The 115,343-nt window shown below is 73.6% G+C and carries 74 protein-coding genes and 1 pseudogene (2 of these 75 only partly in view); 38 read left to right on the forward strand and 37 right to left on the reverse strand.

What is annotated here, in order from left to right; genetic code table 11:
* Both C9F11_RS02955 and C9F11_RS02960 read right to left on the reverse strand, forming a co-directional pair.
* On the reverse strand, positions 1–650 hold the 5' portion of the coding sequence (locus tag C9F11_RS02955) for a sensor histidine kinase (protein WP_138957772.1). It extends 307 nt beyond the left edge of the window; 650 of the gene's 957 nt are visible here — the first part of the coding sequence; it begins with the start codon at positions 648–650; its stop codon lies off the left edge, out of view.
* Positions 647–1,537: an MEDS domain-containing protein gene (locus tag C9F11_RS02960; RefSeq protein WP_138957773.1), complete on the reverse strand. Its 891-nt coding sequence runs from the start codon at positions 1,535–1,537 to the stop codon at positions 647–649. Before C9F11_RS02960 ends, C9F11_RS02955 begins: the two co-directional genes overlap by 4 nt.
* A 125-nt stretch (positions 1,538–1,662) precedes the next feature.
* Here C9F11_RS02960 and C9F11_RS02965 point away from each other — a divergent pair, with 125 nt between their 5' ends.
* The 6 genes from C9F11_RS02965 (at position 1,663) to C9F11_RS02990 (ending at position 7,165) form a co-directional block, all read left to right on the forward strand.
* A complete protein-coding gene (locus tag C9F11_RS02965) occupies positions 1,663–3,768 on the forward strand; it encodes a hypothetical protein (protein ID WP_138957774.1) in 2,106 nt (701 codons plus the stop codon).
* 204 nt (positions 3,769–3,972) lie between these two features.
* Positions 3,973–4,476 carry an STAS domain-containing protein gene (locus C9F11_RS49895; protein WP_138957775.1) on the forward strand — a complete coding sequence of 168 codons (504 nt, stop codon included), beginning with the start codon at positions 3,973–3,975 and terminating at the stop codon, positions 4,474–4,476.
* A 326-nt stretch (positions 4,477–4,802) separates the two neighbouring features.
* Complete coding sequence (locus C9F11_RS02975) at positions 4,803–5,081, forward strand: hypothetical protein (protein ID WP_138957776.1); 279 nt, start codon at positions 4,803–4,805, stop codon at positions 5,079–5,081.
* Positions 5,082–5,352: 271 nt separating this feature from the next.
* Positions 5,353–5,712, forward strand: a complete 360-nt coding sequence (locus tag C9F11_RS02980; protein ID WP_138957777.1) for a hypothetical protein — start codon at positions 5,353–5,355, stop codon at positions 5,710–5,712.
* Positions 5,713–5,721: 9 nt separating this feature from the next.
* Positions 5,722–6,018 (forward strand): hypothetical protein, encoded by a 297-nt coding sequence (locus tag C9F11_RS02985; RefSeq protein ID WP_138957778.1) that lies wholly within the window; start codon positions 5,722–5,724, stop codon positions 6,016–6,018.
* Complete coding sequence (locus C9F11_RS02990; RefSeq protein WP_249401567.1) at positions 6,005–7,165, forward strand: ATP-binding protein; 1,161 nt, start codon at positions 6,005–6,007, stop codon at positions 7,163–7,165. Before C9F11_RS02985 ends, C9F11_RS02990 begins: the two co-directional genes overlap by 14 nt.
* Positions 7,166–7,225: 60 nt before the next feature.
* Here the strand turns inward: C9F11_RS02990 and C9F11_RS02995 are convergent, their stop codons facing one another.
* Positions 7,226–8,431: a S8 family peptidase gene (locus tag C9F11_RS02995; protein ID WP_138957779.1), complete on the reverse strand. Its 1,206-nt coding sequence runs from the start codon at positions 8,429–8,431 to the stop codon at positions 7,226–7,228.
* Positions 8,432–8,864: 433 nt separating this feature from the next.
* On the opposite strand from C9F11_RS02995, the gene C9F11_RS03000 reads away from it, so the two are divergent.
* From C9F11_RS03000 to C9F11_RS03020, 5 genes are all read left to right on the forward strand, one after another.
* Positions 8,865–10,193, forward strand: coding sequence for an ABC transporter substrate-binding protein (locus tag C9F11_RS03000; RefSeq protein ID WP_138965960.1), 1,329 nt, complete (start codon positions 8,865–8,867; stop codon positions 10,191–10,193).
* A gap of 9 nt (positions 10,194–10,202) precedes the next feature.
* The gene (locus tag C9F11_RS03005; protein WP_138957780.1) at positions 10,203–11,165 is read left to right on the forward strand and encodes a sugar ABC transporter permease; all 963 of its coding nucleotides are present in this window, start codon (positions 10,203–10,205) and stop codon (positions 11,163–11,165) included.
* Between the two features lie 95 nt (positions 11,166–11,260).
* Entirely contained in the window at positions 11,261–12,049 is a 789-nt protein-coding gene (locus C9F11_RS03010) for a carbohydrate ABC transporter permease (protein WP_249402130.1), read from the forward strand.
* Between the two features lie 63 nt (positions 12,050–12,112).
* The gene (locus C9F11_RS03015) at positions 12,113–13,435 is read left to right on the forward strand and encodes an alpha-glucosidase/alpha-galactosidase (protein ID WP_138957782.1); all 1,323 of its coding nucleotides are present in this window, start codon (positions 12,113–12,115) and stop codon (positions 13,433–13,435) included.
* A 123-nt stretch (positions 13,436–13,558) separates the two neighbouring features.
* A complete protein-coding gene (locus tag C9F11_RS03020; protein WP_138957783.1) occupies positions 13,559–14,071 on the forward strand; it encodes a HutD family protein in 513 nt (170 codons plus the stop codon).
* Between the two features lie 54 nt (positions 14,072–14,125).
* Here the strand turns inward: C9F11_RS03020 and C9F11_RS03025 are convergent, their stop codons facing one another.
* From C9F11_RS03025 to C9F11_RS03035, 3 genes are all read right to left on the reverse strand, one after another.
* The gene (locus C9F11_RS03025; RefSeq protein WP_138957784.1) at positions 14,126–19,828 is read right to left on the reverse strand and encodes a PQQ-binding-like beta-propeller repeat protein; all 5,703 of its coding nucleotides are present in this window, start codon (positions 19,826–19,828) and stop codon (positions 14,126–14,128) included.
* 246 nt (positions 19,829–20,074) lie between these two features.
* The gene (locus tag C9F11_RS03030; protein WP_138957785.1) at positions 20,075–21,547 is read right to left on the reverse strand and encodes an alpha/beta hydrolase; all 1,473 of its coding nucleotides are present in this window, start codon (positions 21,545–21,547) and stop codon (positions 20,075–20,077) included.
* A 162-nt stretch (positions 21,548–21,709) separates the two neighbouring features.
* Positions 21,710–23,446 (reverse strand): dihydroxyacetone kinase family protein, encoded by a 1,737-nt coding sequence (locus tag C9F11_RS03035; protein WP_138957786.1) that lies wholly within the window; start codon positions 23,444–23,446, stop codon positions 21,710–21,712.
* Positions 23,447–23,795: 349 nt separating this feature from the next.
* Between C9F11_RS03035 and C9F11_RS03040 the strand changes: the two genes are divergently transcribed.
* Positions 23,796–24,596, forward strand: a complete 801-nt coding sequence (locus C9F11_RS03040; protein WP_138957787.1) for a helix-turn-helix domain-containing protein — start codon at positions 23,796–23,798, stop codon at positions 24,594–24,596.
* A gap of 161 nt (positions 24,597–24,757) precedes the next feature.
* The gene (locus C9F11_RS03045; protein ID WP_138957788.1) at positions 24,758–26,122 is read left to right on the forward strand and encodes an FAD-dependent oxidoreductase; all 1,365 of its coding nucleotides are present in this window, start codon (positions 24,758–24,760) and stop codon (positions 26,120–26,122) included.
* 58 nt (positions 26,123–26,180) lie between these two features.
* On the opposite strand, the gene C9F11_RS03050 is transcribed toward C9F11_RS03045, so the two are convergent.
* Complete coding sequence (locus C9F11_RS03050; RefSeq protein WP_212767790.1) at positions 26,181–27,203, reverse strand: YncE family protein; 1,023 nt, start codon at positions 27,201–27,203, stop codon at positions 26,181–26,183.
* A gap of 243 nt (positions 27,204–27,446) precedes the next feature.
* On the opposite strand from C9F11_RS03050, the gene C9F11_RS48065 reads away from it, so the two are divergent.
* The 5 genes and pseudogenes from C9F11_RS48065 to C9F11_RS03075 all read left to right on the forward strand — a co-directional run bounded on the left by C9F11_RS48065 (position 27,447) and on the right by C9F11_RS03075 (position 29,496).
* On the forward strand, positions 27,447–27,773 hold the full coding sequence (locus C9F11_RS48065; RefSeq protein WP_212767791.1) for a hypothetical protein: 327 nt from the start codon (positions 27,447–27,449) through the stop codon (positions 27,771–27,773).
* A gap of 356 nt (positions 27,774–28,129) precedes the next feature.
* Positions 28,130–28,381 (forward strand): hypothetical protein, encoded by a 252-nt coding sequence (locus tag C9F11_RS03060; RefSeq protein ID WP_138957790.1) that lies wholly within the window; start codon positions 28,130–28,132, stop codon positions 28,379–28,381.
* Positions 28,381–29,018: pseudogene (locus C9F11_RS03065) on the forward strand (N-acetylmuramoyl-L-alanine amidase). The gene C9F11_RS03060 and the pseudogene C9F11_RS03065 overlap by 1 nt, the downstream one beginning before the upstream one ends.
* The gene (locus C9F11_RS03070) at positions 29,015–29,245 is read left to right on the forward strand and encodes a holin (protein WP_138957791.1); all 231 of its coding nucleotides are present in this window, start codon (positions 29,015–29,017) and stop codon (positions 29,243–29,245) included. Before C9F11_RS03065 ends, C9F11_RS03070 begins: the two are co-directional and overlap by 4 nt.
* A gap of 53 nt (positions 29,246–29,298) precedes the next feature.
* Positions 29,299–29,496 carry a hypothetical protein gene (locus C9F11_RS03075; RefSeq protein ID WP_249402131.1) on the forward strand — a complete coding sequence of 66 codons (198 nt, stop codon included), beginning with the start codon at positions 29,299–29,301 and terminating at the stop codon, positions 29,494–29,496.
* Positions 29,497–29,548: 52 nt separating this feature from the next.
* Here C9F11_RS03075 and C9F11_RS03080 read toward each other — a convergent pair whose 3' ends face one another.
* The 3 genes from C9F11_RS03080 to C9F11_RS03090 are packed head-to-tail and all read right to left on the reverse strand — an operon-like array spanning position 29,549 to position 31,184.
* Entirely contained in the window at positions 29,549–30,400 is an 852-nt protein-coding gene (locus C9F11_RS03080; protein ID WP_138957793.1) for a helix-turn-helix transcriptional regulator, read from the reverse strand.
* Positions 30,401–30,424: 24 nt separating this feature from the next.
* On the reverse strand, positions 30,425–30,952 hold the full coding sequence (locus tag C9F11_RS03085; RefSeq protein ID WP_138957794.1) for a DUF6879 family protein: 528 nt from the start codon (positions 30,950–30,952) through the stop codon (positions 30,425–30,427).
* A complete protein-coding gene (locus C9F11_RS03090) occupies positions 30,924–31,184 on the reverse strand; it encodes a hypothetical protein (RefSeq protein ID WP_138965966.1) in 261 nt (86 codons plus the stop codon). The genes C9F11_RS03085 and C9F11_RS03090 overlap by 29 nt, the downstream gene beginning before the upstream one ends.
* 294 nt (positions 31,185–31,478) lie before the next feature.
* On the opposite strand from C9F11_RS03090, the gene C9F11_RS03095 reads away from it, so the two are divergent.
* Genes C9F11_RS03095 through C9F11_RS03105 form a run of 3 tightly spaced genes read left to right on the forward strand, consistent with a single transcriptional unit; the run spans position 31,479 to position 32,588 of the window.
* The gene (locus tag C9F11_RS03095; protein ID WP_249401568.1) at positions 31,479–31,919 is read left to right on the forward strand and encodes a hypothetical protein; all 441 of its coding nucleotides are present in this window, start codon (positions 31,479–31,481) and stop codon (positions 31,917–31,919) included.
* Positions 31,919–32,128: a hypothetical protein gene (locus tag C9F11_RS03100; RefSeq protein WP_138957796.1), complete on the forward strand. Its 210-nt coding sequence runs from the start codon at positions 31,919–31,921 to the stop codon at positions 32,126–32,128. Before C9F11_RS03095 ends, C9F11_RS03100 begins: the two co-directional genes overlap by 1 nt.
* Positions 32,121–32,588, forward strand: a complete 468-nt coding sequence (locus C9F11_RS03105; protein ID WP_138957797.1) for a hypothetical protein — start codon at positions 32,121–32,123, stop codon at positions 32,586–32,588. Before C9F11_RS03100 ends, C9F11_RS03105 begins: the two co-directional genes overlap by 8 nt.
* A 259-nt stretch (positions 32,589–32,847) precedes the next feature.
* Here C9F11_RS03105 and C9F11_RS03110 read toward each other — a convergent pair whose 3' ends face one another.
* From C9F11_RS03110 to C9F11_RS03145, 9 genes are all read right to left on the reverse strand, one after another.
* A complete protein-coding gene (locus C9F11_RS03110) occupies positions 32,848–33,702 on the reverse strand; it encodes a hypothetical protein (RefSeq protein WP_138957798.1) in 855 nt (284 codons plus the stop codon).
* 706 nt (positions 33,703–34,408) lie between these two features.
* On the reverse strand, positions 34,409–34,855 hold the full coding sequence (locus tag C9F11_RS03115; protein WP_249401569.1) for a hypothetical protein: 447 nt from the start codon (positions 34,853–34,855) through the stop codon (positions 34,409–34,411).
* Positions 34,856–35,812: 957 nt separating this feature from the next.
* On the reverse strand, positions 35,813–36,250 hold the full coding sequence (locus C9F11_RS03120) for a hypothetical protein (RefSeq protein ID WP_138957800.1): 438 nt from the start codon (positions 36,248–36,250) through the stop codon (positions 35,813–35,815).
* 128 nt (positions 36,251–36,378) lie between these two features.
* On the reverse strand, positions 36,379–36,561 hold the full coding sequence (locus tag C9F11_RS03125) for a hypothetical protein (RefSeq protein WP_138957801.1): 183 nt from the start codon (positions 36,559–36,561) through the stop codon (positions 36,379–36,381).
* Positions 36,562–36,584: 23 nt separating this feature from the next.
* Positions 36,585–36,749 carry a hypothetical protein gene (locus C9F11_RS47230; RefSeq protein ID WP_171075620.1) on the reverse strand — a complete coding sequence of 55 codons (165 nt, stop codon included), beginning with the start codon at positions 36,747–36,749 and terminating at the stop codon, positions 36,585–36,587.
* A gap of 139 nt (positions 36,750–36,888) precedes the next feature.
* Positions 36,889–37,404 carry an N-acetyltransferase gene (locus C9F11_RS03130; protein WP_138957802.1) on the reverse strand — a complete coding sequence of 172 codons (516 nt, stop codon included), beginning with the start codon at positions 37,402–37,404 and terminating at the stop codon, positions 36,889–36,891.
* Positions 37,405–37,567: 163 nt separating this feature from the next.
* Positions 37,568–38,617 (reverse strand): ribosome small subunit-dependent GTPase A, encoded by a 1,050-nt coding sequence (gene rsgA / locus C9F11_RS03135; protein WP_138957803.1) that lies wholly within the window; start codon positions 38,615–38,617, stop codon positions 37,568–37,570.
* A gap of 409 nt (positions 38,618–39,026) precedes the next feature.
* On the reverse strand, positions 39,027–39,308 hold the full coding sequence (locus C9F11_RS03140) for a hypothetical protein (protein WP_138957804.1): 282 nt from the start codon (positions 39,306–39,308) through the stop codon (positions 39,027–39,029).
* Positions 39,309–39,555: 247 nt separating this feature from the next.
* A complete protein-coding gene (locus C9F11_RS03145; protein WP_138957805.1) occupies positions 39,556–40,023 on the reverse strand; it encodes an NUDIX domain-containing protein in 468 nt (155 codons plus the stop codon).
* A gap of 177 nt (positions 40,024–40,200) precedes the next feature.
* Between C9F11_RS03145 and C9F11_RS03150 the strand changes: the two genes are divergently transcribed.
* From C9F11_RS03150 to C9F11_RS03160, 3 genes are all read left to right on the forward strand, one after another.
* Complete coding sequence (locus tag C9F11_RS03150; protein ID WP_138957806.1) at positions 40,201–40,749, forward strand: HD domain-containing protein; 549 nt, start codon at positions 40,201–40,203, stop codon at positions 40,747–40,749.
* Positions 40,750–40,933: 184 nt separating this feature from the next.
* Positions 40,934–41,479 (forward strand): DUF2975 domain-containing protein, encoded by a 546-nt coding sequence (locus tag C9F11_RS03155; protein ID WP_249402132.1) that lies wholly within the window; start codon positions 40,934–40,936, stop codon positions 41,477–41,479.
* A complete protein-coding gene (locus C9F11_RS03160) occupies positions 41,479–41,712 on the forward strand; it encodes a helix-turn-helix transcriptional regulator (protein ID WP_138957808.1) in 234 nt (77 codons plus the stop codon). Before C9F11_RS03155 ends, C9F11_RS03160 begins: the two co-directional genes overlap by 1 nt.
* Before the next feature lie 276 nt (positions 41,713–41,988).
* Here the strand turns inward: C9F11_RS03160 and C9F11_RS03165 are convergent, their stop codons facing one another.
* The 3 genes from C9F11_RS03165 to C9F11_RS03175 all read right to left on the reverse strand — a co-directional run bounded on the left by C9F11_RS03165 (position 41,989) and on the right by C9F11_RS03175 (position 44,876).
* On the reverse strand, positions 41,989–42,741 hold the full coding sequence (locus tag C9F11_RS03165; protein ID WP_138957809.1) for a GNAT family N-acetyltransferase: 753 nt from the start codon (positions 42,739–42,741) through the stop codon (positions 41,989–41,991).
* 370 nt (positions 42,742–43,111) lie between these two features.
* Entirely contained in the window at positions 43,112–44,446 is a 1,335-nt protein-coding gene (lysA, locus tag C9F11_RS03170) for a diaminopimelate decarboxylase (protein WP_138957810.1), read from the reverse strand.
* A 13-nt stretch (positions 44,447–44,459) separates the two neighbouring features.
* Positions 44,460–44,876, reverse strand: a complete 417-nt coding sequence (locus C9F11_RS03175) for an SAV_915 family protein (protein ID WP_249401570.1) — start codon at positions 44,874–44,876, stop codon at positions 44,460–44,462.
* A gap of 348 nt (positions 44,877–45,224) precedes the next feature.
* On the opposite strand from C9F11_RS03175, the gene C9F11_RS03180 reads away from it, so the two are divergent.
* The gene (locus tag C9F11_RS03180) at positions 45,225–45,791 is read left to right on the forward strand and encodes a universal stress protein (RefSeq protein ID WP_138957811.1); all 567 of its coding nucleotides are present in this window, start codon (positions 45,225–45,227) and stop codon (positions 45,789–45,791) included.
* 277 nt (positions 45,792–46,068) lie between these two features.
* On the opposite strand, the gene C9F11_RS03185 is transcribed toward C9F11_RS03180, so the two are convergent.
* From C9F11_RS03185 to C9F11_RS03200, 4 genes are all read right to left on the reverse strand, one after another.
* Positions 46,069–48,825, reverse strand: a complete 2,757-nt coding sequence (locus tag C9F11_RS03185) for an ABC transporter substrate-binding protein (protein WP_249401571.1) — start codon at positions 48,823–48,825, stop codon at positions 46,069–46,071.
* A gap of 161 nt (positions 48,826–48,986) precedes the next feature.
* Entirely contained in the window at positions 48,987–49,532 is a 546-nt protein-coding gene (locus C9F11_RS03190; protein ID WP_138957812.1) for a YceI family protein, read from the reverse strand.
* A gap of 105 nt (positions 49,533–49,637) precedes the next feature.
* The gene (locus tag C9F11_RS03195) at positions 49,638–50,309 is read right to left on the reverse strand and encodes a molybdopterin-dependent oxidoreductase (protein ID WP_138957813.1); all 672 of its coding nucleotides are present in this window, start codon (positions 50,307–50,309) and stop codon (positions 49,638–49,640) included.
* A gap of 212 nt (positions 50,310–50,521) precedes the next feature.
* Positions 50,522–50,716, reverse strand: coding sequence for a hypothetical protein (locus C9F11_RS03200; RefSeq protein WP_138965970.1), 195 nt, complete (start codon positions 50,714–50,716; stop codon positions 50,522–50,524).
* Between the two features lie 213 nt (positions 50,717–50,929).
* Here C9F11_RS03200 and C9F11_RS03205 point away from each other — a divergent pair, with 213 nt between their 5' ends.
* Positions 50,930–51,556 (forward strand): hypothetical protein, encoded by a 627-nt coding sequence (locus C9F11_RS03205; RefSeq protein ID WP_249401572.1) that lies wholly within the window; start codon positions 50,930–50,932, stop codon positions 51,554–51,556.
* A gap of 37 nt (positions 51,557–51,593) precedes the next feature.
* Here C9F11_RS03205 and C9F11_RS03210 read toward each other — a convergent pair whose 3' ends face one another.
* Positions 51,594–52,277, reverse strand: coding sequence for a GntR family transcriptional regulator (locus tag C9F11_RS03210; protein ID WP_138957814.1), 684 nt, complete (start codon positions 52,275–52,277; stop codon positions 51,594–51,596).
* Positions 52,278–52,403: 126 nt separating this feature from the next.
* Between C9F11_RS03210 and C9F11_RS03215 the strand changes: the two genes are divergently transcribed.
* From C9F11_RS03215 to C9F11_RS03255, 9 genes are all read left to right on the forward strand, one after another.
* Complete coding sequence (locus C9F11_RS03215; RefSeq protein ID WP_138957815.1) at positions 52,404–53,408, forward strand: phosphoglycerate dehydrogenase; 1,005 nt, start codon at positions 52,404–52,406, stop codon at positions 53,406–53,408.
* Positions 53,409–53,632: 224 nt separating this feature from the next.
* Positions 53,633–54,439: a TIM barrel protein gene (locus tag C9F11_RS03220; protein WP_138957816.1), complete on the forward strand. Its 807-nt coding sequence runs from the start codon at positions 53,633–53,635 to the stop codon at positions 54,437–54,439.
* The gene (locus C9F11_RS03225; RefSeq protein ID WP_249401573.1) at positions 54,436–55,209 is read left to right on the forward strand and encodes a hypothetical protein; all 774 of its coding nucleotides are present in this window, start codon (positions 54,436–54,438) and stop codon (positions 55,207–55,209) included. Before C9F11_RS03220 ends, C9F11_RS03225 begins: the two co-directional genes overlap by 4 nt.
* A complete protein-coding gene (gene otnK, locus C9F11_RS03230; RefSeq protein WP_138957817.1) occupies positions 55,197–56,516 on the forward strand; it encodes a 3-oxo-tetronate kinase in 1,320 nt (439 codons plus the stop codon). The genes C9F11_RS03225 and otnK overlap by 13 nt, the downstream gene beginning before the upstream one ends.
* A complete protein-coding gene (locus C9F11_RS48475; RefSeq protein WP_249401574.1) occupies positions 56,513–57,862 on the forward strand; it encodes a class II aldolase/adducin family protein in 1,350 nt (449 codons plus the stop codon). Before otnK ends, C9F11_RS48475 begins: the two co-directional genes overlap by 4 nt.
* Positions 57,859–59,208: a TRAP transporter large permease subunit gene (locus C9F11_RS03240; protein WP_138957818.1), complete on the forward strand. Its 1,350-nt coding sequence runs from the start codon at positions 57,859–57,861 to the stop codon at positions 59,206–59,208. The genes C9F11_RS48475 and C9F11_RS03240 overlap by 4 nt, the downstream gene beginning before the upstream one ends.
* 75 nt (positions 59,209–59,283) lie before the next feature.
* Positions 59,284–59,550: a hypothetical protein gene (locus C9F11_RS03245; RefSeq protein ID WP_212767792.1), complete on the forward strand. Its 267-nt coding sequence runs from the start codon at positions 59,284–59,286 to the stop codon at positions 59,548–59,550.
* 4 nt (positions 59,551–59,554) lie between these two features.
* Complete coding sequence (locus tag C9F11_RS03250; protein ID WP_138957819.1) at positions 59,555–60,400, forward strand: aminoglycoside 6-adenylyltransferase; 846 nt, start codon at positions 59,555–59,557, stop codon at positions 60,398–60,400.
* A 178-nt stretch (positions 60,401–60,578) separates the two neighbouring features.
* Positions 60,579–62,429, forward strand: a complete 1,851-nt coding sequence (locus C9F11_RS03255; RefSeq protein WP_171075621.1) for a serine/threonine-protein kinase — start codon at positions 60,579–60,581, stop codon at positions 62,427–62,429.
* A 12-nt stretch (positions 62,430–62,441) separates the two neighbouring features.
* Here the strand turns inward: C9F11_RS03255 and C9F11_RS03260 are convergent, their stop codons facing one another.
* Entirely contained in the window at positions 62,442–63,236 is a 795-nt protein-coding gene (locus C9F11_RS03260) for a LysR family substrate-binding domain-containing protein (RefSeq protein WP_138957821.1), read from the reverse strand.
* Positions 63,237–63,341: 105 nt separating this feature from the next.
* Here C9F11_RS03260 and C9F11_RS03265 point away from each other — a divergent pair, with 105 nt between their 5' ends.
* The 3 genes from C9F11_RS03265 to C9F11_RS03275 all read left to right on the forward strand — a co-directional run bounded on the left by C9F11_RS03265 (position 63,342) and on the right by C9F11_RS03275 (position 66,143).
* Positions 63,342–63,740 carry a DUF5997 family protein gene (locus C9F11_RS03265; RefSeq protein WP_138957822.1) on the forward strand — a complete coding sequence of 133 codons (399 nt, stop codon included), beginning with the start codon at positions 63,342–63,344 and terminating at the stop codon, positions 63,738–63,740.
* 159 nt (positions 63,741–63,899) lie between these two features.
* The gene (locus tag C9F11_RS03270; protein WP_138957823.1) at positions 63,900–64,727 is read left to right on the forward strand and encodes a pentapeptide repeat-containing protein; all 828 of its coding nucleotides are present in this window, start codon (positions 63,900–63,902) and stop codon (positions 64,725–64,727) included.
* Positions 64,728–64,910: 183 nt separating this feature from the next.
* Positions 64,911–66,143 carry a cytochrome P450 gene (locus C9F11_RS03275; RefSeq protein ID WP_138957824.1) on the forward strand — a complete coding sequence of 411 codons (1,233 nt, stop codon included), beginning with the start codon at positions 64,911–64,913 and terminating at the stop codon, positions 66,141–66,143.
* 82 nt (positions 66,144–66,225) lie between these two features.
* On the opposite strand, the gene fabD is transcribed toward C9F11_RS03275, so the two are convergent.
* The 9 genes from fabD to C9F11_RS03330 all read right to left on the reverse strand — a co-directional run.
* On the reverse strand, positions 66,226–68,136 hold the full coding sequence (fabD, locus tag C9F11_RS03280) for an ACP S-malonyltransferase (protein ID WP_249401575.1): 1,911 nt from the start codon (positions 68,134–68,136) through the stop codon (positions 66,226–66,228).
* Positions 68,137–68,140: 4 nt separating this feature from the next.
* A complete protein-coding gene (locus C9F11_RS03285; RefSeq protein ID WP_138957825.1) occupies positions 68,141–70,504 on the reverse strand; it encodes an enoyl-CoA hydratase/isomerase in 2,364 nt (787 codons plus the stop codon).
* Positions 70,492–71,757, reverse strand: a complete 1,266-nt coding sequence (locus C9F11_RS03290; RefSeq protein ID WP_138957826.1) for a hydroxymethylglutaryl-CoA synthase — start codon at positions 71,755–71,757, stop codon at positions 70,492–70,494. The genes C9F11_RS03285 and C9F11_RS03290 overlap by 13 nt, the downstream gene beginning before the upstream one ends.
* Before the next feature lie 20 nt (positions 71,758–71,777).
* Positions 71,778–73,001, reverse strand: a complete 1,224-nt coding sequence (locus C9F11_RS03295) for a beta-ketoacyl synthase N-terminal-like domain-containing protein (protein ID WP_138957827.1) — start codon at positions 72,999–73,001, stop codon at positions 71,778–71,780.
* A 1-nt stretch (position 73,002) separates the two neighbouring features.
* Positions 73,003–73,257 carry an acyl carrier protein gene (locus tag C9F11_RS03300; protein WP_138957828.1) on the reverse strand — a complete coding sequence of 85 codons (255 nt, stop codon included), beginning with the start codon at positions 73,255–73,257 and terminating at the stop codon, positions 73,003–73,005.
* 79 nt (positions 73,258–73,336) lie between these two features.
* Positions 73,337–82,624, reverse strand: coding sequence for a non-ribosomal peptide synthetase (locus C9F11_RS03305; protein WP_249401576.1), 9,288 nt, complete (start codon positions 82,622–82,624; stop codon positions 73,337–73,339).
* Positions 82,621–90,270 (reverse strand): non-ribosomal peptide synthetase, encoded by a 7,650-nt coding sequence (locus C9F11_RS03310; RefSeq protein WP_138957829.1) that lies wholly within the window; start codon positions 90,268–90,270, stop codon positions 82,621–82,623. Before C9F11_RS03310 ends, C9F11_RS03305 begins: the two co-directional genes overlap by 4 nt.
* Positions 90,267–104,381, reverse strand: coding sequence for an SDR family NAD(P)-dependent oxidoreductase (locus tag C9F11_RS48075; RefSeq protein WP_212767793.1), 14,115 nt, complete (start codon positions 104,379–104,381; stop codon positions 90,267–90,269). Before C9F11_RS48075 ends, C9F11_RS03310 begins: the two co-directional genes overlap by 4 nt.
* A gap of 86 nt (positions 104,382–104,467) precedes the next feature.
* Positions 104,468–115,343: the final stretch of a non-ribosomal peptide synthetase gene (locus C9F11_RS03330; RefSeq protein WP_138957830.1), read on the reverse strand. The gene runs 11,384 nt beyond the window's last position; the window shows 10,876 of its 22,260 coding nt (coding positions 11,385–22,260); its start codon lies beyond the right edge, outside the window; its stop codon occupies positions 104,468–104,470.

A 115,343-nucleotide genomic window follows, 5' to 3' on the forward strand; every position in this document is an offset into this window, starting at 1 on the left:
CGGCCGCGCGCGAACTCGGCGGCGGCCGCGCGGGCCACGGTCGTCCGCCCCCGCTCGAAGGGAATCTCTGCGGCCGCACGGAAGGCCGGGGCGGCCGACTCGCGTTCGGCCTCGTCGCACTCGGCGTAGAAGTCGGCCGGAGCGGCGTACCGGTCGTTGCGCAGCAGCGCGTCGTCGCCGACGGCGAGCTCGGGGTGGGTGCGGCGGGCGGTCGTGATGACCGCTTCCGGCAGGGCCCGGGTGTCGTACGGACACAGGATCCAGTGGCCGGATTCGGCGAACGCGACGTTCAGGAGCGACTCGTAGCGCATCCACTCCTGGACCTCCAGGGTGGTGCGCCCCGTCCAGACGGGTTCGCCGATCACCCGGACTCGGCGGGCGCCGCCCTGCTCGCGGGCGGTGCAGTACGCGTGGTACTGGCCGAGGGTGCGCGAGGGGTAGTGGTACCAGTCCAGGCAGTCGATGAACTCCACCTCGCGCGCCGCGCCGCCCAGCGCGTCCCGCAGCAGGTCGATGTTGCCGCCCGCGACGACGGCGAGCAGCGCGTCACCCGCCTCCAGGCCCTCGCGCACATAGCCGAGGGTGCCCTCCAGGAATTCCTCGTCCGCGCCGTAGCACAGCGCCTGATGGACGAAGCCGGTTCGCGTCATCGCTCCTCATCCCCCCTGTCGACCTCCAGGCCGGGGACCGCGTCCCAGCCCGTGACCCGCATGACCCGGTGCACGTGCGGGGCGACCCCGGTGAGGAGGAGGCCGCCGCCCCCCGCGCGCAGGCGCAGGCCCGTGTGGACCAGCAAGCGCAGGGCTCCCACGTCGATGAACGACACGTCGCGCAGGCTGAGCCGGGTGCGGTGGCCGTCGGCCCGGCCCGCGGTGCGCGCGGCCTCGCCGTGCAGGGCCCGCGCCACGGCGGTGACGTTGGTGTCGTCGACCTCTCCGGACAGCGCGAGTCCTGGCGGGGCGAACGTACGGGTGATGCTGAGCAGTTCGTCCTTCCAGACGTGGTCGGCCACGGCCCGGCCGTGGTGCAGCCCCTCCACGGGCGCCCACTCGTGGGCCTCGAAGACACGTCGGTCGTACTGACAGACCGCGAGCACGGGCAGCGCCTGGAAGACCGGGTCGAGCAGGCGCTCGGCGTCCTGGAGCTCCTTGAACGCGTCGTCACCGGGGCCGCGTACGACTTCGAGGGCGACGCGCAGCCCGAGGAAGCCGTCGGCCACGGCGTCCTCCGCCTCGCGGCGCACCCGCTCGTCGAGGTCCCACAGCGACTCCGGGGTGCCGAACCGGGGGTCGAACCGCAGCCCTCCCGTGCCCAACGCGTGCTCCACGTCGACCCCGTGGCCGCGCAGGAACCCGAGCGCCGCCTCGGGCGACGCGGGCCCCGAGGTGAGGACGAGGCCGCGGTGTCCGCTGGCCAGGCCGTCCAGGAGGAAGGCGGCGAGCATCACCTCGCGCTCCTCCTCCGTGTCGTAGCCGAGGAGGAGGTGGTCACCGCACCTCATCTGCCCGACGGCTCTGAGTACCGGTTCCATGTCCATCCGACCCACCCCCCTCGCGCCTCGCCCTCACCACAACTACGCGGTGTGTCGGGACGGTTACACGCTACGCCGGAAACAGGGCCGCCGTAGCCGATATGGTGATCCACACCTCACAAGGGGAAGGCATGTCCGCCTCAGTGCGCAACGGCAACGACCGCCTCGGCAACCTGCCCGTGGAGCCCAACGCGTTCGTCGGCCGGAAGACCGAACTGGCCCGCATCGACCAGCTGTTGGGACGCGAGCGCCTGGTGACCCTGACGGGCCCGGGCGGCGTGGGCAAGTCCCGGCTCGCGGTGCGTGCCGCCGCCGCGGCTCGGGGGCGCTTCCCCGGCGGCGTGTGGCTGGTCGAACTGTCCGCGCTCACCGATCCCGCACTCGTCGCCGTCGCGATCGCGCAGGCCCTGGGCCTCGCCGACGAGCCGGCCCGCCCCGCGCTCGCGGCCGTCGCCGGGCACCTGGGCGACAAGCCGGTGCTGTTGGTCCTGGACACGTGCGAGCACCTCCTCCCCGCCTGTGCGCGCCTGGCCACCGCCCTGCTCGCCCGCGCGCCGCGGCTGCGCGTCCTCGCGACCAGCAGACAGCCGCTCGCCGCGGACGGCGAACACGTCCTCGCGGTCGGGCCCCTGCCGGTCGCCGCCCCCACGTCGGGCGGGGGCGCGGTGGGCGGGGACGCGGTGGCGCTCTTCGCGGCCCGGGCCGCCGCCGCGGCGCCCTCCTTCGCCCTCACCGCCGTCAACCGCCTCCAGGTCAACGCCGTCTGCGAGCGCCTGGACGGCATTCCGCTCGCCCTGGAACTGGCCGCCGCGCGCCTGCGCGACCTCCCCCTGGACCGGCTGCTCGCGGGCCTCGACGCCCGCTTCGAGCTGCTCACCGCGGCGGGGCCCGCACGCCCCGCACGCCATCAGGCCCTGCGGACGGCCGTCGGCTGGAGCCACGAGCTGTGCACCCCGCTGGAGCGGCTGCTGTGGGCCAGGCTCTCGGTGTTCGCCGGGGGCTGGGACCTGGAGGCCGCCGAATTCGTCTGCCACGGCGGCCCGTTGAGCGCCGAGCACGTCCTGGAACATCTGGCGGGGCTCGCCGAGAAGTCGATCGTGACGCAGGAGCCGGACGGGACCGGGCCGTGCTTCCGGATGCTCGACACCCTCCGCGAGTTCGGCGCCCGGTGGCTGGCCGAACTCGGCGAGGCCGATGACGTCCGCCGCCGCCACCGCGACTACTACCGCTGGCTCGTCCGGCGCGCCGAGGCCGAGTGGCTCGGCCCCGGCCAGCGCGCCTGGGCCGACCACATGAGCACCGAGCACGCCAACCTCCGCCTCGCCCTCGACACCTGTCTGCGGGACCCCGAGCCCACGCTCGCCCTCGAACTGGCGGGCACGCTCTGGTTCTTCTGGTTCGCCGCCGGTCACGCCGAGGAGGGCCGCGCGTACTTGGAGCGCGCCCTCGGCCGGGGCAGCGGCACGAGCGCCGAGCGCACCCTCGCCACCTGGGCGCACCGCCTCATCACCCTGACCCCGGACGACCTCGACGCCGCCGAGGAGGTCGCCGCCGGGTACGCGCGTCTCGCCGCGGCGCGCGGCCTGCCCCCGGCGGCGCGGATCCTGCCGCTGAACGGGGCCTCCCTGGCCGCGCGCGGCGAGTCCGCCCGCTCGGCCGTCCTGCACGGCGCGCCGGGGCCGGGGCCCGCGGGCGGCGGCGGTGCCACCTTCTTCAAACTGACCAGCCACGCCGTGCAGGCGTACCTCCTCGCGGGGCAGGGCGCCCCGGCCCGCGCCGCCAGGGCCGCCGAGCGGCTCAGCGCCGAGTGCGACAAGCACGGCGAGCTGTGGATGCGCGCGTGGGGCGACTACTACCTGGGCCTGGCCCGGCTCGGCCTCGGGGACACCGAATCCGCGGCCGACTGCGCCCGCGCCGCCCTGGCCGCCAAGTGGCGCATCCACGACCGCCTCGGCACCGCCGCGGCCGTGGATCTCCTGGTGTGCGTGGAGGCGGCCCGGGGGCGGCCCGAGCGTGCCGCGCGGCTGCTCGGGGCCGCCGCCGGGCTGTGGCGCCGGGTGGGGCTCGCGCGGTTCGGGGACGCCGAGGCCACCGTCGTCCAGCGGGAGCAGCGGCGCAGGCTCCGCGGAGAGCTGGGCGACGCGCGGCTCGGCCGCCTGCTGGCCGAGGGCCTGGCCCTGGACACCCGCCAGACCGTGGAGTTCGCCCTCGCCGAGGCGCCGGAGGGCCGGTCCTGAGCCGGGCCCGGCGTGGGGTGCCCCCGGTGTGGGCCCGCGTGCGCTCCGGCACGCGCCCGCTCCCCCGCTCACCCGATCGAGCGACAGCCATTCCCCTGACGGGGCTGTTGACCGGGGGGTACCGTCCCACCGTGCAACCGCCGAACTCGGCACGGCCCAGGCAACCACGACGACCGCACACGACTGCCGAGGTGAGCAGCCGCCATGAGTGAGCCATGGCAACGGGACATCCGCCGCCGACCGGCGCTCGCCACGGCGCGCCACACGGGGTGGTCCGCGCACAGCCGCGTCCTGGCCGGGCACACCGTCGTCGAACTCAGCGGTGAGATCGACCTGGACGCCGACACCGACCTCCGGCTCTATCTGGACGGGGTGACCTGCCGCCCGTTCGCCCGGGTCGTCGTCGACCTGCGCCCGGTGACCTTCATCGACTGCGTCGGCCTCTCCCTGCTCGTCCGGGCCCACCGGCGGGCGCGGGAGCGCGAGGGCAGGCTCCTGCTGGTCGGCTCCGACCCGCTGCTGCTGCGGATCCTGCACGTCACGGGTCTCGACCGGCCGCTGCCCGCCCACCCCACCCTCGGTCACGCGCTGGCCGCGGGCGACGCGCCGCCGCCCGCTGTCGAGGACGTCCTGGCCCTCGCCGCGGACGGCGACCCGCCCGTGGTGCCCCAGGGGCACGACGACACCTCTCAGGGCCCGCTCGCGTGAGCCCGCGCGGTGCGGGCCGCACCCCCCGCAGCACGTCACCCGGGCGTCACCTGCGTCACTCCTGAAATCGCACAACGAGCCGCCGTGATTCCCGGAAATAGGGCGGTACAAGAAAAGGCTTTCGCCGCTACACTCGCTCATCGGGATATCCGGCTTCGGGGGATTTCGGGGGGCGATCACGCATGGCCGATGATCCACAATCACCAGGTTCAGCCGCACGGCACGGACGCCGCCGCCCATGGCACCGGGAAGTCCAGCCGGAGGCCGCGGAAGCCATCGTCGGAGTTCTGCAGCTCCTCGGCGATGTCGCGATCAAAATCGCGCAAGTGCCGCGACCGCTGCAGCTGAAGAAGCTCACCTTCGACGAGGTCGTCCGCTATTTCGTGGAGGAACGCCCGGACGTGCCTCAGGTGCACCACGGCGCCCTCCTCACCCGGCAGGGACTTTCCTACGGATTCCCTTGTCTCCAGCTGTTCGTCGACCGGGACAACCATCCCTGTCTGCGCCCCTCCGGGGAGCCGTACGGCAGGTTCATGGTGGCGAAGGAGCTGGACGGTGAACTCCTGGGGATGTTCGGCGGGCGGGAACTCATCATCTTCGAGTAGCGCCACGGCCGGGAGTGGGGCAGTGCGGGAGGAATCGATGGGGAAATGGGCGGCCGTGGCCGCCGGATTGGCCGTCGCGGTGCCGTTGGCCGTCGCGACGTTCCGCGCGCGCAGGAAGAGGAACCGGCTGGACACAAAGATCGATCAAGCAGAACTGAACCGGTGGTTCCGGCGCCATCGCTGATACCGCGACGGCCACGTACGACGAGTCCGTAACCACATCCGAGCAACAGCGGAAGAAAAACGAACACTATCGGGGGGAAAGACACCAATGGATCCACTCTCCCTCATCGCCGCGATCGCCTTCTTCGGCTATATCGCGGTGGTGATCGTCTCCATCACCGTGGAAATCATCACGGAATGGTTCCGGGCGCGCGGCAGGATCAAGGCGGACAACGCCAACGCGATCGCCTTCTCGCTCGCCGAGCGCATCGCCAACAAGGACTACGCGAAGGTGGGCGGGGTGTTCGACAAGACCCCGACGACCGCGTCCACGCGCATCGTGCAGGGCTTCTTCGACGAGCGGACCGGCCGGGTGGTCCAGGCACGGGCGCTCGCCAGCGCCCGCCAGCCCGACGCCGCCGTGGTGCGCCACCACGCGGCGGGCCGCGGGCTCGTCGTCTACACCTGAGGGGCAGCGGTGGAACCCATCAGCCTCCTCCTGCTCCTGATGGCGGGAGGCTTCGCCGCCGGAGCCGTCCTCGCCCTGGTGACCTGGTCCATGGTGAACAGCTGGATCTCCGCGCGGGCCGTGCGGGGCGGCTACGCGGAGATCCTGTCCGAGCGCCTCACCACCGGCGACTACCACGTCGTCGGCGGCATCTTCAGCCCGTACGGGGTCCGGACGGCGACCCAGGTCTGGGACGCCCACGCCATCGACCCCGAACTCGCCCGCAGGCTCCGCACGTCGAGGGGCGTGATCCGTGTCCAGACATGAGCGCGGCCTCGACGGGCACGGCACGGACAACGGCTCCTGGTCCGCGCCCCGCCTCTTCCTGAGCGGTTTCCCCGCGGACCTGCCGGACCGGGAACTGGTGAAGTTCCGGGTGCGGCTCTTCGCCATGCTCGGCGAGATCGTCGAGCACTACCGGCCCGGCCCCTTCGTCCTGAGCGCCGGATACGGCACGCTGCCTCCGCGGCCCGGCCACGAACCCCCGCCGTGGCCCGCACAGGAGGAGCCGCAGACACCGTCCTTCTCGACGGTCGAGCCGCTGTACACCTTCGACCAGCTGGTCCTGCCCGAGGAGACCGTCGGCAGGCTGCTCGACTGCGTGTCGCTCGTGGAGGTGGCCCCGCTCGTCTTCGACACCTGGAACCTGCGGTCGATCGAGCCCCATCCGTCCACGGCGGTCAACTTCCGTGGTCCGCCCGGCACCGGCAAGACCATGGCCGCGCACGCCGTCGCGCACCGGCTCGGCCGGCGCATCCTGTCCTGCCGCCTCTCGGACCTGGAGAGCAAGTACCACGGCGAGGGACCCAAGAACCTCGCCGCGCTGTTCGCCACGGCCAAGGAACAGAACGCGGTCCTCTTCGTCGACGAGGCCGAGTCGCTGCTCTCGCGCCGGTTCGCCCAGCCCCAGCAGGCCGCCGAGAGCGCCATCAACTCCATGCGGACCGAGCTCCTCATGGCCCTCGACACCTTCCAGGGCCTGGTGATCTTCGCGAGCAACCTGCCGCACAGCTATGACGCGGCCGTCGAGTCCCGGTTGCTGCACGTCGACTTCGCCCTGCCCGACCACGCGGCCCGGCGCCGGATCTGGCAGACCCATCTGCCCGCCGAACTGCCGGTGCACGACGACGTCTCGCCGGAGGACCTGGCCGACGTCGGCGACGTCTCCGGCAGGGACATCAAGCTGGCGGTCATCCTCGCGGCGGTCGGCACGGCCCGCCGCCGTGAAGCCGCCGTCACCCGGGAGACACTGCTCGCCGCCCTCGAGGAACAGCGCACTCCGCCGCCCTCGTCCACGGTCCCGGACGAGTCGGGGGCCGAACTCTCCGACGAGGGCAAGGAGTCGGTGGCCGCACAGCTGCGCCGACGCCTCGCCGACGCGGAGGACGACAGCGGCGCGGACGCCCCGGCCTGAGCCGTGCCGTGCCGCGCCCCGTGCGGACGGTGGTCCACGGGCCCGCCCGGGCCCGCGGACTCAGCCGTTGTCCTCCTCGGGGTCGTCCGGGGTGAGCGAGGGAGCCAGATACAGCAGACGGTTGGGCGAGCCCGGGCTGACCGTGAGGACGTCCGGCGTGGCCGCGTCGATGATCCGCTGCTTGAGGACCGCCGGGGTGCTCTCCCCGTCGTCGTCCAGGGCGAGCAGCACGGCCCCGGTGGTGTAGGGCGCGGCGAAGGAGGTGCCGCTGACCGTGGCGGACCCGCCGCCCATCTTCGCGGCGAGCACTTGGTGCCCGGGGGCGTAGAGGCTCACGCAGCGGCCGTAGTTGCTGGTGGCGGACTGGACGTCGCTGCGCGTGCTGTTGCCGACGGCCAGGACGCTCGACGCGCGCGCGGGCGAGCGGGTGCAGGCGCTGCGGCCCTGGTTGCCCGCGGCGGCCACGGTCAGGATGCCGTGGTCCTCCGCGAGGTTGTTGACGGCCATGTCGGTGGTGGGGAACAGCGGCGAGCTCAGTGAGGAGTTCACCACGGCCGCCGGGACCGCGTTCTTCGCGATCCACTCGTACCCGGAGAGCAGTCCCTCGCTGGTGCCCCTGTTCTGGCAGTTGAGGACCCGCACCGACACCAGCTTGGCCTTGCGCGCGACCCCGAACGCGGCCCCGCCCGCGAGGGAGGCGACGCTGGTGCCGTGGCCGTAGCAGTCCTTGCCGTCGCCGCCGAAGGCGTCGAAGCCGAGCGTCGCCCGGCCCTCGAACGCGGCGTGGTCGAAGTCGATGCCGCTGTCGAGGATGTACGCGGTCGTGCCCTCGCCGTCCTCGCCGGGTGTGAAGGTGCCGTCGAGCGGCAGCTGGCGCTGGTCGATGCGGTCCAGGCCCCACGACTCCGTGGTCTCCCGGTGGCGCCGCCAGGTCGTGCTGCGCGGGCCGGAGATGACACCGACCTCTTCCACCGCCACCACGCCCGGAAGGCGCCGTACGGTGCTCAGCTGCCGCGGGGTCAGATCGGCGGAGAAGCCGTTGAGCACCGCGCGGAAGGTCTGGCGCACCGGCAGGCGCCACTGCTCCGCCGCGCGGTCGGACGGCACGCTCTTGGCCAGGGTGACGATGTACCGGCCCGGCAGGGCGTGGGCGGCCTCGTGCACGGGTGCGGGCGCCCGCTCCCCGGCCGCCGCGCCGGGGGCGGCGACGAGACCGGCAGTGAGGGCGGCGGCGACGGCGACGGCGCGCCGAGGTGGTCGGGGCATGAAGTGCTCCAGGTGAGGGTGGGGGCTGGTGCGTACCGCACGGCCGGCAGGCCGCTCTGTATCTCTCACCGGGCCGCGCTCGCGTGTACCCGCCCGTCCCCCCGATGGCGCACGCCCCCCGGCCCGCCGGACCCCGGGCCGTGCCGGGAGCCCGTACGGCCGGGAGCGGGATCCGGCCTAGCTGACGCGGGCCGTCAGCGGCGCGGTCGCGCGCGACGGCGTGGGGGCGGCGGACGTCCCCGGCGCCCGTACGGCCGACGATCGCGCCCACGCCGCCGCCCGGGGCGGCACACGCGTCGGCCCCCGCTGCCGGACCGCCCCGTTCCGCGCGGCCGGAACCCGGCTCCCCCGCCCCCAGCCCTCTTCTCGCCACGGACATCCCCTCGTACGTTCCCCTCGACGCGACGGACGGCCCGACCCTCCGGAGGTGGCGATGCCCGCGGTGCCCGGTGCGTCAGGTCCGCTGTCGCGGCGCGGGCTGCTGCGCGCCGGTGGTGCCGGGGCGCTCGGCACGGCGGGTGGCGCGGTGTCGGGCTGCGCGGCGGGAGCCGGCGGCGGGGTCGGTCCCGACGGGCGCGTCACCATCCAGCTGTGGCACGGGCAGACCGAGATCGCCGCGAAGGTCATCAGGGGTTTGGTCGCCGACTTCGAGCGCGGCCACCCGGACATCCGCGTGGACATGGGCGGCGGCGTCATCTCCGACGCGATGCTCCAGAAGGTCACCGCGGCCCTGGCCGCCGGTTCCTACCCCGACATCGCCTACGTCTTCGGCTCCGACCTGGCCAGCGTGGCCCGCAGCCCGAAGGTCGTCGATCTGACCGGGCACGTCCGGCGGGCCCCGACGCCGTGGCGCGACTACTGGGCGGCGGCCCGCGACGCCGTCACCGTCAACGGCCGGGTCCGGGCGGTGCCCGCGCTCCTGGACTGCCTGGGCGTGATCTGCAACAAGGAGGTGTTCGCCGCGGCCGGGCTCGACCTGCCCGAGGCGGGCTGGACCTGGCAGGAGTTCGTCGACACCGCGCGCCGCCTCACCGACGCGGGCGAGGGACGGTTCGGCACCAGCTGGCCCGGCACGGGCGACGAGGACACCGTGTGGCGGCTGTGGCCGCTGGTGTGGGACCTGGGCGGCGACGTGATCGCCGACGACGGGCGGAGCATCGGCTTCGCCACGGCGGGCGTGCGCGCTCTGGAGGTCGTACGGGACCTGGCGCGCGACCGGAGCGTCTACCTCGACCCCAAGCCGGGCAGCGAGCAGATGCACCAGGTCTTCCTGTCCGGGCGGATGGGCATGGTGATCACCGGGCCCTGGCAGCTGCCGGACCTCCGGCAGGCCGGCCTCGACTACCACGTGGTCCCGCTGCCCACCTTCAGCCGCAGGCCCGTGACCATCTCGGGCCCCGACACCTGGGTGCTCTTCGACAACGGCGCGGCCCGCGCGCAGGCCGCGCGGACCTTCGTCACCTGGCTGATCCAGCCCGCCCAGGACAGCCGGTGGGACGTGCGGGCGGGCAGCCTGCCGCTGAGCCTCCGCAGTGAGGCGCGCCCGGCCTGGCGCGAGCACGCCGCCGACACGCCCGGCCTCTCCGTGTTCACCGAGGCGCTCGCCGCCGCGCGCGTACGCCCCGTGCACCCCGCCTACCCCCGGGTGTCGCGCGCCCTGGGGCAGGCCGTCGTGTCGGTGCTGCTCGGTCGTGCCAGTCCCGCCGACGCGGTGCGCTCCTGCGCCGACGAGTCCAACGCAGCCCTGCTGATACCGCGTTGAGGACGTGACATGCCCCCGCATCCCCCTCCGCTGACGCTGCCTCCGGACCGGTCGGGGGCGCGTGCCCGGCGCCGTCGGCGCCGCCGCGAGTCCGCCACCGCCTGGGCGTTCGTCTCCCCCGCCGTGCTCGTCGTCCTCGGTCTGAGCGTCGTGCCCGTCGTCTGGTCGCTGCTGCTGTCCTTCCAGGCCGACGACCTCGTCACGCCGAGCCGCTGGGTGGGCCTGGACAACTACCGCGCCCTGCGCCGGGACCCGAACTTCCACGAGGCCGTGCGGAACACCGTGGTGTACACCGTCCTCTACGTGCCGCTGAGCATCGGCCTCGGGCTCGCGCTCGCCCTCGTCCTCAACCGGCGCATCCGCTGCGCCGGCCTGTACCGCACCCTGTTCTTCGTGCCGTTCGTCATCTCCGCCACGGCACAGGGCGTGCTGTTCTCCTTCGTCCTCGACCCGGAGTTCGGCGCGGTCAACTCCGTCCTGCACCGCCTGGGCGTCTCGTCGCAGGGGTTCCTCACCGATCCCTCGCAGGCGCTGTTCGTCCTGGTCGCCATCACGCTGTGGAGCGGCACGGGCCTGTGCACCGTCATCTATCTGGCCGCGCTCCAGGACGTACCGCAGTCGCTGATCGAGGCCGCCCGGCTCGACGGGGCGGGGCCGCTGCACCTGCTGCGGCACGTGACGCTGCCCGCGCTCGCGCCGGTGAGCCTGTTCCTGCTGCTGTGGCAGACCATCCAGGCCCTTCAGGTCTTCGACCTGGTCTATGTGACCACCAAGGGCGGCCCGCTGGGCTCCACCACCGTCATCGTCTACTTCGTCTGGGAGCAGGCCTTCAAGGAGTTCACCGCGGGGTACGGCGCCGCTGCCGCCTACGTCCTCGCCGTGGCGCTGCTCGTCGTGGCGGTCGCGCTGCGGGCCGTACGCGGCCGCGCGCGGCTCCCGCGGCCGCGGCGCACGAAGGCGGCGGCCTCGTGACCGTGACCACGGGCCGCCCGTCCCGCGCCCGGCCCCGTCCGGCCCCGGCGCCCGCCCGGCCGCGCGCTCGGCGGCTCCCGTTCAGCCCCTGGCACCTGGTGCTCGCGCCGCTGGCCGCGCTGTTCGCGGTGCCGCTGGTGTGGCTGGTGCTCAGCTCGGTGATGAGCAACGCCGAGATCAACCGCTTCCCGCCCGCCCTGTGGCCGTCCGGGATCGACCTGGGCGGATACCGCTACGTCCTCGGCAACGCCCTGTTCCCGCGGTGGCTGCTGAACTCCGCGATCGTCTCGGCCGCCGCGGTGGCCTCGAACCTCGTGTGCGGCGCGCTCGGCGGCTACGCCTTCGCCCGGATGCGGTTCGCCGGTTCGCGGCTGCTCCTGGTGCTGATGCTGGCGACGATGGCGGTCCCGTTCCAGCTGACGATGATCCCCACCTTCCTGGTGATGAAGTGGCTCGGCCTGATCGACACCCTCGGCGCGCTGATCGTGCCGTCGCTGGTCACCCCGTTCGCGGTGTTCCTGTTCCGCCAGTTCTTCCTGTCCCTGCCGCGGGAGCTGGAGGAGGCCGCCTGGATCGACGGCTGCTCACGCCTTCGGGTGCTCCGGTCCATCGTGCTGCCCCTGGCCCGGCCCGCCTTCGCCACCGTCGCCGTACTGACCTTCCTGACCACGTGGAACGACCTGACCTGGCCGCTGGTCGCCATCAACCACGACACCCAGTACACGCTCCAGCTCGGCCTGACCACCTTCCAGGGGCAGCACCACACGCAGTGGTCAGCGGTGATGGCGGGCAACGTGATCACGGTCCTGCCGGTGCTGCTCGCCTTCCTCCTCGCCCAGAAGACCTTCATCCGCTCGATCACCTCCAGCGGCATCAAGGGCTGACCGCCCGGCCCCTGCCCCCGCCCGGAACCGCCCCACCGCCACCAGCATCGGAGTGACCACCCCATGACGCATCCCAGGATCGCCTTCGTCGGGGCGGGCAGCGTGGAATTCACCCAGGGCCTGCTCGCCGACCTCTTCGCCTTCCCCGAGCTGAAGAGCGCCCATGTCGCCCTGCACGACATCGACGCCGAACGGCTCGCCACCGCCGAGGCCGCCGCCCGCCACATCGCCGGGGAACGCGGCGCCGACGCCCGCGTCACGGCCCACCCCGACCGCCGCGCGTCCCTGGACGGTGCCGACTTCGTCATCAACACCGTGCAGATCGGCATGGCCGAGGCGACCCGCACCGACTTCGCCGTGCCCGCCCGCTACGGCCTGCGCCAGACCATCGGCGACACGCTCGGCATCGGCGGCGTCTTCCGCGCCCTGCGCACCTTCCCGTTCCTCAAGGACCTCGGCGAGGACATCGCCGCGCTGTGCCCCGACGCCTGGCTGCTCAACTACACCAACCCCATGGCGATGAACGTCCAGTACCTCACGCAGGCCACCGGCCTGACCCGGGTCGTCGGCCTGTGCCACTCCGTGTACTGGACCCTGCGGGACCTGGCCGAGCTCCTCGACGTCCCGTACGACGAGATCACGTACCGGGCGGCGGGCGTCAACCACCAGGCGTGGGTGCTGCGCTTCGAGCACGAGGGCAGTGACCTCTACCCCCGCCTCGACGAACTGATCGCCCGGGAGCCGCAGTTGCGGCGGCGGGTCCGCATGGACATGTACCGGCGCCTCGGCTACTACCCGACCGAGACCAGCGAGCACTCGTCCGAGTACGTCCCCTGGTACCTGCGCCACGACAGCGAGGTCGAGCGGCTGCGGCTCCCGGTCGGCGTCTACCTCGACATGGTCGACGAGAACGTCGCCACGTACCACCGGACCCGGGACGCCCTGGCCAAGGGGGCGCCGCTCGCCGTCGAGGGCACCATGGAGTACGCGCCGCAGGTCATCCACAGCGTGGTCACCGGCACCCCGCGCACCATCTACGGCAACGTCCCCAACCGCGGCCTGATCGACAACCTCCCGGCCCACGGCGTCGTCGAGGTGCCCTGCCTCGTCGACGCGACCGGCGTCCAGCCCACCCGCGCCGGATCGCTGCCCCCGCAGCTCGCCGCCCTCAACCGCACCTACCTCAGCATGAACGACCTGGTCGTCCGCGCCGCCCTGGACGACGAGCCGCGCCACATCCGGCACGCGGCGATGACCGACCCGGCCACGGCCGCCACCCTGACCGTGCGCGAGATCTGGCGGCTGTGCGACGACATGGTCCGGGCCCACGGGGACCTGCTCCAGCCGTCCCTGCGCGCACTGCTCGCCGACCCGGCCGACGGCTGACCGTCCCGCCCGCGCCTCCGTGCCGCGCGGTGTCCTTCAGGGTGCTTCGCTCCGGGATCCCGCCCTTCCGGGGCCCCGGCCCTTTAGGATTCCACCGTTCCGCCGCACAGCCAGGAGGTGCCGATGTCCGCACCGGAGAAGCCCCGCCTGCTGGTCTCCTTCGACCAGTACCTGCCGTACGTGTCCTCCGAGCAGACCGGAGCACTGTGGAGACTGGCGGAGGGGCGACGGCAGCTCGACGCCAACCTGATCAGGCTGCCTCCGTCGGGCGGCGTGGCGGCCCACGTGGAGCACTCCCTGGACGTCCTGCTCGTCGTGGTCGCGGGCGACGGCCGCCTCGACGGCGACGGCGAGCAGCTCGCGCTCGCCGCCGGGTCCGTGGCCTGGCTGCCGCGCTCGTCCCGGCGCGGGCTCAGCGCCGGGGCGCACGGTCTGGTGTATCTGACCGTGCACGCGCGCCGCCCCGGCCTGAGCGTCACCGGCACCGCGCCCACGGCCCTCGCCGCGCGGGAGGGCGGCGAGGCACCCTGCTCCCTGGACCGGGTCTGCCCGGAGTGCGGCAGGATGCGCGCCGAGGCCGGGGCGCCCTTCTGCGCGTGGTGCGGCGAGCGGGTGGCCGACGCGAACGACGGCTGACCTCCGGGGCGGCCGCACGCCCCGACGCGGCGCCCTTGGGGCACCTGGCGCGCCCTACGACTGCTCGGGCAGGTCGGCCGGGGTGCGGCCGAGGACCAGTTGGTCGAACAGGGCTCCGCCGCCGACGGTCCGCAGGCTGAGGCTCCGTACGCGGTACGTGGCCTGCGTACGGGTGAGTTCCCACAGGTCCAGGCGCACGGTCGACCAGGTGCGCGGGGGCGCGGGGAAGGTGACCTGGGCCAGGACCGCGGCGTCCGGCCAGGTGGGGGAACCGGCGAGGACAAGGACCGCGGGGGCGTTCCAGGCGAGGCCGAGCCGCAGGCCCATGGCGGTCGTGGCGGGGCCCGTCGCCTTCCAGGCGAACTGGAAGTACCGGTACTGGCCCGGCTCGGGGTGCTCCGCGATCGCGAAGTCCCACTCGGGGAGCACATGGCCGAACGGCGCGAAGTACTGCGGGTGCGCGTCGGCCGCCGAGACGCCGTCGGTGACGTCCAGGCGTACGCAGGTGCCTCCTTCGGGGCGGGCGTCGCCCCGCTGGAAGGTGAGCCGGCCGTGGACGAGCGTGCGCAGGTCGCTCTCCCGGTCGTCGAAGAGGGTCGCCCGCTTCTGCTGGTCGATGACGTCCCGGTGGGAGTTGCCCAGGACCTCGCCGTGGAAGGCCAGTTCGCCCATGCGGAGGTTGCCGACGGGCCAGGCTCCGCCGCCGGTCGTGACGAACCGGAACCAGGAGGCGACCAGCGGCTCGGTGAACAGGTGCGTGTGCACGGCCGTGTCGGACAGGAGCATCGGGCCGTCGACCCAGCGCCCGGCGCGGGTGTCCCACCACTGGAGGCGGACGTCGCGCAGCCACGACTCGGGGTGCGCGGGGTCCTCGGCGATGGTGACGCCGTCGAGGCGCAGCAGGTTCCGGTAGGTGTCGACGGTCAGCTCGAACTTGCCGTGCCAGCCGCTGTCCACGGAGTTGATCACCCACCAGGGCAGCCACGGCTTCGCGGGCGGCCGCGCGCTGCCGTCGAGCAGGAGGCCGGTGTCGTTCTGCTGCGACAGATAGATCTCCTGGTCCCGGTCGAGGAGCCGGGAGCGGAGGACGACGCCCGTCTGCTTGAGCACGTTGTCCGCCAGGGGCCTGGGCGTCGCGGCGGCGTTGCCCCAGGTGCGGCGCACCAGTGGGGTCGGGTCCGGGGCCCGCAGCTTGGGGCGGACGTCCTGCTCGGTCGGGGTGAGCCTGCTCTGCCAGCGGGGCCGCAGGTCGGGCCGGTAGCGGACCACGGTGCCCATCCAGGTCGCGGCGAGCAGGTCACCGTCGGGCAGCCAGGCCGGGACCGGCAGCGCCTTCAGGTCGGCCGTGCCGAGCACGGCACCGTCGCGGGTCAGGACGGCCAGGGTGCCCAGCTCGCTGCCGACGGCGACGCGGCTCCCGTCGGGCGAGACGCGGGGACGGCGCAGCAGGTCGTCGCCGGTGTACGTCCACAGCAGGCCGCCGTCGGCGCCGAAGACCTTCAGCTGACGGTGCTTGGTGACGGCGATGAGGGACCCGTCGCCGGAGACGGAGACCTCGTCGGCGGCGGCCGGGACGGTGTTGCGGAGCACGCCGCCCCGGATGACGTAGAGACGGCCGCCCTCGGTGTCCGACCAGATCACGACGGTGCGCCGGTCCCGGCTGACCACGCCGCCGCCGAAGGCGCCGACGTCGGCCACGTGCAGCGACCACAGCGTCGCCCCGTCGGCCGCCGCGAGCCCGGTGATCCGCCCCTCCGCGAAGGTGATCAGGGTCGCGTCGTCGGCGGCCAGGAGCCGCAGCGGTGCGCGCCGGTGCTCCGCCCACCACTGGTGCGCCCAGCGCTCGGCGCCGGAGCTGTCCCAGACCGCCAGGCCGAGATCGCCGCAGGTGGCGACCCAGGAGCCACCGGGTGCCACCGCGAAGTTGTTCAGGCCGAGGTCGTAGCCCCAGTCGCCGCGCGCCCAGTTGGTGGCCCGCTTGGGCAGCCCGAACAGCGCGAAGCGACGGCGGGCGGCGCCTGCCGCGTCCAGCAGGTACAGGTGGTAGCCCTCGGCGCTGAGCACGTCGAAGCCCTGCGCGGCGAACCCGCCCGCGTGGGCGAGGGGTCCGTACGCGAAGTGGTGCCCGAGCCGCTGCCGCCAGGTGGTGCGGCCGGTGGCGAGGTCGATCCCGTGGACGTTGTGGTCCCAGTTGAACGTGGTGAGGGCCGCGCTCGTGCCGTCCGCCGACACGGCGATGTCGCGGACGTGCGGGCCGAAGGCGTCTTCTGAGGCCGACGGCAGCGGGCCGTGCACCACGGGGACGACGGCGTAGAGCCTGCCGGGCACGGAGCGCAGGTCGGCGGTGAACTCGTCGCCGAGGAGCGTGCTGACGGGCTTGCCGGTGAGCAGGTCGACCACCTGGTGCAGGAGCGGGAGCCGCACCTTGATCCTGGCCATGACGGGGACGCGGTGGGCGCACAGCAGTCCCACGCGCCAGGCGAGGCCGGGCTCCCAGTCGAGCAGGGTGTTGTTGACGGCCCAGAGGTAGCGGACGCCGCCCGCGGTCCACTCGCTGAGGTGCACCTCCGGGTTGTCGACGCACTCGGCGAAGGGCGTCACGGCGCTCAGCGCGGAGCGCAGTGCGGCCGCCTGCTCCAGGAAGAGGGCGCGCAGCGCCGCGTAGGCGGCGTCGTTGTTCTGGATGGGCTGCTGGTAGGTGTCCTTGTTCTGCAGCTGGGTCTTCTCCACGTGGTCGAAGCCGATGGTGAGCCGGGTGAAGCCCGTGACCCGGTCGGCGTGGCAGGTGGCGTCGGCGAACACCGGTACGTCGGCCGCCGCGAGGGCCGCGGCCAGCGGCGGGTCGAGCTCCACGGTCTGGCCCACGACGAGCACCGCCTGGTAGCGGCGCAGGACCTCGGCGCTGACGTCCTCGGCGAAGACGAAGGACGCCGGGCGCTGCGCGTACAGACAGGAGTTGTACGCCTCGTACAGGCGCTGGAAGTAGACGCCCGCGTACTGTCCTTCGTTGAACTCGATGCGCTGCATGCGCGTGGACACGACGATCGCGACGGGGTCGGCGCTCTGGGCCCCGGCGGTCACCGGGCCGAGCCGGGCGCACAGGTCGAACAGGGCGCGCAGGACCGAGGTCTTGCCCGCGCTGCCGCTGCGCGGGTCGCCCGGGACGCCGCCGCTGCCACCGGCGCGCTCGTCCTGGGCGTCGGCTCCCTCCACGTGCTCGGCCCCGATGTCCGTGACCATGCCCGTTCCGTGGACGCCGCGCATCACTTGCTGGAGGAGCGTCGGCATGATCATCCCGCCGGTGCCGTCGTCGTTCCCCAGCTCGGGGTGGCCCCAGGCGGGACGGCCGGGCCGACGGTAGAAGTCGACCATGTGCCGGGTGACCTGCGGCGGCTGGATCTGTTCGGCCTGGAAGTGCAGGTCGACCTCGTCGGCGCCCGTGAACACGAGCTGCGGCGGGACCTGCCGCTCGCGGTACGGGGCGGTCATCGCGCCGATGCCGTTGGGCAGGAGTGACTTCAGGACGGTGCGGAAGTGGGCCGCGGCGTCGCGCTTGTGGGCGAAGGTCCGGTCGCTGACGGTGTCGAGCACGGCCGACCAGGCGCCGTTGGCCGTCTCCGCCTGGGCCAGGGCGTTGTGGTACGCGGTCCGCTCGGCCTGGTCCTTCGCGGCGGCCTCGCCGACGGCGCCCGCCCACAGCCACCAGTTGGCCGCCCAGGTCCAGCCCCGGAAGGCGGCGTAGGGCAGGAACTTCCGGGTGACCGCCGTCAGATCGGCGTCGAGCTGCGCGGGGGTCCGGCGCTCGAAGTTGTTCGGCGTCCCCTGGGGGAGGAAGGGCAGGTAGGCGTCGTTCGTCAGGAGGATGGCCTGGGTCTCCATGCCGTACGCGCCATAGGCGGCGACCGCTCGGCGGCGCGGGTCCTCGACCATCGCCTTGCCGGGGGCGACGCCGTCCCGCGCCTGGGTCAGACGGGCCACCAGGTCCGGCCCGATGCCTTGGTGGATGCCCTGGTCGGCGGGCACCTCCCCATAGGCGCCGGGCTGGGCGCGGTCCACGAAGAGGTTGATGCCGAGCACCCGCGCCCGCGCCACGTAGGCCGCGGTGGTCTCCGGCGCGTCCCTGAACTCGGGCAGGTCCTCGCTCCGTCGGACCTGCTGCGCCGCCCGGGGGTCCGCGGGGTAGCCCTGGGCGTAGATGTCGGCGTACTGGGTGATGTGGTAGCCGGGCCGCTCGGTGAGGCCCGGTCCGATCTCCAGGTGCTGCGGGGCGACGGTGAAGCCCTCCACGTCGGCGTCGAGGAGGTGGCGGCCGGGGGTGAGGCCGCGGGTGACGTCCGCGGCGAGGGCCAGCGTGCCGGTGCCGTCCGGCCCCAGGGTGACGTCCCGCGCGGTGATCTCCTCGCCGCCGCGCAGGAGCCGGACGCGCACGGAGGCGGGCAGCGGCGTACCGGCCGCCGCGCGGGCGCAGACCGTGATCCTGTCGGCGGGCCCGCCGTCGGCGCTGCCGAGCGGCTCGCCCCGGCCGTAGTGGAAGCGGTTCGACGGCGTCCAGATCGACACCGTGCCGCGGCTGCCCGGGCGGCGTACCTCGACGATGCCGTCGACGACGTACTCGCTGTAGCGCCCTGCGGTGTCGGCCGACACCCGCAGCTGGTGCAGGCCCCGGGCGTCGCCGGGCGGGGTGACCGCCCCGGCGGTCAGCGGGAGTTCGGTGAACTCCGGTACGCCGAGGGGCCGCAGCCACACCTTCAGGCGGGGGCGGCCCGGCCAGCGCCCCGGGTCGTGGGTGACGGTCAGCGGCATGCGCGCCCCGGCCGTCCAGACGTCCGCGTCGTACGTCACCGTCAGCCGCTCGACGTCGGCGGACACGCGGGCGATGAACGCGCCGGTGTCCAGGTCGTAGCGCTCGAACAGCGTCACGTGGTCGCGGCGCGCGGTCGGGGTGACCTGGTCCGACCTGCGGACGAGGAACTCCTTGCCGCGCACCCTGAGGTCCGTGACGTCGTGGTCGGTGTCGGGCAGGGCGAGGACGCGGGTGCCGGTCCTGTTGCCGTTCAGGTCGAAGATCCGCACCTCGCGGCCGCCGGTCAGGACGTGGAGGTGGCCGTCGTCGGAGACGTCGTAGCCGCTGAGGACGAAGCCGACGGGCTTGGCCTGCACCGGGTTTCCCACGGGCGTTCCGTCGAACGTGCACATCCGGATGACCCCGGACTGCCACGCCGTGACGAGCAGTTCCCGCTCCTCCGCGACCCGCAGCCCGACCGTCTGCCTGCGGTCCTTGGGGTCGCTGCTCAGCCGGCTCAGGTCGATGGTGTCGACCACCGTGCCACCGGGCCTGTCCGGATTCAGCCGCAGCACCCGCAGGGCGTGCTGGTCCATCGCGTAGAAGTCGCCGGACGGGCCCGCCTCCACGGCCGGCGGGGCGAAGTAGCCGTCCGTGTCATTGACGGTGAACTCGTCGAAGGAGCCCAGGGGGCGGAAGTCCTTGTCCCAGAACGCCACCCGGTGGCTGAAGTGGTGCTCCGCGGTGGCGATCACGCCCGCGCGGTTGGCCGTGACCGCGAGCAGCGCGCTGCCCGCCCTGCCGACGCGCGTCGTCGAGCCGTCCGGGGCCAGCCGCAGCACGACGCTGGCCGGGGCGGCCGAACTCGCCACGTACACCTGGCCGTCCCGGCCCACGCCCAGGCGTGCCGCCCAGGGCTCGAACGTCGGGTCGTGCCGGGGAATGATCTGCTGGAGCGTCCTCGTCGTGCCCACGCGGCCTACCCCCTTGTGGTCGCCCCGCACGCGGCACCTCTGGGTGTTGCTGGGGGTCTCGATCAGGCTCGCATGGGGCGATCGGGGCCGTTGTCACCCGATGGGGTGATGTTGCAAGTTGGCCGATAAAGCACGCGGGTGGGGCGTTTGGTCAGTGCACGCGGAGACGTTCCCTGCCGGATCACGACGGCCCGGAGACGGTCCTGTGGGGGGCCGCCTCCGGGCGTGGTCGCGCGGACCCTGAGGTCAGGGCGTCGGCGCGGGTCCGGCCGGGCAGGTCGTGTCGCGCGTCGGCAGCTTGCCGGTGAGCAGATAGCGGCTGCCGTGCTTGTCCACGCAGGAGTTGGCGTCGAACAGGAACTGGCCGTGGTTGCCGCCGCCCGCGACGACCAGGCGCGAGCCCTTCAGGGCCGCGTGCATCCGGCGCGCCCCTGCCAGCGGCGTCGCCGCGTCGTCCTTGGCCTGGAGCAGCAGCGGGGGCGGCACCCGCACGGAACCGATCTTCACCGGGGTGGTGGGCTTGGCCTTCCAGAAGGCGCACGGGGCGCTGTACCAGGTGTTCAGCCAGCCGAACAGCGGCGCCTTGCGGGCCGAGGCACGCGTGTCCGTGCGCCAGGTCTTCCAGTCCCGTGGCCAGGGGTCGTCCACGCAGGAGTAGGCGAGCATGGCCGGGTCGACGCCGCCGTCGGCGAGCTGGTCGGTGGCCGCGAGCAGCGCGCCCGAGTCGCCGCGCCGGTAGTCGGACACGGCCCCGGCCAGTTCGCTCCACATCAGGTCGGTGTACATGCCGGAGGCCAGCAGGTCGTCGAGTTCGGCGCTCCCGGCCCGGCCCCCGGCCGAGCGGGCGGTCAGCTTCTTGCGGGCCGCTTCCCAGGCCGTGGCCACCTTCGCGCGGGTGGTGCCCAGGTGGTAGGTGCGGTCGTGCTTGGCGGTCCAGGCGAAGAACTGCTGGGCCCGGTGCTGCAACGCGGTGTTCTGCTGGAACTGGGCCGCGTAGGAGCTCGCTGTCGGGTCCATCACGCTGTCCAGGACCATCCGGCCGGTGCGCTTGGGGAAGAGCGTCGCGTAGGTGGCGCCGAGGCGGGTCCCGTACGAGTAACCGAGGTAGTCGAGCTTCGGCTTGCCGAGCGCGGCCCGGATGCGGTCCATGTCCCGGACGGCGTTCTCGGTGGTCATGTGCGGCAGCAGGTCACCGGAGTGCTGCCGGCACTGCTCGGCGACCTTGCGGGCGACGGTCAGCCGCTTCTTCTCCTCGGCCGCGTTACGGGGCGTGTACGGGAGGGCCGGGTGCTTGGTGAGCTTGCTCGTGTCGCCGCAGGAGACGGGGGTGCTGGCGCCGACGCCGCGCGGGTCGAAGCTGACGACGTTGTACTTCTCCGCGACCTTCTGGGGCAGCGAGCTCCACACCAGCTTGGCGACGCCGATGCCGGACTCGCCGGGGCCGCCCGGGTTGACCACGAGGGTGCGCGGGGCGTTGCCCGCGCCCGCGATGGACAGCGTCAGTTCGATCCGGCGGCCGTTCGGCTTCTTGTAGTCCAGCGGCACCTTGAGCGTGGAGCAGTAGGTGCCGCGCGGCGCTTCGGCTCCGGCGGGGCAGGTGCCCCAGCGCGGTCCGGCCGCCGGGGCAGCGGCCTGCGCCGTCGCGGGCATCCCCACGGCGAGCAGGCTCAGGGCCCCGGCGACGGCGGCGGTGCCGCCGACGATGCGCTTCGGTCTCATGTGCTGTCTTCCCGTCCATTCGATGGCTCTCGGCAGGGAGGACGGCGGAAACGCGGACCGGGTTTCCCCTCGGTCACATGAGACGCGCACCGGCCCGGGCGGGTCCGGGACCGAGGGGACGGTTCCCGAACCCGCGCCGGGCCGGTGCCGGGTGAGGCCGGGTCAGATCGTGGTCAGGTGGCCCGGGGCGGGGAGGCGGGTGGCCCACGTCGGCTCGTGCACCTCGGCCAGGGTCGTGAAGACCAGGGCGACGGCGAGCGCGCCCGGGTCCGGCACGCCGAGGGCGTGGTCGCCGACGTAGCTGGCGCGGCCGCGCCGGGGGCGCAGCGACGCGGTCGAGAGGGCGCCGCGGATCGCGGCCTGTGCCGCGGTGGTCAGCGGGGCCTCCGCGAGCTCACCCGTCGGCTCCCCGGCCGACGCGGCGGCGAGGGATTCGGCGGCGGGGACCAGCGCGTCGACCAGCGTGCAGTCGCCGACGCGGGCGCCGCCCACGCGGTTGATGGCCGCGCTCGCGGCGGCCGCGGCCTCGGCCAGTGCCGCGACGGAGGGTGCCTGGCCGTCGCCGGGCTCGGCGGACGCCAGGTCCTTGAAGAACAGCCCGAAGAGCGGCCCGCTCGTACCGCCGACGTCGTTGAGGAACGCCTCGGCGAGCGCGGCCGTGCCTTCGATGCCCGTCTCGTCGGCCAGTCGCACCGCGCGCCGCACGCCCCCGGAGAGGTTGTCCCCGAAGTCGCCGTCGCCGACGAGCTGGTCGAGCTTGGTGAGGTTGTCGCGGACCTGCGCCACGACCTCCGCGTACCGGTCGAGCACGACCCGGCCGCCCGCCGCACCCGCCGTCGCGGCGGGCGCGGGGGCCTGCGCCGCGGGGGCCGCCGCCGGGGCGGCCGAGGTGCCCGCGGGGCGCACGGTCCGGGGCAGCGTGAGCGGGGTCTCGGTCGGTGCCGTCCACAGGTCGACCCAGCCCTCGTCGAGGCGGGTGAGGGTGAGCGAGAACCCGGCCATGTCGAGGGCGGCGGTGTACGTACCGGCGATGGTGACGGCGGGGCGCAGGCCGCGCTCGGTGAGCCGGTCGTGCAGCAGCGAGCTGACGGCGTGCAGTTCGAGCTCGGTGGTGGCACCGAGGCCGTTGACGAGCGCGAGGACCTCGTCGGAGCCCTCGGGCAGCGCGTCGATCAGGTCGTCGGTCATCCGCCGCACCAGGTCGTCGACGGAGGGCCGGGCGATGGTGCGGATGCCGCGCTCGCCGTGGATGCCGACGCCGTAGTCGAGCACGCCGGGCTCCAGCGTGAAGGCGGGAGCGGTCGTCGTGGGCGAGGTCTGGGCGCGCGCGGCCACGGCGACGCTGCGCGACTGCGCCACGACGCGGGTGCCGAGCTCCTGGAGCTCCTGGAGGGACGCGCCCCGGTCGGCGGCGGCGCCGAGCAGCTTCTCCACGACCACCGTCGCCGCCGTGCCCCGGCGGCCCGTCGCGCTGTCGGCGCTGTCGGTGGCGAGGTCGTCGTCGACCAGGACGGTCGCGACCGGGATGCCGTCGTGGCGCAGGCGCTCCGCCGCGATCTGGAAGTTGATCACGTCGCCCGTGTAGTTCTTGACGATCAGCAGCACGCCCGCGCTCTTGGCGACGGCCGCGCTCGCCTCGTAGATCTGCCGGTTGTGCGGGGAGGCGAACACCTCGCCGGGGCAGACCGCGTCCAGGCCGCCGCGCCCGAGGAGGCCGGTGTGCAGCGGCTCGTGCCCGGAGCCGCCGCCGGACACCAGGGCGACGCGACGGCCGGGGTCCGCGGCGCGGGCCCGCAGGTACAGCGGGGCGCTGTTGACCTCGACGATGCCGGGGTGGGCCAGGGCGAGACCGCGTGCGGCGGTCAGCACGGGGGCGGATTCCGGCAGGAAGTAGCTCATCGGTCGGTTCTCCGTAGGTCGGCTCGGGTCGGCCGCAACGTCGGCGTCGGCTTGGGCGTCGGCAAAGGTGTCGGCATCCGGGTCGGCATCGGCGAGGGCTCGGCTTCGCACGGCCGGAGCCGGTGCGGCCACCGCACAGCCCCGTGCGCCGACCCACGCCCCGCTCCGGACGTGCGCCCACCCTGGCCGCCGGACGGCGTCCAAGGCCGGAACTCCATAGTGCCGGAACCTCCGAGTTCCGGTCCGGCCCACGCCGTGCGATCCTGCCACCAGCGCCGAAGGGGCTCCGAGGCGCAGGCCGTGCCGGAAAACCCCTGATCAGACCCACCTTCTTTGCGAGATCTTTACCATGACCAACGCCCGCCGCGAGGACCTCGGCCGCATGCTCCGCGCCTGGCGCAGGGCGCGGGGCCCCGCGCCGGCGCTCGGCTCCCTGCCCGCGCGCGGGCACCGCACCTACCTCACGCAGCTCGACATGGCGCTGCAGCTCGGCGTCTCCGAGCGCTGGTACCGGGCGCTGGAGAAGGGCGAGGACCGCCGGTACAGCCGCGAGATGATCGCCGGGGTCTGCCGGATCCTCGACCTCGCCCCGCAGCAGGCCGCCGCCCTCCACCGGGGCACCGGACACGAGCCCCCCGAGCCCGCCCGCGGCCGCGGCCTCGACCCGGCGCTCGTCCAGCTCATGCGCCAGCAGCGGTACGTCAGCTACCTCTGCGACCAGGCCTGGGACGTGATCGAGGCCAACGTGGTCGCCGCCCGGCACTGCCCCTGGCTCGCCCGCCCCGGCGCCAACGTCATGACCTGGGCGTTCTCCCCCGAGGCCCGCTATCAGCTCCGCGACTGGGAGGACCGCTGGGCCGCCTCCCTGCTCACCCGGCTCCGCCTGGCCTGGCAGCGCCGACCGGATGACGCGCGTCTCGACGAGGTCGTCCGCGAGGTGCGGGCCCAACCGGGCGTCGCGGCCCTCTGGGACTCCCCCGCGTCCGCCGCCCCGGACCCGCTTCCGGGCGACGGCGCACGCCCGATGTTCTTCCCGCTGGTCGCCCCCGACCCGGTCGACGTGCGGGTCCTGGCCTGCGGCCCGTACGACGACGCGACGGTCCGCTGGCACCTGGTGATGCCGGTGGACTCGACGCTCGCGTTTCCTTGAGCACGGCGGCGTAGCAACTGATCAATAGGCCCACAGGCACGCATACCGGCACATTCACACAGCCCCGTGCGGCCGAAAACCCACCCCGCCTGCTAGGTTAGGGTCACCTTAGTTTACGGTTGCCGTCGAGTCAGTCGTCACCGCTCGAAGGGAACCTGAGCATGCACCGCCCCCTGCGGGTAGCCATCGTCGGAGCCGGACCCGCTGGGATCTACGCCGCCGACGCGCTGCTGAAGTCCGACGTGGCCGCCGAGCCCGGCGTGTCCATCGACCTCTTCGAGCGGATGCCCGCCCCGTTCGGCCTGATCCGTTACGGCGTGGCCCCCGACCACCCGCGGATCAAGGGCATCGTCACGGCCCTGCACCAGGTGCTCGACAAGCCGCAGATCCGCCTCTTCGGCAACGTCGACTACCCGCGCGACATCAGCCTGGACGACCTGCGCGCCTTCTACGACGCGGTCGTCTTCTCCACCGGCGCCACGGCCGACCGCGCCCTCGACATACCGGGCATCGACCTCGACGGCTCGTACGGCGCGGCGGACTTCGTCTCCTGGTACGACGGTCACCCGGACGTCCCGCGGACCTGGCCGCTGGACGCGGAGAAGGTCGCCGTCCTCGGCGTCGGCAACGTGGCCCTCGACGTGGCGCGCGTCCTTGCCAAGACCGCCGAGGAGCTCCTTCCGACGGAGATCCCTGCGAACGTCCACGACGGTCTGCAGGCCAACAAGGCCCGCGAGATCCATGTCTTCGGCCGACGCGGCCCCGCGCAGGCCAAGTTCAGCCCGATGGAGCTGCGGGAGCTGGACCACTCCCCCACCATCGAGGTCATCGTGGACCCCGAGGACATCGACTACGACGACGGCTCGATCGCGACCCGCCGCGGCAACAAGCAGGCCGACATGGTCGCCAAGACCCTGGAGAACTGGGCGATCCGCGACGTCGGCGACCGTCCGCACAAGCTCTTCCTGCACTTCTTCGAGTCGCCGTCCGAGATCCTCGGCGAGGACGGCAAGGTCGTCGGCCTGCGCACCGAGCGCACCGAGCTGGACGGCACCGGCAACGTCAAGGGCACCGGCAACGTCAAGGACTGGGACGTCACCGCGGTGTACCGCGCCGTGGGCTATCTGTCCGACGCGCTGCCCAAGCTCCCCTGGGACGTCGAGTCCGGCACGGTGCCGGACGAGGGCGGCCGGGTGATCGAGGAGTCCGGGGCGCACCTGACGTCGACGTACGTCACGGGCTGGATCCGCCGCGGCCCCGTCGGCCTCATCGGTCACACCAAGGGCGACGCCAACGAGACGGTCGCCAACCTCCTGGACGACCACGCGCACGGCCGCCTTCCGGAGCCCGCCTCGCCCGCTCCGGAAGCCGTGGACGCCTTCCTCACCGAGCGGAACGTCCGCTTCACGACGTGGGAGGGCTGGTACCGCCTCGACGCCGCGGAGAAGGCGCTCGGCGAGCCGCAGGGCCGCGAGCGCGTGAAGATCGTCGAGCGCGAGGACATGCTCCGGGAGAGCGGGGCCTGACGCCGCGCCGCACCGCTCCGACCGGCCGTCGCTCCTCCGCGACGGCCGGTCGCGCACGTCAGGGGCGGGCGGGCAGCAGTACCGAGGAGTCCGGCTCCCGTTGGGTGCCGAAGCCGCCGACGACGGCGAGCCGGTCCAGGTCGACGACCGCGATGCGGTCGGTGTCCAGCAGGGACACGTACGCCAGCGGCTCGCTGGGGTGCAGCGACACGGCCGCCGGTGTCCCGTCGAGCCGGAGCGAGCGGATGGGCCGCAGGTCAGTGCTCCAGACGGTCAGGGTCTTGGCGGTGATGTCCGTCGCCAACAGCCGTTCGTCGTCGAGGGTGTAGACCCGCAGCGGGTCCCCGCCCGTCTTCCGGCTGTGCCGCACCTCCATGGTGCGCGCGTCGACGGCGACCAGGGCGGAGCTCTTGCGGGCTCCGACGAACAGCGTCTTCTCGTCCCGGCTCAGGCAGCTGCTCTCGGGCAGTTGGCCGGGCGTCACCAGGAGCGGCGGCACGGCGGCGTCGTGCGGGCGCACGAGGCTCACCGTGTGCGACAACAGGCCGGTGACATAGGCCCGTTCGCCGTCGTGGCTGAGCGTGAACAGATGCGTCTTCACCCCGTGCGTGGGCACCGCCCTGGACGGCGCCCCGTCGGTGGCCGGGTCGTCGAAGCCCAGCAGGACCGCCCTCTCCTCGCTCAGGGCGTACAGCCGGTCGTCACGGTCGATCCCCATGCCGTGGATGCGACGGAACGGTCGGGTGTCGATGGTTCGCGCCAGCGCCCGCCCGACGAGATCGATGACGAAGACCGCGGCGCCGCCCTCGCCCACCGTGGAGGCCATGCGGACGCCGTAGTGCCCGACGTAGGCGAACCGTCGGCGCGAGTCGACGACCATCTCGTGCGGGTAGTCGGGCAGTTGGACCGTCCCAAGGCTCCGCCCCGACGCGACGTCGTAGAAGCCGACCGCGTGGCTGCTCTTCTCCACCACCACGAGCGTGTCACCCTCCGCCGCCCGGGAAGCACCCCGGGCCGACGTGGCCGCCCCGCTCGCCAGCACCCCCGCGCCCGCCGCCTTGATCACCGTACGACGCGTCACCACAGCCCCTCACCCCTCGTCCCTCGTCCTTCGCCCTGCGCCCTGCGCCCTGCGCCCTGCGCCTGGATCGCTCGCCAGTCGCCGTGCGCCACGGACGCGGGACCACGGCCCTCGCCCGTAGCGCCCGAGCCTGGTGGACGGGGAAGGAGGCGTCCAGTGCCACGACAGCCGCAGGGGTCACACGCCACGGGGCAGCGCGGGCTCATCACGGGTTCATTCACGGGTTCATCGCGCGGCGAACGCGTGCCCGCAGTGATCCGCCGCCGCGTTCTTGGCGCCAACCGCGTCTCCACGAACCCCCTGGCCCTGGCCGTGGCCGTCTCCGGCAACAAGTGCCGCCCCGGCCCCTCGACGACCAAGGCCGTCCGAGAGCTCTCCATCAGCTCGGGCAGCGGCATCCACCGCTTCGGCGACGACGTGCGCGGCACCTGGTCCGACAGCGGCGGCACCGGGACACCTCAACGCCGCCGAACACCACCGCCACCGGCATCCAGTAGCCGCACTGTCCCGTCCGCCCCGTACCGTCTCGACCGGGGCACGCCGCCTGAGGGGCAGGCAGAACACCTGTGAGCAGGACTTGCGATCAATCAGCGGCCGGAGAAGATCGCAAAACCGATCACCACGAAGAGAATTATTGCCACGTACGCAACAATAGTTCCCCCGATTGTCTTCGGCTGGTAGGTGAACTGGCTCGGAGGGTTGGGTCGAGGTGCCTTGTATATCTGACGAGTCTCCCCGAAGATCTTTCTGTTTTCGTAAGGCATAGAGCCTCCATCGCTTTCCTCCCCTAGCCTACTTTTACTGCGCTTGATCTATTTGCGCTTAGCCAAAATCTCTACGCCGCCTTACTCACAAACGCCTGCTCCCTGCCTCTCAAATGCCCCCGCGCGCCGCGCCGGGGCTTTCTCTATGCCCGAGGAGGACTCGTGAAGTCGATCGTCGGCCGCATCGTCATCTACCGCGCCAGGACGCGCGGATACCACCTGCCCGCCATCGCCACCGCGGCCCAGGACCCGCTCGACCCGATCGGCCTGGAACTCGGCGACGTCCCCCCACTCACCGACGACACGACCGCGCATCTCCACGTCATGACCCCGGGCGCGCAGGCCTCGTACACCGAGCACGCCGTCCCGCAGAGCAACCGGCCGGGCACCTGGTCCTGGCCGGAGCGTGCGTGATGGCCAGACCCCCGACCACATCCCGGTTCCTCGCCGCCCTGCACAGGAGGGCGTGCACGTCGTCGAGGTCGGCTCCTCGCGCACCCACAACCGCAACCACAAGGGCCCCTGGGGCCCGGTGCACGGCATGATGATCCACCACACCGCGACCTCCGGCGCCCAGAAGACCGTGACGACCTGCCGCCACGGCTACGAAGGCCTGCCCGGCCCCCTGTGCCACGGCGTCATCACCAAGGACGGCCGCGTGCACCTCGTCGGCTACGGCCGCGCCAACCACGCGGGCTTCGGTGACGACGACGTGCTGCGCGCCGTCATCGCCGAGAAGGCCCTGCCCCCGGACAACGAGGCCAACACCGACGGCAACCGGCACTTCTACGGCTTCGAGTGCGAGAACCTCGGCAACGGCCGCGACCCGTGGCCGGAGTCCCAAGTCGAGGCCGCCGTACGCGTATCCGCGGCGATCTGCCGCGCGCACAGCTGGGGCAAGGGCGGCGACACCTCCGTGATCGGCCACTCCGAATGGCAGCCCGGGAAGGTCGACCCCTTCGGCCCCGGGGTGTCCATGAAGGACATCCGGCGCCGCGTCGCCGAGCGCCTCCGTCACCCCGCGAACTGGTCCCCGAAGGAGTGTTCATGACCACCACCGCCTTCTGGAAGGCCACCGCCGATCGTGTCGTCCGCACCTTCACCCAGTCCCTCCTCGCCGTCCTCGGCGCCGGGACCTTCGGCATCCTCGACGCCCCGTGGACGGCCGCCCTGAGCACTGCCGGCCTCGCCTCGGTGCTCGCGCTGCTGACCGCTGTCGCGACGAGCGGCCGCGGTGAGGGGCCGGGGCTCACTGAGTCGGTGCGGAGACGACTGTGACGGCGCCGGAGTCACGTGATGTCGCCCTGGAGCTGGCCGAGTTGCGGCGGACTATGGAGGTCGGGTTCGCCGAGCAGCGCGGGCAGCTCGCGCTCCTGGTCCAGCGCGGCGAGCAGACGGACAAGACCCTCGACGATCACGAGCGGCGGCTGGACGCGCTGGAGCGCGGGCGGTGGCCGCTCCCGACGATCGCCGCGCTCGCCGGGGCGATCGGTGCCGGGTCGGGCCTGTTCACTCTGCTGGCCCGCTGAAACGCTTCCCCCCTCCCGCCTTCGGGCGGGAGGGGGCCTTCGTCGTACCCGTTCAGTGCAGCGCTGCGATCGCGCGGAGGACGAGGCCGCGGGCCTCAGCACCGTAGACGGCCATGCTCCGCAGGCGTTCGAAAGTCTTCACGTACTGGCTGACCTCGGAGGGCTGGGTGACACGTACCTCGGCCGACACGAGTTCCATGGCCACCAGCTTGTCGTCGTAGATGTGGAACGTCTCCTCCGGCCAGTGCGTCCGCTCGCTGGCTATGGGGATGATGCCGAGGGAGACGGCCGGCAAGGCCCCCGCCGTGAGCAGGTAGCCGAGTTGGGCGGCCATGGCTTCTGCTCCGGCGATCCGGTAGTGCAGAACTGTCTCTTCGATCACTGCCACGAAGCGATGTCCCGGTTCGTGGATGAGGCGGGAGCGCTCGATGCGTGCGCGCGCGGCTTCCGCGCTGTCGTCCTCAGCAAGGTCGTTGGAGTCCGCGGCGATACGAAGTACGGCAGTCGCGTACCCCTCGGTCTGGAGCAGGCCGGGTACGAGGCCGGAGGAGTACACGCGGAACAGCTCGGTGCCGCGGAAGAACTGGACCCGGCTCTCCTGGATGTGTCGGAGCCCGGAGCGCACCTGGTCGCGCCACTGTTGGTACAGCGTCTCGGCGTTGATGGACTGGACGATCAGGTCTTGGGCTTGATCTGCACGGCCGGTGGCGGCGCACCAGCGGCGGATGTCGTTCGCCGATGGCCCGGTGAGCGCGTTCTCGATCCGGGACGTCTTGGAGTGGTGCCAGTCGCACGCGGCAGCCAGTTGTACGAGCGTCATCCCGGCCTCCTTGCGGAGGGTGCGGAGCTGCCGGGCGACAGCTTCGCGCGCGGCCTGGGCCGACGAGGAAGGGGAGACGGACATGGGCTGGCTGCCGGTGCTTCCTGGTCAGTCGATCCGGTACGTGTCGTGCGGTATGGCGCACTCCCACACCGCCGCGAAGGCGTCCCCGCACAGCTTGGCGGCAGCGGGGTCCTGGGAGATCTCGTGTCCGACCAGCGCACCGTCGCCCGAGAAGTAACCCCAGCGGACGATACGGTCGTCGAACAGCCAGAAGTCGTTACCGGGCAGACAGAGGGCCGAGGCCTGGCGGCGGGGCAGCCAGCGCACTTCCTCACCTGCGTGCGTGTTGACCATGGTGGAAGCGTGCTCGTACCGGATGTAATCGGATACGGGTTCGGACACGATGCGGGCGCGTCGCACGGCGACTCCTCGGGCGACGGCCCGACTGACGAGGTTGACCCAGGGGGCCCAGTCCTCCGAGGAAGGATCGGTATCGAGCTTGCCGGTCTCCAGCCAGGTACGGAAGTCGTCGACTTCGGCAGCGACACCGTACTGGTCCCGCATCTCCAGGTGCACCGCAGTCCGTGTGCAGCGGTCCATCAGCTCAGCGATCGTCGGTTCGCTCAAGGACATCGCACGCCTCCCTGATCATGTGGATCATCCTGGCAGGGATTCGGACCACGGCTTCGCCATCCGGGATGCCGACGGCGTGGCCGGGCACCTCGAAGCTGGCGCACTCAGCTTGGAGTTCGAGAGTCGGCTCCAACCCCTGGAAGACGAGCTCCCGCTTCTCCTGGTCGACCCACACGGTGGGGCTGTCGGCGGTTTTGGTGTCGGGGTCGATCCCGATGAACAGTAACGGCACGGCATCCTCCGTCAGCAGCGTGTGCATTTCTCTGCGTCACGGTCACGGTCAGGTGGGCTCCAGGTCAAGGGTGCGGGCAGGACACAGAGGCGCTTTGAGCAGATGCCTGCACAGATCTGCACAGACCTGGCGGTCGCCTCCAGCGCGCTCCTAGCGTCGAAAGACACAGCAAGACCCCGGCGACCGTGCGACCGGCCCCGGGGCATGGCCGACTACCGAGGAGTCGACATGGGCGAGAGTACGGCCCCCGTGCCAGCGCCGAGAAGCAGCGCTCAGACGCAGGGGGAGAACCGGTTGATCGCTGACTGGCTGGCCCAGGCTCACCCGCTGCCGAGCAAGGCCCGGCGGGAGTGGACGGACGCCTACGTTGCGATGATTCCGCTCGGGCGACGCTTCGACGCCGTGCGCGTACCTGCTCGGCGGGTGCACGCCGCGGTCGCCAGCGAGGAGCCCGCCACCGTGGCCGCGGCCCTGCGGGACTGGCTACGCGGCCCAGTGATCCGGGACCTGCGGAGCCCTCTGGGCGCGTACTACTTCCTGGTGACCCCGGGTGCGGAATGGGACGGCCCGGAGGCCCGCCTGAGCACCGGCACGTACCTCGGCGTCCCCCGCGTGGGGCACATCGCCTACCTCATGAGCTGGGTGGTGCCGCCGGAGCACCCCGGGAACCTGTGCGACGTCACGGCCCTGCGCACGCTGCTCGCCACCGCCGATCCACTGCGGACGGTGGGCTGATGATGACCGACCTCGACGACTACGAGGACCGCCAGGAGCCGTTGGGCCCGTACGAGGCCTACCGCAACCACCTCGACACCTGCCCCCACCGGCACTTCGGCATCCTCGCCGACTGCTCCGAAGGCGTCCGCCTGCACGCCGCCTGGATCGAGGGCGACCGCACGGCCACCACGCCCGCGGGCCCGGCCGGAGGAGGCCGGGATGCCTGACCCCAAGCCGGTCGTGCTGCTCGCCGCCCTGCCCAAGATCGACACAATCGACCCGGCACAGCTGTCCGGTTCCGCCTGCGTCTGGTGCGAGCACACATTCCGCCCTGGCGAGGGCATCGACCTCGGCAGCCCCGGCCCCTTCCGGCCGCACGGCTGCTTGCCCTGCTGCGAGACCAGGACGAACTCCCTGTCGACCTACCTCGCCTGGTACGACCACACCGTCACGTGCCGCCGGTGCCCGTTCGGCCCGTGCGACGAAGGCCGGGCCCTCGGCGCGGCGCATCTGGCCGTGCGGGAACGGGCAGGCCACCCGGCGATACGCTGCGCGGCCTGCTGGAGCTCCCTCGCGCCCGGCGAGCCAGTGCGCCCGCACTTCTGGCGAGAAGAGCCCTGGCCGATGTTCGGCTACCTCCACGCGCGTACCTGCCCGGCCTCCGCGAGCCGCCCGACGGCACCGTAGCTGCGGGAGCGGCGTGATGTCCGGCCGCCGTCCCCACTCCGCGCTCGGCCCTCCGACCGGGCGGTTTACTCTGTGCCCAGACGCCCCCTGCCGGGTGATCCGGCAGGGGGCGCCCTTCCGGCCAGCGCGCCTCCCGAGCTTGCTGACCGGGCCTGTCTTGGGGTTGTCCGTCAGGCCGTCGGAATCGTCACGTCCGGCCTCCCCACCAGGCAATCTACCCAGCACAGGGGTCGTTCTACATCCCCAACACAGTGCGGGTTCAGGGTAGTTCGCGCTCGGGCGTACGCCCCCACCAGACCATCACCTGGTACATGGACTTCATCCCGAGCGCCTCGCGCAGCTCGGCCAGGACCTTGTGTACCGCCCGCTCCGAGAGCGGCGGAGTGAGACGGTGCCCGGCCTGTGCCTGCGAGTAGCTGGCCTCCAGCTCGCGCAGGATCCGCCGCTGAAGGTCCGTGCTCGTGACCTCACCGGCCGCCGGATCGAGGTCCTGCCAGCGCGTGGCCTGCCACCAGAACATGTCGTACACCGACCTGGCCCAGGCGACGACCGCACGGTCTGTGACGTGCCAGCCTGCGTCCGGCTCGCTGTGCTCCTCGCTCAGGACGTTGTCGATGAACAGGTGCGTGCTGTCGATGATCACCATGCGGGGCACGCGGGCCGCGGTGACGCGGGCCTCGCCGCCAGCCTCCAGGAGCCGGGCGACGTAGCTCGCCGTGTCCTCGTCGGCCAGGGCTGCCGAGTTGTACAGGGCCCGATGGGTCAGGCCCTGGCTCAGCGCCTTTCGGCCGCGCTGGCGGCCGAGCTTGCGGACGGTGGGGTCGCGCTTCTCCGGCGGGGCAGGCTGCGACGTGCACAGCTCGCTGCGGGCGGCCGCCAGGGCGGTGCCTATGCGTCCGTTCATCTCCTCGCCGGTCGGCAGGAACTCGCTGCCAGGGCCGCTGTACATCCGGTGGGGCTCGAAGTGCCCGGCGAGGAACTCCAGGGCCGGGAGGCGGTGGAGGCGGCGCACGGTGCGGTCCAGCAGCTCGTGCTCGGCGCTGATGAGCCGGCGGGCGACGGCCCGCGGGTCGCACGCGATGAAGCCTACGGGGAGGTGGGGGGCGTGCTCCACGAGGCCGAGGTTCAGCAGCCGGTGGGGTTCCCATCCCTCAGGGGGGAGCGCTTCCGGCGGAGATTTCGGCATAGGCGGTGAGGTCCAGCTGGGACAGGCCCAGTTGGGCGAGTGCGTCATCTCTGGCGGCGTCGTCCAATCTTCCCCCCCCTGTTAACCCTGTGAAGTTCCCGCATGTGCAGGTTTTCCCCTGCCGTGCCCTCTTGGGCGGGCGCGCCAGGATCGTGTCAGCCTGCGGTGGTGACGGGGGCTACGGAACGTTTCTCCCGGGATGGCATCCCGGAGGTGGCACATGTCCAGAGTCCGCGTGCTCTTCGCGTCCGCACTGCTGGTCGGCGCGGCGTCCGTAGGGTTCAGCGCGTCGGCGAGCGCTGGTCCGGCCTCGGACGAAGACACACCGGTCTGCTGCCGGTCGGCAGACGCGGGCTCCGGCCAGGAGCAGCCCGTCACGCCACCGGTTCCAAAGGGCGACCCCGGTTGGGGATGACCTAGACCCCGGTCGGGTGCTCGGCAGAGTACCGGTGGGCTGGTTGGGTGCTCAGGAGGCCCCAGCCGGTCCGGTCGATACTCGGGAGAGCTCCAGCCGGATTGCCAGCGGCCCCCTGCCGATCAAAGCGGCAGGGGGCCGCAGTGATTGCCGAGTAGCTCTCGACGGGAACGAGGGGGAAGCCAGGAAGTCGCACACAGGCTCCGCGCATCAACTCCGTCAAGGTGGCGGCGAAGGCGGAGCCGAGGCTGCCGCCGCATCCTGAGACGCCCTCGTGACCCCCTTCATGTCGCCTCTGTCGCTGCGCTGCAAGACGAACACCTTCACCAGGGCGAGGAGGCTTGGCCCACAGAGCGCTGCGGCGAGCCAAGGTTGCTCGGGAGCGATCATCACTCCGCCCGCCAGCATGGACAGGGAGAGGAGGACCCCGGAGATGAGGCCGCTCATGCGATAGGTGTGGTTGCGGCGCCGTTCGGCCTCAGCTTGCCGGGCAGCGTGCCGCCGTTCGGCCTCAGCTTGCCGGGCAGCGTGCTGCCGCTCGGCTTCCGCGCGCTGGTTATCGAGCTGGCGCAACTGGACCTGATGCTCCCTCTTCAGCTGCGGCTCCAGAGCCTTGAACGCAACCTCTAGCTTCTCGGGCCCGCCCAGGGCGGCACCCCACTTCATTGCGACCTCCAGACCCGCCGCTACCAATGGGTCGGTCGGTGGCTGAGGAACAGGTGCGTCCTGATCACGCGCACTCACCCGGCGGCACCCCCATCCCCTGCGCCCGCAGGGGCAAAGTCATGGCTCGTGGGCTCAGGTGGCGGACCCAGCTTCACGAACAGCCGCGCAAGGGTGTGCTCCAGGGTGTCTCCTACCGGAGCTACGTCTTCGGCTGCTGGGGCTTTCGTATTTGCGGCTAGCCCCGCCACCGCAGGGTGCGCTATCTGCGTCACCGCAGCACCGCGCGACTCAAGGGCTTCGGCTTGAGCGGCAATATGAGCCAGTTTCGCCTTTAAATCCTCAGACTGAGCCAAGGCCGCGAAGGACTCCCTCAAATCCTCAGCCCGCAGAAGAGGTCTACTCAACTGCCCCAGACGGGTGGCGAACCGCCGTCGATCGCGTGCGGGCAGCTCATCCAGGGCCGCCAAGGCTTCCGCTGCCCAGGCGCTCACCCATGCCTCTTGAAGGCCTGTGACTTCAAGCTCGCTGCCAAGCGAAGACCCCAAGATCTCAGTCCAAATCTCAGACCAGCTTGAGTCTGGACCCCGATCCAGCATGCGCAACAGTTCCCATGCACCCAGCTTGGCAATCTCGTCGCCGCTTCGTACGACCAAGACGATGTATTCGGCGAGACTTCTGGCCAGGCGCTGTCCTCTTACACCACCCGACATCCGAGGCCCCCCGTCGGTGGTTGGAGACTTCAACCCTAGCGCGACCGCTGCGGTCCAGACGGGGATCGTGACGATGATGGCTAGGTTCTGGACTACCAAGATCAACAAATGTAGACGCCCGGTAGATCCTGAGGATCTACCGGGCGTCTCACCTGGCCGTGGGCCACTGTGGGGCTAACAGGATTTGAACCTGTGGCCTCATCCTTATCAGGGACCGTCTCGGAGCCGTCGCGGGGATCTCGGCGGATCAGAACGTCCGGACGGTGTTCCAATCCGCCTGGCTGGTGGGTGTGGACAGGTCCGTCGCGACCCCGCTGAGACGGCGGTCGGGCCCGAGGGAGCCGATGTAGCGGCCCTTGGAGCCGTCGGTCCAGGGGATGACGAAGTAGAGGTAGTTCCCGTCCACGAAGCCCTGCTCGATGGGGCCCGTCGCGGTGCCCACGGCCTTCGCGGCGGTGCCGGTGAGGTTCCCCTGGGCGTCCTGGGTGACGTTGAGCGTGGCGTGGATCTCGTTGCTCTGGTAAATGCCCCATGTTCCGGTGACGTTGAAGCCGGGGGCCTTCACCAGGGGCGCGGCGGCGGCCGAGCCGGAGCCCGGAGGGGCGGCGCCCGCGGTGGGAGCCAGGACGATGCCGCCGAGGCCGACAGCGAGGGTGAGGGCGAGGGCGGTGAACCTCTTGCGCATGCGGAAGCCCTTCGGGTGTAGGGGGTCGGTCCGGCATGACTGCGCTCCGGCACTCCGAGCATGATGGGCCCGGCACCCCCGCACCAGAGGTCACCCACTCGGGTGATATCGGCCTGCCCTCCGGCAAATCACGCCCGAGCCCGCCGGGTGAGGCCCGCCAGGAGCAGGTCGGCGACCGCGTCGGCGTGCTCGATGACGGCCTGGGGGGGGGCGAGGGGGCCACCGGGGCCGATGCGGCGGGCCAGGCCGAGCAGGCTGAACGGGGCGCTCGCGCCGTGCGCGAGGAGGAAGTGCAGGGTGCGCGCGGGCACCTGAGCGGTCCGACCCTCGTCGATCAGCTGGCCAGCCGCAGCACCTCGGGGTGGTCGGCGTGGACGAGGACGAAGCGGCGGATGATGCTGCGGTTCTGCTCCAGCGGCCCGCCACTGGTGTCCTTCAGCTCCGGCGTCAGCTGCGCGGCGATACGGGCGAAGGCCCAGTCGACGGTGACGAGATCCACCACCTGCTCGCCACTGCCTCCGGCGAACAGGTGCGCGCGATGGGGCGCGAGCGGGGGCACGGCGGACGTCGGCCACCGCGAGGCGGTCTGCCCGGGTGGCTCCCGGGCAGACCGCCAGTGGTGTGCGTCAGACGGCGCGTCAGATACCGAAGGGCGCGGCGTAGCGGACGGTGCCGCTCGGCAGCGGGTGGTCGGCGTCGAGGGTGAGCGCCATCAGAGCCTCGTCCGGTACCTCGACGCTCAGCCCGATACCGTAGGTGGACGCGCGGGTGAAGCCGAACCGCGGGTAGTACGGCGGGTGTCCGAGGACGACGACGAAGTGCTCGCCCATGTCCTCGGCGGCCTTGAGCGCGGCGCGGATACCGGCCGAGCCGGCGCCGGTGTTCTGGTACTCGGGCCGCACGGCGACGGGAGCCAGGCACAGGGCCGGGGTGTCGCCGATGTGACAGCGGGTCAGCAGCGCGTGCCCGATGAGCTGGCCGTCGTCGTCGGTGGTGACGACGGACAGGCCCTCGATCCAGGACGGGTCGGTGCGCAGGGCGTCGACGAGGTCGGCCTCCAACGGGGTGTCGAAGGCGGCGAGGTTGATGGCCCGGACGACGGGGATGTCGGCGTTGGTCTCGGCTCGGGTGAGCCACTGACGACGGGTGCTCATGATGGGATCACGTTCCGTTTCACGGTGAGTTCTTGTTGTTGATCAAGGGCTTTCCGTACGGCGATGACGCACGGCGATGACGTACGGCGTCGACGTACGGAAAGCGGGTCGGAGAGGGGGTGGGTGGCGGGCGGCCCCCTGGCTCGGGGCGCCGGTGGCACGGCTACTGCTGCTGGTCGAAGAAGCGCCGGGTGGCCCGCTGATGACGGGTGATCGACTTGTGGAATTCCGATCGCTTGCCGGTGGGCCGCGCCGATGCACGGGCGGCGGCCCAGGCGCTCTCGCGCTGCAACTTGCGGTATCCGGCCAGGCGGCGCTCGCTCAACTGCCCGTCGGCGATGGCTTCCTGTACGGCGCATCCGGGCTCGGCGGCATGGGTGCAGTCGCGGAAGGCGCAGCCCCGCGCGTACTCGTGGATCTCGGTGAACACCTGCTCCACGCCCTCGGCTGCGCCCTGGAGGCCGATGACGCGCAGGCCGGGGGTGTCGATCAGGACGCCTCCGCCGGGCAGGACCAGCAGCTCGCGGTGGACGGTGGTGTGCCGACCCTTGCCGTCCGCCGCCCGCACCGACCCGGTGTCCATGCGCTCCTGGCCCGACAGGGCATTGGCCAGAGTGGACTTGCCCGCGCCGGAGGGGCCGAGCAGGACGGTCGTACCGGTGACGGTGGCGGCCAGGACGTCCAGGCCCTCGCCCGTCGTGGAGCTGGTGGCGACGATGTCGACGCCCGGCGCCAGGGCGGTGACCTCGGCGTGCGCGGCGGCGCTGTCCTCGGCCAGGTCCAGCTTGGTCAGGGCGATGACGGGGCGCGCGCCGCTGTCCCGGGCGAGCGCGAGCAGGCGCTCGATCCGCCCGGCCCTGAGCGTGTCGGCCAGGGAGACGGCGACCACGACGGTGTCGACGTTCGCGGCCAGCACCTGCCCGCGGGACGTGCGGTCGGCGCCCGCCCGGGTGATGGCGCCGCGCCGGGGCAACAGCGCCACCAGCTCGGGCTCCGGCCCCGGACGCAGGGCCGCCCAGTCGCCGGTGCACACGGCCCGCGCCGGATCGCTGCGGCCCGAGCCGCGGCTCGCGGCCCGTAGGGGGCCGACAGCGGTCAGGACGTCACAACGGCCACGGTCCACACGTACCACACGGGCCGGTACGAGACCGGCCGCGGCGTACTCGGTGAACAACGCGTCGAACGAGGCGTCCCAGCCCAGCGCGGACAGCACCGACGGCGAGGAAGCAGCCGAGGAGGACGCAGACGAGGAGGACGCGGGCGGGAATGAGAACGACGGCGACGAAAAAGAAGATGAACTCAGGGAATGCACGTGGAACCCTTGCGAGAAGGGACCCCATCAGAACGCGGGAACATCCACCGGGTGAGCGGGAGCGCTCACGGCACGGGTGGAAGGGATACGACGGTCAGACCGGGGCCCGGGACGTGAGGATGGTCCGGCGGGCGCTGCGCACGGCAGCGGTATTCACCGCAGTCATCAACCTCACCTCCCTCTCACTCAAAACCGGGTCAAACGCGAACGAAAAGAACATTAACACACTGCCGCGGGGCCCACGTAGCCAGTCTCAGGTCGGCGCCGCGCCCGACGTCCCGCGCGCCGGGCGCCGACACCGCCGCCGGGGTCAGAGCACGAAGACGCTCTGAGCCGTCTCCGTGTGGTAGGTCTCGCCCGGGTAGGCCAGCCATTCCACCGGCCCCGCACAATTCGGCCCGGAATGGATCTCGGCGATGGCGTCCGTGTAGTTGCTCACCGACGTGGGGAAGGAGTCAACGGCATAGCAGCCGCTGGGGTTTTCGTAGGCGACACCGTTGATGACCAGGAGGCCTTCCGCGGCATAGGCCGAACCGGACGTCGTGACGGCCAAGGCCGCCGCGGCCGCCAGCGCCCCCAGGGTCACGGCCATGCGTCGCATCATGTTGAGATCCTCTCCGTGGTGCGGATCGCGCTCATGAGGCGACCCACGATCATCACGGAAAGTACCGGATGCACAGCGGTACGTGTCCGGCGCGTTGGCGCACACCTCGCGTGCCACGCGCGCCGACCGCCCGCCGCCTGTCCCCACCAGCGGCGGAAGCACCGACGAGCTGGGCCGCTTCGCCCCGGTCGCTCACCTGCACGACGGGGTAGAAGGGCGGAGTCGCGGGCAGGGGTCAGTGCTGGATGAGGCCGCCGACCGGCACGGCAGCGACGTGGCCGGTTGCCGGAGCGGTCCGCGCCAGGTCCAGCCCGACGTCGACCAGCGACGACCGGCGCAGACCGGCGACGTCGAGGAGGGGAGTCCAGACCGACTCGGCGATCTCACCCTGCGGCTCGGGCCGGAGCCTGCCGCCGGTGATACGGACCCGGTAGAAGACGCCGATGTTCTGGTGCTCGACACCGGCACGGGCTTCGGCTGCGGGGATCACCCTGGAGTCCACGCCCAGCAGCCGTTCGACCACCGCTTCGCAGCCGGTCTCCTCGGCGAACTCCCGGACCACCGCGTCGAACGGGTCCTCCGCGTGCTCCACCCTCCCGCCCGGAAGCGTCCAGGTGGACTCACCCTCCGCGGAAACGTGACGGGCGAGCAGCACCCGTCCGCCGTCCACACACACGGCGTACGCCGCCAACCGCAGACTCAATCCCCCACCTCCCAGCGGACTTTACCCCGCCCTCGCCGCCGCCTGCGCGAGTACCGGCGGCGTCGGATGCGCAGCCTCCTGGCGAGGCAGGGCACTTGGGCCGCAGCACCTACGAGCACCCCGGGCGGAGACACTTACGCCCTAACGCCGCACCGAGGCGGCCGAGAGGGAGCGCGCATGACATCAGCAAGCGAGGTCGATCGCCTGGCCGCCCGCACCCATGCCGGGCAGGTCGACAAGATCGGCGTACCGTACGTCGAACACGTCCGCGCCGTGGCCGCGGGGCTCGCCCCGTGGGGGGAGCGGCTGGTCATGGCGGGCCTGCTCCATGACGTCCTGGAAGACACCGACTGGACCGCTCAGGGGCTGCGCGAGGCCAGGGTTCCGGCCCGGGTGGTCGAGATCGTCGAGGCGGTGACGAACGTGCCCGGCATGGCGTACGAGGAGAAGATCGCACGCATCGCCGCCGACCCGCAGGCGGCCCTGGTGAAGATCGCCGACAACGCGCACAACTCCCGCCCGGACCGCGCCGCCCGGCTGCCCCCGGACAAGCGGGAGCGCCTCGCCGCGAAGTACCGCTCCGCCCGAGCACAGCTGTGGCGGGCCGCGCGCCAGGAGGACATCGAGACGATCGTCCGCATCGTCAATCCATCGCTGCTCGTGGAGCTGAGCGAACACGCCGCGCCGCCGAACCGCCGCCCTTCGGCGGGAAGCGATCTCACATAGCGCGGGCGGCCCGCTCACATAGCGCGGGCGGCCCGCTCGCGTAACGCGGGCGGGCCGCCGCTGGGATCCCCACTCCGGAGCTTGTCGTTTTTCGATATGTTCACCTAGAGTGAGACTTATCGAAAGTCGATAAGGGAGGTTGTTGGTGAACACGCGTCTGACCCGGACTGTGGGGTCGGTGTCCATGCTGCTGGCCGTGGTGTTCGGGCTGGCCTACGCCGCCCGGAGCACGTTGCGCCTGATCGACGACGGGACCGTATGCGCGAAGACCGGGTTCTGGGTCAACGCGAAACTGGAGGGCGGCCTGCCGGTCGGGGCGGGCGTGGAGGCGTCCAGCAGCCAGGCGAACCTGTGCCAGCAGGATCCCTCGTTCGCCCAGCGGATGGCCGGTGTGGGGGACGAGCTGACGTGGGGCCTGTTCGCGGCGGTGGCGCTGCTGATGTTCGCCCTGCTGCTGAAGGCGATCGTCGAGAACGGGCCGTTCACCGACGCCGCGGCCCGGCATCTGACACGGTTGGGCTGGGTGGTGACCCTGGGGGCGCCACTGGCCTCGCTGGTCACCGGGTGGTCCCACGCGTGGCTGGTGGACAGCATGGCGCCGATGGTGGGCATCGACATGCACACGGACGGACCGCTGGAGCTCGTCGTGGCGGGTCTGGCCGCCCTGATCCTCGGTAAGATCATGCGTCAGGGCGTGGCCATGCGGGAGGACCTCGAAGGGACGGTGTGATGGCCGAGGAGGAACTCCACTCCATCCACATCCACCTGGACCGCCTGCTGGCCGAGCGCGGGATGACCCTCACGGAACTGTCGGCGCGGGTGGGCATCACCGTGGTGAACCTGTCCATCCTCAAGAACGGCCGCGCCAAAGCGATCCGCTTCTCCACCCTGTCGAAGATCTGCGACGTCCTGCACTGCCAGCCCGGAGACCTGATCACCCATCACCCCGTAGACCGGGCCTGACCTCGGGATGCGGCGGGCTCAGCGCGAAGGCGCCGGGTCGAGCGCGCGCCCGCCGTGAGGCGCGCCCCCCATGGATTCCACCTGCTGGATCCCGGTGTACGATCTCCATGTAACTCCGGTGCAGGGCACGGGAGTCACGCGTCTGTGGTCCAAGGAAAGACGTCCATCATCCGATGGGAAATGCAGGTGCAAGGCCTGCCGGGCGCTCCACACGATGGCCCCCTCCGCGGAGGGGGCCATCGCTGTTTCCGGGTGCCGGTCCGGATCGGCCTGTGATCAGCCCTCCAGCGCCATGTAGAGGCGGGTACCACGCGGGCGGAAGCCCACGCGTTCGTAGACCCTGCGGGAGCCCTCTCCCCCGTACTCGAGCCACACCGAGTCCGCGCCCTTGGCGAACATGGCTTCCGCCAGGGACGCGGTGACGGCCCCGGCGACACCCCGGCCCCGATGGGCGGGGCGGGTCCCCACGCCCGCCAGCTCGGCGGTGCCCACCGCGGGCGCCGAGCAGGAGGCGGCCCCCGCGCATCCGCGGTCGGCGGACCGTACGAAGCGGACCTCGCCGCCGCCCTCCTGCGTGCGCCGCAGCCGGGCCACGCCCTGCGGACTCGGCGGGAACTCACTGCCGTACGCCTCGGACAGCGCGATGTCGATGGCGGTGAAGTCGGCGTCCGTGACGGGGGTTTCGACGACGAGCCGCCCGTCGGGGGTGCCCGCGCGGGTGGCCGGGGTGCAGACCAGGTACGTGTGCACGGCCTCCGTGGTGAAGCCCGCCCGGCGCAGGGCAGGCGCCACCTCGGGCGCCGCGTGCGGCGCGAATTCCAGGCGCGGCTTGAGACCGCGCTCGCGGAACACCCCGATCAGGGCCGCGATGTCGTGCTCGGCGGGCCGGGCGCCGGGCACGGGGGTCGCGTAGTTCACGTACGCGCTGGTGGTCGTGGGGTCGATGCCCACGACGAAGCCGCCGGCCTCGATGGCCTGGGGTCGGCGGCGGAGATTGATGACGGTGAAATTCTGGACGTCGATGTCCATGACGATGATGACCTCACACAAAGGGCATGGCGAAGCGCGCTCGGACCGCTGCGGCGGATCGTGGAGTCGCGCGGGGACGTGGTCGCGGTGCGTGGGCACCGCGTCGTCGGGCCGCCGTGAGGATCGCGGATACGACACCGGGGATCCTGCCGCCCTGGGGCAGCGGGCTCAGTGCCGTCGGCGGCCGCTGGGGGACGCCGTGATCAAAGGCTTCAGTCCTTTGTGGTGAGGAGGGTGCAGACGAGTGCGGTCACACCGTACATCACGGAGCCGCGACTCCGGGATGCCTGTCGCGCACGCCGGAGTTGGTCACCTCCGGGCGGTGCCGACAAGGGGACGTACCGCCCGGAGGTGGTGGGAGGCGGCGCGGCTACAGGCCCACGTCGCGGCTGCGGATGTCCTCCAGGGACTCGCGGCGGATGAGGACGCGGGCGCGGTCGTCGCGTACGGCGATCAGCGGCGGCCTTCCCACCAGGTTGTAGCCGGAGGCCATCGACAGGTGGTACGCCCCGGCGACGGGCACGGCGAGCAGGTCGCCCGCGCCCACGTCGTCGGGGAGCTCGACGTCGTCGGCCACCACGTCACCGGCTTCGCAGTGCCGGCCCACGACGGTGACCCGGGCCCGGGTCGCGCTGCCGCGACGGCCCACCAGGCGGGGCGCGTACCGCACTCCGTACAGCGCGGGCCTGGGGTTGTCGCTCATGCCGCCGTCGACGGCGACGAACGTGCGGCCGCCGGTGTGCTTGACCGTCACGACGCGGTAGAGGGCGATGCCCGCCGGTCCCGCGACGGCCCTGCCCGGTTCGATGAGCAGACGGGGCACGGCGAGTCCGGCCCGCGCGCACGAATCGGCCAGTTCGGCGCGGACCTCGCGGGCCAGTACGGCGACGTCCAGGGCCTCTTCGCCGGGGCGGTAGGCGATGCCGTGGCCGCCGCCGAGGTCGAGCTCCGGCAGGACCACCCCGTACTGCTCGTACAGACGGGCCAGCAGGCCCACCATGCGCCGCACCGCCGACAGGTACGGCTCCACGTCGGTGATCTGCGAGCCCAAGTGGCAGTGCAGGCCGGTGAGTTCCAGCTGCGGCTGGTCGAGGATGCGGGCGATGGCGTGCTGGGCGTAGCCGTCGGAGATGGACAGGCCGAACTTCTGGTCGTCCGTGCCGGTGCGGATCTTCTCGTGGGCTCCGGCGCTGACGCCGGGCACCACGCGGACCATCACCTTCTGGTGTCCGCCGGTGCCGACCGCCGCGGCGAGCCGGGCGATCTCCGACGGGCTGTCGATGACGATCCGGCCGACGCCGAACCGCAGGGCCTTCTTCAGGTCGTGCGGTGTCTTGGCGTTGCCGTGCAGGAGGATCCGCTCCGGCGGGAACCCGGCGGCGACCGCGAGTTCCAGCTCGCCCGCGGAGCAGACGTCGAGCCCGAGCCCCTCCTCCTCCACCCAGTTGGCCATGGCCCGGCACAGGAAGGCCTTGGCGGCGTAGTGGACCTCGGCCTCGGGGAAGGCGTCACGGTAGGTGCGGCAGCGTCGGCGGACCTCGTCCTCGTCGAGGACGTACACCGGTGTCCCGAAGCGGTCGGCGACCTCCGCGAGCGGTACGCCGCCGACGCTCAGGTCCCCCGGGCGGGGCTCGGCGGTGGAGACGGGCCACACCGACAGCTCATCGGCCGGGGTGGTGACGGCTGGTTCGTGAACGATGGTCATCGCGGCACCCCTCTCAGCCGAGCCGGTACGACAGCGACGCGCGGCAGTGGCCGCCCCCGTTCGACCGGAGATCCTCGTCGTCCTGCGGCTCCCTGCCGCTCCCGCGCGGCGTGCGGACGGGCGCCGACTCCTCCTCGCGGGTCGGCGCGGGCGCGGTGAGCTGGGGGTCCACCGTGACGGTGGCGGCGCCGAGCGGCTCGGTCACGGCACGCAGGGCGGCCTCGTCGAGCCTGATCCACGGCTGGCCGCCGCCGAGCGTGGCGGTGAGCTGCCGCACGGAGGTGAACCCGACGGCCGTGCGGTCACCGAGCGGGGTGCGGAACAGCCGGGTCGCGCACCCGAAGGGCCCCGGCCGGACGGGGACGTACAACGGCCCGGCCGGGAACCGATCGGACGGTTCGGGGTCGTCGCCGCAGAGAAGTTCTGCCATGGGGTGCCTCCTGGAGGATCCGAGCTGGTGCGAGGGGCGCCGCGGTCCGCGGGCCGGTCCTGGCGCGGTCCCGGACAGGGTGGCCGGGACCTGCCGAGGACGCTATGCCCGCCCGCCCCTGCCGTCGGCCCGCCCCTGACGGGATGTTGACGCGGAACACGGTGACCCTGACGGGACGGTGACGGGCCTCCGCACCGGCGGGAGGACGACCGTCAGAAGTGCGCCAAGAAGTGCCGCGGAGCCTGGGCGGAATTCCTGGTGCCGACGTCAGATGGGGACAGCCTTGGCCGGAGCCGACGGCAGGATGCTCCGCCCGGGGCACACGATGGACACGAGGAGAGGGAAGCCATGCCCGGACCCGAAGCGGCCCCGACGGCCGCCCGTGTGGTCGTCGGGGTGAGCGGCACCCCCGGCAGCCTCACCGCCCTGTGCCGGGCCGCCGCCGAGGCCCGGCAGCGGGGGACCGAACTCTGGCCCGTCCTGGCCTGGCAGCAGCCCGGCGGAGACCTGGGCGCCCGCCGGGCCACGGACGCGCCCCTCACGGCCGACTCCTGGGAACGTCTCGCCCGGCGTACGCTCGTCGCCACGCTCCGCGAGGTGTTCCCCGAAGGCCCCGGCGTCCCGATGCGCGCCCTGCTGGCCCGGGGCACTGCGGGCCGGGCGCTGGTGGAGACCGCGGACCGGGAGGACGACCTCCTCGTCATCGGCGCCGGGCACCGCGGCCAGCTCCACCGGGCGCTGCACCCCTCCGTCAGCCGCTACTGCCTGGCGCACGCCACCTGCCTCGTCCTCGCGGTGCCACCGTCCCCGCTGGAGGCCGAGCTCGCCGCGGTCCACCGCCGCAATCTGTGGCGACTGCGCCTGGACGCACGGCACTTCAGCAGGGAAATGACACCGACGCCGCCCGCCGCCTAGGGCCTGTGTGAGGGGGCGCCGCGCCGGTCCGCCGGGCCGGGCCCGGCGAACACGTACGGAAGCCCGGTGAACACGCACGGAAGTCGGCGCACTGAATCGCTCCGCCGTGGGCACTCTAACGACATGAAGATCCTCTTTCTCTTGGCGCTCGTCGGCATCGCGGTCACGCTCTGGTCCATGCGGTCGAGCAAGCGCAAGCAGCAGTGACCGGCGTGCCTCGGGGGCGTAGGTGGCGCCGCCGTCGGCCGGGGCGCGTCCGCGGGCAGCCGCCGGGTGTTCAGGCCGCGGGGCAGTCGAAGCGGTCGCCCCACGTCTTGGGGTTCAGGGTCTTCGTCATCGCGCCGCAGACCGCCTGCGCCCGGCCGTCGCCGCTCATCACGAACACCAGCTTGTCGGGGGTGAAGCGGCCGCCGCCCGCCGCGCCGGAGGCGTCGATGCGGCCGGTGGCGCCGTTGAAGCCGCCGCCGCCCAGGCCCTGGTAGAGCACGGACTGCACCTGGTCGGCGCCGAGCCGGTCCTCGTTGCCGCCGAGGGTGGCGCGGGCCTCGTCCACGGCCTCGGACAGATAGCGCAGGGCGTCCCAGGCGAGCACGGGGTGACCGTCCGCGCGCATGGCCCTGCCCCACTGGTGGCGCCGGTTCACACGGTCGTAGGCCTGCAGGAACTCCTGGGCCTCGATGGCGGAGCGGCCCGCGGCGCGCCGGAGTTCGGGGGCGCTGCCGTGCGCGATGTAGTACAGGGTGAGCCCGGGGAAGCGGCGCTGCGGGGGCTCGCCCTGGAGCAGGGAGTTGGTGACGTCGTCGCCGCCGAGGACGGTCAGGCGCGGGCACTCGCCGCTCAGGCGGTTCATCTCGTCGAGGAAGGCCGTGAACTCGTTCGCCCGCGCCGTCCACACCAGCGCCGTGCGCGGCTCCTTCACGACGGCCCGGCACACCTGCCGGGCGAGGTCGGGGGCGCTGGTGGCGAGCGAGCCGCGGACGGCGTTCGGCACGCGCGGGCCGCCGGTGTCGTCCTGGGGGGTGTGCTCCCACACGGTCGTCGGGGTCCGGCCGACGGACTTCAGGAACTCCCTGGCCAGGTCGTTGCTGTACACGTCGGTGGGGTCGGCGACCAGCTCGATCCGCTCGGCCGTGCGCGACCCGTCGGCCACGGTCCTCGCCTGCCGCGTGAAGGCGGCCATGACCTGGGCGAGGCGGGCGTTGGTGGGGGCCAGCTGGAAGTAGTAGGGGCGGCCGGTGCGCAGCAGCTCCGCGGCGGTGCCGGAGGTGCCCACCATGGGCAGGCCCGCCTTGTTGAGCACCTTGATGGCGTCCAGGGTGCCGGGCCTGCTCTGCCCGAAGCCGACGACGCCCACGACGGCGGGGTCGCGCCGGGCGAGCTGCGCGATCTGCTGGGCCACCTTCTCGGCGTCCTGGAAGCGGTCTCCCGCGTTGGCGGTCAGGACGCGCAGGGGCACGCGGTCGTGGCTGGCCCGGGCGAGCTGGTTGATCCGGGCCTGGGCGAGGGCGAGGCCGCGCAGCTCGGGCAGGGTGCCGCCGCGCACCGGGTCCTGGGCTCCCCGGCCGCCGCTGAGCGGGCCGATGTAGACGACCGTGCGGGGCCGGGCGCCGCCGCCCGCGGCTTCCTTGTCCCGGGCGGCCGCGTCGACCTGGCTGTTCTGCGCCTCGATCATCCGCAGGGCGTCGCGCACGCCCTGGTCGTCCTTGCTCGTGCCGAAGCCCCTGGCGCCCTCCGCCACGCCCACGCAGGTGCCGTCGGTGCCCAGGAAGGTCTTTCCCGCGCAGTCGTCCCGCTCCGCCCGGTCGAGGGGCCGCCACGCGAAGAGCCCGGCCAGGACGACGAGGACGAGCGCCAGGCTCCCCACCGTGCCCACCACCTCGGCGCCCGGCGAGAAGCGCTGGGCGGGCGGCACGAGCCGGGGCTGGTGCCGCAGCCAGTACGCGGCCCGCTCGTCCGGCGGCTCGTCCTGTGCGGGTGCGGGCACGGTCATCCCGCTCGGCCGCCCCGGCCGCATCCCGCTCTCCACGATCAGGTCGAGCTCGGCGCCCGCGTGGGCCAGGTCGGACGGCTCGATGTCCGGGACGCGCGCGGCGAGCGAGCGGACACCGGCCGCCACCACGAACACCGACGTGGTGCCGAGGTCCGCCGACGCCGTCCGCAGCTCCCGCACGAAGCGCTGGGTGCGCGAGTCCGCGGGTCCCAGCTCCTCGAAGAGCACCACGAACCGTGTCGTACGGCGGCGCCGCCAGGGGTTGAACCGGCGCGCTCGCGCGGCCGCGTCCAGGTCGGCGAGCAGCGCGTGCATCAGGACGCGGTCGACCTGCTCGGGGTCGGGGGCGTCCGGAGCGTCGTGGTCGTGCGGTACGAGGTCGAGTGCGGAGCGGAAGAAGTCCGTGGGCGGGGAGCCGTGCTGCTGCCGGTACCACTGGGCGTACCAGCGGCGGTTGCGGCCGTGGCCGAGGATCCGGCGGGTGGCGCGCAGGCCGAACAGGGCGCAGGGCAGCTGCTGGAAGAGGGGGCCCGAGAAGAAGTTCCACAGCAGCTCGATGAAGCCGGCGCCGCTCGTCTGGTCCCCGCCGCCGAGGCGCCACAGCGCGGCGGACAGCGGTGACCACTGGCGGTGGTCGGCGTAGCAGTGGTCGCGCAGGGCGTGGTGGCGCCGCTCCACGGGCCCTTCGAAGCGGGGGGCGCTCAGGACGGCGTGCAGGAGCCGGTAGCCCGGCAGCTTCAGGCGTCCCGCGCCGGGCGGCATGGAGTCCGTCAGCTGCTGGGTGATCTGCTCGAACAGCTCCAGGTGCGGCGCGTCGTGGCCGTCCGGGGCCGGGGGGACGCAGGCGTGCGGCGCCAGCATGACGTTGTCGCCGCGCAGCCGCGCCCGCAGCCCCGCCACGATCCGCCGCCCCGCGAAGCCGCCGCCGGGCTCGGTGAGCAGCACGGCGGGAAGGCGGCTGCGGCTGCGCCGCGGCTGCACCACCAGCTTGTCGAACGCGCCGACGAAGCGGTCCATGCCTGCGTACGGTGGAATGCGGTCCATCGATCCCCCACTGACACGCCGCCTACTGCTGCGGCCCCCGTGTAGCCAGCACGTGTCAATGATAGGTCAACGCCTTCTCCCAGAGGGGTAGTTGGCGATGACGGATGCCGCCCGGGCGGCGAGGGGGTGGAGGGGAGAGCCGTCCGCGCCTCGTGGGCGCGTCAGGACCTGCGGACCGCCGTCACGTCGAACTCCAGGGTCACCTTCGGGCCGACCATGAGGGTGGTCATGCTGTTCCAGTTCACGCCCCAGGTACGGCGGTCGATGGTGGTGCTGCCCGTGAAGCCGAGCCGGACGCCGCCGTCGGGGGCGGTGGCGGCGTCGGCCAGGGCGACGTCCAGGGTGACCGGTGCGGTCACGTCCCGGATGGTCAGCTCTCCGGCCACCTTGTAGCGGGTGCCGTCGACCTGGCGTACGTGGACCGAGGTGAAGGTGAGGGCCGGGTGGTGGTCCGCGTCCAGGAACTTGTCGCGCAGCAGGTCGTCGCGTTGCTGGTTGCGGGTCAGGATGCTGGCCGCGCTGATCGTGAGCCGGGCGCTCGACCGCTCCGGACGGTCCCCGTCCAGGACGGCGCCGCCCTCGAACTCGCCGAACTCCCCGCGCACCCGGGTGGACATCGTGTGCCGGGCGACGAACCGGATCCGGGTGTGCGCGGTGTCGAAGACGTAGTCGCCGGTCAGCTCGCTGAGCTCCGTGATGGTGGGCATGGTGGTCACTCCTGGGCAGGCGAGAGGTGGTTGGTCCCAGGAGTACGACGAGACGGCCCGGCGGAATGTGAGGTCGCGGCCTCGCCCTTTTGCCGGGCTGTGTCCTCAGCGCGGCCGGGTGCGGCTGCCCCGGGCGCTCAGGGCGCGGATCGGCCCGATCAGCCCGCGGTAGACCGGCCGTACCACCCGGCCGGGAAGGTGGCGGTGGCGTTCCTCCTGCCAGACCCTCCCCCGCTGATGTGCCGCGATGGGCGACCACCGGTCGGGGTCCGGCGGCGCGGTGGTGTGGAACTCCATGCGGCAGAGGTGCTTGGTGCTGATGAAGCCGTACTGGCTGGGGCTGACGAGGCGCAGCGGAGCACCGTGGTCGCCGTCGAGCGGCCGCCCGTCGAGCCGGTCGGCGATGAGCACGTCCTCGGCCCGCGCGTCCTCGAGCAGAGCGACCGAGCGGTAGCCGTCAAGGCCTTCGAAGACGACGTGGCTGATCACGGTGTCCGGCGCGAGCAGTGGTACGACGTGGGTGCGGTAGACGGCCTCGAAGGCGACCCCCTCCCACAGCAGGCCGGTCGCCGACCACCCGGCGACGCAGTGGAAGTCGGCTCCCAGCTCGCGCCGCGGCAGTTCGGCGAGGTCGCCCGTGGTCAGGGTGACGCCCTTGGCCAGGGCTCCCCCGATCGTGATCACCGGCTCCGCGGGCACGGGCGGTGGCGGGTGATGGAGGTGCGTACCGAAGCGCGGGAATCCGTCGACGGCACGTTGGCCTGGGGGAAGCGTCATGTCGGTCCTCCACTGAGCGCGTGTCACGTGGTGTCGCCTGAGAGGTGCGGCTGCGCGTACGGATCGCTGGCCACAGTCTTCCCTTCACGGTCGAGCGCGTCGATGGTCCGTGCGCGGACTCGTCGTGCGGCTTTTCCGGGCACGGGTGGCGGAGGAGGTGAGGTGTCGAGGCCTGCGCGGGAGGGGACGGCGCGCTTCCGGCGCCGTGGGGCTCAGAGGCCCAGGTCCGCGGCGAGGCAGTTGAAGGTCTTCCAGGAGCTTTCGGGGTTGTAGTCGTGCCGGGCCGGGTCGTCCGGTGTCGCGGTCTCTTCCTCGACCATGTCCTCGAAGCGGATGCGCTCGGGCAGCTTGCCGAAGCGCTCCTGGCGCGCGACGGCGGCACTGTCGATGGCGTTCTGGCCTTCCATGGTCGAACTCCGTTCGGTCACGTCCAGCAGTGTGTGGGATGACTTTCCCACGCCACCCGTCACCGGTCAAGGGGGTGACTCATGGAGGGGGCGCACCTCCGGAAGCGAGCCCCGCCCCACCCCGTGGCGCGACCCGCACCTTAAAGTGGCCGGTCGGCCGTGGCCCAGTGGGCCACGGGCCGTTGTCGCGGATTTCTCAGCCAGGAGCTCTTCTTGTCCATACGTGCAGGCGTGCCGTCGTACGCCCCCTCCGTCAGGCCGTCCCTCGTGGTGGCCGGTCTCGCCGTCGCGGCCTCGCTGCTGGCCGGAGCCCCGGCCCACGCGGGGGACGGCGGCGGGGCGCGGGCCGCCGCCCCGCTCGCGTCCCCCGTGCCCGCGCCCGCGCGGACCGTGGTCACGGAGGGGCAGGTGAAGGAGGCGGGGCCCGGCGGCAGCCTGCTGTACCCGAGCGTCACGAGCTGTCTGACCCTCACGGTCCAGCTGCGCCCGGGCGGCGCGGTGGGCGCGCACGCGAGCCTCTTCCAGGTGCCGGGCGAACTGCGCTCGGATCAGATCCTGGACCGGATCAAGGCGGTGGCGGGCGGTCGCGCGGTGACCTCCGTGGACGTGCGGGGCGCGGTCGGCGCCTGGCACCCGGGCTACTTCACCAAGGCCATCGAGAGCTACGGCGAGGGCGAGGAGGTGCCCGTGCCCACGGGGCAGGACGCCGCCGGGATCGCGGCCGCCGTCGCGCGGGGGCTCGGCGTACCGACGCGCCTGGTGACGGTCACGGACGTACCCGACGGCGACCAGATCGCCGAGGTCCCCCGGATCCGGAGCGGAGGAGCCCCCCGGAGCTGAAGCGGGACCGCCCGCGCCGCAAGGTCCTGACCGGCCGTCAGGCCGTCTCCACCGCCTGGCGGTCGGTCAGGGCGCGGGCCTTCGCGTTCTCGATGTGCCGGCGCATCAGCTTCGCCGCCCCCTCCGCGTCCCCCGCCGCCATCGCCTCGTGGACGGCCCGGTGCTCGCGCGCCGGTGACTCGGCCTCGGACGAGCCCAGTTCCGTGAAGAGCCGGAAGCGCTGGACATGCCCGCCCAGGGAGCGGTAAGCGGCCTCCAGGAACGGGTTGTCGCACTGGGCGGCGATGCGCAGGTGGAAGCGCTCGTCGGCGGCCCAGTAGGAGCGCACCGAGGCCGAACGGGGCGCGTCCGCACAGCGCTTGAGCGCGTCGATGCTCTCCTCCAGCTCCGCCAGGAACTCCGGCGTGGTGCGGCGCGCGGCCTCGTGCGCCATCGCGGGCTCCAGGACGAGCCGCGCGTCCATCAGCTTGACCAGCTCGCGCTCGGTGAACAGCGGGGCGACGCGGTAGCCCTTGAGCGCCTCGCGCCGTACCAGCCCCGTGTGTTCCAGGCGGGCGAGGGCCTCGCGCAGCGGCGTCTGGCTGACGTCCAGCTCGCGGGAGAGCGCCCCGATGTTGAGGGGCTGCCCCGGCGACCACAGGCCGTCCATGAACTGCCCCAGCAGCACCTCGTACATCTTGTCGGCCAGGGGTTGCCGGGCGGACGGGCGCGTCGTAGCCATCGTGCCTCCTTCGCTGCCCGACCTTAGCGCAGCTCCTCACCCCTCTTGATCACCTCTTGATCGCCGCTGAATCCTATACTATTTTGCTTATCACTATAGTATAGCCAGCGATCGTGGAGGATCCCGATGCCTGACGACGGCTCGTACGTGCTCGTGACCACGGCGTATCTCCAACCCGGCGACGAAGTCGACCAGTTGCTGCGGAGGGCAGGGCTCCGCACCGTCTTCGCGCGGCCCGACGACCGGCGCGCGGCGGGCCGCTCGCTGCGGGCGGCCGTGGCGGACGCGGGTGCCGCGGGCATCGTGGCGGGGACCGACGCGTTCACCGCCGAGGTGCTCGGGGCCTCCCCCGGCCTGCGGGTCATCGGCCGCTGCGGCGCCGGATACGACAACGTGGACGTGGCCGCGGCCACCCGGCGCGGCATCGCCGTGACCCACACCCCCGGCGTGAACCGGCAGTCGGTCGCGGAGTACGTGCTCGGCCTCCTGGTCGGCTGCGCGCGGGGCATTCCGCGCAGCGTCGCGGACGTACGGGCGGGCGGCTGGTCCCAGCCCAGCGGGCGCGAGCTCGCGGGCGCCACGCTCGGCGTCGTCGGGCTCGGCTCGATCGGCAGGACCGTCGCGCGGCTCGGCCTGGCGCTGGGGATGCGGGTGGTGGGCCACGACCCGCGCCCGGACGCCGGTTTCCTCGCCGAGACGGAGGTCGAGGCCCTGCCGCTGGATGCCGTGCTCGCCGCGGCGGACTTCGTCACGCTGCACCTCGCCCTCGACGCCTCGACCCGCCACCTGATCGACGGCGCGGCACTGCGGCTGATGCGGCCCGGCGCGTACCTCATCAACACCGCGCGGGGCGGTGTCGTCGACGAGGAAGCCCTCGCCGACGCGATCGCCTCGGGCCATCTCGCGGGCGCGGCCCTGGACGTGACGGAGCGGGAGCCGCTGCCGCCGGACTCCCGGCTGCGGGCCTTCGACAACGTCCTGGTCACCGGGCACATCGCGGGCGCGACCGTCCAGGCACGGGCCCGCTCCGGCCGCTCGGCGGCGGAGCAGGTCATCGCGGTGCTGTCCGGGCACGCACCCGAGCACGTGGTGAACCCGGGGTGGGCCGCGGGACGGGCGGGGGTGCGGTGATGGGGGTGGCTGGGCGGCCGCTGGGTGGGTCGTCGGGTGGGCCATCGGGTGGGGCACAGGGTGAGTCGTCGGGTGAGCCGTCAGGTGGGCCACTAGGTGCGTCGCCGGGTGGGTCACCGCGGCTCGGCCCGGCAGATCCGGGAGGGGCGGAAGCGCCGCGGCCCGGTCCGGGAGGGGCGGGGGCGGCCCAGCCGCGCCCTGGGGCGCTGCGGCTCGGTCACGGGGTGGAGGGGCCTCTCCTCGCGGCCAATCTCAAGTGGCTCTTCACCGAGCTGCCCTTCGAACGGCGCTTCGCGGCGGCGGCCGACGCGGGCTTCGCCGGAGTCGAGTACGCGGCGCCCTATCCGTACCCACCGGCGCGGCTGCGCGCGTTGCTGCGTGCCGCGGGGCTGCGCCAAGTGCTCATCAACTCCCCTGCTGGTGAACCCGGTTCACCCGAGCGGTCCGGGGTGGCCTGTCACCCGGGGCGCACGGCGGACTTCCGCGCCGGGGTCGAGCGCGGCCTGGAGTACGCCACCGAACTCGGCGCCGGACTCCTGCACGTGCTGGCCGGGGTCGTGCCGCCGGACGTGAGCGCGGAGCACGCCTTCGACACCTACGTCACCCACCTCGGCTGGGCCGCCGAGCGCGCGCACGGCACCGGGGTGCGGCTCGTGATCGAGGCGCAGAACGGCCGCGACGCGCCCGGCTACTTCCTGCGCACCCAGGCCCGGGCCGCGGCCGTCGCCCAGGCGGTGGGGCGCGACCGGGTGGGGCTGCTGCTCGACCTGTACCACGCGCGGATCACCGAGGGGGATCCGGTTCGCGCGCTGCACACGTATCTGCCGTACGCCCTGCACCTCCAGCTCGCCGACCCGCCCGACCGCACCGAGCCGGGCACCGGCGACATCCCGTGGCCACGCGTCGTCGCCGCCCTGCGCACGGCCGGGTACCAGGGCTGGGTCGGATGCGAGTACGCGCCGGTGGACGGCACCGTGGCAGGGCTCGGGTGGGTAGCGGAGGTCGCGGCGTCGGCGGAGGTGACCCCGTGAACGGGAACGGCCGCGCGCGCGGTCCCGGCGCACCCGGCGTCCGCATCGCCCTGGTGAGTGCCACCGCGGCGGCCGTCGGACCCGCCGTCGCCGGGCTCGGCGCCGCGTTCCCGGAGGCCCGGCCGTGGAATCTCCTCGACGACGCGCTGCTCACCGACGCCGACGCGGCCGGTGGGCTCACCCCTGCGCTCGCCGACCGGATGCGGCGGCTCATCGCGTACGCCGTCGAGGGCGGCGCCCGGGGCGTGTTGCTGACCTGCTCGCTGTACGGGCCGGTCGCGGCCCGCGCGGGCGTGGAGGTTCCGGTGCTCGCCGCCGATGCCGCCGCCTTCGCCGCGGCCCTCGGCGGCGGTCACCGCGAGGTGCTCGTCCTCGCCACGTTCGCGGCGGCCCTCGACGACTCCCTCGACCGCTTGCGCGCGGCCGCGCGCGCCGCCCGCTCCCCCACGCGGATCGTGGGCCGGGTCATCGCGCCGGGAACCGTGCCGGACCCCGGTGCCGCCGACGCCGTGCTCCTGGCCCAGTACTCCTTGGCTCCGCACGCCGACGCCCTGGCCGAGGCCCTCGGGCTGCCCGTCCACGCGGGACCGCACGCGGCGGCCCGCGCGCTGCGCGCGGCCGTCAAGAACGCCGCCGTCAAGAACTCCGCCGCGCCGAGCGCCGCCGCGCCGAGCACCGCCGCCGCGCCGAGCGGCGCCGAAGGCCCCGAGGAAAGCCCCGTAGAAGCCGGGGAACGCCCCCTGGAAGGAGACACCCCGTGCTCGGAGTGATCGCGGACGATGTGACCGGGGCCTGCGACGTCGCCCTGGCCCTGCGTGAGAGCGGGCTGCGCACCGTCCTGTACTTCGGTGTGCCGGGCCCGGACGTGCCACCGCCCGACGGCTGCGGAGCCGTGGTCATCGCCCTCAAGAGCCGCATGACCCCGTCCGCACAGGCCGTCACGCGGTCCCTCGCCGCGCTGCGCGAGCTGCGCGCGCACGGGGCCCGGCGGATCTACTTCAAGTTCTGCTCGACCTTCGACTCCACCGCGGACGGGAACATCGGGCCGGTCCTCGACGCGCTCGCCGACGCCCTGGACGTGCCGGTCGTGCTGCTCACGCCCAGCTCGCCGCAGCACGGCCGCACGCAGTACGAGGGCCATCTCTTCGTGCACGGCGTGCCGTTGGCCGAGTCCCCGATGCGCCACCACCCGGTGACGCCGATGACGGACTCCTCCCTGCCCCGGCTGCTGCGCGCCCAGACGCGGCGGCCCGTCGAACTCCTGCGGTGGGACACGGTGCGCGCGGGCGCGGCGGCCGTCCGCACGGCCGTCGACGGCGCGGCCACGCGCGGGGTGCGCTATCTGCTGGCGGACGCGCTCGACGACGAGGACCTGCGGACGCTCGGCCGCGTGGCCGCCGACGCACCCCTGGCGGCCGGTGCGGCCGGCCTCGCCGAAGGGCTCGCCGCGGCCGTCCCGGGCAGCGGCGCGGCCCCGTACGAGGAGGCGGACCCGCTGTCCGTCGGGCCCGCGGCCGTGCTCTGCGGAAGCTGCTCGGCCCGCACCCTGGAGCAGCTCGACGCGCTGCGCGCCGCGGACCGGCCGACGCACCGGCTCGACCCCGTCGCCGAGCCGGATCCGGCGGCCCTGGCCGCGCGGGCCCTGGCCTGGTACGACGCGCTGCCGACCGGCCCGTCGCGGGGCGCGCCCGTCGTCCACTCCTCCGTACCGCCCGGCGAACTGGACGCCATTCAGCGGCAGTTGGGGGCCGAGCGGGCCGCCGCCGTCCTGGAGGAGGCCACCGGGCGCGTCGCCACCGGGCTCGTGGCGCGCGGGGTGCGGCGTGTGGTCGCGGCGGGCGGGGAGACGTCGGGCGCCGTGGTGGCCGCGCTCGGCGTCACCGGTGCCCTGATCGGCAGGGCCGCGGCGCCGGGCGTGCCCTGGATCCACCCCACGTCGGGGCCCCGGATCGCGCTGCTGCTCAAGTCCGGAAACTTCGGCGGCCCCGACTTCCTCACCGCCGTGTCGGGGCCGCCGCCGGATCAGCCCCCGCCGCCCCCTGCCCCGCACGGACGACGTCAAGGAGCCCGCCCATGACCACCGCCTCCGCCCCCTCCCTCCCTTCCTACACGGCGGGGCGCGCGGCCGTCGTCACCACCGCCCGTGCCCTGGCCGCGCGCGGCCTCGCGCACGGCCGCACCGGCAATGTGTCGCTGCGCACCGGCGACGGCCGGATCCTCGTCACCGCCACCGGCGCCGACCTCGCGGCCCTGGGCCCCGGCGACCTGTCGCTCGTCGACGCCGACGGCCACCACCTGGACGGGCCCCCGCCGTCGAAGGAGGCCTTCCTGCACGCCGCCGTGTTGCGTGCCCGGCCCGACGCGCGCGCCGTCGTCCACACGCACTCCCCGCACGCCGCCGCCGTGTCCTGCCTCAACGGCCTCGACGCCGACGACGCGCTGCCGCCGCTCACCGCCTACCACGCGCTGCGCGTCGGGCGGCTCGCGCTGGTGCCGTACTTCGCGCCCGGCGACCGTCAACTCGCGGTCGCGGCCGAGGAACGCGCCCGTACGCACGCGGCGCTGCTGCTGCGCCACCACGGCCCCGTCGTGGCGGCTCCAGGGCTCGACGCCGCCCTTGAGGCGGTGGAGGAGCTGGAGCAGACCGCGCGGATCCTCCTGCTGCTCCGCGGCACCGACCATGCCCGGCTCACCGAGGAGCAGCGCGCCGCGCTGCGGCCGCGACCACCGCGCCCGGTCGCCCTGTTCAGCGCGCTCGCCGTCAAGAAGGCCCTCGACGACTCCGTCCTGGAGTCCTTCACCAGTACGGCCGGCGTCGACGTCGACGGCGTGTACGAGCCGACGAACGTCCTGCTCCGGAAGATCGAGGCGGGCGGGCGCCCCGACGTGCTGGTCGGCGTGACCGGAGCCCTGGCGGAGCTGGCCGCCTCCGGGGTGCTCAGCGCGTCCTCGCTGCGGCCCCTGGCCCGGGTCGGCATCGGCGTGGCCGTGCCGCCGGGCGCGCCCGCCGTGGACATCGCGAGCACCGGCGCGCTCGTCCGGGCCCTGACGTCCGCGCGTTCGGTGGCGTACTCCCGCACCGGTGCCAGCGGCGTCGCGTTCGCCGCCCTGCTCGACCGGCTCGGCATCGCGGAGGAGGTCAACTCCCGCGCCACCGTGGTCGAGAAGGGCTTCACGGCGCTCGCGGTGACGGACGGCCGCGCGGACCTGGCGGTGCAGCAGCTGAGCGAGCTGCGCTTCGTGCCGCGGGCGCGCGTGGTCGGGCCGTTGCCCGAAGAGGTCCAGCACTACACCGAGCTGTCGGTGGGCCTCGGCGCGCACGCCGCGGGCCGCGCCGAGGCCGCCGCGCTGCTGCGCCACCTCACCTCCGCCGCGGCGCGCGACGCGTACCGGGCGGCCGGTCTGGAAGACCCACGCCGGTGAACGCGATCCTCGCCCTGGTGGCGTTCATCGGGGTCATCATCGTGTGGAACGTGGCGTTCAAAAGGAACATAGGCGAGGCCATGGTCCTCGGGTTCCTCGCGTGCGCCGCGTTCGGGGGTGCGGACGCCCCGCGCGTGGCCCGGGACAGCCTGGTCGCGGGCCTGAAGTCGGAGATCACGTTCGCGGCGCTCGCGTTCGTGTTCGTCAGCGAACTGCTCACCCGCACCGGCCTCGTGCAGCGGATGATCGACATCCTCAGCTCGCTGCTCGGCCGCCGCCGGGGCGGCTCCGCGTACGCGGCGACCGTCGCCTCCGGCCTGTTCGGCGCGGTGGCGCACAACGGCGCGGCGATCGTCGCCACCGTCGGTTCACTCGCCATCCCGTGGATGAAGCGCTCGCGGGCCAGCGGGGAGACGGCCGCGCTCGTCCTGTCGGGGAACGCCGGTGTCGGCGCGACCTTCCCCTTCAGCGGCGCGTTCTTCGTGCTGCTCGCCGCGCCGACGGTGCTGCCCGTGCTGTCCTCGTCCGACGTCGTCGGCACGCTGTTCGTCACCGGGGCGTGGATGGTGGCGATGCGCCTGGTCGTCGCGTACGCGATCGTGCGGTGGCGCGGCGTGGGCACCATGGCCGCGCGGGACATCAGGCCGCTGCGCGCCTCGTTCGGGGCGGGCTGGACCTCGCTGCTCGTCCTGGCCGCCGTGGCCGTGCCCGTGCTCTTGACGTCGGGCCCCGTCGGTGACCGGGCGACGGACCGGCTCGGCGGGCTCGACACCTCGGACGCGGTGCCGCTGCTCGTGTGGCTGCCGGTCGTGATGCTGATCGCCGGGCTCCTCGTGGAGCGCGGGACGCTGCCGCACGGCGGCGCGGCCTGGTGGCGGCTGCTCGGCGAGGTCGGCCCGCAGCTCGGTCTGGTGGGCGTGACCATGGTGTCCGCGTTCGCCGCCTCCGAGGTCCTGGACCGGCTCGGCCTCGGCGCGGAGCTCACCCCGTACCTGGAGGACCTGCGGGACGTGCCTCCGCTGGTGGCCGCCCTGGTCGTGGGCCTGATCCTGGTGATCGTGGCGGGTCCCCTCAACACCACCTCCACGCTCGCGGCCGTCGGCCCCGTCGCCTTCGCCGCGCTCACCGCCTCCGGGATCCCCGCGCACGTGGCCTTCGCCGCGGTCATCGTGTGGGCGTCGTCGGAGGGCTGCTCGCCGCCGGGCGCCGCGCCGCTGTACGTGGCCGCGAGCATCGCCGACATCGACCCCGCCCGGATCTTCCTGCCCGTGGCCCTCTACTACCTCGTGCCGACCTATGTGTTCGGCGTCCTCATCGCGACGGGCGCCCTGTGGATCCCGGGCTGAGCACCTCCGCGACACCCGGAGCACCCCGGAGCGCCTCTGAACCCACCACCCCTTTCACCGAACGGAGCACCCGCCGTGCGCACCTTCCTCCGTCCCTTCCTCCTCGGCGCGACCCGCCTCCTCCTGATCGCCTTCCTCCTCGGCGGCCTCACCGTGGTGGCGGGCCAGACCGTCGCCCTCGCCCTCGGCGACCGCCACCTCATGGAGCTCTTCGGCACGGACGTCACCGAGGTGGTGTGCGTCGTCGCGGGGGCCGCGGGCATCTGCTCCTTCCTCCACTCGTACGTCCACTCGTCCGTCCCGGAGGGGGGCCGGGCCCCGGACGGCGACGCAGTAACGTGACCGCATGATCATTGAATCCGGGGACGACGGGATCGTCGAGCGGGTACGGGAGTGGGCGCGCGGGCGTGAGGACGTCCGGGCCGTGCTGCGGACGGGCTCGCGGGCGCGGCGCGACGGGACGGTGGACGCCTTCTCCGACCACGACATCGAGCTGTACACCACCGACCCCGACCGCTACGAAGACGGCGCGTGGGTCGAGGAGCTGGGCCCGGTCGTGGTGCAGGTCGGCCTCGAAGGGCCGTGGGACAACCCGGCCAGGCTCGTGCTCTTCGAAGGGGACGTCAAGGTCGACTTCCAGGTCGTGCCGGCGGGCCTGCTCACGACGATGGCCGCGGACGGCCTCGACGACCTGCACGAGCGCGGCTACGAGGTGCTGTGGGACCCCGACGGCGCCGCCGCCCGCCTGCCCGCCGCCACGGGCGAGGTGGCGGCGGAGCTCCCCGACGCCGAGGAGTTCGAGGAGCTGTGCGCGGAGTTCTGGTTCGAGATGGCGCATCTGCCGCGCTGTCTCGCTCGGGGCGAGCTGTGGGTGGCCAAGTCCCGCGACTGGACCACCAAGGAACTCCTGCAGAGCGTCGTCGAGTGGCACGCCCTGACCCGCGAGGGCGCCGGCCACGACGTCTGGTACGGCGGCACCCGCATGCGGCAGTGGGCCGCACCGGAAGTGTGGGAGCGCCTGCCCGACACCTTCGGCGGCTTCGCCGCGGCCGACGCCCTGCGCGCCGCCCGCGCGACCGCGGACCTCTTCGCCGACCTGGCCAAGGAGGTGGCCGAGACCCACGGCTTCCCCTACCCCCACAAGGCCGAACAGACCATCCGCCCGGCCTTGGACGCACTCCCCCGGGCCTAGCCCCGGCCGGTGCCCCTGCGCTCCCTGCCCGCTGCCGCGGTGCGGCGGGCCCACGGGACGCGTGGGAGGTGGTCAGGAACGGTCTCTACGGTGCAACTTCGGTCAGGGGCTGCGGAAAGTCGCCAGTGGCTGGATGATGACCCAGCGAGTATCAGGGGGCGCGTTCCGGGGGGTCGCGATGGTTGAGGGCGGGCAGCCATTCGGTGACAGGTTCCAGCTGATCGAGGAGCTGGGGCGGGGTGGCATGGGAGTGGTGTGGCGGGCCGTCGACACGCTCCTCGGGCGCGAGGTCGCCGTGAAGCACGTGCGCGGGCCCGGGCAGGGGGCCGCGCCCCTGGACACCAAGGCCACCGCGCGGCTGCTGCGCGAGGCCCGCGCGGCGGCGAAGCTCAACCACCCGGGCGCCGTCACCGTGTACGACGTGGTGCGCTCCGGCGCCGAGGTCGTCATCGTCATGGAACTCGTCCGAGGGACCACCCTGTCGGCGCTCGTGGCCCGGGAGGGCCCCCTGCCGCCCGCCCGGGTGGCGTCGATCGGGGCGCAGCTCGCCGAGGTCCTCGGCGCCGCCCACGCCCTCGGCGTGATCCACCGTGACGTCAAGCCCGAGAACGTGATGCTCCTCGCGGGCGGCCGGGTCAAGCTGGCCGACTTCGGGATCGCCCGGCTCTCCAGCGACGTCACCACCACGACGAGCGTCTTCGGCACCCCGGCCTACATGGCGCCCGAGCAGATCCGCGGGACGCCCGTGCCCGCCACGGACCTGTGGGCCCTCGGCGTCACGCTCTTCCACGCGGTGGAGGGCGTGTCGCCCTTCGCCCGCCCCGCCGCGGTGGAGTCCATCGCGGCGGTGCTCTCCGACCCGCCGCCCTGGCCGCGGCGCGCCGGGTCCGCCCTGACGGCCGTCCTGGACTCCCTGCTGGCCAAGAACCCGGAGGACCGGCCGCACGTCGCGCAGACCGCCGCGGAGCTCCGGCAGATCGCGGAGGGCCGCGCCACCACCCTGATGGCCGCCCCGACGGCACCCCGGCGTCCGGCACCCGTGGCGAGCGTCTCGCCCATGCCCGCGCCCCTGCCGTCACCGCCGCGGACGCCCTCGCGGCGGCCCGCGCGGCCCGCCTCCCTCGTGCACCCCGTCCTGCCGGGGCTCCTCGGCCTCGGCACGGTCGGCCTGTGGGTCCTGTCCTGGTTCCAGCTCGACGGGCACGCCGTGCTCACCGGGCCGGGCCTCCTGGTGTTCCGTACGCGCCCCTTCGAGACGTGGTGGATCGACGCGGGCCACACCCCCGACGCCTCCGGCCTCGAATCCCCCTGGGCCACCATCGCGGCCGGCTACCCCTTCGGGGACGACGGGGTGCTCAACGCCCTGCTGGTCCTCACCCACCTGCCCTTCCTGGCGCTGCTCGTAGGCTCCTGGGCGAGTCTCGTCTCGACGCGTCGGCGCGCCTGGGCCGGGCTCCTGGCAGGCAGCAGCGTCCTCGCCCTGACCAGCGGTTTCGTCATCAACGGCGTCCACAGGCACTTCGACGCACCCGGCCATGACGTCTGGCTCAACAGCGGGCCCTACCTCCTGGCGGGAGCCGTCGGCCTGCTCGCCGCCGCGCACCTGGCGCGGCACGGCGGGAGGCGGACCCTCTCCCTCGACCGCCGCCACCTGCTTCCGGTGGCGGCCGGTGCCGTCACGGGCGCCGTCGCCGCGGGCATCGCCGTGCCGGGGCTGATGAGCGGCGCGGCGGCCGTGGTGGGCACCCTCGCCGTGCTGCTCTGGGCGGGCCTCGTCCTGCCGCACCGCCTCGCCTCGTCGGTGCTCGGCGGCTGGGCGCTGGCACTGGCCGTTCCGCTGGTCCTCGGGATCACCCTCGCCACGCACCCGGATCCGGCCGCGGCCTCCGCGCCCGTCGCCACCTGGCGCCTGGTCGTCCTCGCCACGGCGGTGGCGGCGGTGGGCTGCTGGGCCCTGGTCCGCTCCCACCAGGCGCGGGAGGCGGAGGCGGCCCACGCCGCCGCGTTCCTGCGGAACCAGCCCTGGTGACGGGCGGCGCCGCTACGGCCTGCGGCGCGGCTTGCCGCCCTTGGCGCCCTTCGGGCCTCCGGAGCCGCGGCGCGCGTTCTTGGCGGACGGCTTGCCCGCCGCCTTGCCGGTGCCCCTGGCGTTCCCCTTGCCCCCGGCCTGCTGCCGTCGCGCGCCGCCCTTGTCCGGGCGCTTCTCCTTGGGCTCGGCGTCGGCGCGGCGGCCCCGGGTGCTGTTGACGGTGCGGCCGCGGACGATGCCGATGAAGTCCTCCACCCTGTCCGTCGTGGCCTCCTGCGGCCACGACAGCGCCACGCGGGACGTCGGGACGTCCGTGACCGTGCGGTAGGTGAGGTCCTTGCGGTGGTGCAGCCGCGCGAGGGACTGGGGGACGATCAGCAGGCCGACGCCCGCCGCCACGAGCTCGATCGCGTCGGCGGTCGTGGCGGGGCGCTCGATGGCGGGGCGCCCCGGCGGGTGCTCCCAGTCCAGGGTGTCGTCCAGCGGGTGCAGCACCAGTTCGTCGTCGAGGTCCGCCACGGCCACCTCGTCGGCCGCCGCGAAGAGGTGGTCCTTGGGGACCACGACCACCGTCGTCTCCTCGTAGAGGGGAATCGCGCTGAGGTCCTCGCCGTCGACCGGGAGCCGTACGAACCCCGCGTCGGCCTCGCCCCTGCGCAGGACCCCGCAGGCCTCCGGCGCGGTCACCTGGAGGAGGGTCAGGGGGATGTCGGGCAGCCGCTCGTTCCAGATGCGCACCCACTTCGAGGGCGTCACCCCGGGGACGTAGGCGAGCCGGAACGCGGGAGAGTCTTCCGAGCCTGTCACCTCGCCAGACTACCGGGCGTAGTCAGTGGCCGACGCACCGGCGGGCGCCGCCGCCACGGGCCCGCCGTGGTCAGCGGTCGCGCATTCGCTCGATACCCTTGCCCTATGACGTCGCACCACTCCACCCAGACCATGAAGCCCGCCACCGCGGCGAAGAAGCTGGGTGTGTACCTCGAAGCCACCCCCGCCGAGTTCCAGGAGGGCGTGGTCTCGCGGACCGAGCTCAACGCGCTGCAGGCCGACCCGCCCCAGTGGCTGCGCGACCTGCGCGCCAACGGCCCGCACCCCCGCCCCGTCGTCGCGGCGAAGCTGGGCGTCTCCGTGTCGGGCCTGGCCCGCGGCGGCGTCACGGAGGCCCTCACCACGGAGCAGATCGACGCGCTCAAGGAAGAGCGCCCCGAGTGGCTGGAGCGCGAGCGCGCCACGCAGGCCGAGGTCCGCAAGGAGACGGTGCGCCTGAAGGCGAAGAGGGCGGAGCAGGCCGAGAAGGCCGACAAGGACTGACCCTGGGGCCGGGGCCCGGGGTGCCTCGGCGCCCCGCCCGGCACCTCCGTCCCCTCCGCTCGCGCCCCGGGGCCGCGTACCGTCACCGTCCGCGCACGAGGGACAATGGAGGCGTACGACCGCCGTACGCCGCCGCCCACCGCATCAGGAGCCACCGCCTTGTCCGAGCGCACCTCGCACGCCGCCCAGACCGACCTGCAGGCCGACTGCGGGAACTGCTTCGGTCTGTGCTGCGTGGCGCTGCCCTTCTCGCGCTCGTCGGACTTCCCGGTGAACAAGTCCGCCGGGACCCCCTGCGGGAACCTCCAGGAGGACTTCCGCTGCGGCATCCACGAGCGGCTGCGCGACAAGGGCTACAACGGCTGCACGGTCTTCGACTGCTTCGGCGCCGGGCAGAAGGTCTCCCAGGTCACCTTCAAGGGCGTCAGCTGGCGCGAGGAGCCGGACTCGGCCCGCGCGATGTACGAGGTCTTCCCCGTCGTCCGCCAGCTCCAGGAGCTCCTGAAGTACACCGCGCAGGCCCTCGACCTGCCCGCGGCCCGGCCCGTCCACCGCGATCTGCGGCGCGCGTACGAGCAGATCGACGCGCTCACCCGGGACACCGTCGAGACCCTGATGGCCGTCGACGTGGACGCCCTGCGGGGTGAGGTGAACCCGCTGCTCCTGCGCGCCAGCGAGCTGGCCCGGGCGGCGGTCCCGGGGCGGAAGAAGAACCACCGGGGCGCCAACCTCATGGGCTCGCGGCAGCGGGGCGCGAAGCTGCGCGGCGCCAGCCTGCGCGGCGCCCTCCTCATCGCGGCCGACCTGTCCGACGCCGATCTGCGCGAGGCCGACCTGATCGGCGCGGACATGCGCGACACGAACCTGTGCGGGGCGGATCTGCGCGGCGCCCTGTTCCTCACCCAGCCCCAGCTGAACGCCGCGCGGGGCGACGCCCGGACGAAGCTCTCCCAGCCCCTGGAGCGCCCCGCCCACTGGGCGGCCTAGTCCCCGCCCCGCCCCGCCGGGTACTCTCCTGCTCTCTTCCTTGTCACGTGCCGCCGGTCCTCCCGGCGGCACTACTGTGACCTGCGAACTCTCATCCAACCGGGGCCGAGGGCCAAGGCGGTGGATCCCTGCGGATCCGCGCCGGGGGGTCCCTCACGCCGGTGCCACCACAAGGAGCACGAGATGACCGGGGGCGTTCTCCCTCAGGAACAGATACCGCTGTTCAACCCCTTCGCCGAAGGGTTCACCGACAATCCCTACCCGCAGTACGCGACGCTCCGCGAAGTCGCCCCCGTCTATCCGCACCCTTTGGGGTTCTGGGTGGTCACCCGGTACGAGGACGTGTTCGGCCTGCTGCGCTCGGGCGCGTCGGTCGAACTGCGTAACGTGAACTCCGGCGCGCTGGAGAACCTGCGACAGAAGGACGAGTCGCGCAAGACCCCGCTCATCGACGGCTTCTCGATGATCGACCGGGACGCCCCGGACCACACCCGGCTGCGGCGCCTGGTGCAGAAGGCCTTCACGCCGAGGTCGATCCAGGCGCTCGCGCCCCGCATCGGCGAGCTCGTCGACGGCATGCTCGACCGGATCGCCGACGAGGGCGGCGCCGACCTGGTGCCCGCGCTCGCGTCGCCGCTGCCGTTCACGGTGATCGCGGACATGCTGGGCGCCCCGCCCACCGACCACGAGCGGATCCGGGAGCTGAGCGGCACGATCGTGCGCTCCCTGGAGCCCGTCGCCGACCCGGCCGTGATGCAGGAGATCGAGAACGCGGACGCGGAACTGGCCGTCCTCACCGCCGAGATGATCGCCTGGAAGCGGCGCAACCCCGCCGACGACCTCATGACGGCCCTCATCGAGGCCGAGGAGGACGGCGACAAGCTCAGCGACGACGAACTGGTCGCGCAGATCCAGCTGCTGTACATCGCGGGCCACGAGACGACCGTGAACCTGCTCGCCAACGGCACCCTCGCGCTCCTTCGCCACCCCGAGCAGCTCGCCGCCCTGCGCGCGGACGCCGACCTGATGCCCAACGCCGTCGACGAACTGCTGCGCTACGACAGCCCGTTGCAGTCGAGCCGGCGCATCACGCTGGAGCCGACCGTGCTCAGCGGCGTCGAGATCCCCGCGGGCGCGATGGTGGTCGCCGGTCTCGCCTCCGCCAACCGCGACGCGGCGCGCTGGGGCGAGGACGCGGACACGCTGCGCCTGGACCGCGAGGGCGCCCGCGCCCACCTGGCGTTCGGCTCCGGCTCGCACCACTGCCTCGGCGCGGCCCTGGCGCGCCTGGAGGCGAGCATCACCTTCGAGCGGATGCTGAAGCGGTTCCCGGACCTGTCCCTGGCCGGTGACGTGACCTGGAACGGCCGCATCAACGTGCGCGGCGTGGCCTCGCTGCCGGTGTCGGTCGGCTGACACGGCTGACCCCGGCACGCGCCTGAGCAGGCGTCAGGGGGCTCACCGCCGCGGCGGTGAGCCCCCTTTGCCGTTCCCGGGGTCAGACCAGGGCGGGCTGGGCGGCCTGCTCCAGGCCCTCGCGCAGCCGCCGCATCGACGCCGCGTTGTTGCCGAACTGGTTGATGGCGAACGCGCCCCGGTAGTCGGGGCCGTAGCCGTGCTTGAGGAAGTTGACGAAGGAGCCGCTGGCGCTCAGGTCGACGAAGTAGTGGCGCGCCGGGTCGCGGAACGCGGTGGCCATCAGCGCGTCGAAGCGCACGCGCCCCCGGATCACGTCCCACGCGTAGTCGTCCCAGCCGGTCAGCGCCGCGCCGTCCAGCTCGCCGGCGTACGCGCACGAATAGACCGGCAGGTCGGGCGAGTTGACCGTGACCGCGCGGCCCAGGCTCCGGCACTCGTGCCGGATGTCGTCGACGAGGCCGGAGTGGAAGCCGTGGCGCACGGGAAGGCGGACGGCGATCACTCCTTCCGCGTCGAGCGCGGCACGGGCCTCGGCGACGCGCTCGGCCTCGCCGCTGACGACGAAGTTGCCGGTGGCCTCGCCGGTGAAGTTGACGCCCGCCAGGGCGAGTCCGGCGAACAGGTCGCGCCGCCGCTGGTAGAGGGAGGGCGGGGCGAGGACGCTCAGCATGCCGCCGGGGCGGCAGCGCGCCTGGAGGAGGTGGGCCTGCTTCATCACGAGGTCGAGGCCGTCCTCGAAGGACATCGCCCCGGCGACGGTGGCCGCGACGTACTCGCCGAGGCTGTGGCCGAGGACCGCGTCGGGGCGGAAGCCCTCCGCGCGCAGGGCCTCGGTGAGGCTCCAGCCGATGCTGTAGAGCGCCGCGTGCGTGTGCAGGACGTCGTCGAAGTCCTGGCCGCGCCGGGAGTCGTCGTACAGGGCCGGCACCAGGGACGTGCCCTGCGCGGCCGCGAAGAGCGCGTCGCACCGGTCCATGGCGTCCCGGAACGCCGGGTGGGTGTCGTACAGCTCCTGGCCCATGCGGTAGTACTGCGTGCCCTGGCCGCCGTACATGAAGACGACCTCGGGCCGCCGCAGGGGCCGGTGGGGGGCGGGGGCCGCCCGGGGCGACGGGGCCGCGGGTTCCTCGAAGGACAGCGGCTCCTCACGGATCTTGGCGGTGAGCTTGGTCAGGACGGTGCCGGGGCCGATCTCCCGGAAGTCGCCGTGGCCGCGCGCCATCAGCCAGGAGAGGGACTCGTACCACCGCACGGGGCTCGATATCTGCCGCACGAGGAGGTCGGAGTAGCCGGTCGTGGGGTACGGCCGCGCCGTGCAGTTGGCGATCACGGGGAGGCGCAGCGGGCGGAAGTCGACCCCCGCCAGATGGCGGGCGAACTCCTCCTGGACGTCGGCCATGCAGCGCGAGTGGAAGGCCGCGCTCACGTTGAGGGGGACGAACCGCGCCCCCGCCTCGGTGTAGGCCCCGCGGACGTCCGGGGCGTGGAGCTCGTCGTAGGCGCCGGAGAGGATGCACTGCTGCCGGGAGTTGATGTTGGCGATGTCGATGCCGGAGTACGGCAGTGCCGCCAGGATCTCCGCGACGCGCTCCTGGTCGAGGTTGACGACGGCGGCCATCGCGCCCTTGGGGGCCCGGCTCATCAGCTCGCCGCGCCTGCGCACGAGGTCGAGGCCGGTCGTGAAGTCGAAGGCGCCCGCGGCGAACAGGGCGCTGTACTCGCCCAGGCTGTGCCCGGCGACGACGGCGGGCGGGGCGCCGCCGGAGTCGACGTGGTCGAGGTACTGCAGGGCGCTGACCGCGTAGAGGGCGGGCTGGGTGTACTCGGTGCGGTTGAGGACCCGGTCGGGGTCGTCGACGCACAGGTCGCGCAGCGAGTAGCCGAGCAGCCGGTCCGCCCGGGCCACGAGGTCGGGGTACTTCTCGAACAGCTCCTTGCCCATGCCCTTGCGCTGGGAGCCCTGCCCGGGGAATACGTACACGGAAGTCATGTGATCACTCAGCCGTCGCGAGAGGTGCCGGTCCGCCAACGGCGGTGTCGGGCGTGGGTGGTGTGCTGTCGGCGGCCAGGGCGCCGTAGGCGGCCAGGCGCTCGGTGAGCAGGGCCGCGGTCTCCCGCAGCAGCCGTTCGGCGATGACGTCGACCCTGCGGCCGCGCCACGGTTCGAGGTCGGTGCCGCGCACCCAGGTGTTGAAGGCGCCGAGGGCGGGGCCGCAGTGGATCTGGTAGTCGACGCGCTGGTCGGCGCCGCGCAGCGCCAGGCGCGTGGAGTGGACGAAGTACCAGCGGAAGACGTGGGCCATCTTCTGCTTGGGGCTGCGCTCGACGTCCGCGAGCCGGGCGGGGGAACGCCGGGCGAGGTACGCCCGGGTCTCCTCCCACACCTCGTCGAGGGAGCGCTTGAAGTACTTGGTCTCCAGGGTGGCCCGGGTGCGCGGGTCGAGGTCGTCGAGGGAGTCGTGGCGTACGTAGAGCTCGTACAGCTTCTGGGCGCGGGCGGGGAAGAACGTGCTCTTCCTGACGGCCTGGACGCGGGCGCCGACCTCGAACATGTCGCCCGCGGGCGCGTACTCGGTGTCGTGCACGCCGAGGCCCTGGAGCAGGTCCTTGACCGCGTCGCTGGTCCCGGCCTCCACGGTGCACTGGTTGATGGAGCCGGTCACGAGGAACTCGGCGCCCAGGGTCAGGGCCGCGAGGGCCGCGTCGGGGGTGCCGATGCCGCCCGCCGCGCCGACGCGCACGGCGGCCTCGCCGCCCTGTGCCGAGTAGCCCTCCTCGCGCGTCACGCGGTCGCGCAGGGCGCGCATCGCGGGCATCAGGACGTAGGCGTTGCCGCCGTCGGTGTGGCCCGCGGAGTCCGCCTCGACGCACAGGTCCTGGGCCAGCGGCAGGCGGGCCCCGAGCGCGGCCTGCTCGGGGGTGACGAGCCCGTCGTCGAGCAGGCGGCGCACCAGGGGTTCCGGGGCGGGGCGCAGGAAGTGCTCGGCGACCTCGGTGCGCGAGACCTTGGCGATGATGTGGTGGTCCTGCCGCAGGCGCCCCTCGGCGTCGGTGCCGAGGCCCGCGAGGCGGTAGTGGACCAGGGGCAGCGTGGGCCGCAGATAGGCGGACGCCTCGACGGAGCGCACGCCGTGGCGCAGGTACAGCTCGACGGTACGGGCCTCCAGGTCCGGGTCGTCCGGGTGGTTGAGGAGGTTCATGCCGAAGGCGCGGCCGGGGTCCAGGCCCTTCCGGATGCGGGTGATCGCGTCGTCGACCTCGTCGAGGGGGAGGCCGCCGGTGCCGAAGAAGCCGAGCATGCCCGCGTTGCCGAGGGCGGTGACGAGGTCGACCGAGGCGATGCCCTTGTACATCGCTCCGGCCGCGTAGGCGTAGTCGACGCCGTGCGCCGCGCGGAAGTGCGGGCTGCCGAGGGCCCGGGGCGACAAGGCGGGCGGCGTGGCGGGGTGCGGCGGGGCGGGGTGCGGGGGCTGTGGTTCCACGGTGGTCTCGCTCGGGGACGGCTGCGGGCGGGGCGGGGGCGCGGGCCGGGCCGCCGGGGCCGTGGCGGGGCCAGGGGCCGTGCCTGGCTCCGGGGGCGCGCTCTCCCAGGGGAAGACGCCCTCCTCGGCGTAGCGCCGGATGGCCCGTACGTTGTCGGGGTCGCCGAAGACCTGGCGGTTGGTGGCGAGCGCGACGTCCTTGGTGTGCTCGGTCAGCGGGGACAGCTCGCGCAGATACGCCTTGTAGCGCGCGACGCCCTTCTTCGACAGGCGTCCCAGGCGCTGGAGGTGGCGCCGCAGGAGCGCGTCGCTGGGTGTGCCGAGGGCGTCGACGAGCCCCCACTCGTGGGCCTGGCGGGCGTCGACGGTCTGGGTGGTGGCGGCGAGGTAGTGGGCGCGCTGGAAGCCGGTCCTGCGGATCAGATAGGGCAGCACGACGGCCGGGATCAGGCCGAAGAGCAGCTCGGAGAGGCTGAAGGTCGCGCTCTCGTCGGCGATCACCACGTCGCACGCGGCGACGAGGCCGACGCCGCCCGCGTTGGCCTTGCCGCGCACGTGCGCCACGGTGAGCACGTCGGCGTAGGCCATGCGCCGGAACAGCTCGTACATCGGCTCGGGGTCGAAGGACGTGTCCCGGCCCGAGCGCGCCGCGTCGCTGATCACGCCGAAGTCGGCGCCGAAGCAGAAGACCTCGGGCAGGCCTTCGAGGACGACGACGGTGGTGTGCTCCGCGCCGGCGGCGCGCGCGAAGACGTCGTCGAGCTCGTGGACGAGCGTGGCGTTGATGGCGTTGCCCGCGTCGGGCCGGTGGATCTGCGCGAAGAGGACGCTGCCCTGTTCGCGGACGCGCAGGGTGGAGTAGGTCAGTCGATCCATGCGTACTCCCGGTGGAACTCCTTGATCGCGCGCAGGACGAGGCGCGGCGACGAGCCCGTGCCGCGCGGTGCGGTCCTGGCGACGAGGTCCTGGTTCACGACGGTGTCGCGGGTGCCGACGCGGACGAAGGCGCTCTCGCGCAGGAGCTGGTCGTACTCGTCGAGGGAGAGCTGGTAGCGCCCGTCGAGGTGGTCCTCGATGCCCATGGCCCGCAGCCGCTCAGCGCCGTCGGGGGTGACGACGCCGCTGTAGAACTCCGAGCAGCAGCCGGATCCGTAGGAGAAGAGTCCGACGCGCCGCGGGTCGGGGTAGCTGCCGGTGCAGATGGTCCCGGCGAGGGAGAGGAAGACCGTCGCGCCCATGATGTTGCCGACGCGGCCGCAGTAGCTGAGGCCCGGGGCGACGCGGCGCTCGAAGTCCTCGGCGACCTCGGCGCCCTTGGCCCCCGCGACCTTGCGCATCATGGTGCGGTGGGCGCCCTTCACCATGCCGCCGAAGGGGGTGTGGAAGGCGAGGTACTGGAAGGTGTCGCGGTAGTCCGCGCCCTCCACCTTGGCCTCGTAGGCGCGGTAGGCCTGCTCGCAGCAGTCGAGGTACGACATCAGGGAGAGGTCGACGTCGCCCGCCTCGCTGTCGGGGGCGGGGCGGCAGGTGTCCATCACCTCGTAGCCGTAGGTGCCGCTGGCGCCGACGTCGAGCTGGAAGACGTGCGGCTCGGCGCTGACCAGCAGGGCCACCGCGCCCGCGCCGCCGCTGGGCTCGGCGTAGGCCCAGTCCTGCGCGGCCACGTCGTCGCCGTCCTCCAGGATGTAGCGCGAGATGTCCGTGGCGATCACCAGGGCCTTGGCGCCGGGCGAGGTGCCCGAGAGGATGAAGTTGCAGGCCATCTGGAGCCCGGCGGTGCCCGCGTAGCAGGCCTGCTTGAGCTCGAACATGCGGCAGTTGCGGCTCAGGCCGAGCTGGTCGTGCAGATAGGTGCTCGCCGACTTGGAGAAGTCGAAGCCCGACTCGGTGCAGGTGATGAGGAGTTCGATGCGGCTCTTGTCCTCCTCGCTCATGCGGTCGAGGAGCGGCCGGGCCGCGTTGGCCCCGAAGGTGACCGGGTCCTCGAAGGGCAGCGCGACCGTCTTCTCCTTCATCAGGAGGTTGTTCAGGCGCGCGAGGTCGAGCTCGCGGTGCCGCGCCAACTGCATGACGTCGAGCACGGCCGAGCCGCCGAACACGTTCATCGCTTCGATACCGACGCGGGACATGGGGTTCGCTGTTCTGCTCTCTATGCGGCGCACGCGCTCAGGCACAGTGCGGTGTTGATGCCGCCGAAGCCCATGCTCAGGCTCAGGCAGTGCTGGATGTCGGCCTCGACGGCCGTCTCGCGCACCCAGTGGAGGGCATCGTCGACGGGTTCGGCGAGGTTGCGCGTGGGGTGCAGCCGCCCGTGCCGCAGTTGCAGCAGGGACGCGGCCGCCTCGACGGCTCCGGCGGCCGTCAGGCCGTGGCCGGTGATCGACTTCGTGGCGTTGACGGCGGCGTGCGTGAGGCCGCAGGCCTTGAGCGCCGCCACCTCGGTCTCGTCGCCCGTCGGGGACGCGGTGCCGTGCGGGTTGACGTAGTCGATGTCCCGGGCGGTGAGCCCGGCGCGGTCCAGGGCCTGGCGGATCGCGGCGCTCTCGCCCGCGAGGGACGGGTTGGGGTTGCGGTTGCCGTCCAGGCGCACGGACCAGCCGCCGATCCGCGCGTACGGGGCGGGGGCGTCGGGGCGGGCGCCCCGGCGCTCGATCACGAGGGCGGCGCAGGCCTCGCCGTAGACGAAGCCGGACCGCGCCGTGTCGAAGGGACGGCAGGCCGCGGCGGGCGCGTCGGCGTGCTCCTCGCCCGCCATGGCACCCATGGCGTGCAGGCCGAGCAGCTCCCAGTACGACAGGTCGGCGAGCGCGCCCAGGGCGACGCACACGTCGACGCGGCCCGCGGCGACGGCCTCGGCCGCCTCGATGACCGCGAGCTGTCCGCTGGCCGACGCGCCGCCCACGGTGTGGGCGAGGCCGCGGATCCCGAAGGCGCTCGTGCACAGGCCGCACAGGTCGGTGTCCAGGTACGACAGGCCGTAGCTGGGCCGCAGGAAGTGCGGCTTGGCCCGGTGCCGGTCGTGGGCCAGGACGAGTTCGCGCTGCTGGAGGTTGCTGCCGCCGATGACGAGCCCGACCCGGTCCGGGTCGTACCCGTCGAGTCCCGCCTCGGTCCACGCCTCTTCGAGGGTGGCGAGGGCGACCTGCCCGGTGAGCGACGCGGTGCGCAGCTCCCGGGCGCCGAGCCGGGTGGGCGGCGCCTGGGCGGGCAGTTCGGCGCCCACGAACCGGGTGCCGGACTGCCGCCCGGGCCGGTCCATGACGGCGAACCGGTGCTCTCCCGCGAACAGTGACCGGGTGAAGGCGGCCTTGCCCCGGCCCACGGCGGTGGTGACGCCGATGCCGGTGACGACGAGCCCTGCGGAGTCGCTCACGTCACCCGGCCTTGACCGCTGCCGTGTCGCTGAGGTGCTGCGCGAGCTCGCCCAGGTTCTGCGGCCCGTGGGTGTCGACCAGGGGTATGTCCAGGTCCATCTCCTCCAGGACGGTCATCACGATCTCCGCGCGGTCCATGGAGTTGGCGCCGAGCGCGTCCAGGGTGTCGGTCTCGGTGAAGTCGTGGTCGGCGAGTTCCGGGAGGATCTCGCGGACGGCGTCGACGATCAGGGCGAAGGTCTTGTCCTTGGTCATGTGCGCGCTTTCGCTCGGAGGGACTTGCGGAGGGGCTTGCGGGGAGGGGTCAGGTCGGTGGCCGGGGCGGGGACGGTGCTCATCCGGGCCCGCCGTCCGCCGCCGCCTCGCGCAGCCGCGCGAGGCTCGCGCCCGGCTGCGTGACGATCTTGAGCAGCAACCTCTCATAGGTGGCCGCCAGGGTCCGGGCCGTGCTCCTGGCGTACAGGTCGGTGCTGTACTCCAGGTAGCCGCGCAGTCCCTCGGGGGTCTCGCGGACGACGAGGTTGAGGTCGAACTTCGCCGTGCCGCTGTCGGTGGGCAGCGGCACGAAGCCGAGCGCGCCGGGGTCGGCGGCGTCCCGGGGCGCGGCCTCGGCGGCGGGCACCAGGTTGAACATGGCCTGGAACAGCGGCGAGTGCGCCGGGTCGGGCTCGGGCACCAGGTCCTTCACGAGGTCGGCGAACGGGACGTCCTTGTGCTCGTGGGCGGCGGCGGTGACGCGCCGGGCCTGGGCGAGGAGGTCGTCGAAGGCCTGCTCGGGCCGTACGTCCAGGCGCATGACCAGGACGTTGATGAAGTAGCCGACGAGGCGCTCCAGCTCCGGCCGCGGCCGGTTGGTCACCGGCGAGCCGATGGCCAGGTCCCGGTCCTCGGTGTGCGCGCCGAGCAGCGTCGCGAAGGCCGAGAGGAGCGTCAGGTAGAGCGTGCCGCCGCGCTCCTTGCTGACCCGCTTGAGCTGGTCGAGCACCGCGGCGGGGACGTTCACCTCGACCGACGCCCCCTGGTACGACTTCGCCGCGGGCCGCCGGTAGTCGGTGCGCAGCGCGGTGCGGGCCGGCAGGCCCGCGAGCCGGGAGCGCCAGTAGGCCTCCTGCCGGGCGCGGGCGTCGGCGTCGACGACCTGGTGCTGCCAGTGCGCGAAGTCCGCGTACTGCACGGGCAGTTCGGGCAGCGAGGGCGCCTCGCCGCGGCTCAGCGCCTGGTACAGGGCGTTGAGCTCGGCGATGAACACGCCGGTCGACCAGCCGTCGAAGATGCCCCAGGGCCGGGTCACGACGGCGACGTGCTCGTGCGGCGCGAGCGTCAGGATGTGCACGCGCAGCATGTGCCGGTCCTCGGGGTCGAACGGCCGCAGCCGTTCGGCCCGCAGGTACTCGGCGACCGCGCTGTCACCCGCGACGTCCTCGAAGGCGACGGTGAAGCCGGTGGCGTCGTTCACCCGCTGCACGTAGGTGTCGCCGCGCCTCGGGTAGCTGGTGCGCAGCACGGCGTGGCGGGCCACGAGCCCTTCGAAGGCGCGCGCGTAGGCCTGCCGGTCGAGGGGGCCGATGATCCGGTAGGCCATCTGCACGTTGTCGTACGACGAGCCGAGGTGTGCGCGCGGGTTGAGGAACCAGAGTTCGCTCTGCTGGAAGGAGAGCGGGCTCTCGTCGCCGGGGCCGGTGACGGGCACCAGCGGGACGGTCCCGTCGGCCGCGGGGCCCGCCGCCGCGTCGAGTGCGGCGGCCAGCTCGCCGAGGGTGGCACCGGCGAGGATCGACTGGAGCGGCAGCTCCTTGCCGGTCTCCTGCTTGACGCGGATGGTGAGCCGGGTGGCGAGCAGGGAGTGCCCGCCAAGGTCGAAGAAGCCGTCCTGGAGCCCGACGCGGTCGAGGTCGAGGACGTCCTGGACGAGGCGGCACAGCGCGCGCTCGGTGGCGGTGCGCGGCGCGACGTAGACCTCCTTGTGCACGTCGGCCTCGTCGGGCGCGGGCAGGGCCCGCTTGTCGACCTTGCCGTTGGGGGTGAGCGGCAGCTCTTCGAGGGCGACGAAGACGCTGGGGACCATGTACTCGGGGACGCGGCCCGCCAGGTGGTCCTTCAGCTCCCGGGTCAGGGCCTGGCCGGTGGTGGCGATCTGCGGCACGTTCGCCAGGTGGGTCGCGCGGTAGGCGGCACGGGCCAGGGCGGTCGGCCGCTCGCCCTTGGCGAGGATCAGGTCGAGGCCGTCGAGGCGGTCCTGGGACCAGGTCAGGGCGGTCCGGTAGCCGAGCTCCTCGGCGTACCCGAGGACGTCCTCCAGGTCGCGCACCCGCTGGGCGGCGGCGTCCGAGAGGCGGTGCGCGCCCAGGGGCTCGACGTGCTGCTGCGCGGTGGTGCCGCGCAGGCCCTCGGCGGCGCGGACGTCGTCGGCGACGCGCGGGTTGTCCAGGCCCGTGACGCCGAACCGGGTGCGGGCGCCGTCGGCGAGCAGGGCGCGCAGCTCGTCGGGCGTGGTGGCGGTCAGCCACGGCAGGTCGCTCTCGGCGGCGGCGGGGCCCTTGGTGAGGACCACGTCGTAGCGGTAGCTGAGCATCTCGTTGCCGCCGGTGCCGCGCTTGACGGCGATGTCGACGGAGCCGACGTCCGCGAAGCGCTCGGGCAGTCCGGCGAAGTAGCTCGGGCTGACCAGGAGTTCGGTCTCCTGCTGGCGGCGGCGCTGCACCTGGCGGGCCAGGGCGGTGACGGAGGTGCGGGCGGCGAGGCGGCTGCGCTCCACGGCCGTGACGTGCGCGGAGAACAGGTCGAGGTTCCTGATGTCGCCGAGGAGGATCCGGCCGCCGTCGGCGACGAGCGGCAGCAGCCGCTCGATGACCTCCTCCAGGTAGAGGCGGTTGGGGAAGTACTGGGCCACGGAGTTGATGACGACGGTGTCGAACTTCTCCGTGGCGGTGAGGCCTTCGGGCACCGGCACGGACCGGGCGTCGCCCTGCGCGAGGGTGACGTGCGACCAGCCGCGGCGGTCGGCGCCGCGGCGCACTCCGGCCAGGGCCGACGCGGAGATGTCGACGGCGTGCACGGCCTCGCAGGCTCCGGCGTAGCGGAAGAGCAGCAGTCCCGTTCCGCAGCCGACCTCCAGGAGCCTGCGGGGCCGCAGCTCCTCGATGCGGCGGACGGTGCCGTCGATCCACTCGCGCATCTCGTGCTCGGGGATGGCGTCGCCGGTGTAGCTGCTGTTCCAGCCGACCAGGTTGAGGTCGTCCCCGGAGCCGTCCGGGCCGCCGGGGTTCTCGGTGGTGTGCGCCTGCTCCTGCGCGTCGGTGCCGTACTGGTCCTCGAAGAGGTCCTGCCACTGCTCCAGGCGGTCGGCGTTCTGTTCGCGCGCGGTGGCGTCCAGCCAGCTGGTGGTGGGCCGTACGTGGGCGACGAGCTTCTTCGTCTCGCCGTCGGCCAGGGTGGTGACGACGGCGCCGCGCACGGCGGGGTGGGCGTGGAGCGCGTTCTCGATCTCGCCGAGTTCGACGCGGAAGCCGCGCACCTTGACCTGGTCGTCGACGCGGCCGACGAACTCCAGGGCGCCGTCGGGCAGTCGGCGCACCAGGTCGCCGGTGCGGTAGAGGCGGGCCCCGGGCCGCGTGGCGAAGGGGTCGTCGACGAACCGCTCCTTCGTCAGCTCGGGGTTGCCGAGGTAGCCGCGGCCGACACCCGCGCCGCCCACGCACAGCTCGCCGACGACGCCGAGCGGCACGGGCCGCAGGTGTGCGTCGAGCACGTGGGCGGTGGACTGGGCGATGGGCCTGCCGATGGGGATCACCGCGTCCTCGGCGATGTCCCGGGGGATCACGTGGCAGGTGGAGGCGATGCTGTTCTCGGTCGGGCCGTAGGCGTTGACGACGGTCAGGCCGGGGTGGGCCGCGTAGAGGCGGCGTACGTCCTTGGCGGAGAAGGCCTCGCCGCCGACGCCGAGGTAGGTCAGCGGCAGCCGCCGCCCCTGCGCGGCTTCGGCGAACGCGGGCAGGAAGGCCGCGGACAGGGCCATCGTCGTGACGCCGGAGCGCTCGGCGCGGTCCAGGAGCGCGCCCACGTCCTTGGAGTCGCCGTCGTGCAGGACGAGCCGGCCGCCGCACAGCAGCGGGCCGAGGACCTCCTGGGAGCCGACGTCGAAGGAGATCGAGGAGTGGTGGAGCACGACGGTGTCGGGGTCCGTCGGGAAGTAGTCCGGGTTGCGTACGAGACGGGCGACGCCGCGCTGTTCCACGAGGACGCCCTTGGGGACGCCCGTGGAACCCGAGGTGAAGATGGCGTAGGCCAGATGCTCGGGGGTGAGGCCGAGTTCGGCGCGCGTCAGGTCGTGCTCGGGGCGGTCGGCGAGCAGCTGGGTGCCGTCCCCGGCGCGTTCGCCGGTGTCGAGGTGGACGACCTGGGGGCGTTTGCCCCCGTCGGCGCCGTCGAGCGCCTCGGAGGGGAGGTGGGACTGGCTGAGCACGATGTCGACGCCGGAGTTGGCCACCAGGGTGCGGATGCGCTCCCGGGGGTAGTCCGGGTCGATGGGGACGTACGCGCCGCCCGCCTTGAGGATGCCGAGCAGGCCGGTCACGAGCTCCGGGGAGCGGCGGGCGCACAGGCCGACCAGGGTGTCGGGGCCGACTCCCTGCGCGCGCAGCCAGTGGGCGACGCGGTTGGCGCGGGCATTGGTCTCGGCGTAGGTGAGGCGCTGCTCGCCGTGTTCGACGGCGATGGCGTGCGGGCGCTGCCGTACGTGCTCCTCGAAGAGCTCGAAGAGGCAGTGGTCGTCCGGGTAGGGCTTGTCGGTGTCGTTCCACTCGGTCAGCAGGCGGTGGCGTTCCGCGGCCGGGAGCACGTCGATGTCGAGGGCGCGGGTGCCGGTGCCGTCGTCGGTGGCCAGGGCGTCGACGAGGCCGGTCACCGCCGCCTCGACGTAGCCGAGGACGGCGTCCGGCGAGAGCGTGGCGTCGACCTGGGCGTTGAGGGACAGTTCGGTGCCGGTGTCGTCGACGGACACGCCCACCGGGTAGTTGGTGCGGTCCAGGGAGCCCAGCCAGCGGATGCCCAGGTCGTCCAGGGTGGCCGGGCCGAGGTCGCCCTGGCGCGGCTCGAAGTACCGGAAGTTGATCATCGAGCTGAACAGGGTGGCGTCGCCGTCCAGGCCGCTGGAGCGCTGGGCCAGGGTCAGCGCGCTCTGCTCGTAGGCGATGAGGTCCTTCAGGGAGGCGTCCACGGCGGACACCAGGTCCTTGACGCTGCGGTCGGCGAGGCGGACCCGCAGGGGCAGGGTGTTGATGAAGTTGCCGAGCATCCGCTCGACGCCGGGCACGCCCTGGAGGCGGCCGGACAGGACGGTGCCGAACACCACGTCGTCGCGTCCGCCGGTGGCCGCCGTGACCAGGGCCCAGGCGGCGTGGAAGAGCGCGGCCGGGCTGATCCGCAGCCGCTGGGCCTGCTCGCGCAGCCTGCTCGTGAGGGCGGGCGGCAGGGAGCGGCGCAGGTCGCGCACGCGGCTGCCGTCGCCGTGCACGTCGACGAGCTGGAAGGGCGTGGTGGGCTCGGTGACGTCGCCGAGCTCGCGGCGGAAGTACGCCTCGGCGTCATGGGCGTCGAGCTGGTGCAGGGTGTGGCCGACGAAGTCGCGGTAGGCCGGGGCCGGGGGCAGTTCGTCGGCGCGGCCCGCCATGTGCGCGGCGAGCTCTTCGAGGATGAGGCGCAGCGAGGTCGCGTCCTCGATGAGGTGGTGGACGCGCAGCAGCACGAAGTGCCGGGCGGAGTGCGGGTCGGCGGCGACGGCGAGCCGCAGCAGCGGCGCCCGGTCGAGGGCCATGCTCCCCGGGTCCGCGAGCCAGGCGCGGGCCTGCTCCTCGGCGGCGGCGGAGTCGGCGGCGTTGAGCGTACGCCGCTCGACGTCGAGGCGGACGTCGCGCAGGACCACCTGCACGGGCTCCCCGAGGCCTTCGGTGACGACGGCCGTGCGCATCACGTCGTGCCGGTCCACCACGGCCTGGAGGGCCGCCACGAAGGCGTCGCAGGTCTGCCGGTCGGGGGCGGTGAGCAGGATGGGGATGACGTACGGGTCGTTGGCCGGGTCCATCAGGTGATGGAAGAGGATGCCCTCCTGCGAGGGCACGAGCGGGTAGACGTCCTGCACGTTGGGGGCGCCGCCGGGCACGCGGGACACGACGGCGTCGACGGCGGCCTGGTCGAGCCCGGCCAGCGGCAGCATCTCGGGCGTGAGCCGCTCGCAGCCCTCGGGGATCGCAGGGGCGGGCACGGTGTAGCCGGTGGCGGCCGGTCCCGCACGGTCGATGTCGGCGGCGAGGTCGGCGAGCGTGGGGCTGCTGAAGACGCTGCGCACGGCGACGTCGAGGCCGCGCTCCTTGAGGCGGGCGATGAGGACGGTGATGAGCAGGGAGTGGCCGCCGAGCGCGAAGAAGTTGTCGTGCGCGCTGATGCGGTCCTCGTCGAAGCCGAGGAGTTCGGCCCAGGCCGCGGCGAGCGTCCGCTCGGTGGCCGTGCTCGGCGGCGTGTACGCGCGCTGCGCGAAGGCCTCGATGCCGGGGGCGGGCAACGCCTTGCGGTCGAGCTTGCCGTTGCCGGTGATGGGCAGCCGCTCCAGGGCCACGAAGGCGCTGGGGACCATGTAGTCGGGCAGGGTCCTGCGCAGGTGGCGGGCGAGTTCGGCGCGGTGGTCGGCCTCCTGCTCGGGCGTGCCCGCGCCGGGCGTGCCGGGGCGCGGCACGGTGTAGGCGACGAGCTGCCGGTCGCCGGGGGTGTCCTCGCGGGCGATGACGCGGGCGTCCTGGACGGCGGGGTGTTCGGCGAGGCGGGCCTCGATCTCGCCCAGCTCGATGCGGAAGCCACGGATCTTCACCTGGTCGTCGTTGCGCCCCAGGTATTCCAGCGAGCCGTCGGGCAGCCAGCGCGCCAGGTCACCCGAGCGGTACATCCGCGCACCCGGCTCCTCCCGGAACGGATCCTCCAGGAACCGCTCCGCCGTCAGCTCAGGCCGGTTCAGATAGCCGCGGGCCACACCCTCGCCCCCGACGTACAACTCCCCCACGACACCGACCGGTACGGGCTGGCCGTGTCCGTCGAGGACGTAGGTGCGCAGGTCGGGGATGCGTTCGCCGATGGGGCTCACGGTGCGGTCCGCGTCGGCCTCGGTGATCAGCCGGTACGTCACGTGCACGGTGGTCTCGGTGATCCCGTACATGTTCACGAGCTGAGTGCCCTGGTTGACCGGGCGGCGCAGCCACGGCTTGAGCGAGGCGACCTCCAGGGCCTCGCCGCCGAAGACCACGACGCGCACCGCGTGCGGCCGGGCGTCGTCGCCCTGTGCGGTGATCAGCTGCCGGAAGGCGCTCGGGGTCTGGTTGAGGACCGTCACGCCCCTCTCACACAGCAGCCCGTAGAAGTCCTCCGGACTGCGCGTGACCGCCTGCGGCACGACGACCAGACGGCCACCGTGCAACAGCGCGCCCCAGATCTCCCACACGGAGAAGTCGAACGCGAAGGAATGGAACAACGCCCACACATCATGCTCATCGAAACGGAACCACTCGTCCGTCGACGTGAACAGACGCACCACGTTGCGGTGTTCGACCACCACGCCCTTGGGCACACCCGTCGAACCCGACGTGTAGATCACGTAGGCCGCATGCGAAGGGCCCACACCCGTGCCCGTGACATCGTCCGCCGACAAGGCCGCCCACTGGTCCGCGTCCGCGCGGACGTCCACGACCGGGACCGACGGGACAGCCAGGCCCTCGGGCAGCACGCCGTCTGTCACGAACACCTGGGGGGCGCTGTCGTCGAGCACGTGGGCGAGGCGGTCGGCGGGGGACGCCGGGTCCAGCGGCACATAGGCGCCGCCCGCCTTCAGGACGGCGAGCACGGCGACCACGAGGTGTTCGCTGCGCGGCAGGCACAGCGCCACCAGCACGTCCGGACCCACACCCAGACCCCGCAGATGACGCGCGAGACGGTTCGCCCGCGCGTTCAACTCCCCATAGGAGAGACGGCAGTCCTCGAACTCCACCGCCACCGCGTCCGGAGTCCGCGCCACCATCCGCTCGAAGCCCTCATGCAGAGGCCCCGCCACCGGCTCCGCCGCAGGCACCTCGTTCCACTCGGCGAGGACCTGGCGGCGCTCGGCGGCGTCGAGGGTGCTGAGCCGGGAGAGCCGCTCCCCCGGTGCGGCGACGACGGCGTGCAGCAGCGCGGTGTAGTGCCGGACGAAGCGCTGGACCGTCTCGCGGTCGAAGAGGCCGGTGTTGTACTCGAAGGCGCCGATGAGACCGTCGGGGGTCTCGCGCAGGTCGAGCGTCGCGTCGAACTTCGTGATGTCGAAGTCGAACTCGATGAGGGAGACGTCGAGGTCCCCCAGGCGCACCTCGCGGTCGGTGTGCGCCTCCTGGAGCACGAACGCGACCTGGAACAGGGGCGAGTGGCTGAGGCTGCGCTCCAGCTGCAAGGCGTCGACGACCGCTTCGAACGGCACGTCCTGGTGGCTGAAGGCCCCGAGCGCCACGTCCTTCACCCGGCCGAGCAGATCGGTGAAGGCCGGGTCGCCCGACAGGTCGGCGCGCATCACCAGGGTGTTGGCGAAGTAGCCGATGAGCCCTTCGGACTCGATGCGCTGGCGGTTCGCGACGGGGGTGCCGATCGCGATGTCGGTCTGCTCGCTGTAGCGGTGCAGCAGCAGGGCGTAGACGGAGAGCAGCGTCATGTAGAGCGTGACGTCGTGCTGCTCGGCGAGGGCCTTCAGCTGCCGCAGGAGCTCCTCGGGCAGGTGGAAGCGCTCGTGCGCGCCCGCGTAGGTCTTGATCGCCGGGCGGGTGCGGTCGGCGGGCAGGGGCAGGCGCGGGTCGACGCCGTCGAGCCTGCGCGTCCAGTAGCCGAGCTGGCGGTCCTGCACCTCGTCGACGAGCCACTGGCGCTGCCAGCGGGCGTAGTCCGCGTACTGGATGGGCAGCGGCGCGAGCGGCGAGGCGTGGCCCGCCTGGAACGCCTCGTACAGCGTGACCATCTCGCGGAAGAACACGCCGAGCGACCAGCCGTCGGAGACGCTGTGGTGCATGGTGACGAGCAGGACGTGCGCCTGCTCGGACTCGCGCAGGAGGCGGACGCGGATCAGCGAGTCGCGGGCGAGGTCGAAGGGGGCCACGGCCTCCCGCTCGCAGATCGACGGCAGCTCCGCGGGGTCCGTCAGCTCCTCCTCGCCGACCGTGAAGTCACTGCCGTCGCCCATCTCCTGGTACGGCACGCCGTCGCGCTCGACGAAGCGGGTGCGCAGCGCCTCGTGGCGCTGGACGATCGTCGACAGGGCGCGCAGCAGGGCGGGGCGGTCGAGCGGGCCGCTCAGCCGCATCGCCATCGGGATGTTGTAGTACGCGCTGGTGCCGTCCAGCTGCGCGAGGAACCACAGGCGCTGCTGGGCGAAGGACAGCTGGACCGGCTCGTTCCCGGTGTGCGGGCGGGGGCCGATCGCCTCCAGGGCGGACAGGTCGACGCCCTGCTTCTTCAGCATCGCGATGAGGGCGCGCTGCTTGTTGGCGGGCAGCGACTTGATCTTCCGGATCAGGTCGAGGGAGGTGCCCTTGTGCGGGGTGCTCATCGGCGTCGTCGTGGTCACTTGATCCGGCCTTCCAGCGCGTCCAGCTCTTCTTCGCTCATGTTCTCGATCAAGTCGATGCTCTCCAGGATCGCGGCGACGTCGAGTGCCTCGCCCTGGGGTGCCCCGGGGGCGCGCCGCTCCAGCTCGGCGGCCATCGCGGCGAGCGTCGGTCCCTCGAAGACGGCCTGGACGGTGAGTTCGGCGCCCGTCGCCTGGGCGAGGCGGTTGACGAGGCGGGTGACGAGCAGCGAGTTGCCGCCGAGGGCGAAGAAGTCGCTGTCGACGTCCAGGGCGGCGGCGTCGGTGCGCAACAGCTCGGCCCAGACGCCCGCGACGGTCCGCTCGGCCTCGGTGCGGGGCGCGACGCGGCGCCCGGCGGGCCGCTGCCGGTCCTCGGGGGCGGGCAGGGCCCGCAGGTCGAGCTTGCCGTTCTGGGTCAGGGGCAGCTCTTCGAGGAGCACGTGCGCGGCCGGGACCATGTACTCGGGCAGCGCCGCGCCCAGCTTGTCCCGTACGTCGGCGACCAGGGCGGCCCGGCCCGACCAGCGCGGGGCCGCGGTGGCGGACCCGACCGTCCTCGGGGTGCTCTGGCCGTCGGCGCGGCGGGCGTAGACGTTGTAGAGGGTGGTGCCCCGCAGCAGGCGGTTGTCCTGCTCGCAGACGACGTCGTAGCCGAGCGCCTTGAGGAGGGTGACGACCTTCTCCAGCTGCCCGTCGACGTCGTGGAGTTCGACGACGAGCTGCCGGATCTTCGGCCAGTCCCGCCAGTGGATGCCCTTGAGCACCTCGTACTCGGCGTTCTCCACGTCGACCTTCAGCAGGTCGATCCGGTCGAGGGCCTCCTCCGCGATGACGTCCGAGAGGGTGCGCAGGCGGCAGGTGAACTGCTCGCTGTCGAGACGGGCGTCGACGACCGCGTCGACGAGGTCGTCCCCGGCGGTGGTGTCGTCCGCGCCCTCCCCGGTCAGCTCCTCCTGGTTGCGCAGATAGGAGCGCACCAGGTCGTGGGCCTGTTCGGCGGTGGTGACGCTGGAGGAGATGACGGTGTTGTGGCGGTAGAAGGTGAAGGTCTCCTCCTTCGCCTCGGCCGCGAGGCCGCAGTCGTGCACCTTGGCGTTGAGGCCGTGGAGCGCGACGTTGCGGCGCAGCGAGTCGAAGACGGGCGGGATCGGCTCGAAGGCGTGGATCCGGGCGCCGGGGCAGCGGCTGCCCGCGAACAGCGTGAACAGGCCGATGTTGGCGCCCACGTCGAGGATGGTGTCGCCGTCCTCGATGGTGATGCCGTTCCGCAGGTACTCGAGGTGCGTGAAGATCTCGTCGTAGACGAAGTCGGTCTCGCTCCTGTTCTGCTGGAACACCGTCATGCCGTTGGGCAGTTCGTAGGTCCGCGCGAGCGCTTCCGGCTCGGTGCGGTCCAGGCGCAGGAGTTCGCGTACGGCCGGAGCGTGGTCGGCCGACGGGACGACGTAGGCGACGAGGCGCTGGTCCTGGTCGTCGTAGCCGCGCACCAGGACGCGGGCGTCCTGGACGGCGGGGTGTTCGGCGAGGCGGGCCTCGATCTCGCCCAGCTCGATGCGGAAGCCGCGGATCTTCACCTGGTCGTCGTTGCGCCCCAGGTATTCCAGCGAGCCGTCGGGCAGCCAGCGCGCCAGGTCACCCGAGCGGTACATCCGCGCACCCGGCTCCTCCCGGAACGGATCCTCCAGGAACCGCTCCGCCGTCAGCTCAGGCCGGTTCAGATAGCCGCGGGCCACACCCTCGCCCCCGACGTACAACTCCCCCACGACACCGACCGGTACGGGCTGGCCGTGTCCGTCGAGGACGTAGGTGCGCAGGTCGGGGATGCGTTCGCCGATGGGGCTCACGGTGCGGTCCGCGTCGGCCTCGGTGATCAGCCGGTACGTCACGTGCACGGTGGTCTCGGTGATCCCGTACATGTTCACGAGCTGAGTGCCCTGGTTGACCGGGCGGCGCAGCCACGGCTTGAGCGAGGCGACCTCCAGGGCCTCGCCGCCGAAGACCACGACGCGCACCGCGTGCGGCCGGGCGTCGTCGCCCTGTGCGGTGATCAGCTGCCGGAAGGCGCTCGGGGTCTGGTTGAGGACCGTCACGCCCCTCTCACACAGCAGCCCGTAGAAGTCCTCCGGACTGCGCGTGACCGCCTGCGGCACGACGACCAGACGGCCACCGTGCAACAGCGCGCCCCAGATCTCCCACACGGAGAAGTCGAACGCGAAGGAATGGAACAACGCCCACACATCATGCTCATCGAAACGGAACCACTCGTCCGTCGACGTGAACAGACGCACCACGTTGCGGTGTTCGACCACCACGCCCTTGGGCACACCCGTCGAACCCGACGTGTAGATCACGTAGGCCGCATGCGAAGGGCCCACACCCGTGCCCGTGACATCGTCCGCCGACAAGGCCGCCCACTGGTCCGCGTCCGCGCGGACGTCCACGACCGGGACCGACGGGACAGCCAGGCCCTCGGGCAGTACCCCGTCCATGACCAGGACGCGGGGTGCGCTGTCGTCGAGGATGTGGGCGAGGCGGTCCGCCGGGGACGCCGGGTCCACGGGTACGTACGCGCCGCCCGCCTTGAGGACGGCGAGCACGGCGACCACGAGGTGTTCGCTGCGCGGCAGGCACAGCGCCACCAGCACGTCCGGACCCACACCCAGACCCCGCAGATGACGCGCGAGACGGTTCGCCCGCGCGTTCAACTCCCCATAGGAGAGACGGCAGTCCTCGAACTCCACCGCCACCGCGTCCGGAATCCGCGCCACCATCCGCTCGAAGCCCTCATGCAGAGGCCCCGCCACCGGCTCCGCCGCAGGCACCTCGTTCCACTCGGTGAGGACCCGGTGGCGCAGGGCGTCGCTCAGGACGGGCAGTTCCAGGGCGGGGCCCTGCTCGGCGCCCTCGGTGGTGAGGGCACCGACGAGGCCCTCCATGGCGGTTTCCAGGTAGCCGATGACGAGTTCGGCGTCCTGGGCCCGGTCGATCTGCGCGTCGAGCGAGAAGGAGTGCCCGAGGTCGTCGACGGACAGGGCGATGGGGTAGTTGCTGCGCTCGATGACTCCCGCGAGGGACTTGACGCCCGCGCGCTCCAGCTCGGAGTCGTCGATGCGGTCGTCGGACTCCAGGTGCCGGTAGTTCAGGATCGCGTTGAACAGCGGCGTCTCCGGCGGCACGGCACTGTGGCCGTGGGCGACGGCCAGCGGGGTCTGCTCGTGGCGCACCAGGTCCCGCAGGGTCCGGTCCGTGGCGCTCACCAGGTCGCGCACGCTCGTGCCCGTCAGGTCGACGCGCACGGGCAGGGTGTTGATGAAGTTGCCGAGCATGCGCTCGATGCCGCGCGGGCCCTGGAGGCGGCCGGACATGACGGTGCCGAAGACCACGTCGTCGCGGCCCGCGCACGCCGCCACGACCAGGGACCAGCCCGCGTGGAACAGCGTGGCCGGGCTGACCCGCAGGTCCCTGGCGCAGGCCCGGATCCGCTCCCCGAGGCGGGCGTCCAGCGGGCGGCGCAGGTCGAGGACGCTGCGGCCGTCGCCGTGGACGTCCTGGAGCCCGAACATCACGGTGGGTTCGGTGACGTCGCCGAGCCGGTCCCGGAAGTGGTCCGCCGGGTCGTACTCACGCGCGCGGTGCTGCACCTGGGCGATGAAGTCACGGTACGGCGCGGGCGGCGCGAGCTCCCCCGCGCGGCCCGTCATATGGGCGACGACCTCCCGGAACAGCAGGCCGAGCGAGGTCGCGTCGTCGATGACGTGGTGCAGGTTGAGCGCGGCGTACCAGGTGGCCGTGGCGGGCTGCCGGGCGGCGCGCAGCCGGATCAGCGGGGCGCGGTCGAGGCGCATCGCCTGCGGCCGGGCCAGGAGGGCGCGGATCTCCTCCTCGGCGTCGCCGCCCGCGGGCACCTCGAACTCCTCCAGGTCGAGCTCCGCGCGGCGCACCACGACCTGGACGGGCCGCGACAGGCCCTGGGTGAGGATCGCCGTGCGCAGCGCGTCGTGCCGGGCGACGGCCGCGCGCAGGGCGCTCACGAAGCCGTCGAGGTGGGACCTGCTCTCGAAGGAGAACACGCCGGAGAGCACGTACGGGTCGCGGCCGCTCTCCTTGAGGTGGTGGAAGAGCATGCCTTCCTGGAGGGCCGCCAGCGGGTACACGTCCTGGACGTTGGGGGCGCCGCCGGGCACCGCGGCCACGATCGCCGCCAGTTCGTCCTCGGTCAGGGAGACCAGGGGGAGCATGTCGGGGGTGAGCCGGTCGCAGTCCGCGGGGATGCCGTTCGGCGGGGCGGTGAAGGCCGTCCCCGCCGGGGCGGCGTCCCGTGCGTCGGGGTCCTCCGGGGCGTGCGCCGCGTCGATGGCCGCGGCCAGGTCGGCGAGCGTGGCGGCGGCGAACACGCTGTGCAGCTCGCAGTCGAGCCCCGCGTCGTGCAGGCGCGCGGTCAGCTTCGGGATGAGCAGCGAGTGCCCGCCGAGGGCGAAGAAGTTGTCGTGGACGCCGATGCGCTCCTCGTCGAAGCCGAGCAGGCCCGCGCAGACCTTGAGCAGGGTCCGCTCGGTGGGGGTGCGGGGCGCGACGCGGTCACCGGCCACGGCGTACGCGTCGGCGTCGGGGGCGGGCAGCGCCTTGCGGTCGAGCTTGCCGTTGGCGGTCAGCGGCAGGGCGTCGAGGCGGACCAGGGCGCCGGGCACCATGTACTCGGGCAGCGCCTGGCCGAGGTGCTGCACCAGGGCGTCGTGGAACTCCCCCGTGTGCGCCTGCGGGTGCGCCTCGTCGAGGACCACGTAGCCGACGAGCCGCGGGTTGCCGGGGCTGTCCTCGCGGGCGACGACGGCGCAGGCCCGCACCGCGGGGTGGCCGGAGAGGCGGTCCTCGATCTCGTCGGGTTCGATGCGGAAGCCGCGCAGCTTGACCTGGTTGTCGATGCGGCCGAGGTACTCCAGGGTGCCGTCCGGCAGCCAGCGCACGAGGTCGCCCGTGCGGTACATGCGGGCGTCCGGGTCCTGGGCGAAGGGGTTCGGCACGAAGCGCTCGCGGGTCAGGCCGGGGTTGTTCAGATACCCGCGGGCCAGGCCGACGCCCGCGATGTGCAGCTCGCCCGCGCAGCCGACGGCCTGCCGCCGGCCCAGGTCGTCCAGGACGTACAGCTGGATGTTCTGGATCGGGCGGCCGATCGGCACCGTGCGGTCCGCGCCGTCGGGCGGGCAGGCCCAGTGGGTGACGTCGATGGCGGCTTCGGTGGGGCCGTACAGGTTGTGCAGGAGCGCGCGGTGCCGGGCGTAGTGGCGCGCGGGCAGCTCCGGCGGCAGGGCCTCGCCGCTGCAGAAGACCTGGCGCAGCGACGTGCAGCGGGCCCAGCCCTCGTGGTCGAGCATGAGGCGCAGCATGGGCGGCACGAAGTGCGCGGTGGTGACCTCGGCGGCCCGGATGAGCGACACCAGGTACGCGGGGTCCTTGTGGCCGCCCGGTGCGGCGACGACCAGGCGCGCGCCGGTGATCAGGGGCCAGACGAACTCCCACACGGAGACGTCGAAGCTGAACGGCGTCTTCTGGAGCACGACGTCGTCGGGGGTCAGCGCGTACTCGTTCTGCATCCACTCGACGCGGTTGACGGCCGCCCGGTGCTCGACCATGACGCCCTTGGGACGGCCGGTGGAGCCGGAGGTGTAGATGACGTACGCGAGGTCGCCGGGCGCGATCCTGGCGGGAGCGCCCGCGCCACGGGTGTCCGGGGCGCCGTCGGGGACCGGCCGGCCTTCGGCGTCCAGGCGGAGCACCGTGCGCGCGCCGGTGAGGGCGGACGTGTCGGTGCCGGACTGGGTGAGGACGAGGGCGGCGCCCGAGTCCTCGATCATGTACTGGATGCGTTCGGCCGGGTAGTCCGGCTCCAGGGGGAGATAGGCGCCGCCCGCCTTCATGACCGCCCACAGGGCGATCACCATCTCCAGGGAGCGTTCCATGGAGATGCCGACGACCGTGTCCGCGGTGACGCCGCGGCGGCGCAGCTCGGCGGCCAGGGCGTCGGTGCGCTCGGCGAACGCGGCGTACGTCAGGGAGCGCTCGCCGTACACGAGGGCGGTGCGCTCTCCGTGGCGGGCGACGGCGTCGGCCAGGAGGCCGGGCAGGCTGCGCTCGGCGGAGAAGGGGCGGGCGGTGTCGTTCCACGCGTCGAACCGGCGCAGCTCGTCGTCCGACAGGTGCGAGGCCTCGGACAGCAGCTGTTCGGGGGCGTCGACCAGGGCGCGCAGCAGGGTCTCGTAGTGCCCGAGGAACCCCTGGACGTCCGCCGCGTCGAAGCGCGCGGCGTCGTACTTGAGGTGCAGCGTGTAGGCGTCGGCGGCGTGCTCGACGACCTCCAGGTGGAGCTTGAACTCCCCCTCCTGGGATATCTCCTCCACGAACCGCAGCGAGCGGGCCAGGTCGAGGCCGTGCACGTCGCCGTCCGTGAGGTGCATCATGCGCTGGTTCTGGAAGACGTACGAGACCTGGAAGACCGGCGAGGTGTCGGGGTCCGTGCGCAGGTTCAGGTCCTGCACCATGCGCGGGAACGGGTACGCGGCGTGGTCGAGGCCGTCGGCCATGACGAGCGTCAGGTCGCGCACGAAGTCGGTGAACGGCACGTCGCCGCGCACGCCGTGGCGCACGGGCAGCATGTTCACGAAGTAGCCGACCGCCTCGTCGTAGGTGGCGTCCGGCCTGCCCAGGGACGGCACGCCGACGACGAGGTCGCGCTCGCCGCTGTAGCGGTGCAGGAGCAGTTCGTACACGGCGAGGAAGAGCACCGCGGGCTTCGCGCCGCGGGCCGCGCACAGGTCGCGCACCCGCGCGGCGAGGGCCGCGGGCAGCGGCAGGGAGACCGTCTCGCCCACCACGGCGGTGCCGGGCGCGGGGGCGCGCTCGATGCCGAGGCGCAGCACGGGCAGGTCGCCCGCCAGGGTGTCCCGCCAGAACGCGCGGTGGCGGGCGCCGTCGGGACCCGCGAGGAAGTCCGCCTCCCAGCGCACGAACGCGTCGTAGGCGTCGTGCCGCGCGGACGCGGGCTCGGGGACGTCGCCCCGGAGCAGGGTGTCGTAGGTGTGGAGCAGGTCGCGCAGCAGCACGGGGGTGGACGCGCCGTCGAACACCAGGTGGTGCAGGACGAGCAGCACGAGCGTCCGCGGCGCGTCGGCCGTGCCCGCCGTGTACACGACGGCCCGGGCCGGTCCTTCCTGGTGCAGGTCGAAGGGCGCCTTGGCCTGTTCGCGCGCCAGGGCGAGCAGGACGTCGTCGGGCAGTCCGTGCGGCACGGTCTGGTGCCGGAAGGGCGCCTCCTCGCCGTCCGGGCGCCGCACCAGGTACGGCGTGCCCTCGTCCTCGACGACCACGCTGTGCAGCAGCGCGTGCCGGGACGTCACCTGCCGGAAGGCCTCCGCGAACACGTCGACGTCGAACGGCGCCGACGTGCGGAAGCAGACGGGGACGTTGTACACGTCCGACGCGGGCCGCAGCTTGTGCAGCAGCCACAGCCCCTTCTGGCCCTCGGAGAGGGCACGCCGGTCCGTGACGCCCGCCTGCGCGGAGTCCTGGAGTCGTTCGTAGAACGCGAGCACGTCCTCAGCGGTGTAGAGGCCCGCCTTGAAGCCCGCCAGAATCTGATCCTCGTTCACGCGCCCGGTGCTTCCTTCATGAGTGACTTGAGTTCTTCGAGTCCGACGTGACCCTGGCGGAACTCCTCCAGGGCCTTGGCCCGTGCTTCGCGTACGTCCGGTGCTTCGGGTGGCTGCGGGGTCCCGGTCCCGCGCTTCGCGGCGAGCCGGTCCGCGATGCGCTCCAGGGTGGTGAGCTCGACGATCTCCCGTGTGGTGAGGGTGAGGCCGAGGTCGGCCTCCACCGCGCGCCGCAGGCGCACCCACAGGACCGAGTCGGCGCCCAGGCTGTGCAGGTCCTTGTCCAGCGGGAGTTCGCCGGGGGCGAAGCCGAGGGCGTCGCTGAAGTAGTCCGCGAGGTAGCGCAGGATGTCGCCGTCGCGCCCTCCGTCGGGGTCGGGGTCGGGCAGGTCGGTGTGCGGAGCGGCGGCGGGCGCCGGAGCCTCGGCGGGTGCGGGGGCCGCGCCGGGCGTGGGAGCCGCGTCAGGTGTGGGGGCCGCGTCGGGCGTGGGGGCCGCGTCGGGCGTGGGAGCCGTCGTCGGGGTGCCCGTGTGGCCCACCCAGTACCGCTTGCGCCGGAACTCCGTCGTCGGCAGCGCCACGAGTCGGCGTCCCTGCCCCGCGGACAGGCCGCGCCAGGGGATCCGGCCGCCCCGCACCCACAGCTCGGCGAGCCGGTCGAGTTCCCCGTCGGTGAGGAGCGCCCGGACGAACGCCTCGCCGTGCCCGCCCGAGAGCAGGTCTCCCAGGGTGGCGGCTCCGGCCTCCGCGTTGCCCCGGTAGAGCTGGGCGTGCTCCGGCCGGTCGGCGAGGAACTCCGTGAGCGCGCGCAGCAGGCCCGCGCGGGACTCCGTGACGAACGCCAGGCGCTCGGCCAGGGCTTCCCTGCCCGTCCGCAGCGTGTGGGCGACGTCCGCGAGCCAGGCGGCGTCGTCCGCGTCCGGGACGTCGGCCCGCGCGACGAAGTCGTGCAGCAGGCGGGCCGCGGTGCGCAGCCGCTCGGGGTCACCGGCGGACAGCACGATCAGCTCCGGCCGCCTCGGCTGCGGCCGCGCCGCCGCCACGTGCTCGGGCTCCGGCGCCTCCTCCACGACGAGGCTGACGTGGCTGCCGCCCGCTCCGACGGAGTTGAGCAGCGCCCGCCGGGGCGAACCGGTGCGCGGCTGCCACGGCGTCAGCGTCTCGCACAGCCGCAAGGGGCCCTCGTCCAGGCGGAGTTCGGCGTTGGGCGTGCCGACCGACGTGCGGGGTGCCAGCTCCCGGTGGCGCAGCTGGAGGACGACCTTGGTGAGCTGGGCGATGCCGGAGGCCGCCTCGGGGTGGCCCAGGTTGGACTTCACCGAACCGAGCGCGACCGGCTCGGTGACGCCGGCGAACACCTCGCGCAGCGCGCCCGCCTCGACGGCGTCGCCGAGCGCGGACCCGTTGGCCGCGGCCTCCACATAGCCGATCGACGCGGGGTCGCAGCCCGCCTTCTCCAGGGCCCTGCGGGCCACGTTCACCTGGGTCCTGCGGCTGGGGGCCATGAACTGGCCCGCGCGGCCGCCGTGCAGCGAGGCGCTGCCCTTGATCACCGCGAGGACGGTGTCGCCGTCCCTGCGGGCGGCGGCCAGCGGCTTGAGCAGCACGGCGCCCACCGCCTCGGCGGGCAGATAGCCGTCCCCGTCCCGGAAGCTGCGGCTGCCGGGGTGGCTGCCGAGCAGCCCCGCCCGGGACAGCGCCCGGTACTTGTCGGGGTGGACCGTCAGGTTCACGCCTCCGGCGATCGCCAGCTCGCTGTCGCCGCGCAGCAGATCGGCGCAGGCCAGGTGGATGGCCGCCGCCGAGGACGCGCACATGCCGTCCACGGCGAGGCTCGGGCCCTCCAGGCCGAAGAAGTGCGAGACGCGGTTGGCGATGAGGTTGTACGACGCCGCCGACGTCAGGGCGGAGCGCACCACGTCGGCGGTGTCGGCCCGGTACATCTGGTACATCGCGCCGACGTACACGCCGACCCGGCGGCCGTACGTGCGCTCGACGGCCTCCTGGGTGACACCGCTCCGCTCCAGGAGCTGCCACACCGTCTCCAGGAACAGCCGCTGCTGCGGGTCCATGGTCTCGGCCTCGCGCGGCGAGATGCCGAAGTGCAGCGGGTCGAACTCGTCGACGCCGTCGAGGAAGCCGCCCCACTTGCCGTAGCTCTTGCCGGGCGCGTCGCGGTCCGGGTCGAACACCGCGTCGTGGTCCCAGCGGTCGGCGGGGACCTCGGTGACGCAGTCGGCCCCGGTGCGCAGCAGGCCCCACAGGGCGTCGGGGTCGGCGGCACCCGGGTAGCGTCCGGCGAGGCCGATGACGGCGATGCCCTCGTCGCGCGGGTCCCGGGCGGGCCGGGCCTGTTCGCGCCGCGCGGGTTCGGGGGCGGGCGGTGCCGGTGCGGGAGCGGGCTCGGTCGTAGGTGCCGGTGCCGGTGCCGATGCGGGCGCGGGTGCCGCGGCGGCGGTGGCCGGTTCGCCGAACAGCGCGCGCAGCGCGTCCCCGTGCTCGGCCACGAAGTACTCGGCCAGCTCGCGGACCGTCTGCACCTCGAAGAACAGGGTCTTGGGCAGCGTGCCGAAGTCCGTCTCCAGCTGGGCGATCAGGTTCATCGCCACGACGGAGTCCATGCCGTAGCGCTCCAGGGGCACCTCCGCGTCGAGCCGGTCGGCGCCGAGCTTGAGGCCCGCCGCCAGGTGCGCGCGCAGATGGCGGCGGGTGCGGTCGAGCAGGGCACGGTCGTCGCCCGCCGTGCCGGACTTCGGCCCGGAGGCCGCGGCCTCCGGCTCGGCAGCGGCGTACGGCTCGGTCACGGCGGGCGACTCGGCGTGCGGTTCGGCCTGCCGTGCCCGCCCGGGTCGCGCGGTCAGGCGCGGCAGGACCGCCTCGCGCCGCCCGGCGACCACGAGGAGCTGGCCGTCCGCGAGGCCGGTGCGGCGTGCGGCCACCCCGGTGTGCAGGGCCCGCAGGCCGCTCACGGTGTCCAGCGGGACGAGGTCCATCCGCCGCAGCCGCTCCTCGGTGGCGGCGTCCACGCCCATGCCGCCCTCGGCCCACAGGGGCCAGTTCAGGGACAGGGTCAGGCCGTGGCGCGCCCCCGCGGCCGCGAGACGGCCCCGGTGGGCGGCGTAGGCGTCCATGAAGGCGTTGCCCGCCGCGTAGTCGGCCTGGCCCGCGTTGCCCAGGGCGCCGGACGTCGACGAGTAGCACAGGAACAGTTCGAGGGGCTGGTCCCGGGTCAGCTCGTCGAGGTGGACGAGGCCCGCGACCTTCGGCGCGAGGACGCGCTCGAACTCCTCCGGCGTCTTGTGCGCGACGAAGGCGTCGCGCAGCACGCCCGCGGCGTGCACGACACCGGTCAGCGGCCCGTGGGTCCGCGCGATGTGCGCCACGAGACGTTCGACGTCGGCGCGCTCGGTGACGTCGGTCCGCTGGTGGTCCACGGTCAGGCCCGCGGCCCGCAGCTCGTCGAGCGCCTGCCGCTGGGTGTCGCCGAGCGCCGAGCGCCCGGTCAGGACGACGGTGGCGCCCGCGGCGGCCGATGCGATGTCCCGGGCCGTGACGAGGCCGAGGGCTCCGGTGCCTCCCGTGATGAGGTACACGCCGCCCGCGCGCCACGGGGCGGTGCCCGCGTCCGGCGCCGGGGGGAGTTCCGCGAGCCGCCTGACCTCGCGGCGGCCCGCGCGGTAGCGGACTTCGGGCGCCGTCCCGGGGTCCGTCTCCGCGCGCAGCCGCTCGGCGACGAGGGCGGGCGCGGCACCGTCGAGGCAGTCCACGAGCTGGGTGCGCAGCCTCGGGTTCTCCAGGGCCGCGGTCCGCAGCAGTCCGCTGAGGCCGGTGAACGCCGCCCGGCCCGCCGCCTCCTGGCTCGGGCCGCCGACGAGCACGACCTGGAGCAGGGCTCCGCCGCGCACGCCGTCCGTCAGCAGGGCGCGGGCCCGGGCGAACACCTGCCGTGCCGCCGTCAGATACGCGGTGTCCAAGGGGGCGTCGTCCGCCAGGGCCACGGTCTCCAGGTGCGCCGTGGCCGTCAGGGCCGTGGTCAGCGCGGACTCCTCGCCCGGCGCGAACCGGCCGACGACGATCACGTGGCGCTCGGCCGCGGCCGCGGCCGCGGCGCCGTCGGTCTCCTCCGCCTCCCACACGGGGTGCGTGAGGAGCACGTGGTCGGGCGTGGCGGACCCGCCGCCCGGCGCGCCCTCCAGGTCGAGCCAGTGGCGCTCGCGGGCGAAGGGGTAGCCGGGCAGGCTGAGGCGGCGCGTGCGGGCCGTGCCGTCCGCCGCGTACAGCCGGTCCCAGTCGACGGCTTCGCCGCGGGCCCACCGTTCCGCGTACTCCTGGGGTTCCGTGGCCGTGCCGTCGGCCTTGACGGGCGGCTGGTCGGGCCGGACGCGGCCGCGTGCCCAGGCGCCCACGGCGGCGGGGTCGGCGAGGAACGCGTCGAGGGTGTGCCGGACGGACTCCAGGGAGTCCGCGGTGAACGCGAGGCGCTCCTCCAGGGCGACGCGGCCGGTCTGCAGCGTCCGGGCGAGCGCGGTGAGGTCGTCCTCCGCGAGCTCGTCCGCACGGGATCGCAACCGCCGCGCGACCTCCACGAGTTGGCCCTCGGTCGCGGCCGACAGCGGTACGACGACGGGGCGCGGCGCGGCGGCGGGAGCGGGGTCGGCCTGCGGCTCGTACGCGGCCAGGACCACGTGCGCGTTGGCGCCGCCCGCGCCGAAGCTGGAGACGCCCGCGACGCGCGGCCCGCGCCACGGCTGAAGGGTGCGCTGCACGGTGAACGGCGTCCCGGCGAAGTCCAGATGGGGGTTGAGCGTGCTCGCGTGCAGGCTGGGCACCAGCTCGCCGTGGCGCATCTGGAGCAGCACCTTGGTGACGCCCGCGATGCCCGCCGCGCTCTCGCAGTGGCCGATGTTGGACTTCACCGAGCCGATCGCGCAGGTCGGCCCGGCCGCGCCCGCGGTGCGCCCGAACGCCTTGACCAGGCCGGTCAGTTCGATGGGGTCGCCGAGGGAGGTGCCGGTGCCGTGCGCCTCCAGATAGCCGAGCTCGTGCGGCGCGACGCCGGCGCGGGCGAGCGCGCGGGTGATGACGTCGCCCTGGGCCGCCGGGTTGGGCACCGAGAAGCCGTGGGTCCTGCCGCCGTGGTTGAGGGCCGTGCCCTTGATGACCGCATGGATCGTGTCGCCGTCGGCGACGGCCTTCTCCAGGGGCTTGAGCAGGACGGCGCCGACGCCCTCGCCGGGCACGTAGCCGTCGCCGCCCTCGCCGAAGCTGCGGCAGCGGCCGTCGCTGGAGGTGAACTTGCCCTGGCTCAGCATCACGTACTTGTTCGGGTGGACGCTGACGTTGACGCCGCCCGCGACGGCCGCCGCGCACTGGCCGCTCCTGATCGCCTCGCAGGCGAGGTGGATCGCGGTCAGCGAGGACGAGCACATGGTGTCCACGGCCATGCTCGGGCCGTGGAAGTCGTAGAAGTACGAGATCCGGTTGGCGATGGACGAGGGGCTGCCGGAGAGCGCCACGCCGTGGCCGCGCGCCTGCGCCTGGGCGCCGTGGAGCTGGTACTCCTCGTACATCACGCCGACGAACACGCCGACCTTGCCGGTGGCGAGGAGGCCCGCGCCGGTGTCGGTGCCGTCGGAGGGGACGGTGGACTGCCGGGACAGGGTCTCGCCGGTGTATCCGGCGTCCTCCAGGGTGTGGTGGACGGTCTCCAGGAAGAGCCGCTCCTGGGGGTCGAGGAACTCCGCCTCGCGCGGCGAGATGCGGAAGAACAGCGGGTCGAAGCGGTCGACGCCGTCGAGGAAGCCGCCCCACCGGGACGTGCCCGCGTGGTCGCGGGGGTCCCAGCGGTCCGCCGGGACCTCGGTGACGCAGTCCCGGCCGGAGCGCAGGTTCCGCCAGAACGCGTCGAGGTCCTCGGCCAGCGGGTAGCGGCCGCTCACGCCGACGATCGCGATGTCGGTGACGTGCTCCGCGCGCGGCGGCGCGGGCGTGGTCCGCGCCGGAGCCGGAGCCGGTGCCTCGGCCTCGGGGGCCGTCGCGCCGAGTGCGGCGCGCAGCCGCCGCGGGTACTCCTCGGCGAAGTGCTCGCTGAGCGCGCGGACCGTACGGACCTCGAAGAACAGCGTCTTCGACAGCTCCCCGAAGGTGTCCTCCAGGTGGTGGGTGAGCTCCATCGCCATCATGGAGTCCATGCCGTAGAACTCCAACGGCGTGTCGACGTCGAGGCGTTCCGCGTCGACTTCGAGCGCCGCGGCGAGCTGGTCGCGCAGGTACGGCAGCGCGCGCCCGGCGAGCGTGGTGTCGCCGCCGTCGGCCGCGGCGGGGTGCTCCGTGGCGGACGGGGCCGCCGCGGCAGGGTGCTCGGTGGCGGACGGGGCCGCCTCGGCGGGCAGCACCCGGGCGAGCAGGCCGGTCAGTTCGGCGCACACCCGGCCCTCGGTGTCGAGGAGGGTGAGGTCCAGCTTCGCGGACGTGTCGCCGGGGCGGCTGCCGTCCTGATACCGGATCCAGGCGTACGCCGTCGCCGGGGTGGCCGCCAGGACGTCCACCTCCTGGAGGGCGAAGGGCAGCGCGGGCCGCGCGGGGGCCGCGCCGTGGCCGTCGCCGCCGAGCCCGAGGCCGATCGTGGCCTGGAGGGCGCCGTCGAGGATGCTCGGGTGCAGCGCGTAGGCGGCGGTGGTCTCCGCCGCGCGGGGCAGACGCAGTTCGGCGAGCGCCTGGGGGCGGCCCGCGGCGTCGGTGCCGACGGCCAGCGTCGTCAGGGAGCGCTGCGCCGGGCCGTACTCCATTCCCACGCGGTCGTATAGGGCGTAGAGGTCGGCGGCGGCGAAGGACGTTTGGGCGCAGGCGGCGCGCAGGTCCGCGAGCGGGAGCGCCGGACGCTCGGCGGGCGCCTCGGCCAGCCGCGCGCGGCCCTGGCTGGACAGCGTCCGCTCGCCGTCGGGGCCGACGGTGTGGAGCGTGTACGCGTAGGCGTCCGGGCCCGTCGGCTTCAGGTCCAGGCGCACGTCGAGGCCGTCGTCCGCGGCGCAGGCGGCGGGCCGCAGCCACACCACGTCGCTGAGCCGGACGCGGCCCGGCGCCGCCGTGGTGCGGGCGACGGCCGCGCGGGCCATCTCCAGGTGCGCGGCGCCCGGCAGGACGCGCAGACCACGTACCTGATGGTCCTTCAGAAAGGGTTCGGAGCCGTCGAAGACGGTGCGGTACGCCGTCGGGGTGCCGTCCGGGGCGTGGTGCAGCATCGGGTGCGCGCCGGGCGCGCCGTCCGGACGCGCGGCCGAGGGCGCGGTGGCGCGCCCCGCCCAGTAGCGCTCCTCGGCGAACGGGTACGTCGGCAGGCCTGTCCGCACGGGCCGGTCCCCCGGCCCGTACAGGCTCTGCCAGTCGAGGGGGTGACCGGCCGCCCACCGGGTGAGGGCTTCGTCGTACTCCCCCTCCACGAGGGGGTGCCCGGTGTCCTGTGCGGTGTTTGTCCGGCGGGACACGCTGCCGCGGTGCCAGCCGTCGTGGGCGCCGGGGTCCGTCAGGAACGACGTCAGCCTGCGCTCCAGGTCGGCGAGCGAGGTGACCCGGGTCGCGAGCCGCTCCTCCATCGCGTCGCGTCCCACCTGGAGCGTGAACGCGAGGTCGGCGAGGCGCCCCTCGTACCCGGCCCTCAGGTGGTCGCGCAGCGCCCGTGCCCGCGCGACGAGTTGCTCCTCGGTACGCGCGGACAGCGGGATCAGCGCCACGGCCGGCGCGGGTGCCCCGGCCCGGGGCGCGGTGCCCGTGTGCGCGTCGGCGTGCGTTTCCATGGCCGCGTGTCCCCCGTGGTCCTCGTCGTGCTCATCGACGTACTCCTCGATGACGACGTGCGCGTTGACGCCGCCGAAGCCGAAGGAGCTGACACCCGCCCGGCGCGGCAGCGCCCGGCCCTCGGCGTCGTGTGCCCGCTGCCACGGCCGCCGCTCGCGGACGACCTCGAACGGGCTGTCCGTGAAGTCCAGGTAGGGGTTGAGGTCCGCGCAGTGCAGGCTCTCGACCAGGGTGGCGTGGCGCATCTGGAGCAGCACCTTGATGACCCCGGCGACGCCCGCGGCCAGCTCCAGGTGCCCGATGTTGCTCTTGACCGAGCCGAGGCCGCAGCGAGCCGGTGCGTCCAGGTGGCCCGGTGCTCCCTCGGTCTCCGCGTACAGCTCGCCGAAGGCGCTCTTGAGGCCGTTCAGCTCGACGGGGTCGCCGAGTTCGGTGCCGGTGCCGTGCGCCTCGACGTAGGTGACGGTGCGCGGGTCGACGCCCGCGTCGCGGTAGGCGCTCTTGAGGAGGTCCGCCTGGGCGCGCGGGTTGGGCGCGGTGAGGGAGTGGGCGCGGCCCCCGTGGTTGACGGCGCTGCCGCGGATGACGCCGAGGATCCGGTCGCCGTCGCGCCGGGCGTGGCGCAGCGGCTTCAGGACCAGGACGCCGACGCCCTCGCCGCGCACGTACCCGTTGGCCCGCGCGGAGAAGGTCTTGCAGCGGCCGTCCTCGCAGAGCATGCCCGCGCGGCTGTAGCCGATGTGCAGGTCGGGGCTGACGATGGTGTTGACGCCGCCGACGAGCGCGAGGCCGCTGCGGCCCGAGCGCAGCAGCTCGACACCGCGGTGCAGCGCGACGAGCGAGCTCGAACACGCCGTCTCCACGGGCTCGCTGGGGCCGTGCAGGTCGAGCAGGTAGCTGACGCGGTTGGGGCCCACGGAGCCGGAGACTCCGGTCGCGGCGTAGCCGTCCTCGCCCGCCCGCTCCCCCGTGACGAGGCTGCCGTAGCCGCTCGGCGCGGTGCCGATCAGGACGGCGGTGTCGCTTCCCGCCAGGCCGGAGGGCGCGTACCCGGCGTCCTCCAGCGCCTGCCAGGCGTGGGTGAGCAGCAGCCGCTGCTGCGGATCCATGCTGCGCGCCTCGCGGGGCGAGATGCCGAAGAACAGCGGGTCGAACCGGTCGACGCCGTCGAGGAACCCGCCCCAGCGCACGGCCTTCTTGCCGCGCGGGACATCCGGGTCCTGCTCCAGGGCGCGCCAGTCCCAGCGGTCCTCGGGTATCTCCGTGATGCAGTCCTTGCCCGCGTGCAGGTTCTCCCAGAACGCCGACAGGTCGGGCGCCTGCGGGAAGCTGCCGCTCATGCCGATGACGGCGATGGGCTCGGCGGTGCCGAGGCCGTCGGCGGCGGGCTCGTGGGCGGCGGGCTCCTCGCAGGGGCGTGCCTCTTGCGGCTGCTCCTCGTACGACTCGTTCCGGTACGACGCGTTCTGGTACGACTCGTTCTCGTACGGAGTCTCCGGGGCCGGAGCCGTCGGTGCGGGTGCCGTGGCCGCCAGGTGTGCCGCCACGCTGTCCACGGTCCGGTGCTCGAAGAACACGGTGGGCGCCAGGGGCGTGCCGAAGCGGTCGCCGAGGCGGTTCGCGAGCTCGGTCAGGCTGATGGAGTCGAAGCCGTACTCACCGAACTCCCCGTCGCCCTCGATCTCCTCGGCGGGGACCTTCAGCTGCCCGGACACCTCCGCGATCACGGCCTGCCGGATCGCGTCCAGGCCGGGCGCCGCGACCAGGCCGGGCGCCTCGACCGGGGCGGGTGCGGTGACCGGGGCGGGCTCCACGGCCGGGGCGCCGTGGTCGGCGGGCGTCGTGGACGCGTGCCCGGCGATGTGGGCGGCGAGCGCGCCCACGGTGGTGTGCTCGAAGAAGACGGTGGGCGCGAGGCTCAGCCCGTGGTCGTCGTTGAGGCGCCGCGCGAGCTCGCTCAGGCTGATGGAGTCGAAGCCGTACTCACCGAACTCCCCGTCCCCGTCGATCTCTTCGGCGGGGACCTTCAGCTGCTCGGAGACGGCGGCGACCAGCGTGCGTTCCCACGCGTCGCGGGTGGGGCGCGCCGCGGTGGCGGGCGCCTGCGTGGCCGGGGCGGGCGACGGCCGCTCCGTGGTGATCTGCGCGGACAGGCGGTCGAGCAGCCGAGCGCGGTCGCCGCAGAGCAGGAGGGTGTGGCGGGAGTCGCCCGCGACCGCCTCGGTCAGGGCCCGCAGGCCCGCCTCGGTGGGCAGGGGCGTCACGCCGATCCCGCGCAGCCCTTCGAGGGCGGCGTCGTCGAGCCGCATGCCGCCGTCGGCCCACAGCGGCCAGCCGACGGACATGGAGCGGCCGGACCTGAGGCCGCGCGCGGCCAGGTCGGCGCGGTAGCCGACGTAGGCGTCGAGGAACGCGTTGGCCGCGGCGTAGTCGCCCTGCCCCGCGCTCCCGAGCGCGGCCGCCGTGGAGGAGAAGACGACCAGGTGGTCGAGGGGCTGCCCGGCGGTGGCCTCGTCGAGGTTGACCAGGCCGGTGGTCTTGGGGGCGAGGACGGCGGCCAGGTCCCCGTCCTTCTTGGTGGCGAGGTAGCCGTCGCGGAGCACTCCGGCGCAGTGCACGACGCCGTGCAGCGCGCCGTGGCGGGAGACGACGTCCGCGACGAGCGCGTCGACGGCCTGGCGGTCGGTGACGTCCGCCTGCCGGTACTCGACGCTGACGCCCGGCGTCGCGAGGGCGGCGAGGCGCGGCCGTGCGTCCTCGGCCGCGGAGCGTCCGACGAGGACGACCGTGCCGGTGCGCAGGGCGCGGGACAGCTCCCGGGCGACGTGCAGGCCGAGCCCGCCGGTTCCGCCGGTGATCAGGTACACGCCGCCGTCGCGCCACGGCGACGCGGCGGCCCCGTGCGCGGGCCGCGCCCCGGCCTCGGTGAGCCGCCTGGCGTACCGCTGGCCGCCCTGCTGCCGGACGTGCTGCTCGGTGTGGGCGCGGGCGCCCGCCTCGACGGCTTCGGCGAGCGCCGCCGCGGACCGCTCGTCGGCGGCGTCGAGGGGGTCGAGGTGTTCCAGGAGCTGGGTGCGCAGCCACGGGTGTTCCAGGGCGGCCGTGCGCAGCAGCCCGGACACTCCGGTCAGCACCTGGGCGGCCGGGGCGCCGTGCCCCAGGACGACGATCTGGGTGAGGCCGCCGTCCGGCAGGTCACCGGCCGCGATCAGGGTGCGCAGCTCGCCCAGGACGTCCCGCGTCAGACGGGCGTACGCGACGTCCAACGGACGGTCCGCAGCTACTTCGGACGTGTGCAGGACGACGCTGCGGGGCAGCCGGGCGCGCAGCGTCGACGCGGCCGCGTCGGCTCCGGGGCCGACGAGCCAGACGACCCGCTCGGCCGGTTCGGCGTCGGGGGCGGCGGACGGCTCGGGCAGCGGCGTCCAGCAGGGCTCGAGCACCAGCAGGTCACCGGGGGCGTCCTGGCGTCGCGGGGCCTCGGACGGCGGTGCGTCGACGGCTGCCGCGGGGGCTTCACCGGCCAGCCAGTAGGAGTCCTGCGCGAACGGGTACGCGGGCAGGGAGAGGCGGGCCGGACGCCGGTCGGGCGCGTACAGGAGCTCGAACGCGACGGCCGCGCCCCGGGCGTACTCCGCGGCGAGCGTCAGGAGCCGGTCCGGGTCGGTCAGTTCCCGGGCCGCCCGCACGTCCGGCCGGGCCGGGCGCTGGGGCTTGTGGTCACCGGTGTGGGCGGACGGCGCGCTGCCCGTGTCCAGCCAGGTGCGCAGTCGCGCGGCGGCCCCCGCCGTGGTGTCGGCGACGAACGCGAGGCGGTGGCGGAAGTGCTTGCGGCCCCGGCCCAGGGTGTGGCTGACGTCGCGCAGGCTCAGGCCGGGGTGCGCTTCGAGGTGGGCGGCGAGCTGGCGTGCCCGGTCCTTCAGCTGCCCGGCCGTGCGGGCGGACAGCGCGATCAGGCGGGAGCCGTCGTGGGGTGCGGCCGCCGGGGCCGTCTCGGGGGCCTCGGCCAGGACGACGTGGGCGTTCGTGCCGCTGTAGCCGAAGGAGCTGACGGCGGCCAGGCGCGGCCGGTCGGCGGGCCGCCACGCGCGCGCCCGGGTGTTGACGTAGAAGGGCGTGCCGTCCAGGTCGATGTGCTCGTTGAGGCGCTCGTACTGGGCGGTCGGCGGCAGCGTCGCGTGCTCCAGGGCGAGGGTGGCCTTGAGGACCCCGGCGACGCCCGCGGCGCACGCGGTGTGGCCGATGTTGCTCTTCACGGAGCCGATGGCGCAGTGGCCGCGGCGGTCGGTGCGCGCGGTGAAGCTGTCGACGAGGCCGTCGATCTCGACGGGGTCGCCCAGGGCGGTGCCGGTGCCGTGCGCCTCGACGAGCTCGATGTCGCCGGGGTCGATGCCGAACTTGTCGTAGACGTGCTTCTGGAGCCGGGCCTGGGCCTCGGCGTTGGGGGCGGTGATGCCGTTGGACCTGCCGTCCTGGTTCACGCCCCAGCCCTTGATGACGGCGTGGATCCGGTCGCCGTCCGCCTGCGCGTCGGCGAGCCGCTTCAGGAGGACGACGCCGACGCCCTCGGCCGGTACGAAGCCGTTGGCGCGCTCGTCGAAGGCGTAGCAGCGGCCGTCGGGCGAGAGGGCCCGCAGCTGGCTCATGGCCACGTGGACGCCGGGGCCGGGGATGACCCAGACGCCGCCCGCGAGCGCGGTGTCGCTGTCGCCGAGGCAGAGGCTGTCGCAGGCCTGGGCGATGGCCACCAGCGACGACGAGCAGGAGGTGTCGATGGAGAGGCAGGGGCCCTTGAGGTTCAGGGCGTAGGAGACGCGGCTGGCGAGGATGGCGCTGTTGGTGCCGAGGTTCTGGTGCGCGCTCAGGCCCGCCGCGTCGGCCGTGGCGCCGTAGCCGTTCACGGAGCAGCCGACGAAGACGCCGCACTGGGTGCCGGAGAGGTCGTCGGGGTCGTAGCCCGCCTCCTCGACGCAGCGCCAGCTCTCCTGGAGCAGGAGGCGCTGCTGGGGGTCCATGGCCGCGGCCTCGCCGGGCGAGACGGAGAAGAAGAGCGGGTCGAACCGGTCCGCGTGCTCCAGGACGCCCATCCACTTGCTGGAGGACTTCCCGGGCACGCCGGGCCGCTCGTCGTAGAACCTCTCCACGGGCCAGCGCGAGGACGGGACTTCGGATATGCAGTCGCGGCCGTCGAGGATGTTCCGCCAGAACGCGTCGAGGTCCGCCGCCTTGGGGAAGGCGCCGGACATGCCGATGACGGCGATGTCCACGAGGCCGGGGACCCGCCGGGACCCGGCGGCGGTGGCGGGCGCGGTGCCGGCTTCCGGGGCCGCCTCGGCGGTGGGCCGCGGCGCGGGCTCCGGTGCGGGCGCGGGCGCGACGGGGCGCTCGGGCGCCACGGCGGGCTCGGGCTCGACAGCGGCCGTGGGCTCCGGCTCCACGGCGGGCGCGGGCTCCGGCTCGGGTGCGGGGTCCGCTGTCACGGTGGGCTCGGGCCGGGCGGCCGCCCCCTCGTCGGGGGCCGAGGCGCCGTGCTCCCGCGCCAGGTACCCCGCCAGGTCACTGATCGTCGGGTGCCCGTACACCGTGGTCGCGGACAGCGAGAGCCGAAGGCGCGTGTTGAGGGTCCGGGTCCAGGTGACCCCGGAGATCGAGTCGAGGCCCAGCTCCACGAAGGGCGCCTCGTCGTCCAGTTCGGACGCGGTGAGCTCCAGCTCCTTGGCGAGGCTGGCCCGCAGCCAGGCGGCGAGCGCGGCCTCGGTGGCGGGGGCGGCCTCGGTGGCGGGCGCGGGCTCCGCCTCCTTCACGGCCACCGGCGCGGGCTCCTCGACGGGCGCCGGGCCCTCGTCGCCCGCGCCGAGCAGCTCGGCGAGGTGGCCCGCGAGGTCGTCGACCGTGGGGTGGCTGTAGACCTGGGTCGCGGAGAGCGACAGCTGGAAGTGCGTGTTCAGCTTCCGGGTCCAGGTGACACCCGTGATCGAGTCGAGGCCCAGCTCCACGAAGGGCGCCTCGTCATCGATGTCGGCCGCGACGAGTTCGAGCTCCGCCGCGAGGCTCTCGCGCAGGTGCGCGGCGATGTCCGGGCGCCCCGGCGCGGACGTACCGCGGGCGGCCGAGGACCCAGGGGGTGTGGCACTCATCTGTTCTCCCATGGCGCCCTCGAACAGGGCGGACAACGTACGGAACGTGGGGTGACCGCAGACCTGGGCCACGGTGACGGACAGCTCGAGGGTTCGGTTGACCTCGTGCAGCCACTGGGCGCAGCCGAACGAATCGAGACCCAGCTCCACGAGGGACGCGTCGTCACGGCTCGGAGCCACTTCGGTTCCAAGGACGACGGCCAGCGTGTCGCGCAGGTACCGATGCAGGTCGCTTTTCGCGTGGATCTTAATACGTGGCGCGGGCATCAGGAATCGGCCCCTTCCACCGGGGCTCCGGGCTCGCTGCCGTTCTGACCTGCGGCGACGCCCGGAGCGATCTGCTCCAGATGGCGCCGCAGCGTGGCGTTGAAGGTGAGCGGCGCCTCCAGCATCACGAAGTGCCCGACGCCGTCGACCAGTTCCACCTCGACGCCGTAGCGGCGCGCGGCGGTCAGGTTCGTCGGCATCCAGGACGTCGAGTTGATCAGTACGAGCGGCGCGTCGACGTGCTTGGGCACGTCCTGGAGGTAGGTGAGCATCTCGCGGAACGCGGCGGAGACCACGGCCGCCCCGGTCTCCTCGCGGGTGCGCGCCACCAGGGCGACGAGGTCGTCGCGGGCGCCGTCGAGGAACAGCTCCCGCGCCTGGACCGGCTGCTCGCTGAAGGTGCGCACGAACCGGTCGAGCTGCTCGGCGGAGAGCGCCTTGGGCTCCAAGTTGTGCAGCGTGTCGACGCCGACCAGGCCGCGGACCCGGCCCCCCAGGAGCCGCTCGGCGGCCAGCATCACGGGCCCGCCGAGGGAGTGGCCGACGAGGACCACGTCGTCCAGGCCCTCCTGCTCGACGACGGCCACGACGTCCTCGGCGAACGCCTCGACGGTCCACCGCCGCCGCGACCTGCCCGAGCCGCCGTGCCCTGCGAGGTCCGGGGCGATCACGGTGTACCGGTCCGCGAAGTGCTCCAGCTGGCGGTCCCAGTACGAGGCGTCGCAGCCGAGGCCGTGGATGAGGACCAAGGCCGTCGGCCCGTCGCCGCGCACCCGGTAGTGGATGCGGTTGCCGTCGGCCGACGTGGCCGTGGCGGCGGGCGGAGTAGCCGATTCATCCGGTTTGCGGGCGATGACGCCCACGTGCTCCATGTCGGGGGCGGGCGCGCCGTAGGACTCCCGGTCCACGCCCACGGCGCCGAAGAACCCGGCCCGCTCCACGACGAGCCCGGCGGCCTCGCACTCCCTGCGGAACACGTCGGGGTCGATGGCGTTGATCAGCGGCGGACCGCCGACGACGTGGGCCGCCTCGAAGTGCGCGGCGACGTCGTCGATGTAGCCGGGCCACGGGTCCCCCGCGGCCTTGCGAGCCTCGTAGTCGGCGGCCTTGGGCGCCCAGTAGCCGAAGTACGGCGAGTCCGAGCTGAGGAAGACCTTGCCGCCCGGCGCCAGCCAGTCGTACATCTTGCGCAGCGTGAGCCGGAAGTCGTCCGGGGCGAGGAAGTGCATCACGCGGCTGGCGTGCACGGCGGTGAACCGCCCGGCCTCGAAGTCGACGTCGGGCAGCATGCCCTGGCGCAGGGACAGGCGCTCCCTGGCCTCGTCGTTGACGCGCTGGCCGAGGATGTCCAGGTGCTTCTGCTCCATGTCGAGCGCCACGACGCGGGCCCCGCGCTCCAGGGCGGCGATGCTCGCCACGCCGTACGCACAGCCCAGGTCGAGGGCCTCCCCGCCGCTGTCCCCCGCGTACGCGGCGAACTCCTCGGAGTACGGGATCAGCCGCTCGACCATCACGCCGGTGCGGTTCAGGGTCGCGACCATCCCGCCGAAGTCGAGGGCGGCCGCCGCCTTGAGGTCATCGAGGACGTCGTGGTCACGGGTGACGGGGCGCGCCGGGGCGGCCTCGGGCGCCGGTACGGCCAGAGGAGACGCGGGAGACCCGGGCGTCAGCGGCGCCAGGGACACCCGCGGCCTCGCGGCGGCGGGAGAGGCGTCGGCATCGATTCGGTGCGGTATGTCCGCCAAGTTCCGCAGGACCACGGGCTTGCGGGGCTCCACCACGGACCGCGCGGGGGTGTGCTCCGGCTCCGCCGCGGGCACGGCGGCGGCCTGGGCGGGCTGCTCGGCGCGCACCCAGTAGCGGTTCCGCGCGAACGGGTAGGCGGGCAGCCGCAGGCGCGGCACGGGGTGTCCGTCGGGCCGGGCTACGGCGGTCGGGACGGTGTGCCCCGCGACGTAGCCGCGCGCGACCTCGACGAGGGCGGCGCGCCGCGCCGCCGGGTCGAGCCCGGTGTCCCGGGCGGTGTCGGCCGCGGCCCGGAGCCGGTCGGCGTCCTGCGCCGACGCGGTGAAGCCGCGCGGCACGACGCCCTCGAAGCAGGCACCGGCCGGAGCGGTCCGCGCACGGCGCCGGGCGCGCCAGAGCGCGGCGGCCTCGTCGAGGGAGCCCACGACCAGCGCGTACCGGTAGCGGAAGTGGTGGCGTCCGGTCAGGAGCGTGGCGCTGAGCCGGGGCAGGTCCGCGTCCGTCAGGGCGCCGCTCGCGATCCGGTCGAGCAGACCGTCGACGATCTCCTCCAGGGCCGCCTCCGTCTTGGCGGAGACCGGTAGGAGGTAGGCGGACCGGGCCGGGCCGGTCGTGACCGGCCGGCCGGTGTACTCCCGTACGACCACGTGGGCGTTGGTGCCGCTCATGCCGAACGCGCTGACCGCGCCCGTCCGGTGGCCGTGCCGCGGGGCGGGCCACTCCTTCGTGGCCTTGTTGACGTAGAAGGGGCTCGCGCTCCAGTCGATGTACTCGTTGTCGCGCTCGCAGTGCAGGCTGGGCGGGATGGCGCGGTGGCGCAGCGCCTCCGACAGACAGATCAGGCCGACCAGGCCGGAGGCCGCGAAGGTGTGGCCGACGTTGGGCTTGGTCGAGGTGAGGGCGCAGAACCCGCGCTCGTCCGTGTGCCGGGCGAAGGCCGCGTGCAGCGCGCCCACCTCGACCGGGTCGCCGAGCTTCGTGGCGGTGCCGTGGGTCACGACGTAGCCGATGTCCGCCGGGTCGATGCCGCCCCGCTCGTACACGGACTCCAGGAGGGCGCGCTGGGCGTCGCCCGAGGGGGCGGTGATGCCGTTGGTCCGGCCGTCGTAGTTGAGGCCGCTGGCCGCGATGACGCTGTGCACGGGGTCGCCCGCGGCCTCCGCCTCCGCCAGCGGGCGGAGGACCAGGGCCGTGACCGCCTCGCCGGGGACCATGCCGTCGGCGTCCTGGTCGAACGTGGCGCACTTGCCGGAGGCCGACAGCATGCCCGCGTCGCTCATGGCGGCGAGCGCCTGCGGGGTCAGGACGAAGTTCGCCGCCGCGACGACGGCGATGTCGCACTCCCCCTGGAGCAGGCTCGTGCGCGCCTGGTGGAGGGCCACCAGGCCCGAGGAGCAGGAGGTGTTGACCGCGAGGACGGGCCCCTTCAGGTCGAGGAAGTACGACAGGCGCGCGGCGAGGACGCCGTCGTGGTGCGAGGTGAGGTTGCCGCCCGCGCCGTCGAGGAGCTGGTAGTCGCCCTGCTCCACGCCGACGAACACGCCGACCGTCAGGCCCTCCAGCTCCTGGGCGCCGAGGGCGGCGTCCTCCAGCGCCTTCCAGCACTCCTGGAGGAGGTGGCGCTGGCGCGGGTCGAGCGCGCGGGCCTCCTTCGGGGCGATCTCGAAGAACGCGGCGTCGAACTCGTCCGCCCAGTCGATGCTGCCCATCCACCGGTAGGGCTCCGGCGCGTCCTCGTCCCGCGGCGCCACCGGCGCCGCGCCGAAGCGGACGGGCGGCAGCTCGCGGACGAGGTCCTTGCCGTCGGCGAGCGCGGCCCAGAAGGCGTCCACGTCGCGGCAGCCGGGGAAGATGCCGCTCATGCCGATGACGGCGAGGGCGTCGGCGGCGGGCCGCCGGGCCGCGGAATCCGCCGGGACCGCGACGGGCTCGGCCGACCCGGCCCGCTCGACCTGCCCGGCTTGCCCGGCCTGCTCCACCGGTCCCGCCGACTCGACCGGCTCGACCGGCTCGACCGGCTCGGGAAGCCGGACCCCCGTGTCGTGCACCAGGTGATCGGTCAGGCGCCGTACGGACGGGTGGTCGTACAGGACCGTCGGCTGGAGCGGTGTGCCGAGGCGCTCGGCGAGCCGGTGGGCGAGCTGGGTGAGGCGGATGGAGTCCAGGCCCAGGTCGTGGAAGCCGCTGTCGTCGTCGAGCTCGTCCACGGGCGACTTCAGGACGTGCGCGACGACCTCGCGGACCGCGTCGGCCAGGGCCGCGCGACGCCGGTCGTGCGCCTCGGCCGACTCCCGCGCGAAGGCCGGCTCCCCCGCCACGGACGGCTCCCCCGCGGAGGCCGACTCCCGCGCGGCGGCCGCGCCTTGTGCGGAGGCCGCGCCCTGTGCGGAGGCCGTCGGCTGCGTGCGGCGCGGCGCGGGTGCGACCGCCCGCTCGGCCAGGGCCCCGGCCCGCTCGGCGGACGCGTGCAGGACCAGGGGCGCGGCCGGTCCCGACCGCTCCGCGAGCAGCCGTTCGAGGACGGCGAGCGCGGTGTCGGCGGTCAGCGGCCGCTGACCGCTGGCGGCCAAGTAGGCGGTGACGTGGTCGTGGTCGGCCGCGCGCTGGGCGGCCGCGCCCATCCCGCCGTCCTCCCACAGCGGCCAGGCGACGGCGAGCAGCCGTCGCTCGCCGCGCTCGGCGAGGGCGCGCGCGTACGCCGACTGGAAGCGGTTGGCGACCGCGTAGTCGCAGCTGCCGAAGTCGCCGAGGGTCGCGGAGCTGGACGAGAAGAGGCAGACGAACTCCGCGGCGCGCCCGGCCCGGGTGCGGGCCAGGGCCCGTTCGAGGGCGAGCGTGCCGTCCACCTTGGCGGCGAGGACGCGCAGCGCGGCCTCGCGGGTCGCGTCCGTCACGGCGAGCCGCTGTGCCGTCCCCGCGGCGTGCACGACGCCGTCGATGGCGCGCAGCGCGGGCGGCAGGGTGCTGAGCGCCTCGACCAGGGCGTCCTCGTCGGTGACGTCGGCGCGGCGGCACACGACCGTGCCGCCGTGCTCGCCGAGCCCCGCGGCCCAGGTCTCGTCGGCGGGGCTGAGCGGCGAGCGGCCGAGCAGGACGAGGTTCGCGCGGTAGGCGCGGGCCAGGTGCTCGGCGACGCGGCGGCCGAGGCCGCCGAAGGCGCCGGTGATCAGATAGGTGCCGCCCTCGCGCAGGGCGGCCGGGGCGGGTGCGGGGGTGCCGGGCAGGCTCCGCACCTCGCAGACGTGGCGCTGTCCGCCCCGGTACAGGGCGGCGGCCCGCCGCTCCTGGTGCTGCTCGGTCAGGAGCAGTTCCGCCCAGCGGCTCGCGGGCGCCGCGCCCTCGTGCAGCACGACGCGCAGCGCGGTGCCGGGCAGCGGCCCGGACAGGGAGCGCTCGTAGCCGATCAGGGCGTCGAGGGCCGCCTGGCCCACGGCGTCGTCGAAGTGGCCCGCGACGAGGACGTCGGGGACGGGGCGGCCGGTGGCGGCCACGGCCCGCACGAGCGCGCCGACGTCGGCCAGTTCACGCAGCGGCGGACGGCCGTCCGCGCGCTCGGTGGGCCACAGGTAGTGGACGGCGTCGAGGGGGCCGTGGGCCTCGGCGACGGCGGTGAGCGCCCGCGTCAGGGCCTGCTCGTCGGCGGGGTCGACGCGGTGCACCGACGGATCGGCCGCCCCGGGCCGCGCGGGCTGCGGGGTGCCGGCCCCGGCGAGGAACACGAGGCGGGTGCCGGGCGCGTGCCGGAGCGTCGCGGCCCGGTAGGCGTCCTGGGCCGCGGGGTCGGACAGGAAGGCGACGACCACGCGCCGGGCTCCGGTGTCCGCGACCGCCGTGGCCTCGCGCGCCACCCAGCGCTCCTCGAACAGGTGGGGGGCGACGGCGTCGGCCGCGCGCTCCTCCGTCGGGTCCCGCCGCTCCGCGCGCAGCCAGAAGTGCTGCCCGTCGAACGGGTAGGCGGGCAGGCTCAGGCGGCGCGGGCGCGGCCCGTCCGCGTGGAGCTGCCGCCAGTCGACGGGCTCGCCCGCCTCCCACAGGCGGGCCACCTTGTCGAGCCTGCGCTCGGCGAGCCACTGGCCCACCAGGGTGCGGCGGTCCTCCTCGTCGAGGACGCCGAGGACGGCGGGCGTCCGCGCGGGTGCCGCCGCGCGCTCGGCGAAGTCCTCCAGGGCCGTGACGAGTTCGGCCACGGTCTCCGCCGTGAACGCCGCCCGGCAGGCCATGGCGGTGCGCCCGGCCTGGAAGGTGAAGGCGACGTCGGCGAGGTCCGGCGTCTCCGGCTCGTCGGTGAGGTGGCGCGCCAGGTCGCGGGCGTAGCGCCGCAGGGCGTCGGGGGTCCGTGCCGACAGCGGGACGAGGTGGGGCCCGGGCAGCGGCGTCCCGTGGCCCGCGCGCGGCGGGGCCTCTTCGAGGACGGCGTGGACGTTCGTGCCGCCGATGCCGAAGGAGCTGACGGCGGCGCGCAGCGGCACGTCCGAGGGCGGCAGCGGGGTGAGCCGGTCCACCACGTAGAACGGGGAGTTCGCGAAGTCGATCTGCGGGTTGGGTGCCGTGTGGTTGATGGTCGGCGGCACCGTGCGGTGGCTCAGGACGAGGGCGGACTTGACGAGGCCCGCGAGGCCCGCCGCCGCGTCGAGGTGGCCCAGGTTCGCCTTCACCGAGCCGATGCCGCAGAAGCCGGTGGCACCGGTGTGGCGCCGGAACGCCTCGGACACGGCGTTGACCTCGACGGGGTCGCCGATGACGGTGCCGGTGCCGTGGGCCTCCAGATAGCGGACGGAGTCGGCGCGCACCCCGGCGCGGTCGAGGACGGAGGTGATCAGCTCGCTCTGCCCGGTGCGGCTCGGCGCGTAGTAACCCGCCTTGCGGGCGCCGTCGTTGTTCATGCCGACGCCGCGCACGAGCGCGTGGATGTGGTCGCCGTCGCGCACGGCCGCGCGGGCGTCCTTCAGGAGGACGACGACGGCTCCCTCGCCGCCGACCATGCCGCGGGCGTCCGCCGCGAAGGGCTTGCAGTGCCCGTCGGGCGACAGCGTCATGCCCTCCTCGTAGAGGTAGCCGACGGTCTCCTCGCCGTACATCGCGCAGCCGCCGACCAGGGCGTGCGTGGTCTGGCCCGACTGGATGCCCTGGCAGGCCAGGGCGAGACCGGCGAGCGACGACGAGCAGTTGCTGTGCACGAACAGGCTGGGGCCGCGCAGGCCGAGCCGGTGCGACACGGTCGTCGGCACGCTGCCGGGCTGGGCCTGGAGGAAGCCGACGAGGGCCTCGGAGTCGCGGCGGGCGCCGGGGCCGGTGACGGGCGCCTGGTAGAGGGAGTTGGCGGTGGACATGTACACCGCCGCGTCGGCGATGTCCTCGGGCAGGTACGCGGCGTCCTCGACGGCCTTCCAGGCGTGCTGGAGCAGCTGGCGCGCCTGCGGGTCCATCAGCTCGGCGTCGCGCGCGGAGACCTGGAAGAAGGCGTGGTCGAACAGGCCCTTGCCGCGCATGCTCGCGCGGACGGGCACGTGCGCCGGGTCCTGGATCAGGCGTTCGTCGACGCCGAGGCGGCGCAGCTCGTCCGGCGGGCACAGCTCGACGCTCTCCGTGCCCGCGACGAGGTTGCGCCAGAACGCGCGGTGGTCGTCGGCGCCGGGGAGCCCGACGGACACGCCGATGACGGCGACGGCGCCGTCGAGACCGGCGGGCAGGTCCGGGGCGGCCGGGGAAGCCGGTGCGGTACGGGGCGTGTCCGCGGCGCGGGCCGCGGTGTCAGGACGGTGTTCGGTGCCGGGGCCCGCGCCCAGGTGGGCGGCCGTGCCCGCGGCGTGCACGCAGCCGAAGACGTCCGCCGACGTGAAGGGCACGCCGAAGCGCTCGGCGACGCGGTCGGCGAGCACCACCGCCAGGACGGAGTTGCCGCCCGCGTCCAGGAAGGCGTCCGTGGGGCGCAGCCCGGCGACGCCGAGCACGTCGCGCCACACGGCGAGCACGTCACTGACCTGGACGGTCGTGACGGCACCGCTGGTGGTGACGGCGCTCGGCCGGGCCGCGTCCCGCTCCGCGGCGGGCCCGTCCGGCAGCGTGATCGGCCGCCGCGCCAGGGCGAGCCGGTCCACCTTGCCGTTGGGGGTCTGCGGCAGCGCGTCGACCGGCAGGACGAAGGCGGGCACCATGTACGCGGGCAGGGTCCGGCGCAGCTCTTCGGTCAGCTCGCGCGCGGTGGCGGCTCCGCCGGTCCAGTACGCGACGAGCTGGGTGGCGCCGGTCGCGGGCTCGGCCCTGGTGACGACGGCGCACTCGCGCACGGCGGGGTGCCGGGCCAGGGCGTGCTCGATCTCGCCCGGCTCGACGCGGAAGCCGCGCACCTTGACCTGGGAGTCGATCCGGCCCAGGCACTCGATGGCGCCGTCGGCCAGACGCCGTGCCAGGTCGCCCGTGCGGTACAGCCTGCCGCCCGGGGTGAAGGGGTCGGCGGGGAACCGCTCGGCGGTGAGCTCGGGCTTGTTGAGGTAGCCGAGCGCGAGCCCGTCACCCGCGATGCACAGCTCGCCCGGCACGCCGACCGGGGCCGTGGCGCCGCGCCGGTCGAGGATGTGGATCCGGGTGTTGTCGATGGGGTGCCCGATGGTGACGCGGCGGTCCGCCTCGACGCGGGCGACGGTGGACCACACGGTGGTCTCGGTGGGCCCGAACAGGTTCCACACCTCGCCGCCGAGCGCGGTGAGGCGCTCCTTGAGCGTCTCGGACATCGCCTCGCCGCCGCACAGCACGCGCAGGCCCTCGGCGTTGGTCCAGCCCGCGTGCAGCAGCATCGTCCACGTCGCGGGGGTCGCCTGCACGACGGTCGGCCGCACGCGCGCGATCAGCGCGGCGAGCCGGTCCCCCGAGCGCGCGGTGGCCGGGTCGCTGAGGTGGCACTCGGCGCCGGTGACCAGCGGCAGATAGAGCTCCAGGGCGGCGATGTCGAAGCTGTGCGTCGTCACCGCGAGGACCCGGTCGGCCGCGCCGAGGCCCGGCCGCTTCGCCATCGCGCACAGGAAGTTGGTGAGCGCCCGGTGGGGCACCACGACGCCCTTCGGCAGGCCGGTGCTGCCGGAGGTGTAGATGACGTAGGCGGGGTCCTCGCCGCCGGGCGCGGCGTCGCCGGAGCCGGTGTCCGGCGCGTCGGCCACGGGGTCGGCGGCCGGGTCGTCGAGCAGCAGCAGCTGACCAAACCGGTCCGCGTCGGAGAGGCGCCCGCGCAGGGCGCTGTGGCTCAGCAGGACGGCGGGCGCGGCGTCGGCGAGGATGTGGGCGATCCGGTCCTGCGGGTAGTCCGGGTCGAGGGGGATGTAGGCGCCGCCGGCGCGCAGCGTGGCGAGCAGGGCGACGACGAGGTCGACGGAGCGCTCCAGGTGGACGGCGACGAGACGGCCGGGGCCCACGCCGAGCCGGCGAAGGCGTGCGGCGAGCTGCCGGGTGCGTTCGTCCAGGCGCGCGTACGTCACGGACTCGGTGCCCGCGACGAGCGCGACCGCGTCGGGCGTGCGGGCCGCCTGGTCGGCGAACAGCTCGTGGACGCACCGCTCCGGCTGGGTGACGGCGGTGTCGTTCCACTCCACGGCGAGCGTGTGCAGCTCCTGCGGCGAGGCCGCCGAGCAGTCGTCGAGCCGCCGTCGCGGGTCGGTGGCCGGGGCCGACTCCAGGAGGTGGACGTACTGGCGCAGCAGCCGGTCCACCGTCGTGGCGTCGAACAGGGCGGGGTCGTACTTCGCCTTGACGGTGTGGGCGCCGTCGGCGGAGTGGGGCGCGATGACCTCGAGGACGAGTTCGTACTCGCCTTCTTGGTGGATGCCCTCGACGTGACGGACCCCGGGGGTCCCGGCGGTGACGTCCTCGTGCCAGTCCTGGTACATGAAGGCGTGGCGGAACACGGGCGCGGAGCCGTCGGCCGCGCCCGGGCCGAGCTCGCGGACCAGCGGGCCGAACGGGTAGGCGTGCGCGAGGGCGTCGAGCAGCGTCCCCTGGACGTCCGCGCACAGCTCGGCGAACGTGGCGTCGCCGGACATCCGGCTCCGGACCGGCACCATGGTGACGAAGTGGCCGACGGTGTCGTCGAAGCGGCGGCCCGGCCGGGTGCTGACCGGCATCCCGACGACGATGTCGTCCTGCTGGGCGTACTGGCGCAGCAGGACCTGGTGCGCGGCCAGGAACACCGCGGACGGGTAGACGCCGTGCTCGCGGGCGAACCGCGCGAGGCGGTCGCCGAGGTCCGCCGGGAGCCGCACGGCCTCGGTCGCGCCGTGCCGCCCCTGGTCGGGGGCGGAGCGCGGCCGGTCCGTGGGGAGGGCCGTGGCGGGCGGGAGGGCCGCCAGCTGCTCGCGCCAGTAGGCGAGCCGGGCCGCGCCGTCGTCCCCGGCCAGGAGGGCGGCCTCGGCGGCGGCGAACTCGGCGTACGGGGCGGGCTCGTCGGCCGGGAGCGCGGCACCGCGGTAGGCCGCGAGCAGGTCCTTCACGAGCACGACGGCGGAGGCGCCGTCGAGCACGAGGTGATGGGCGTTCAGCAGGACCCACGCGCCGGTGCCCCGGGCGTCGCGGAAGACGCTCAGCCGGCACAGCGGGCCGTGCTCCAGGTCGAAGGGTTCCCTGGCGTGCGCGCGCAGCCGTGCGCGCACCTCGTCGGGGTCCGTCGCGGTCAGCCCGTGCTCGGTGACCGCGGCGGGCGTGGCCGTGGGCCGGGCGAACACGAGGCGGTCGCCGTCCCGCCGTACGACGGCGGTGAGCAGCGGGTGGCGGGTGCGGACGCGGTCGAAGGCGGCGCGCAGGGCCGGGAGGTCGAGGTCCGCCACCTCGAAGCACAGCGGCACGTTGTACGCGCTCGCCTCGGGCGCGGACTTCTGGAGGCTCCACAGGCCCCGCTGCCCTTCGGAGAGCGGGTGCGGCACGAACTGTGCGGGCTCGTCCACCGGGAGCTCCTGAGCCGTACGCGGGCGTACGCCGTCGAGGTGGGCGGCCAGGGCGTCGACGGTCCGGTGCTCGAAGAGCGCGGCCGAGGCGAAGTCCGCGTGGAGCTCGCTCCGCACCCGCCGGGCGAGGCGCACCAGGCCCATCGACGCCAGGCCGAGCGCGGTGAACTCCCGGTCGGTGGCCACCTCGTGGGGCGCAGTG

Origin of the sequence: Streptomyces sp. YIM 121038, from assembly GCF_006088715.1 — a bacterium.
GTDB lineage: Bacteria > Actinomycetota > Actinomycetes > Streptomycetales > Streptomycetaceae > Streptomyces.

Excerpts from the sequence above, each read along its gene's own strand:
- C9F11_RS02960 (WP_138957773.1), bottom strand. The coding sequence starts at position 1,537 with ATGGACATGGAACCGGTACTCAGAGCCGTCGGGCAGATGAGGTGCGGT.
- C9F11_RS02965 (WP_138957774.1), top strand. The coding sequence starts at position 1,663 with ATGTCCGCCTCAGTGCGCAACGGCAACGACCGCCTCGGCAACCTGCCC.
- C9F11_RS49895 (WP_138957775.1), top strand. The coding sequence starts at position 3,973 with ATGAGTGAGCCATGGCAACGGGACATCCGCCGCCGACCGGCGCTCGCC.
- C9F11_RS02980 (WP_138957777.1), top strand. The coding sequence starts at position 5,353 with ATGGATCCACTCTCCCTCATCGCCGCGATCGCCTTCTTCGGCTATATC.
- C9F11_RS02995 (WP_138957779.1), bottom strand. The coding sequence starts at position 8,431 with ATGCCCCGACCACCTCGGCGCGCCGTCGCCGTCGCCGCCGCCCTCACT.
- C9F11_RS03000 (WP_138965960.1), top strand. The coding sequence starts at position 8,865 with ATGCCCGCGGTGCCCGGTGCGTCAGGTCCGCTGTCGCGGCGCGGGCTG.
- C9F11_RS03005 (WP_138957780.1), top strand. The coding sequence starts at position 10,203 with ATGCCCCCGCATCCCCCTCCGCTGACGCTGCCTCCGGACCGGTCGGGG.
- C9F11_RS03015 (WP_138957782.1), top strand. The coding sequence starts at position 12,113 with ATGACGCATCCCAGGATCGCCTTCGTCGGGGCGGGCAGCGTGGAATTC.
- C9F11_RS03020 (WP_138957783.1), top strand. The coding sequence starts at position 13,559 with ATGTCCGCACCGGAGAAGCCCCGCCTGCTGGTCTCCTTCGACCAGTAC.
- C9F11_RS03030 (WP_138957785.1), bottom strand. The coding sequence starts at position 21,547 with ATGAGACCGAAGCGCATCGTCGGCGGCACCGCCGCCGTCGCCGGGGCC.
- C9F11_RS03035 (WP_138957786.1), bottom strand. The coding sequence starts at position 23,446 with ATGAGCTACTTCCTGCCGGAATCCGCCCCCGTGCTGACCGCCGCACGC.
- C9F11_RS03040 (WP_138957787.1), top strand. The coding sequence starts at position 23,796 with ATGACCAACGCCCGCCGCGAGGACCTCGGCCGCATGCTCCGCGCCTGG.
- C9F11_RS03045 (WP_138957788.1), top strand. The coding sequence starts at position 24,758 with ATGCACCGCCCCCTGCGGGTAGCCATCGTCGGAGCCGGACCCGCTGGG.
- C9F11_RS03070 (WP_138957791.1), top strand. The coding sequence starts at position 29,015 with ATGACCACCACCGCCTTCTGGAAGGCCACCGCCGATCGTGTCGTCCGC.
- C9F11_RS03075 (WP_249402131.1), top strand. The coding sequence starts at position 29,299 with ATGGAGGTCGGGTTCGCCGAGCAGCGCGGGCAGCTCGCGCTCCTGGTC.
- C9F11_RS03080 (WP_138957793.1), bottom strand. The coding sequence starts at position 30,400 with ATGTCCGTCTCCCCTTCCTCGTCGGCCCAGGCCGCGCGCGAAGCTGTC.
- C9F11_RS03085 (WP_138957794.1), bottom strand. The coding sequence starts at position 30,952 with ATGTCCTTGAGCGAACCGACGATCGCTGAGCTGATGGACCGCTGCACA.
- C9F11_RS03100 (WP_138957796.1), top strand. The coding sequence starts at position 31,919 with ATGATGACCGACCTCGACGACTACGAGGACCGCCAGGAGCCGTTGGGC.
- C9F11_RS03105 (WP_138957797.1), top strand. The coding sequence starts at position 32,121 with ATGCCTGACCCCAAGCCGGTCGTGCTGCTCGCCGCCCTGCCCAAGATC.
- C9F11_RS03115 (WP_249401569.1), bottom strand. The coding sequence starts at position 34,855 with ATGAAGTGGGGTGCCGCCCTGGGCGGGCCCGAGAAGCTAGAGGTTGCG.
- C9F11_RS03120 (WP_138957800.1), bottom strand. The coding sequence starts at position 36,250 with ATGCGCAAGAGGTTCACCGCCCTCGCCCTCACCCTCGCTGTCGGCCTC.
- C9F11_RS03130 (WP_138957802.1), bottom strand. The coding sequence starts at position 37,404 with ATGAGCACCCGTCGTCAGTGGCTCACCCGAGCCGAGACCAACGCCGAC.
- C9F11_RS03140 (WP_138957804.1), bottom strand. The coding sequence starts at position 39,308 with ATGGCCGTGACCCTGGGGGCGCTGGCGGCCGCGGCGGCCTTGGCCGTC.
- C9F11_RS03150 (WP_138957806.1), top strand. The coding sequence starts at position 40,201 with ATGACATCAGCAAGCGAGGTCGATCGCCTGGCCGCCCGCACCCATGCC.
- C9F11_RS03155 (WP_249402132.1), top strand. The coding sequence starts at position 40,934 with ATGCTGCTGGCCGTGGTGTTCGGGCTGGCCTACGCCGCCCGGAGCACG.
- C9F11_RS03160 (WP_138957808.1), top strand. The coding sequence starts at position 41,479 with ATGGCCGAGGAGGAACTCCACTCCATCCACATCCACCTGGACCGCCTG.
- C9F11_RS03165 (WP_138957809.1), bottom strand. The coding sequence starts at position 42,741 with ATGGACATCGACGTCCAGAATTTCACCGTCATCAATCTCCGCCGCCGA.
- lysA (WP_138957810.1), bottom strand. The coding sequence starts at position 44,446 with ATGACCATCGTTCACGAACCAGCCGTCACCACCCCGGCCGATGAGCTG.
- C9F11_RS03175 (WP_249401570.1), bottom strand. The coding sequence starts at position 44,876 with ATGGCAGAACTTCTCTGCGGCGACGACCCCGAACCGTCCGATCGGTTC.
- C9F11_RS03180 (WP_138957811.1), top strand. The coding sequence starts at position 45,225 with ATGCCCGGACCCGAAGCGGCCCCGACGGCCGCCCGTGTGGTCGTCGGG.
- C9F11_RS03185 (WP_249401571.1), bottom strand. The coding sequence starts at position 48,825 with ATGGACCGCATTCCACCGTACGCAGGCATGGACCGCTTCGTCGGCGCG.
- C9F11_RS03190 (WP_138957812.1), bottom strand. The coding sequence starts at position 49,532 with ATGCCCACCATCACGGAGCTCAGCGAGCTGACCGGCGACTACGTCTTC.
- C9F11_RS03195 (WP_138957813.1), bottom strand. The coding sequence starts at position 50,309 with ATGACGCTTCCCCCAGGCCAACGTGCCGTCGACGGATTCCCGCGCTTC.
- C9F11_RS03200 (WP_138965970.1), bottom strand. The coding sequence starts at position 50,716 with ATGGAAGGCCAGAACGCCATCGACAGTGCCGCCGTCGCGCGCCAGGAG.
- C9F11_RS03210 (WP_138957814.1), bottom strand. The coding sequence starts at position 52,277 with ATGGCTACGACGCGCCCGTCCGCCCGGCAACCCCTGGCCGACAAGATG.
- C9F11_RS03215 (WP_138957815.1), top strand. The coding sequence starts at position 52,404 with ATGCCTGACGACGGCTCGTACGTGCTCGTGACCACGGCGTATCTCCAA.
- C9F11_RS48475 (WP_249401574.1), top strand. The coding sequence starts at position 56,513 with ATGACCACCGCCTCCGCCCCCTCCCTCCCTTCCTACACGGCGGGGCGC.
- C9F11_RS03250 (WP_138957819.1), top strand. The coding sequence starts at position 59,555 with ATGATCATTGAATCCGGGGACGACGGGATCGTCGAGCGGGTACGGGAG.
- C9F11_RS03255 (WP_171075621.1), top strand. The coding sequence starts at position 60,579 with ATGGTTGAGGGCGGGCAGCCATTCGGTGACAGGTTCCAGCTGATCGAG.
- C9F11_RS03265 (WP_138957822.1), top strand. The coding sequence starts at position 63,342 with ATGACGTCGCACCACTCCACCCAGACCATGAAGCCCGCCACCGCGGCG.
- C9F11_RS03275 (WP_138957824.1), top strand. The coding sequence starts at position 64,911 with ATGACCGGGGGCGTTCTCCCTCAGGAACAGATACCGCTGTTCAACCCC.
- fabD (WP_249401575.1), bottom strand. The coding sequence starts at position 68,136 with ATGACTTCCGTGTACGTATTCCCCGGGCAGGGCTCCCAGCGCAAGGGC.
- C9F11_RS03285 (WP_138957825.1), bottom strand. The coding sequence starts at position 70,504 with ATGGATCGACTGACCTACTCCACCCTGCGCGTCCGCGAACAGGGCAGC.
- C9F11_RS03290 (WP_138957826.1), bottom strand. The coding sequence starts at position 71,757 with ATGTCCCGCGTCGGTATCGAAGCGATGAACGTGTTCGGCGGCTCGGCC.
- C9F11_RS03300 (WP_138957828.1), bottom strand. The coding sequence starts at position 73,257 with ATGACCAAGGACAAGACCTTCGCCCTGATCGTCGACGCCGTCCGCGAG.